This window comes from Rhizobium croatiense (assembly GCF_019793465.1).
In the GTDB taxonomy this organism is placed as follows: Bacteria; Pseudomonadota; Alphaproteobacteria; order Rhizobiales; family Rhizobiaceae; genus Rhizobium; species Rhizobium croatiense.
This window is the reverse complement of sequence record NZ_JAILYJ010000008.1, coordinates 57394-169628: the sequence shown is the minus strand read 5'-3', so window position 1 is coordinate 169628 and position 112235 is coordinate 57394. Positions and strand designations below refer to the sequence as shown.

Sequence of the window (112235 nt, the reverse complement as noted above, 5' to 3'; positions counted from 1 at the left end):
GGCGATCGAGGCGATGGCTTAACCGATGCATCTGCTTCTGGCCCAGCAGGGAACGATCAGCGACGGCGAGGAGGCAATCGACCTCGGGCAGACGCCGGGCGAGATCCTGTTCCTGTCGGCGGCCGACAGCGAGCTTGCGGCGATCGCGGCCGCCCATCGCGCCTGCGGTGGGCCGCAGTCGCTGAGGCTCGCCAGCCTTATGAGCCTCAAGCATCCGATGTCGGTCGATACCTATGTCGAGCGCACGGCACGGCATGCGAAGCTCATCATCGTGCGCGCACTCGGCGGCGCCAGCTATTTCCATTATGCGCTGGAGGCCCTGCATGCGGCAGCGTCCCGCGTCGGCGCGCTGATTGCCGTGCTGCCGGGCGATGCCAGACCGGATGCGGGCCTGACGTCGTTTTCCAATGTGGCGCTTGCGGATCTGAATGCGCTCTTGGGCTATCTGATCGAGGGTGGCGATGCCAATGCGCGCGCCTTTCTCGATTATGCCGGAGCGATGCTGTCGGGTGCGCAGAAGCCGGCGCCGGCGGTGCCTTTGATGAAGGCCGGCATCTGGTGGCCGGGGCGGGGGCTGATCGGGGTGGACGAGTGGCGGCAGGTTGCCGGTTCGCCACCTTTGTCGGTCGAGCGTAGGATACCCCCCTCTGTCCTGCCGGACTACCGGGGACAAGCCGCCGGTCTCGACCCGTCCTTCGGACCCCCCACAAGGGGGGAGATGTCCGGCAGGACAGAGGGGGGTATCGCAAGCTCGGCGGAGAAGGTGGAACTCGAACCCACAACATCCCCCATCGTCGCCATTAGCTTCTACCGCGCCCTCGTCCAAAGCGGCGAAACCCGCCCCATCGAAGTGATAATCGAAGCCTTGCAGGCACTTGGTCTCCGGCCGCTGCCGGTATTTGCCTATAGCCTCAAGGATCCTGTCTCCACAGGCATTCTCGAAAGCGTATTTTCGGCGCTGAAACCCGATGTCGTGATCAACACGACCGGCTTCGCCGTCTCGGCGCCCGGCGCCGATCGGCAGCCGACGGTGCTGGAGGCGAATGGCGCGGTCGTGCTACAGGCGATCCTGTCGGCCTCGTCGCGGGAGGCGTGGGCGGCCTCCTCGCAAGGCCTGTCGGCGCGCGATCTCGGCATGAACGTGGCGCTGCCCGAGGTCGACGGCCGGGTGCTGGCGCGGGCGGTCTCCTTCAAGACGGCGGCGCGTTACGATGCGGCGGTCGAGACGAACATCGTCGCCAGCGAACCGGACGCTGGCCGGGTGCGCTATACGGCGGAACTCGCCGCCAATTGGGCGCGGCTGCGCGCCACGCCGGCGCATGACCGGCGCATCGCCCTTGTCATGGCGAATTATCCGAATCGCGACGGCCGGCTCGGCAACGGGGTTGGCTTGGATACGCCGGCCGGCAGCATCGAGGTGCTGCGGGCGATGGAAGCAGCGGGTTATCCGGCCGCCGATATTCCGGCCGACGGCGACGCGCTGATCCAGCATTTGATGCAGGGGCCGACCAATTCAGGGCATGACGGCCGAGTGATCCGCGAGACGTTATCCCTCAGACGTTACAACAGCTTCCTGGCGTCTCTTCCCAATCAGATTCAGGATGAGGTGAGGGCTCGCTGGGGCGATCCCGAGAACGATCCGTATTTTCGCGAGGGCGTCTTCGCTCTGCCTTTCGCCCGCTTTGGCGGCGTTCTCGTCGGCATTCAGCCGGCGCGCGGCTATAACATCGATCCGAAAGAAAGCTACCATTCGCCGGACCTCGTGCCGCCACACGGTTATCTTGCCTTCTACGCTTTCCTGCGCCGCGAATTCGGCGCCGACGCCGTCATCCACATGGGCAAACACGGCAATCTCGAATGGATGCCGGGCAAGGCGCTGGCGCTGTCGGAGAACTGTTATCCCGAGGCCATCCTCGGACCGCTGCCGCATCTTTATCCCTTCATCGTCAACGATCCGGGCGAGGGCACACAGGCCAAGCGGCGGGCTGCCGCCGTCATCATCGATCACCTGACGCCGCCTTTGACGCGGGCCGAGAGCTATGGACCGCTCAAGGATCTGGAAGCGCTGGTCGACGAATATTACGAGGCTTCCGTCGGCGACCCGCGCCGCATCCGGCTGCTCAGCCGGCAGATTCTCGATCTTGTCACCGATATCGGCCTCGACCGGGATGCCGACATAATCAGCGGCGAAAGCGAAGACCAGGCGCTGAAGAAGCTCGACGCCTATCTCTGCGACCTCAAGGAAATGCAGATCCGCGACGGGCTGCATGTGTTCGGGGTGTCGCCCGAGGGGCGGTTGCTGACGGATTTGACCGTTGCGCTGGCACGGGTGCCGCGCGGGCTGGGTGAGGGCGGGGATGAGAGTTTGCAGCGGGCGATTGCTGGGGATGTGTTGGAAAACCCCTCCCCAACCCCTCCCCACAAGGGGGAGGGACTTACCGTTGAGCGCGCGGTTACCTCTGAGATCAAAGTCGATGACGAGACAGCGCGCCCAGCAAGCCCCTCCCACCTGTGGGGAGGGGTTGGGGAGGGGTCTTCTTTTGACCCTCTCGACTGCGACATGGCCGTTGCCTGGGCCGGCCCACGTCCACCAATCCTGGCCGACCTCCTGGACACCCTCTGGCGCACCAACGGCGACACGGTCGAGCGCATCGAACTGCTCGCGGCCAGGCTCGTCTCCGGGGAGATTGCCTGCCCCGCGGAATGGACGGCGACGCAGGCGGTGCTCTCCGAGATCGAGACCCGTCTTAAGCCCTCGATTCTTGCCTGCGGCCCGGCGGAGATATCCGGCCTGCTTGCCGGCCTCGACGGCCACTTCGTGGCCCCCGGTCCCTCCGGTGCGCCGACGCGCGGGCGGCCCGATGTGCTGCCGACAGGCCGCAATTTCTATTCGGTCGACAGCCGCGCGGTGCCGACGCCGGCGGCTTACGAACTTGGCAGGAAATCGGCAGAACTGCTGATACGCCGCTACGTGCAAGATCATGGCGAATGGCCTGATACATTCGGCCTGACGGCTTGGGGCACGTCGAACATGCGCACCGGCGGCGACGATATCGCTCAGGCGCTGGCGCTGATCGGCGTCAAACCGCTCTGGGATATGAGCTCGCGGCGGGTCACCGGTTATGAGATCATACCGCAGGCAGTGCTTGGGCGGCCGCGTGTCGACGTGACGCTGAGGATTTCCGGCTTCTTTCGCGACGCTTTTCCCGAGCAGATCGCCTTGTTCGACAAGGCGGTTCGCGCCGTTGGCGCGCTCGAAGAGGACGATTCCGACAATCCGGTTGCAGCGCGCATGCGCGGCGAAGCGGCAAGGCTTGCTGCCGCCGGTCTCGACGCCGCCTCGGCGAAACGGCGGGCGGGTTATCGGGTCTTCGGCTCGAAACCCGCCGCTTACGGCGCCGGGTTGCAGGCGCTGATCGACGAAAAGGGCTGGGAGCGGCGCGCCGATCTCGCCGAGGCCTATCTCGTCTGGGGAAGTTATGCCTATGGCGCCGGCGAGGAGGGCAAGGCCGAACGCGGCTTGTTCGAGGAGCGGCTACGATCGGTGCAAGCCGTCATTCAGAACCAGGACAACCGCGAGCATGACCTGCTCGACAGCGACGACTACTACCAGTTCGAGGGTGGTATGGCAGCTGCGGCCGAGTCGCTTAGCGGCGCGCGTCCCGCAATCTATCATAATGATCATTCGAGACCCGAGCGGCCGGTGATCCGTTCGCTGGAGGAAGAGATCGGCCGGGTGGTGCGCGGGCGCGCGGTCAATCCGAAATGGATATCCGGCGTCATGCGCCACGGCTACAAGGGGGCGGCCGAGATTGCGGCGACGGTCGATTATCTCTTCGCCTTCGCGGCGACGACGGGGGCAGTCGGCGCGCACCATTTCGAAGCGGTCTATCAGGCTTTCATCGCCGATCCCGCCGTGCGCGATTTCATGGTCGAGAAGAACCCTGCGGCATTCGATGAGATGAAGGAGCGGATGCGCGAAGCGATCGACCGCGAGTTCTGGACGCCGCGCAGCAATTCGGCCCGGTTCGACCTGGCCGCCACGCAACTGAATGAGGTGCACCGATGAACGACGAAACTCCGGAAAACGAAGCGGCCAAGGATGATGCGCGCCACGCCGAGAAGATGGCGAAGAAGAAGGCTGCACGCGACAAGATCATGGCGACAAAGACGGACGGCAAGGGCCTGATCATCGTCCATACCGGCAAGGGCAAGGGGAAGTCGTCGGCCGCGTTCGGCATGATCTTCCGCCATATCGCCCACGGCAAGCCATCGGCCGTTGTCCAGTTCATCAAAGGGGCGATGTGGACCGGCGAACGCGATCTGATCGAGAAGCATTTCTCCGACATCTGCCAGTTCCACACGATGGGCGAGGGTTTTACCTGGGAAACGCAGGACCGCGCCCGCGACGTTGCAGCCGCCTCAGCCGCCTGGGAAAAGGCCAAGGAGCTGATCCGCGACGAGCGCAATTCGATGGTGTTGCTCGACGAGATCAACATCGCACTGCGCTACGACTATCTCGATGTCAGCGAGGTGGTGGCGTTCCTGAAAGCAGAGAAGCCCCACATGACGCATGTCGTGCTGACGGGGCGCAACGCCAAGGATGAGCTGATCGAGATTGCCGATCTGGTGACCGAGATGGAGCTTATCAAGCATCCCTTCCGCTCGGGGATCAAGGGCCAGGCAGGCGTCGAGTTCTGAGGCGCTAGGAGGGTTCGGCGGTTAGGCGCCGAGCCAGACACGCAGCGGATTTGCCGGGTCGGCGAGCAGCTTTACCGCCAAGGCCAGGCAGACGATGACGAGCAGCGGTTTGATCAGCTTGGCGCCTATGCGCATGGCAAGCCGTGAGCCGAGCTGGGCGCCGAGGAACTGGCAGATACCCATCAACAGACCGATTTTCCACAGGATCGCGCCGAAACTCGCGAAGACGATGAGCGCGCCGAGGTTGGAGCCGAGATTGAGAAGTTTGGTATGGGCGGTCGCCTTCAGCACGCCGAAGCCGGCCAGCGTGACGAAGGCGAGCATGAAGAAGGAACCGGTGCCGGGGCCGAAGATGCCGTCGTAAAAGCCGATGGCCGGCACGAAGGTCAGGCCGAAGACGAAAGGCGTGATGATCCGGTGTTTGTCGAGATCGTTGAGGTTCGGCTTGACGGCGAAGAAGATCGCGATCGCCAGGAGCAGCACCGGCATGATCGCCTGCAGCACCTGTCCGGGCACGATGGTTGCAAGGGCAGCGCCGATCGCACCGCCCATCACGGCCATCAGCGCCATCGGCAGCTGTTCGTGCAGCTGCACATGACCCTTGCGGGCATAGGCGAGCGTTGCCGAGGCGGCGCCGAAGATCGACTGTACCTTGTTGGTGCCGAGCGTCTGCAGCGGCGGAATGCCGGCAATCAGCATGGCGGGGACGGTGATGAGGCCGCCGCCGCCGGCGATGGCATCGACGAAACCGGCAAAGAAGGCAGCCGCGCAGAGCAGCAGAAGCAGATGGAGGGCGATGTCAGGCAAGAGGCTATTCCAGGAGAGCGTTCAACCGGTCTTGTTGCATTTCCCCCTCCAAGCTGCAATGGCTGCGAGGAGACAGCGAGAGCGCATTCGACGGCTTCCATGAGTGATATTTCTTTCGATAGGGCGAGGCGATATGCGCTCGGCCTCGGCTGCGAGCGCGGGACGCCTTCTGCGGAAGTGCTGGCGCTTGCCGGCGAGGCGCTGAGAGCGGCCGGCATCGGCAGGGCGGAGCTTGCTGCCATCGCTTCCATCGACAGCCGCGGGCAAGAAGCGGCGATCCTTGCCATTGCGGCGCATTTTGCCGTACCTGCCGTTTTCTTCGACGCACCGCGGCTGGAGGAGGAAACGCCGCGGCTCAAAAATCCCTCCGCCATCGTCTTTGCCCGCGTCGGCTGCCATGGCGTGGCGGAATCGGCGGCACTTGCGGCGATCGGCGCGGATGCCGAACTGGTGCTCGGCAAGATCAAATCCGCGCATGCGACAGCGGCGATTGCCCGCATCGGGTTGCAGAAAGCCTGACGGTCGTTATGTTGGCGGCAACTCGCGGCGCCAACCGGCAGCTCAGCGATTTATATCTAGAGGACAATCATGCACAAGGTCATTTATGACACTGACCCGGGCGTTGACGACGCCATGGCGCTTCTTTTCCTGCACCGCCATCCCGAGATCGATGTGATCGGCATCACCACCGTTTTCGGCAATGCCTCGGTCGAGACGACGACGCGCAATGCGCTTTTCCTCAAGCGGGAATGGGATATTCCGGCACCCGTCGCCAAGGGCGCGAGCGTCACCATCGATGCGGCGCGCGCCGAGCGGGAATGGCCGGCCATGGTGCATGGGGATAACGGCCTCGGCAATATCGAGGTACCGCACACGATCGACCTGCCGCTCGATCCCCGGCCGGCGCACCGCTTCATCATCGACACGGTACGGGCCAATCCCGGCGAGGTCAGGCTGGTGGCCGTCGGGCGGATGACCAATCTGGCGATGGCGCTGAAGGAAGACCCCGAGATTGCCGTCCTGGTGAAGGACGTCGTCATCATGGGCGGCAATTTCTATGTGCCAGGCAACGTCTCGCCGGTCGCCGAAGCCAATATTCACGGCGATCCCGAGGCGGCAGATATCGTCATGACGGCGGCTTGGAAGGTGGTCGTCATCGGCCTCGACGTCACCTCGATCACCACGATGAGCCGCAGCTATCTCGGCGCAATGGCGGCCAAGGGCGACGCGGCGGTGAAGCTGCTCGACGGGCTGTCGCAGCATTACATCGATTTCTACACCCATGCGGTCGATGACGGCATGATGGTGCATGACAGTTGCGCTGCCGTTTACGTCGTGGCGCCTGAGCTTTTCACCACCATCACCGGCGCGGTGCGCGTCGTCTGCGGCGGTATCGCCGACGGCCAGACGGTGATCAAACCGGATGGCCGCCGCTTCCCGCCGGGCGACTGGGACGGCCTGCCGAGCCAGATCGTCGCTACGGGAATCGAGTCTGAAAAGGCGATCGATCTGATCCGCGATACGCTGCTTCGGGCCTGACCGGCCTGCAGGCCGGTGCAGACTGCTGGCCACGCCGCCAACGCCTCTTTCGTCATGCTCGGGCTTGTCCCGAGCATCTGCCTCCGTTTGTTACGGCAGCAGAATCCTCGGCACAAGGCCGAGGATGACGCCGCGAGGGAGGTGAGCGTTATTCATTATAACATTCATAGCCTTGTCCGGATTTACGGAGAATTCGAATCCGCCTCCTCGCAAAGTGAATCATCGTCAACTCAGCAACTTCAAGTGAGGTGGCGCGGGCGGCGTTGACCTTCATCCTTGGTGGGCCTAGATCAACAAAATGATGAACAGCCCATTCTCACATTTGCCGGCGCTGGGGCCGGGCAGCGTCTGGCTCGTTGGGGCCGGTCCCGGCGATCCCGGGCTGTTGACGCTGCTTGCCGCCAAGGGATTGGCGGAGGCGGATGTGGTCGTGCATGACGCGCTGGTCAACGAGGACTGTCTGAAGCTCGCACGGCCAGGCGCGGAACTGGAATATGCCGGCAAACGCGGCGGCAAGCCCTCCGCCAACCAGCGGGATATCTCGCTCAGGCTGGTGGAGCTGGCGCGCGCCGGCAAGCGAGTGCTGCGGCTGAAGGGCGGCGATCCCTTCGTCTTCGGGCGGGGCGGGGAAGAGGCGCTGACGCTGGTCGAGCACAACATCCCCTTCCGCATCGTGCCGGGCATTACCGCCGGCATCGGTGGGCTTGCCTATGCCGGCATTCCGGTTACGCATCGGGAGATCAATCATGCCGTGACCTTTCTCACCGGCCATGATTCCTCCGGGATTGTGCCCGATGCGATCAATTGGGAAGCGATCGGCAAGGGTTCTCCCGTCATCGTCATGTATATGGCGATGAAGCATATCGGCCAGATCAGCGCCAATCTGATGGCGTCGGGCCGCCCGGCGTCCGAGCCCGTCGCTTTCGTCTGCAACGCGGCGACCGGCGCGCAGCAGGTGCTGGAGACGACGCTCGGCGAAGCGACCGATGCAGCTGAAGCCTCCGGGCTCGAGCCGCCGGCGATCGTCGTGGTCGGTGAAGTGGTGCGGCTGCGGGCTTCGCTCGACTGGCTCGGCGCCCTTGCAGGCAGGCGGCTGCAGCCTGATCCTTTTGGGCGCTCCGGCAAGGTGACGGCATGAGCGGCCTTCTGATCGCAGCCCCTTCCTCCGGCGCCGGCAAGACGACGGTAACGCTTGGGCTGCTGAGGGCGCTTCGCCGGCGCGGCATCGCGGTCGCGGCGGGAAAGGCCGGGCCCGATTACATCGATCCCGCCTTCCATGCTGCGGCAAACGGCACGCCCTGTCTGAATTTCGACCCCTGGGCGATGCGACCGGAGCTGATCTCGGCCAATGCCACGCTGCACCGTTCCGGTGACCGCATTCTCGTGATCGAGGCGATGATGGGGCTGTTCGACGGGGCGGCTGACGGGAAGGGGACGGCAGCCGATCTTGCCGCCCAGCTCGGTCTTTCCGTCGTGCTCGTCGTCGATGCCTCGCGCATGTCGCAGTCCGTGGCGCCGCTGGTATCAGGTTTTGCCGGCTTCCGGGCCGATGTGCGCGTTGCCGGCGTCATCCTCAACAAGGTCGGCAGCGAGCGGCACGAGGCGATGCTGCGTCAGGCGCTCGAAGCGATTCGCATGCCTGTTATCGCGGTGATCGGCAGCGACAAGGCGCTGGCCTTGCCGGAACGCCATCTCGGCCTCGTCCAGGCCGGCGAACATGCCACCCTCGAGAATTTCATCGACCATGCGGCGGACGCCGTTTCCGAGGAGTGCAATTTCGAATTCCTGCTGCGCATCGCAAGGCAGGGCCTCAACCGGCCGTCGGTGGCCAATATCGACCGACTGATGCCGATCGGCGCCCGGGTTGCCGTGGCGCGCGATGTCGCCTTCGCCTTTTCCTATGAGCATATGCTGCTTGGCTGGCGGCGCCGCGGGGCGGATATCTCCTTTTTCTCGCCGCTTGCCGACGAGGCGCCGGCCGCTGATGCCGATGCGATCTATCTGCCGGGCGGTTATCCCGAGCTGCATGCCGGGCGGCTTTCCCAAGCGCAGAATTTTCGGGCCGGCATGCTCGATGCGGCGGCGCGCGGCATCCGGATCTACGGTGAGTGCGGCGGCTACATGGTGTTGGGCGATGGACTGATCGATGCTGAGGGCAGGCGCCACGAAATGCTCGGCCTGCTACCTGTTGTCACCAGCTATGCCAAGCGCCGGCGCCATCTCGGCTATCGCCGTGTGACCCCGCTTGACGGCGCCTTCTTCGCGCGGACCATGACCGCGCATGAATTCCACTATTCAACAGTCGTCTCCGAGGGGGAGGGAAAGCGGCTGTTTACAGCGCAAGATGCGCTCGGCACTGATCTCGGTGCTGTCGGGCTCCGGCGCGGTCAGGTGGCAGGCTCCTACATGCATCTGATCGACCTTGCGAGAGCGGCCGGATGAGCGCGCCGATCGCCCATGGCGGCGGCATCACCGCCGCAGCCGCCGCCTTTGGCGGCAGGCCGCAGGACTGGCTCGACCTTTCCACCGGCATCAATCCATGCCCGCTCGCCCTGCCGGAGATCCCGACAAGGGCCTGGCACCGTCTGCCGGACAGCTATCTGGTCGATGAGGCAAGGCGGGCGGCGCGGGATTATTATGACAGCGGCGAGATACTGCCGCTGCCGGTGCCGGGCACGCAATCGGTGATCCAGCTTCTGCCGCGCCTGCTTCGTCAGGTACGCCAGCTCGGCGTGACGGATGGTAGGGTCGCCGCGACGGACGACAAAGTCGCCGTGACGGACGACAAAGTCGCCGTGACGGACGACAAAGTCGCCGTGGTGTCGCCGACTTATGGCGAATATGCGCGCGCCTTCGCCTCGGCCGGTTATGCCGTCGATGCGGTCGACGATATCGCTGCGATCGGCGGCCAATATCGGCTTGCCGTCGTCGTCAATCCGAACAATCCCGACGGGCGGATATGGCCGGCCGAAGCGTTGGCAGCACTGCACGACAGGGTGAAATCGGCAAATGGGCTGCTTGTTGTCGACGAGGCTTTCGGGGACACGGATCCGGCGCTAAGCCTCGCAGCCCGGGCGCAAGACCTTCCCAATCTGATAATCTTCCGTTCGTTCGGCAAGTTCTTCGGGCTTGCCGGCCTGCGGCTCGGTTTTGCAATCGCGCGCGAGGATATTCTCGCGCGTTTCGAGGACTGGCTTGGCCCCTGGGCGGTCTCCGGCCCGGCGCTGTCGCTTGCCGCCTCGCTGCTTGGTTCGGACGTGGCTGCGATCCGCTGCTTTCTCGATGAACGCAGCGCCGCGCTGCAGGCGGCGCTGAGCGCTGCCGGGTTGCGGAGCAGGGGGGGAACGGCGTTGTTCACGCTTGTCGCCGATAGCAGGGCGAGCGACATTTACACGCATCTTTGCCGGCATCATATTCTCGTCCGCAAGTTCGATTATGCGCCGGATTGGCTGCGTTTCGGATTGACGCCCGATCCGGCGGCGGACAGACGGCTTGGCGCAGCCCTTCAAGGATTTGAGCGATGATGATCGACGAAAACCTCCTCGTGCTGCTTCTGGCGCTGCTGCTCGACCGGATCGTCGGCGATCCGCAATGGCTGTGGTCGCGGGTGCCGCATCCCGTCGTCATCTTCGGCGCGGCGATCTCTTACGCCGATCAGCAGCTCAATCCCTCAAGCCTCACGGGCTCTCAGCGCCGGATGAACGGCGTTGCGGCGATTCTGGCGCTGCTTGTGCTGTCGATCGCTGCAGGCTTCGTGTTCGACCGGTTTTTCGCGCTCTTCGGCCTTGCCGGCCTCGTGCTGGAGGCCGGGTTGGTGGCGATCTTCTTGGCGCAAAAGAGCCTGGCCGATCATGTCGCGGCCGTCGCTACGGCCCTGCGCGGCGAGGGGCTTGCCGGCGGCCGGAGCGCCGTCTCCCGCATCGTCGGGCGCGATCCCGAGACTCTCGACGAGCCGGCCGTCTGCCGCGCGGCGATCGAAAGCCTTGCAGAAAATTTCTCCGACGGCGTCGTGGCGCCGGCCCTTTGGTATGCCGTGCTCGGGCTGCCGGGCCTGCTCGCTTACAAGATGCTGAACACGGCGGATTCGATGATCGGCCACAGGTCGGAAAAATACATCGATTTCGGCTGGGCCGCGGCTCGGCTGGACGATATCGCCAACTGGCCGGCCGCGCGGCTCTCCGTCCTATTGATCGCCGCCGGCGCCTGGATCCGGCGCGGCATGAGCCCCTGCCGCGAGGCGATCCGGGTGGCAATGCGCGACGGCGGCCTGCACCGCTCGCCGAATTCCGGCCGGCCGGAGGCGGCAATGGCCGGCGCTCTCAACGTCCAGCTCGCCGGCCCGCGCATCTACGGCGGTGTCATCGTGACTGAGCCGATGATCAACAACGCCGGCCGGGACGTTGCCACCGCCGGCGATATCGAAGACGGTGTGTCAGTGTTCTATGCCAGCTGCATGGTGCTTACCGGTCTGATCTTCGGATTGTTTTTATGTTTCTTGTAGGATGTGCCGTGAGGCACCGCAGTGGACACTCCCGCTGCAAAGGTTTATGCGAAGCGCCTCCTATCTCCATCAGACCGGAAAAGAGCAATGACAGTGCAGGTTGAATTGCCGTGCCCGAAGTGCAAGAGCACCAAGATGAAATTCGAGCGCCCCGAGATCCGGGAGACCGACATCATCACCTGCGCGGCGTGCGGCCATAATCTCGGGACGATGGCCTCGATCCGCGAGAAGATGAACAAGGCCTACCAGCAGCTCAAGCGACCGTCGGCGGCGCGTAAGATTCAGTGAACAAGCGCCGCTGTCTTGCGGCGTCTCGGTCACGCTTTCGCTCGTTAGAATTGTGATTACCATTCGGGTTAAAGCTATATAATAAGTATCGTCGTAGTCTCTCTGCCGTAAGGGCGCAATCAAACTGCGCGGGTGCGAAGAGGGGTTATCATGAAGACGATTTTTGCAGCTGCGGCCGCAAGTTTATTGCTGCAGTTTTCTCCGGTTGCGGCTGAGGCAGCAACGCTGGTTGCCAATATCAGCATCGGCAAGCAGACGATGACCGTCACCGAGAACGGCTTCGTCAAGTATCGCTGGAAGGTTTCAACCGCGCGCAACGGTTATGTCACGCCGACCGGCTCGTGGAGCGCCAAATGGCTGTCGCGCGATCACCGCTCCCGCAAATACGACAACGCGCCGATGCCTTACGCGGTATTTTTCAACGGTGGTTACGCGGTTCACGCCACCTTTGATCTAAAGCGTCTCGGCAGGCCGGCCTCGCATGGCTGCGTTCGCCTGCATCCCGATAATGCGGCGGAGTTCTTTTCGCTGGCGCGGCAGGCAGGTCTCACCAATACCCGGGTGGTCATCACGCGCTGATCCCGGATCAGCGCCTGAACCTGAATTCGGCGCGATTTGATCCCGATCAAACTCAGATGCGGATGTTGGTCGCATCGAGCGCGTTACCTATTTTGATTCGGTCAGCCTCCCATTTCGCGCCGAGAGGGCCTTGCATCGCCTTTCAGGGTTTGCGCAACACTCTGGAACGTCCGGCACTCCATTGCTGTTTAGGCAACACCTGATTGCCAAATTGCCGCAACGCCCGGACGAAAGCATTGGCTTTTGAAATGGATTTGCCTATGAGGGGGTTTAAATCGTCATTTCATGAGGTACAGCGCGTGACCGCTACATTCGATAAAGTTGCCGACATTATTGCAGAAACCAGCGAGATCGATCGTGCCACGATCACGCCGGAGAGCCATACGATCGACGACCTCGGTATCGACAGCCTCGATTTCCTCGACATCGTCTTTGCGATCGACAAGGAATTCGGCATCAAGATTCCGCTCGAAAAGTGGACGCAGGAAGTCAATGAGGGCAAGGTTTCCACCGAAGAGTATTTCGTGCTGAAGAACCTGTGCGCCAAGATCGACGAGCTCAAAGCAGCCAAGGCCTGAGCGACATATCAGTCTTTTTTGAACGCCCTGCCGCCCTGAATATGGCGGCCGGGCGGTTTCGTTCCTAAGTAGGCGTCACCGGCGGGCGGATTTTGCCCGTGTGGCCGGAGGATCCGAATGCTGCTGGAATATTTCCAGATGATTGACCGCGTCGAAGCGGTGGACCTGAAGAAGGGGACGCTTGCGGCACGATCCGTCGTGCCGGCCAAAAGCCCCGTCTTCGAAGGCCATTTTCCCGGCATGCCGCTCGTTCCCGGCGTGCTCCTGATCGAAACCATGGCGCAGGCCTCCGGCATGCTGGTGCTTGCCGCCACCGATTTTGCCGCCATGCCCTTCCTCATGTCGGTCGACGGCGCCAAGATGCGCGCCTTTGTCGAGCCGGAAGCCGTGCTTGATATCGAGGCTGTGCTGGAGCATGACGGTTCGGGCTTCGCGGTCACCAAGGCAAAGATCACCAGCGGCGGCAAGAAGGTCTGCGATGCGCAGCTGAAACTGCGCACCATGCCCTTCAGCGAGGTGCCGCTCGGCGATATCGTGAAAAAACGCGCCGGCGAAGTCGGGCTTCTCGAAGCGATCGCAGCGCAGGGAGTGATTGGATGAGCAAGGCTGCAAACGACGTCGTCATTTCGGGCGTCGGCATCGTTACCTGCCAGGGTGTCGGCAAGGACGCGCATATCGCGCTGCTTTCGGCCGAAAGTGCGCCGAAGGCGATCGTCGAGACCGAGAAGTTCAAACCCTATCCGGTGCATCCGCTGCCTGAGATCGACTGGTCGCAGCAGATCGCCAAGCGCGGCGACCAGCGCCAGATGGAAAACTGGCAGCGCATCGGCGTCTTCGCAGCGGGTCTGGCCCTCGACGATGCCGGCTTCAAGGACAATATCGAGGCCTGCGGCACGATGGACATGATCGTGGCCGCCGGCGGCGGCGAGCGCGACATCAACGTCGATACGCTGATCGTCGACGAGGGCCTGAAGCGCAATGACCGGGAGCTGCTGCTCAATGAGAAGCTGACGACGGAGCTGAGACCAACGCTGTTCCTGGCGCAGCTTTCCAACCTGCTGGCCGGCAACATCTCCATCGTTCACAAGGTCACCGGCTCCTCGCGCACCTTCATGGGCGAGGAAGCTTCAGGCGTTTCCGCCGTCGAGACGGCCTTTTGGCGGATCCGTTCCGGCGAATCCACCCATGCGCTTGTCGGCGGCGCCTTTGCTGCCGAACGTCCCGACATGATCCTGCTCACTGAAGCGATCGGCGCGCATACGCGCGACGAATGGGCGCCGCTCTGGTCGCGCTCCGGCCTCGGGGGCGGCGGCATGATCACCGGTTCGGCCGGCGCCTTCCTGGTGCTGGAATCGCGCAAGCACGCGGAAGAGCGCGGCGCGCATATCTATGCGACGATCAGCGCCGTCGAGGGCGACCGCGGCAGCCGTAGCGCCGGCAATTTCGAAGTGCGCATGGAGCGGCTGCTGAAGCCTGCCGCCGACCTGCCGCCGGACAGCACGGCGATCTTCTCCGGCTCGACCGGCATGCATGAAATCGCCGCCCGCGAAAAGGCTGTGCTGGAGCATCAGCTTCCAGGTGCTGCGATCCGCGGCTTCGGCGGCGTGTCCGGTCATACGATCGAGGCGCATTTCCCGCTGGGGCTGGCGCTTGCAGCCCTTGCCATCGATACCAAGGCCAAGGTTCCGCCCTTCGACGCTGCTCATGAAGCGCCGATGAAGGTGGGCACGAAAGCCGCCGTCGTAACGACAGTCGGACACCAGCGCGGCGAGGGCGTCGCCGTTCTTTCCGCAGAGGCGTGAGGAGAGAGATATGACAGCTTCCGCTTACAAGGATCATCTCGGCCGGCCGATCGTCGCAGTGACCGGCATGGGCATCATCACGTCGCTGGGCCAGGGCCTGAAGGACAATTGGGCCGCCCTTTCCTCCGGCACCTCGGGGATCCACGCGATCAACCGCTTTCCGACCGAAGGCCTGTCGACCCGGATCGCCGGCACCGTCGATTTCATCGAGATTCCCGTGCCGAACGCCGTCGAGCGCTCCTATGCCTTTGCGCGCGAGACAACGATCGAGGCGCTGGCCGATGCTGGTCTGTCAGGCGATTTCAACGGCCCGCTGTTTCTTGCCGCGCCGCCGATCGAGCCGGAATGGAGCGCCCGTTTCGAACTCGCCGACCGTTCGCCGGCTGCCGACCATCCCGGTGATGCCTATGAGCGCTTCCTGACGGCGCTGCGCCAGCGGCCCGACCCGGCGTTCCACGAGGCGGCCTTGTTCGGCGCGATTTCCGAGCGTCTTGCCGACCGGTTCGGCACGCGCGGCCTTCCCGTGACCTTGTCGACGGCCTGTGCTTCCGGTGTGACCGCGATCCAGCTCGGCATCGAGGCGATCCGCCAGGGCCGCACCGACCGCGCGCTGACCGTCGCCACGGACGGATCCCTGAGCGCCGAAGCGCTGATCCGCTTCTCGCTGCTGTCTGCTCTTTCGACGCAGAACGATCCGCCGACCAAGGCCTCCAAGCCGTTCAGCAAGGATCGCGACGGCTTCGTCATCGCTGAAGGTGCTGCGACCCTGGTGCTGGAATCGCTGGAATCGGCGGTCGCTCGCGGCGCCAAGGTGCTCGGCATCATGAAGGGCGCCGGGGACAAGGCCGACAGCTTCCACCGCACCCGGTCTTCGCCCGACGGCGGCCCGGCGATCGCGACGATCCGCGCGGCCCTTGCCGATGCGGGTATCGACGAGAGCGGTATCGGCTACATCAACGCGCACGGCACGTCGACGCCTGAGAACGACAAGATGGAATATGGCTCGATGTCCGCCGTTTTCGGCGAGAAGCTGGTCGGCATTCCCGTGTCGTCCAACAAGTCGATGATCGGCCATACGCTGACGGCGGCGGGCGCGGTCGAGGCGGTGTTCTCGCTGCAGACGATGCTGACGGGCACGCTGCCGCCGACGATCAACTACAACAATCCCGATCCGTCGATCGTGCTCGATGTCGTGCCGAACAAGAAGAGGGAAGCCCAGGTTTCGGCCGTGCTTTCCAACTCCTTCGGCTTCGGCGGGCAGAATGCCAGCCTTGTCATGGCGCTCGAACCGGCTTAGAGACCCTCCTTGATTTTGGGACGAAGTGGTTTTTGACGTCATCCTCGGGGCTTGTCCCGAGGATCTACTTGCGTCACTCAATGACCGCTGGCAGATGCTCGGGACAAGCCCGAGCATGACGACGATCCACGTAGAGGAAAGAACTATATATCATGCGCGCGCTGCAACTGATCGATGACCGCAAGCTTGAGATCACCGACCTGCCGGAACCGGATGCACCGGCAGCCGGCGAAGTGACGTTGCGCGTCAAGGCGGTTGCGCTGAACCATATCGATGTCTGGGGCTGGCGCGGCATGGCATTCGCCAAGCGCAAGATGCCGCTCGTCATCGGTGCGGAAGCTTCCGGCGTCGTCGAGGCAATCGGTCCGGGCGTGGCAAACGTTCTGCCCGGCCAGCTCGTCTCGATCTATGGCGCGCGCACCTGCGGCCTCTGCCGTCCGTGCCGTGAAGGCCGCGACAATCTCTGCGAACACGTTTCCGGCGTGCACGGCTTCCATCTCGATGGCTTTGCGCAGGAGAAAGTGAACCTGCCGGCGCGTCTGCTCGTTCCCGCACCTCCCGGCGTCGATGCGATCGGTGCAGCGCTTGCGCCCGTCACCTTCGGTACGGTTGAACATATGCTCTTCGACAATGCCAAACTCGAGCCGGGTGAAACGATCCTTGTCCATGCCGGCGGTTCCGGCATCGGTACGGCGGCGATCCAGTTGGCCAAGAAGATCGGCTGCACTGTCATCACCACTGTCGGCTCCGACGACAAGATCGAGAAGGCCAAGGCACTCGGCGCCGATCACGTCATCAACTACCGCACCGACCGCTTCGAAGGCGTCGTGCGCAAGCTCACCAAGAAGAAGGGCGTCGACGTCGTTTTCGAACATGTGGGCAAGGATACCTGGGCCGGTTCGATGCTCTGCATGAAGCGCGGCGGGCGTCTCGTCACCTGCGGCTCGACCTCGGGTGTCTCGACCGAGATGAACCTGATGATGCTGTTCCAGCAGCAATTGAAGCTGCTCGGATCTTTCGGCTGCCGCATGGAAAACATGGCCGATGCCATGCAGAAGATGGGCCGCGGACTCGTCCATCCCGTCATCGATACCGAAGTCGGCTTCGACGATATCGACCGGGCGCTGGAGCGGATGGAATCGCGCCAGATCTTCGGCAAGATCATCCTGAAGATGGACTGACCTGACGTGAAGCTGATCATCACCCGTATCGTCCTGGCACTCAGGAATTTCCAGCAATGGCTGGTGGCGCAGGCGATGTTCGGCTTCCTGAACCTGCTGAAGCTGTTTCCTGCAGATGGCGCGATCCGCTTTGCCGATAAGGTGATGCGTCGCCTCGGCCGGCGGACGCGCCGCCATAAGCTGATGCTGACCAATTTGCGCAACGCCTTTCCCGAGAAGAGCGAGGCCGAGATCGAGGAGATCGCGCTCGCCAGCTGGGGCAATATGGGAAGGCTTGCGGCCGAATACGTCTTCCTCGACCAGCTGTTCGACTATGATCCTGAAAAATCGGAGCCGGGCAGGGTGGAGGTCTCGGGCATTCCGATCTTCCTCGACCTGCGCGACAATCCGCGCCCCTTCATCGTCTTCACCGGCCATACCGCCAATTTCGAGCTGCTGCCGGTGGCGGGTGCTGCCTTCGGGCTGACGGTGACCGTGCTTTTCCGGCCGCCGAACAATCCCTATGTCGCCAAGAAGGTATTCGACTTCCGCAGCGCCCGCATGGGCAAGCTGGTGCCGTCTCATGCCGGCTCCTCCTTCGCGCTCGCGCGTCAGCTGGAAGCGGGCCAGGGGGTGGGCGTGCTCGTCGACCAGAAATTCGGCAAGGGGCTGAAGGGCACCTTCTTCGGGCGCGAGGTCAAGACCAATCCGCTGCTGCCGAAGCTGGTGCGCCAGTTCGATTGCGAGGTCTATCCGGCGCGCTGCATTCGTCTGCCGGGAAACCGCTACCGCCTGGAAATCGAACCGCGGCTTGATATGCCGCGCGACGAAAAAGGCAATCTCGACCTGCCGGCGGCGGCCCAGCTGCTCAACGACAAGGTGGAAAGCTGGGTGCGGGAATATCCGGAACAGTGGCTTTGGTATCACGACCGCTGGCAGATCAAGAAGACGCTCGCGCAAGAAGGTCCACCCCCCATTTATCAGCGGTGAAAAGCGGCAGGTGCTCTCGGATTGAAACCGAGTACACTTCATGTTACCCGTCACCACCAGGGCGCGAGTAAAATCTACCGTAAGGCGCATGCAGCCATGTCGGTTATGGACACACCGCCTGGGGACAATGGGAGTGAGGCGTCTTGCTAGAGCTTTTTCGGGCCTTTTCCTTGCGTTGCACGCAAATAGAGGAAGCCATACGCCTGGGCGATGACCAACGCGTCATGTCGCTCGACCGGCATGTCGAGCCGCTGGTCGAGGCGATCCTGGCATGCCGGGCAGCCAATCTGCTCGAAGTCTACATGCAGCTGCGGTTCGTCAGCCATCTCATCGCCCGGGACGCCGACGACAGCGCCAGCGTCCGGGAATATACGGGGGTGCTTTCCTACCTGCTTGATGGCTATTTCGGCACGCATGCGCCGGACTGGCGGGTGCCTTCGCCGCAGGATGTCCGCATCGAGCCGCCGGCGGCCTATGTGCCCGACACCGACAACGGCGAGTTTCTCAATGCGGCGATCCTCGAAAGCCTGCCGGATCGGGTGGCGGTGCTGACCAGGGACTATCGCTACCTCTATTCCAATGCGGCCAACAGCGCTCATCTCGACAGGAAGCCGATGGAGCTCATCGGCCGTCACATTTCCGAATTCATCGGCGAGGAACGCTTTGCCGGATGCGCCAGGCACAAGCTGGATGCCTGCTTCGCCGGCAAGCAGATCGACTACACCTATGAGCGGGCGACCGGCGACGGCGCATCGCGGCAGGTGCGCTGTCGCATGTCGCCACTGCGCGATGCCGGCGGCACGGTGATCGGCGCTCTGATTGTAATGGATTAGTAGAGCCTTTCCTGGTTAGCTTGAAGCATTCTGCCGGAGCAGGTTTTCGTCGGGGCAGAGGCGATTGGCGATGGGCATACCTCATGGTACGTCCGAGCCGATCGCCTCTGATCCTGGCGGAAAGATGCCCGGCCCTTCGGGTTGGCTGAAACGGGCCGACTGATCGACCGGCCGGCTTGGCCGTAGAGCCAGGCTACGACGCGCGCCGGCCGGTCGACCATCCGACTCCGTTTGAGCCAACAGAATGCGTCAAGCTAACTAGGAAAGGCTCTAATCCGTTCACGCCGTCGCCCAGACGGCGAGCTCATAACCGTCTCGATCAAGGAAATGGAAGCGGCGGCCGCCGGGAAAGTCGGTGATCGGCCTGCAGATCGTGCCGCCGGCCCTTTCCACCGAGGTCAACACCTCCTCCAGGTCATTGGCATAGACGACAACAAGCGGGCCGCCCGGGCGCACGGGTCCGAAATCGGTGAAGCCGCCCTTCAGACGGCCATCGTCGAATTCGCAATAGTTTGGCCCGTAATCGGTGAAACGCCAGCCGAAGGCAGAGCCGTAAAAGGCTTTGGCGGCGGCAATGTCGGCGACGTTGAACTCGACATAATCGATGCGGCGATCGTGGTTTTCTGACTTATCGGCCATCTATCTCTCCATCAGGGCTTTCAGCATGGCGAGGTCCTTCTCGACATGGGCGGCATCGGCGGAAAACTGCGCGTCGGTCATGCCGGGCAGACGCAGCAGCGTAAACATGATCTCGCAACCATCGCCGTTCGGAACGATGCGCAACGCATTATAGACCCTGAGACCGGATTCGATCGTCACGGTATGGTCGATCACGCCGAATTCATTGGCGGGCACGAAGCTCACCTTGACAGTGCCGAGAGCCCCATGGGCGATCCAGTCGGCGCCGTTTGGCTCAAGGCCGCTTGCGAGGCCGGAGGCCCAGAGCGGCATATTCTCCGGCTTGCCGGCGAAGTCGTAGACGTCGCGCCAGTCACGCTCGATCGATTGGTGGATGATTTTTGCGGGCATAGTCGACATGGCTTGCAGATCCTTGATCTTGGTCGAGCGAGAGTAATAACCCGAACTATGATAACACGAGATAGGGCGTTAGAGGTGCGCTAAGGGCAGGTCACACCACATGGCTGGTGGCCGATCAGATGGCAGGTTGTCGGACAAGCCGGTATTGAAAGCTTCATTTCATTGGCTTTTGCGAACCGATTAGACCCTTGGCAGACTTGCCGTTTGAGCGAGACAGTGCCACAACACCGGTCCAAATGACACATCGGAGGTTTGTCGTGGAAAAGGCAGAAATCGGACTGATCGGCCTTGCGGTCATGGGCTCCAACCTGGCGCTCAACATCGCGGAGAAAGGCAATAAAATTGCGGTGTTCAACCGCACGCCTGAGAAAACCGACGAATTCTACGAAAGCGCCGGCGATCTGAAAAAGCAGATCATTCCCTGCAAGACCATCCAAGAGTTCGTTGACGCGATCCGGCCGCCGCGGCCGATCATCATCATGATCAAGGCAGGTGATGCCGTCGACCAGCAGATGGAGGCGCTGCGCCCGCACCTCTCCAAGGGCGACATCATGATCGATGCCGGCAACGCCAATTTCCGCGACACCGTCGCCCGCTTCGACCGCCTCAAGGATACCGATCTCACCTTTATCGGCATGGGTGTTTCCGGCGGCGAGGAAGGTGCGCGGCATGGTCCGTCGATCATGGTCGGCGGCACCGAAGAGTCCTGGAAGCGCGTCGAGAAGGTGCTGACCTCTATTGCCGCCCGCTACAATGACGAGCCCTGCGTCGCCTGGCTCGGCAATGACGGCGCCGGCCATTTCGTCAAAACCATTCATAACGGCATCGAATATGCCGATATGCAGATGATCGCCGAAATCTACGGCATCCTGCGCGACGGCCTCGGCAAGAGTGCCTCCGACATCTCCGGCATCTTCGGGGAATGGAACAAGGGCCGGCTGAACTCCTACCTGATCGAGATTTCCGAGAAGGTGCTTGCGGCGACCGATCCGGTTTCCGGCGGCCCGATGGTCAATATGATCCTCGACAAGGCCGGCCAGAAGGGTACGGGCAAATGGTCGGCGATCGAAGCGCAGAACATGGGCATTCCGGCAACGGCGATCGAAGCCGCTGTCGCCGCCCGCAGCCTCTCCTCGATGAAGTCGCAGCGCGAAGCGGCGGAAAAGATCTTCGGCACGCAGGCCGTCTCCTTCCCGATCGCTTACGGTCCCGAGCTGAACAAGGATCTGGAACTGGCGCTCTTTGCCGCCAAGATCGGCGCCTATGCCCAGGGCTTCGCGGTGATGGCGGAAGCCTCGCGCGAGTTCAACTGGTCGCTGCCGATGCCGACCATTGCCCGGATCTGGCGCGCCGGCTGCATCATCCGTTCGCAGTTCCTCGACGAGATCACCTCGGCCTTCACCAAGGCGCCGGACGCTGCGAACCTCATCGTCACGCCTGCCTTCTCCGAGATGGTCAAGGAATCGATCCCGGCGCTGCGCCGTGTTGTCGCTGCCGCCATCTCGGCCGGCCTGCCGGTGCCGGCGCTGACCTCGGCACTCACCTATTTCGACGCCTACCGCCAGGGCAGGGGAACAGCCAACCTCATCCAGGCCCAGCGCGATTTCTTCGGCGCCCATGGCTTCGACCGCCTGGACGGGAAGGATTTCCACCACGGCCCCTGGGGCAGCGGTGCGGCGACCTTCTGAGGTTTGCCGAGAAGAGATCGAGGAAGAGCCCGGCCGTTGCGTCGGGCTTTTTCACAGCCCACAGCCGGCCCGGCACCAGTCTTGATCCGGCGTTCGCCGCAGATTCCGGTGTTTTCCAGCGTCACTGGATGGGGACTGTATCCGCATTCCCCATCCAGTGCCCATCGACCCGGCTAGATCGGTTGACCGACGTCGATGCGGTTGCCGTCGGGATCTTCGAACACAAAAGCCCGCAATCCGTAGTCCTTGTCCTGAAGGCTTTTGATGATTCTCAGCCCATATTGCCGGCAAAGCGCATGCAGCGCGTCGACATCGACGACCATCAGGTGAGCGACATTGAAGTCCGCAGCCTTGTGGTTCGGCTGTAGGGTGAGATGCAGCTCGCCCCGATCGCGCTTCAGGATCATGAAGCCGACAGGATTTCCGTTCTCGAATATTTTCTTAAAGCCGAGGACATTGGCGTAAAAATCGTAGGCCTTGGTCATGTCCTTGACTGGCAGCATGGCGGCAATTCGTCCGAAACGAACACCGTGATCGGCGATATCATTCATCGCAGAACCTCTGATTGCGAAGACGCACACAGCCTCCGGACGGTGCCGGCAGAGATGTGACGCTCCGATGTTTCGATCAGCAGGACGGTGCCCACGGGCCTCAGTCTATATCCTCGGAAAATCTCCGGCGGAAGAGGGTAGAGGATTCCCGCAGGATTCTCTCGGATCTACGACATTTCGTTTCAATGGGATAAGACACTTGCTTGCGCGAGACAACACGCCTGGGAATTGACAAAGATGCTCATCCGAATCGAGACGCCCGATGATATCGACGCGATCCATGATCTGACATCGATTGCTTTTGAGCCGATGGCTTACAGCGCCGGCACGGAAGCGGCGATCATCCGGAGGCTTCGCGCCAGCGGCGATCTGACGGTGTCGCTGGTTGCCGAAGAGGACGGCGAGATTCTCGGGCATGTGGCGTTTTCGCGGTAACGATCGACGGCGTCCATGCGGGTTGGTTCGGGCTGGGTCCGATATCGGTCAAGCCGGACAGGCAGCGGCAGGGCATCGGCAAGGCGCTGATCGCCAGGGGGCTGGAATTGCTAGAGGAGATGGGCGCGAGCGGATGCGCGCTGATCGGCACTCCCGACGTCTATCGCGGAGCGGGCTTCAGCAGCGACGGGAGACTCAGCTATCACGATCTCGATACGCGGCTCGTCCAGCACATTGCCCTCCAGGGGCCGGCGCCGAGCGGTATGCTTCGGTTCGCTCCGGCGTTCGAAAGCTAGATGTTCAGCAGAAAGGCGATGACATGTCCGGAACCGGCGCGATTACTCTCCGAACCGAGCGGCTGATTCTTCGGAAGCCCGAGATCGACGATTTCGAAGCCTATACGCGGCTGATGGCTTCGCCGCGGTCCGCCGGAATGGGCGGTCCGTTCGATCTCAGGGCCGCCTGGGGGATGTTCTGCCACGACGTGGCGCTCTGGCAGCTTTTCGGGCATGGGGCTTTGATGATCGACCTTGCTGAGAGCGGCGAGTGCGTCGGCCAGGTGGGGATCAATCATGGGCCGCTCTTTCCTGAGAAGGAACTGGGGTGTCTATGAGGGCCATGAGGGCCGGGGTTATGCGACCGAGGCGGCCCTGGCGCTGCGGGACTGGGCCTTTTCGACACTCAAGCTGCCGTCGCTGGTCAGCTATATCGCTCCCGGCAATGCCGCATCCGTTGCCGTTGCCGAACGGCTGGGGGCATGTCTCGACCCCACGGCGGCCCGAACCGATCCTGTCTATCGTCACTCGGCTTCGTGAGATCAGGTTCGCAGGCGTAAGCCAGTTGACGGACGTCTCAATCCTTACATCTTGATAGGTCAGGATCGGGCTCTGCAAGAGATGGGGTGCCGGATGACAGACGCGAAACGGGAACATTGGGACGAGGTCTATCGCACGAAAGCGGCCGACAGCGTCAGCTGGTATCAGCCGACGCCCGGGCCTTCGTTACATGTGCTCGATGAGCTGCAACTGCCGGCCTCGGCTTCGCTGATCGATGTGGGGGGCGGGGCATCGAGCCTTGTCGACTGTCTCGTCGAGCGCGGCTGGTCCGATCTCACCGTGCTCGATATCGCCGCGCCGGCGCTCGACGTCGCCAAGGCGCGGCTCGGGGACGAAGCGGTTCGAATCACTTGGTTGGTTGCCGACGTCACCGCCTGGAAACCTGACCGCCGGTACGATGTATGGCACGACCGGGCCGTTTTTCACTTCCTGACCGATCCCGGGCAGCGGCTGGCCTATCGCCATGCCCTCGAAACCGGTACGGCGCCGGGAAGCATCATGATCATCGCGACTTTCGCGCCAGACGGGCCGGAAAGGTGCAGCGGCCTGCCGGTCCAGCGTTACGACGCGGCAGCGCTTGCGACCGAATTTTCCTCCGCCTTCACGCTCGAACGCGACTGGCGCGAGGAGCACACGACACCGGGCGGCGGCCGGCAGTCCTTTCAGTGGTGTGTCTTTCGCAGACGGTGAGGTTTACCTCGCCGCCATCCGCTATCCGACATTGCCTCAGGCAGTCCGGCCGGCGCGCGCCATGCCATGCTCCACCAGCCGGTCGATGACTTCGGCATAGCTGACGCCGCTTGCCGCCATCGCCTTGGAATACATGCTGATATCGGTGAAGCCGGGGATGGTGTTGAGCTCATTGATGACGAAGCGCATGTCCGGGGTCAGGAAGAAATCGACGCGCGCCATCCCGTCGCAGCCGACGGCCCGGAAGGCTTCTGCCGCTGCGTCGCGCATGGCGGACTCGACCTCGGGCGGCAGCTCGGCCGGCACCTTCAGCGCCGCGCCCGTCTCGTCGATATATTTCGCGTCGTAACTGTAGAAGCCGTGGCTTTCCGCCGGGACGATCTCGCCGGGGCGTGAAACGAAAAGCTTTCCAGCCGCATCCTCCAGCACGCTGAATTCGATCTCGCGGCCGGCAATAAATTCCTCGGCGAGCAGGGTGCGATCGTGGCGGAAGGCTTTGGCAAGAGCGCCTGCGAATTCCTGGCTGGCATGAACCTTGACGACGCCGACCGACGATCCCTGGCGCGCCGGCTTGATGAACAGCGGCAGGCCGAGTTCGCCCTCGAGCGCTGCGAGCGACGGGGCCGTCCCTTCATGGATCGTTACGGCGCGGGCGACCGGCAGGCCGGCCGCCCTGAGCAGCCGCTTGGCGATCTCTTTATCGAGCGCTGCGGCCGAACCGAGGATGCCGCAGCCTGCAAGCGGCACACGCGCCACTTGCGCCACACCCTGTACCGATCCGTCTTCGCCATGGAGGCCGTGCAGCACGGGAAACAGCATGTCGATCGCCGCCAACTCATGCGGTGCGCCATTGGCGGGGATTGCCATCACCCGGCCGCAGCCGCCCGGCACGAGGCAGATTTCCGTGCCCGATGAAGGTGTCGCCAAGGCGCCGTCCACGAAGCTGCTCGTGAGCCACTGGCCCTCGCGGGTGATGAAAATAGGAAAGGCGTCATACTTTTCGGGCTTGAGCGCACCCATGACGTTGGTTGCCGAGAGCACGGACACCTCGTGCTCGGCCGAGCGGCCGCCGAAAAGCACGGCGATGCGCAGCCTGTTGGGGGAAGGGTTCATGCAAGCCTCCGGAAGGATCAGGTTTTGAAAGGGTCAGGCGTCGACCGATATGCCGCGATTGGCGAAGAAGCGGTCGAAGACGGCAAGCGGCAGCGTTACATCGGCCTGGCTGGCCTCGTCGTGGCCGGATGGATTGTGGAAGCGGACCGTTTCCTGCGAGGCTGCTGTCACCAGCACCAGATGGCCGCCCTTCGATGGCGGTTTGTGCTCCGGCCAGCGAATGGCCGAATGCACCGAGGCAATGAAGAACCGGCGCTTCGACAGAAGATCAGGAATGGCCGAGGTTTCGATGCCGGTGATCGTCTCGGCGTCGAGCCCGAAACGCTCGGTTGCGAAGCGCACAAAGGGCGCGTAGATCAGCCCCTTGATCGAGGCGTCGATCTCGTTGACGACATAACCGCCGTAGGCGGTGCAGGCACGGGCAAGTTCGATGGTCGGACGGATTTCGCCACGGGCGGCAAGGATCATCTTCAGACAGGCCATGCCGCAGACATTGACGGCCCAGCGCGCATATTCCTCAATGGTGCCGGCTCCCGAATGACGCCAGAGCGGATCGCTGAGCAGGGCTTGCGAGCCCTCGGCAAGTACCGGCAGCGTCATGCCGGGTGTTTCCCATTGGCTGAAATAGGGCACGCCGCTCTGCTGCATTCTGTCGATATCCCCGTGACTCGCTGTGAGATGACGGGCAATCTTGGCTTTTTCGAGCCGCTGCCGGCTTGCGAATCCTGGGCAGGGTTCATTCTCCCGCCCTATCGGCCGTTCTCTGGCCAGATCGGCTGGCTGATGCTTTGCAGCAGTTCCGGCTCGACGCCGTCGATGCGGGCGATGACGGCTTTGGCCATTTCGCGGCCGGCTTGGCGCACGTCCTCCTGGGCGGTGATGATCTCGGGACGGATCCAGTTCAGGATCGGCACCGACTGCTTGGACACCATGTCGAGATCACGCCCCAGCGCCTTGCCGGCGGCCTCGATGCCGGCATTGACGGCGATCGCCGCGCTGCCGGCCGAACAGACGATGCCGTCAGGGGCGTTCGCCGAGCGCATCATCACCTCGACAACGTCGCGGATATCGGCAAGCGGCGCGTCGGTGTTGACCCGGAGCGGCACCTCCTCGGCGACATAATCGTGAAGGCCGGTCTGAAAGCCGATCCGAATATGGGCGTAATAGGTGAGCTTGCTCGGCGGCTGCAGCAGGGCAATGCGCCGGCGACCACGCTTGACCAGCCGCTCCACCGCCTGATGGGCGAAGGCTTCGTTGTCGAAATCGTGGAAGGGGTGCGTCAGGCCGGCGTCGGTGCGCCCATGCGTGGCGAAGGGCATGCCGCGCTCGGTCAGCAACCGCACGCGCGGATCGTCCGGCTCGATGCGCGAGATGATGACCCCGTCGGCCGAGCCGGTCTCGAGGATATAGCGCACCGGCAGCATCGGGTCCTTGCTGTGGGAGTGCGGCGTGACGACGATATGATAGGGCGTGCCGGACAGCACTTCGGAGATGCCGAAGACCATCTGGCTCGAGAAGCCCATGATCTCCTCGTCGATGCTGAGGACGAGGGCAATGACGTTGGTCTTGCCGGTGCGCAGGCGCACGCCCGCCCTGTTCGGCTGGTAGCCGAGCTGGCGGGCGACCATGCGCACTCGCTCCTTGGTTTCGGCCCCGATGTCAGGCGCGTCTTTCAGCGCGCGCGACACCGTCGTCACGCCAAGGCCGGTCATGAAGGCGATCGTCTTCAATGTCGGGCGCTCGCGCGCCGCCGGCACCGATGCTGCTTGCCCGAAATTTCCCTTGTTTTCCATCCCTGTAGGCCTGCCTCGCGCGAATTGGTGTCGCTTATAGAGGCTTTTTCAAGCGCCGTAAGCCCGCCGCCTGCCAAAATCGCGCCTCCCTAAGGGATGCAATCTGTAACGATACAGTAGAAATGTCGAGAGCTTTTTCTTGTGTGCATTGCGGCAATATTCCCGCAGGTTGAATTCGTTATCTGTGCGCCGTTTTTCCGCGGTAGCGAAAAAAGTAAAGCGAGCCGTAGATCGGTTTTCTTTAAATAATCGTGTTATTGCAAGCTGATACATTGATTGTGCATGTGCGATATCGCTTTATAAAATCGCGATATGAGGCGGGTAACAATGCAGCCGAGAACAGCTAGAAATAGCAATTCCGGCCTTCGTCGAAAAAATTGAAGGCGGGCAGTTGCGTGGTGAAATCGATTGATCTAAGTTTTTCCGGCAACGTTTCAGTGAGGGAGGAGAACTCATGAAAATCCGTATGATGGCGGCCGTGCTTGCCGCCTCAGTCGCGCTTCCGCTCGGCGCCGCCAGTGCCACCGATCTCGAAGTCACGCATTGGTGGACCTCAGGCGGCGAATCTGCCGCCGTCGCCGAGCTGGCAAAGGCTTTCGACGCCACCGGCAACCACTGGGTCGACGGCGCGATCGCCGGTTCCGGCGGTACCGCCCGTCCGATCATGATCAGCCGCATCACCGGCGGCGACCCGATGGGCGCCACCCAGTTCAACCACGGCCGTCAGGCTGAGGAACTCGTCCAGGCCGGGCTGATGCGCGACCTGACCGATGTCGCCACCGCCGAGAAGTGGAAGGACATCATTCGTCCGTCGAGCCTGCTCGATTCCTGCACCATCGACGGCAAAATCTATTGCGCTCCCGTCAACATCCACTCCTGGCAGTGGTTGTGGCTTTCGAACGCCGCCTTCAAGAAGGCCGGCGTCGAGGTTCCGAAGAACTGGGACGAATTCGTTGCCGCCGCTCCGGCTCTGGAAAAGGCCGGCATCCTTCCGCTCGCCGTCGGCGGTCAGCCGTGGCAGGCTGCAGGCGCCTTCGACGTGCTGATGGTGGCGATTGCCGGCAAGGACACCTTCAACAAGGTCTTCAAGGACAAGGATGCGGAAGCTGCCGCCGGCCCTGAAATCGCTAAGGTCTTCAAGGCCGCCGACGATGCGCGCCGTATGTCCAAGGGCACCAATGTCCAGGATTGGAACCAGGCCACCAACCTCGTCATCACGGGCAAGGCCGGCGGTCAGATCATGGGTGACTGGGCGCAGGGCGAATTCGCGCTCGCCGGTCAAAAGGCCGGCACCGACTATACCTGCCTGCCGGGCCTCGGCGTGAACGAGATCATCTCGACCGGTGGCGATGCCTTCTACTTCCCGCTTCTGAAAGATGAGGAAAAATCCAAGGCGCAGGCCGTGCTCGCCAAGACCTTGCTCGATCCGAAGACTCAGGTGGCCTTCAATCTGAAGAAGGGCTCGCTGCCGGTTCGCGGCGACGTCGATCTCGCCGCTGCCAACGACTGCATGAAGAAGGGTCTCGATATCCTGTCGAAGGGCAACGTGATCCAGGGGACCGACCAGCTGCTTTCGGCCGACAGCCAGAAACAGAAGGAAGACCTCTTCTCCGAATTCTTCGCCAACCCGTCGATGACGCCGGAAGACGCCCAGAAGCGTTTCGCCGAGATCATTGCTTCGGCTGACTGATCGATAGATTCGCTGCCTTCGGATCCGGCTCCGCAAGGGCCGGATCCTTCCCGGACGGACGTTCGGCTGGGCGGCATTTCTCCGGCCGCTCCCGGTAAAACGGGGGCAGGGATGGCAGATGGTGCCATGCCTTGCTGTCGCGGGCCGCAGTTGCGATTTGAGGAGAAGCGTTCATGACGGGTCAAGCGCAAGCCGGCCGGCCAATCAAGTTACTGCGCAATCTGAATGCCAAGATTGCGTCTATCCCGATGATCCTGACGGCGTTGGTGATCTTTGTCGGCGGTACATTCTGGACGGTCTTTTATTCCTTCACCAATTCCAAGCTCCTCCCGCGGTTGAGCTTCGTCGGCATCGATCAATATGAGCGCCTCTGGGCGGCACCCCGCTGGGTGACTGCGATCGAAAATCTGGCTCTCTACGGCATCCTCTCGCTGATCTTCAGCCTGGTCATCGGTTTCGTGCTCGCCGCGCTGATGGATCAGAAGATCCGTTTTGAAAACACCTTCCGCACCATTTTTCTCTATCCGTTCGCGCTGTCCTTCATCGTGACGGGTCTCGTCTGGCAATGGGTCCTCAATCCGGATTTCGGCGTCCAGTCGGTGGTGCGCTCGCTCGGCTGGACGAGCTTCACCTTCAATCCGCTCTATACGCCCGAAATCGTCATCTACGGCATTCTGATCGCCGCACTCTGGCAGGGAACGGGGCTCGTCATGTGCCTGATGCTTGCTGGCCTGCGCGGCATCGACGAGGATATCTGGAAGGCCGCGCGCGTCGACGGCATCCCGATGTGGAAGACCTATCTGCTGATCGTCATTCCGATGATGCGGCCTGTGTTCATCACGACGATCGTCATCATCGCCTCCGGCATCGTCAAAGTCTACGACCTCGTCGTGGCGCAGACGTCTGGCGGTCCCGGCATCTCCTCGGAAGTGCCGGCAAAATACGTCTATGACTACATGTTCCAGGCGCAGAACCTGGGCCAGGGCTTTGCCGCCTCGACGATGATGCTGCTCACGGTAGCGATCATCATCGTTCCGTGGGCCTATCTGGAATTCGGAGGAGGGCGCAAGCGTGGCTAATATCGGAACTCTCAACACCACGGCGGCCGGCATCGATGCCGTCTCAGGGAGACTCGGCGACGGACCGACTGGCCCAAAGCCGCGCCCGGCATTGTCGCCGCGCAACATCATGCTCTACGGCACGCTGACCATCGCGGCGCTCTACTATCTGCTGCCGCTCTATGTGATGGTGGTGACGTCGTTGAAGGGTATGCCGGAAATCCGCCTCGGAAACATCTTCTCGCCGCCGATGGAAGTAACCTTCGAGCCCTGGGTGAAAGCCTGGGCGGAGGCCTGCACGGGCTTGAACTGCGATGGACTGTCGCGCGGCTTCTGGAATTCGGTGCGCATCACCGTGCCATCGGTCATCATCTCGATCGCCATCGCCTCGGTGAACGGCTATGCGCTGGCAAACTGGCGCTTCAAGGGATCGGAGCTTTTCTTCTCGATCCTCATCATCGGGGCGTTCATCCCCTATCAGGTGATGATCTATCCGATCGTCATCATCCTGCGCGAAATCGGCATCTACGGCACGCTGACCGGTCTCGTCATCGTGCACTCGATCTTCGGCATGCCGATCCTGACGCTGCTCTTCCGCAATTATTTCGTGTCGCTGCCGGAAGAGCTGTTCAAGGCGGCGCGTGTCGATGGGGCGGGTTTTTGGCAGATCTTTCTGAAGATCATGCTGCCGATGTCGCTGCCGATCTTCGTTGTCGCGATGATCCTGCAGGTGACCGGCATCTGGAACGACTTCCTGTTCGGCGTCGTCTTCACTCGGCCGGATACCTATCCGATGACCGTGCAGCTCAACAACATCGTCAATTCCGTCCAGGGAGTGAAGGAATACAACGTCAACATGGCGGCGACGATCCTGACCGGCCTGGTGCCGCTGATCGTCTATTTCGTCTCCGGGCGGCTTTTCGTTCGCGGCATCGCCGCCGGCGCAGTGAAGGGGTGATCACATGAACATGAATTCTACTGTCTCCAATTCGAGCGTCTCGATCAGGGATCTGTCGCTGAACTTCGGATCGGTCAGCGTGCTGAAGGATCTGAACCTCGACATCAACGACGGCGAATTCCTGGTGCTGCTCGGCTCATCCGGCTGCGGCAAGTCGACCTTGCTGAACTGCATCGCCGGCTTGCTCGATGCTTCGGAAGGCCAGATCTTCATCAAGGGCAAGAACGTCACCTGGGAGGAGCCGAAGGACCGCGGCATCGGGATGGTCTTCCAGTCCTATGCGCTCTATCCGCAGATGACGGTCGAAAAGAACCTCTCCTTCGGTCTTCGCGTTGCCAAGGTGCCGCAGGCCGAGATCGACAAGCGCGTGGCGCGCGCCGCCGAGATCCTGCAGATCCAGCCGCTCTTGAAGCGCAAACCGGCCGAGCTTTCCGGCGGCCAGCGCCAGCGCGTGGCCATTGGCCGGGCGCTGGTGCGCGATGTCGACGTCTTCCTGTTCGACGAGCCGCTGTCCAACCTCGACGCCAAGCTGCGCTCGGAGCTGCGCGTCGAAATCAAGCGCCTGCACCAGTCGCTGCAGAATACGATGATCTACGTCACCCACGACCAGATCGAAGCGCTGACGCTCGCCGACCGTATCGCCATCATGAAGAGTGGCATCATCCAGCAGCTCGACGATCCGACGACGATCTACAACCGGCCGCGCAACCTTTTCGTCGCCGGCTTCATTGGCTCGCCGTCGATGAATTTCCTGCGCGGCGAGCTGGTCAAATCAGGCGACGGCATCGCATTTACCGCCAACGGCGTTAACTTCTCGCTGGCCGGTTACGATGCCAACGAAGCGCTGCAGCCCGGCCGCAAGGTGGTGCTCGGCGTTCGCCCCGAACACATCAAGGTCAATGAGAACGCCGGCGGCGAAGAACATGACGCGACCGTCGATATCGAGGAGCCGATGGGGGCGGACAATCTCCTGTGGCTGAAACATGCCGGTCACACGATGTCGGTCCGCGTCAACGGCGCCCGCCGCTTCAATGTCGGCGCCAAGGTGAAGCTCAGCTTCGACATGACGGTCGCCTCGGTGTTCGATGCCGAGAGCGAGTTGCGGCTTTAGAGGGTTCTGCGGTTGGAGGCCACTAGCTGGCGCGAGTTTGACGAAAAGGCCAACCCCGCCCTCCGTCATCCTCGGGATTGACCCGAGGATCCATGCCCGTTGCGACAGGTGGATGTGGTGTAGATCCTCGGGTCAAGCCCGAGGATGACGGAGAGCGGAGTGGGCAGATGAGGACAAAAACGACACGTCTCTGACGAACGACTAGGTGAGGGCCACCGAACAGTGACATTTGGCCTTCCTTCAAGACCACAATCCTTTTCAAAATCGGAAATGAAATCGTGACGCAACTACCGCTCCCCTCCAGCATCGACCTTTCCGGTTCGTGGCAGCTGACCTCCGTCGATGGCGAGATCCGCAGCGTTATCACGCTGCCAGGCGACGTGCACACCGCGCTCCACCGGGCCAGTCTAATTCCCGATCCTTATTTCGGCCGCAACGAGGAGAAAGTGCAGTGGGTCGCCGAGCGCGAATGGGCGGTCGAGCGAAGCTTTACGCTGCAGGAGGCCGAGGGCGACTGGTATCTCGATATCGACTATCTCGACACAGTCGCCTCCGTTTATGTCAACGGCTTCCTGGCGCTCGAAGCCGACAACAGCTTCCGCCGCTATCGGCCCGACGTGTCGAGCATGCTGAGATCCGGCGACAACGTCATCCGCATCGTGTTTGCCTCCAACCCCGCCGTCGGCGCCGAGCGGCAGAAGCAGCAGCCCTTCTATATTCCTTACAGCACCGGCAATTCGCCGATCCCGGACGGCAACATGCTGCGCAAGCCGCAATGCCATTTCGGCTGGGACTGGAATATCGCCATTGCGCCGCTCGGCCTTTACGGCACGATCGCGCTCAAAAAGCTTGAGAGCGCACGCATTGAACATGTTGTCACCCGCCAGACGCATAATCTCGACGGTTCGGTCGATCTGACGGTCACGGCAACGCTGTATTCCAGGGGGCCAAGCATTGCCCAGGTCTATTTCGATCTCGATGGCGAGCGGGTGTGCCTCGATGTCGGCGTCCATGGCGAGACCCACGTCAATCATCTCTTCCATATCGATAATCCGCGCCTTTGGTGGCCTTCCGGCAGCGGCGAACAGGCGCTCTACAGGCTGTCCGTCGAATTGCCGACGGATGAGGTGGTGAAGCAGATCGGCCTTCGCACCATCGAGCTGATCACCACTCCGGATGCTTCAGGCGCCCGTTTTGCCTTCAAGGTCAATGGCCGCGAGATCTTCTGCCGCGGCGCCAACTGGATTCCCGCCGATGCACTCTATTCGCTCTCCTCGCCGGAGAAGACGGAAGACCTGCTGCAATCGGCGAAAGCCGCCAACATGAACATGATCCGGGTCTGGGGCGGCGGCTTCTACGAGCAAGATCATTTCTACGATCTCTGCGACCGGCTGGGCCTGATGGTCTGGCAGGACTTCATGTTCGCTTGCAACCTCTATCCCTCTACCGAAGACTTCCTCGAGAATGTGGCGATCGAGGTGGATTACCAGGTGCGCCGGCTGTCCTCGCACCCATCGATTGCGCTCTGGTGCGGCGACAACGAACTGGTCGGCGCGCTGACCTGGTTCGAGGAATCCAGAAAGGATCGCGACCGCTATCTCGTTTCATACGACCGGCTCAACCGGACGATCGAGCAGGCGGTGAATAAGGCGCTGCCCGGCGCGCTCTGGTGGCCGTCGAGCCCGGCCTCCGGCTATCTCGATTTCGGCGATGCCTGGCACGCCGATGGGTCCGGCGACATGCATTACTGGTCGGTCTGGCACGAGAACAAGTCGTTCGACAATTACCGTTCGGTGCGGCCGCGCTTCTGCTCGGAATTCGGCTTCCAGTCCTATACTTCGCTGCCTGTCATCAAGACCTATGCCGATGAGAAGGATATGAATATCGCTTCTCCCGTGATGGAGCTGCACCAGAAGAATGCCGGCGGCAACGAGCGCATCGCCGGCACGATGTTCCGCTATTTCCGCTTCCCCAAAGATTTCCCGAACTTCGTCTATCTCTCCCAGATCCAGCAGGGATTGGCCATCAAGACGGCGGTGGAATATTGGCGTTCGCTCAAACCCCATTGCATGGGCACGATCTACTGGCAGCTCAACGACACCTGGCCGGTCGCCTCCTGGTCCAGCCTTGATTATGGCGGGCGCTGGAAGGCGATGCATTATCTCGTCAAGCGCTTCTTCCAGCCGGTGGCGGTCGCCGCCATTCCTTCCGAGGATGGCAAGGCGATCCGCTTCTCGTTGGTCAATGACACGCTTGCCGATGTCAGCGTCGATCTTTCGATCTCGTTGCTGACGATGACGGGCGAGCGGAAGCACCTGAAAGACGTGCAGGCGGTCTGCTCGCCGGATGCGGCGGTGACGGCTGCGACCATCGAGGTCGCCGAGATCAGCGAGGGAACGCTGCTTGCCTGGCGTTTCACTGCCTCGAACGGCATGGGCGGCGAGGGGCATTATGTCAACGGCACCTACAAAGCGCTGGAGCTCGAGCCCGCGGGGGTGACGGTTACGCATGAATATGTCGAGGCCAGCGGCGCGATCGACATCAACATCACCGCCAAGGGACTTGCGCTCTTCGTGATGATCGAGAGCGAGACGGACGGCAAATATTCCGACAATGCCTTCGATCTTGCGGCTGGCGAGAGCCGCCGCATCACCTTCACGCCGGCACAGCCGCTCGAGCACGGCAAGCTGCCGGACTTCCGGTTCTACGACCTGCATTCCTGCCAATCGGCGGATTGATCCTTCCCAAGCGTGGGCACGAGGCCCAAGGAGACCATGATGACGAAACTTAGCTACCAGCTCTACAGCGCGCGCAATTTCCAGCCCTATACGGCGATCTTCGAAAAGCTCGGCAAGGCGGGCTATGCGGAAGTCGAAGGCTTCGGCGGCATCTATGCCGATCTCGATGATGGCGGCCTGAAGAGCCTTCGCGCCGAGCTCGACAAGAACGGCCTGGTCATGGCGAGCGGCCATTTCAGCCCCGATTTCCTGGAGAAGGAAGTTCAGAAATCGCTCAATATTGCAAAGATTCTCGGCATGGATTCGATCTATGCGCCGCATTTGGCGGCCGACCAGCGCCCCTCCGACGCCGCCGGCTGGACTGCATTCGGCAAGCGCCTGCAGGAAATGAGCAAGCCTTACAAGGACGCCGGTTACGAATTCGGCTGGCACAACCATGACTTCGAGTTCGCCAAGCTCGCCGACGGCTCGCTGCCGATCCAGCGCATCTTCGAAGGCGCGCCTGACATTTCCTGGGAAGCCGATATCGCCTGGGTCATCCGCGGCGACGCCGATCCCTTCGCCTGGATCGAGAAGCTCGGATCGCGCATTACCGCAGTTCACGTCAAGGACATTGCGCCGGTAGGCGAAGCGAAGGACGAGGACGGCTGGGCCGACGTCGGCCATGGCAAGGTCGAGTGGGCCAAGCTGATTGCAGCGCTTCGCGGCACCAAGGCCAAGCATTTCGTCGTCGAACATGACAATCCTAATGACATCGACCGCAACATCAGCCGCTCGATCGCATCCTTCCAGACTTATTGAGGCACATCATGACCAGGGAACTTGGCGTCGGCATCATCGGATGCGGCAACATCTCCACTACCTATTTCTCGCTCGCACCGCTCTTCAAGGGGCTGAAGGTGCTGGCCTGCGCCGATATCAACGTGCAGGCCGCAGAGGCCCGCGCCAAGGAATATGGCGTGAAGGCACAGACGATCGACGCACTTCTCGCCAATGACGAGATCGACGTCGTCGTCAACCTGACGATCCCGGATGCGCATTTTCCGGTGTCGAAGGCGATCCTCGAAGCCGGAAAACATGTCTATTCGGAAAAACCGCTGGTGCTTTCGCTGGAGCAGGGTGAGGAGCTTCGCCGCATCGCCAAGGCGAAGAATCTCGCCGTCGGCTGCGCGCCGGACACTTTCCTCGGCGGTGCCCATCAGCTTGCCCGCAAGTTCATCGACGATGGCGGCATCGGCCGGGTGACCTCGGGGGCCTGCTATGTGATGAGCCCCGGCATGGAGATGTGGCACCCGAACCCGGATTTCTTCTTCCTGCCGGGCGGGGGCCCGATCCTCGATCTCGGCCCTTACTACATCGCCAACCTGATCAATCTGATCGGTCCGGTCAAACGCGTCGGTGCCATGACCTCGATGGCATCGCCGACCCGCACGATCACCAGCCAGCCGCGCCACGGCGAGATCATCCCGGTCAAGACGCCGACGACGATCCAGGCGCTGCTCGAATTCGTCAACGGCGCCACGGTGACGCTTTCGGCAAGCTGGGATGTCTGGTCGCATCGCCATGCCAACATGGAGCTCTACGGCACCGACGGTTCGCTCTACGTGCCGGACCCGAACTTCTTCGGCGGCACGGTCGAGGCAAGCGGCCGCGACAAGGACATCAAGCCGCTCGAGGCCTGGGAGCATCCCTTCGGCAAGATCAACCAGGAAAACCCGAGCGGCTCGCGTGCCAACTACCGCACGGCCGGCCTGGCCGACATGGCGATGGCGCTGATCGAAGGCCGCGATGCGCGGTGCTCGCTCGACCGCACGCTGCATGGCGTTGACGTCATGACCTCGATCCTAAAATCGGGCGAGGAGGGGCGTTTCATCGACCTCACCACGACCTGCACCCAGCCGGCCGCGCTCGGGATCGAAGAGGCGCAGGCGTTGTTGAAGCGATAGAGTATCCGCGCCATGCGCTTGCCATATCGGCGCGCGGCTCCCACGCCTTGCCCCGAGGATCTGCCGTCCTGTCAGTAGATCCTCGGGACAGGCCCGAGGATGACGACGTTTGGGGGTAGACGTTTTTAGCTTTCGGCCGCCGCTCAGGACGGATACGAAAGGGAAGCAATTTTAGACAGGTTCAGGAGACCTTCATATGAGCTGGCAGCCGGCCGCAGACCGCTATTCGAAGATGAAGTATAACCGCGTCGGGCGTTCCGGCCTGAAGCTGCCGGCCGTTTCTCTCGGCCTCTGGCACAATTTCGGCGGCGACACGCCGCATGACCGGAAGATCGACATGTGCCGCACCGCCTTCGATCTCGGCATCACCCATTTCGACCTCGCCAACAATTACGGCCCGCCCCCCGGCAGCGCCGAGACCGCTTTCGGCGAGATCCTGCGCACCGAATTTTCCGGGCTTCGCGACGAGCTGATCATCTCCTCGAAGGCCGGCTACGACATGTGGCCGGGACCTTACGGCGAGTGGGGCAGCCGCAAATATATGATCGCCTCCTGCGACCAGAGCCTGAAGCGCATGGGCCTCGATTATGTCGACATCTTCTATTCGCATCGCTTCGACCCGGACACGCCGCTGGAAGAGACCTGCGGTGCGCTCGACCATATCGTCCGCTCCGGCCGGGCGCTGTATGTCGGCATCTCCTCCTACAATTCGCAGCGCACCCGCGAAGCGGCCGCGATTCTCAAGGATCTCGGCACGCCGTGCCTGATCCATCAGCCGAGCTATTCGATGCTCAACCGCTGGGTCGAGGACGACAGGCTGCTCGATGCGCTCGACGAGGTCGGCATGGGTTCGATCGTTTTCTCGCCGCTTGCCCAGGGTATGCTGACCAAGAAGTATCTCGGCGGCATTCCTGATGACAGCCGCGCAGCCCAGAACCATTTCCTGAAGCGCGACTTCATCCGCCCTTCGATCATCGACAATATCCGGAAGCTCAACGAGATCGCCGAGCGCCGCGGCCAGACGCTGGCGCAGATGGCGATCGCATGGGTGCTACGCGGCGGACGCGTGACTTCGGCGCTGATCGGCGCCAGCCGTTCCTCGCAGATCGTCGATTGCGTCAAGGCGCTGGATAATCTCGAATTCACGGCCGAGGAGCTGACGCAGATCGATGTCTACGCAAAGGAAGCGGATATCAACCTGTGGGCCAAGTCCGCAGAACTGGAGTAGCAAGGACAGTGGGAGTTTGTGGCAGCATGTCGTCCCAGACTCCCTCATGCCTGTGGCCTCACGCCTTGCCCGAGGCATGTCACAGGAATCCAGCCGCCGCGCGTCTGCACGGCGAGAAGAGTTCTTTCAGCCCAAGGACTTGGGCTGGCTGGATCTCTGTGACATCGGTCGGGTCAAGCCCGAGGAAGAGATGAGGGACGAGAGGTTTTTTCCGCCCTCGTCTGACGTACGTACCGCAATTTCCTTCTGAAGGAGCCGCCCATGATCCGCAATCCCATCCTGCCGGGGTTCAACCCCGATCCGTCGATCTGCCGCGTCGGCGCGGATTATTATATCGCCACTTCCACCTTCGAATGGTATCCCGGCGTGCAGATCCATCATTCGCTCGATCTGGTGAACTGGACGCTGGTGCGCCGGCCCCTGGAGCGCGCCTCGCAGCTCGACATGCGCGGCAATCCCGACAGCTGCGGCATCTGGGCGCCGTGCCTTTCTTATGCCGACGGGCAATTCTGGCTCGTCTATACCGACGTCAAGCGCTTCGACGGCAATTTCAAGGATGCGCATAATTACATCGTTACCGCGCCCTCGATCGAGGCCGAATGGTCCGATCCCGTCTATGTCAATTCCTCAGGCTTCGATCCCTCGCTCTTCCACGACGATGACGGCCGCAAATGGTTCGTCAACATGCAATGGAACCACCGCACCGAAAGCTTTGGCGGCTCGCCGAAATCGCCGGCCTTCGACGGCATCCTGCTGCAGGAATGGGACCTGGTTGCGAAGGCGCTGAAGGGGCCGATCAAGAACATTTTTGCCGGCAGCCCGCTCGGACTTGTCGAAGGCCCGCATCTCTTCAAGAAGAACGGCTGGTATTATCTGACGACCGCCGAGGGTGGCACCGGCTACGACCACGCCGTCACGATGGCGCGCTCGCGCCGCATCGAAGGGCCTTATGAGATGCATCCGAACATGCATCTCATCACCTCCAAGGATCATCCCGGCGCGGTGCTGCAACGGGCAGGGCATGGCCAATACGTCGAGACGCCGGACGGTCAAGCCTATCACACCCATCTCTGCGGCCGGCCGCTGCCGCCGAAGCGGCGCTGCACGCTGGGGCGCGAAACGAGTCTGCAGAAATGCGTCTGGCGCGAAGACGACTGGCTCTACCTGGAAAACGGAACTTGCGTGCCTGATGTCGATGTGCCGGGCCTCTTCGGCGCGGTGACGGTGGAAAAGCCGATGCGCACCGAATACAGTTTCGACGGGGGCAAACTTCCCGCAGATTTCCAGTGGCTTCGCACGCCCGAGCCGCAGCGTATCTTCAACCTGACGGATCGTCCGGGTCATCTCCGGTTGATCGGGCGCGAAAGCATCGGTTCCTGGTTCGAGCAGGCATTGGTCGCCCGCCGGCAGGAGCATCACAGCTTCCGCGCCGAGACGGTGATCGAGTTTTCGCCCGACACCTATCAGCAGGTCGCGGGGCTCACACATTATTATAACCGCCACAAGTTCCACGCACTCGCCGTCACGCTGCACGAAACACTCGGCCGCTGCGTCACCATCCTTTCCTGCAATGGCGACTATCCGAACGGACGCCTGAGCTTTCCGGCTGAAGGCGGGGTGGCGATCGCCGCCGATGGCCGCGTCCAGCTGGCCATGGAAATTCGCGAGAACGACCTGCAGTTCTTCTGGCAGACCGAAGGCAAGGGCGCCTGGCAGCCGATCGGCCCGGTGCTGGACGCCGGGATGATCTCCGACGAGGGTGGACGCGGCGAACACGGCTCCTTCACCGGCGCGTTCGCCGGCCTGTTTGCCTTCGATACGTCGGGACGGGGGAAGCTCGCGGATTTTGATTGGTTTAATTACGAGGAATTGTGACGGCAGCCTCCGCTGCTCGGAACCCAGAAAAAGGAAGCCGGCGCAGAGGCCGGCTGAGACGAACGCGGCTGGACAGGGGATACTCGCCGGTTCCAAACACTTCGTGACTGAACAATAACTTTCTCTACAAGCCGAGGCAGCGGTAAAGGGCGCAACGAGAACGCCGAAGGACGGCTCCGCGAAGGGATGGGCGGCGGGGCGGATGCCGGTGCTTGCCTCGGCTCTCTTATCGGGCATCAAGATCACCGGATGATGACATTCCAAACCGGCCGTTACCTTTCTTTTCACAGGCTTGATCGTTGCGGTGATAGCCGAAAAGCCGGCATCTTGGTCATGTCGCCAGTGAGTGACTCCGTCGTCGTCAGTGACGGTGTTGGCGCTGAGTGAATGCAGTGTTCACGTTCCCGAAGGATGTCAAACCGTCACAGACGAACTATATAGCGGGCCGAAATACTTCGAGAATCCTCAAGAGTTCCGCATGGCCCCCATTATTTCCGTTCAGAACCTGACCAAGACCTATTCCAATGGGTTCGAGGCCCTGAAGGGCATCAACCTCGACGTGGAGAAGGGCGAGATCCTGGCGCTGCTCGGACCGAACGGCGCCGGCAAGACGACCCTGATCTCGATCATCTGCGGCATTGCCAATCCGAGCGGCGGGCAGGTGTTGGTCGCCGGTCACGACGTTGTCAAGGATTTCCGCGCCACGCGTTCCATGATCGGGCTTGTGCCGCAGGAACTGACGACCGATCAGTTCGAGACAGTGTTCAATACGGTGAGCTTTTCCCGTGGGCTGCATGGCAAGAAGGCCAACCCCGCTCATATCGAGAAGGTGCTGCGGGCGCTCTCGCTCTGGGACAAGAAGGACAACATGCTGCGCCAGCTCTCCGGCGGTATGAAGCGGCGTGTGCTGATCGCCAAGGCGCTCTCCCATGAGCCGGAGATTCTTTTCCTCGACGAGCCGACCGCCGGCGTCGACGTGACGCTGCGCAAGGATATGTGGAATGTCGTCGAGCAGCTGCGGGCTTCCGGTGTCACCATCATCCTGACAACGCATTACATCGAAGAGGCCGAGGAGATCGCCGACCGGGTCGGCGTCATCAATGGCGGGCAATTGCTGCTCGTCGAGGACAAGGCGGCGCTGATGGCCAAGCTTGGCCGCAAGCAGCTCATCCTCGATCTCACCGAACCGCTGAGCCGACTGCCGGACTGTTTTGCCGGCAACGGATTGACGCTGGAAGCCGATGGCTGCCGGCTGACCTATGATTTCGATGCCGATAATGAGCAGGAGAGCATTGCGACTCTGCTCACCCGGCTGGCCGAGAACAATATCCATTTCAAGGATCTCTCGACGCGGCAGAGTTCGCTCGAAGATATCTTCGTGGCGCTGGTGGGAGCGGCAAAATGAATGTCGAGGCAATCAAATCGATCTATTTCTTCGAGATGGCGCGCACGCGCCGCACCCTGCTGCAGAGCGTCATCTCGCCGGTGATTTCGACATCGCTCTATTTCATCGTCTTCGGCGCGGCGATCGGCTCGCGCATACAGGAAGTGGAGGGGGTATCCTACGGCGCCTTCATCACACCCGGCCTGATCATGCTGACGCTGCTCGGCCAGTGCATCAGCAACGGCTCCTTCGGCATCTATTTCCCGAAATTTACCGGCACGATCTACGAGGTGCTCTCGGCGCCGGTGGCTATGACGGAAATCCTGCTCGGTTATGTCGGGGCGGCGGCGACCAAGGGGATGATCATCGGTTTCATTATCCTGCTGACCGCCAATCTCTTTGTCGACGTCAGGATCGAGCATCCCTTCATGATGATCCTGTTCTTCCTGCTGACGGCCGTCACCTTCAGCCTGTTCGGCTTCATGATCGGCATCTGGGCCGGCAATTTCGAACAGCTGAACCTTATTCCGATGCTGGTGGTGCCGCCGCTGACCTTCCTCGGTGGCAGCTTTTACTCGGTCAACATGCTGCCGCCTTTCTGGCAGGCGGTCAGCCACTTCAATCCGGTACTCTATCTCGTCAGCGGCTTCCGCTGGAGTTTCTACGGGATCGCCGACGTCAATCCCATCATCAGCCTGGCGATGATCACGGTGTTCCTGGCGATCTGCCTCGGCACACTCGGCTGGATCTTCAAGACCGGCTACCGGCTGCGCAACTGATCGCTGACCGCGCGTCATCGGAAACTCCGATGACGCTATCGATTTCTTCCGTTTTTCTTCCGCTGCGGTCCAGGGCATCTGCTTTCTCATTCAAATGGAGATGCGAGATGACTGCTATCAGGATTGAAGGTGCGAAGGTGTTGATCGTCGGCGGCAGTTCCGGCATGGGACTGGCGCTTGCCAGACACCTGCTCGCGGAGGGAGCGTCGGTGACGATTGCGGGGCGCAGCCGGGAGAGGCTCGCGGCAGCCCGCCGCCACCTCGGCGACCATCCGAAACTTGCGACACGTGCGGTCGACATAGCCCGGGAGGAGGAGGTCGCAGCCCTGTTTCAGGACGGCGAACCGCTGGATCATATTGTCAGCACGGCGGCCGATATCGAAGGCGCCTATCAGCTCCTGCCGTCAATCGAGCTTGCGGCGGCCCAGCGGGTGGTCGAAAGCAAGTTCTACGGGCCGCTGCTGCTGGCGAAGCATGGCGCCGCCCATCTGCCGCCGGCGGGTTCCATTACCTATACCTCAGGGGTCGCCGCCTATCGACCGGCAGCGCGTGGATCGGTGGTCGCAGCCGTCAACGCGGCGCTCGAAGGCCTGGTGAGAGCACTTGCCGTCGAGTTGGCTCCGATCCGCATCAATGCCGTATCGCCCGGATGGGTCGATACGCCGATCTGGGGCTTTGTCGCCGGCGACGCCAAACAAGCGACACTGGACGCGATGGCGGAGCGCCTGCCGGCAGGCCGGGTCGGGCAGCCAGAGGATATTGCCGACGCGATCCGCTTTCTCATCGGCAACGGCTTCACGACAGGCACGATCCTGCATGTCGAAGGTGGACATCGGCTGGTTTAACCGGCGAGAGATTTTCGCTTGCTGACTGCAGGATGAGGGCGAGTGCCGGCGGCTGAACGCGCCGACGCCGCCACGTCATCACCAGCGAAGCGGCTGGCGGTTTGCCAGGCCACGACAATTCGACGATATCGGTACGCGCCGGAGACAGTCCGATCGCGAGGCGCGGGACAAGCCCATAGCCGGTGCCGGATGCAACGAGGCGAATGATCGTCGCAATACTGTCTGCTTCCGTCGCAATGGGCGGCGGCGTCACGCCCGCTTCCGCAAAGGCGGTATCGAACAGATGGCGATAGACGCAGCCGGCTTCAGTCGCAACAAAGTGGGCGGTACTCAGCGCCGCCAGGCTCTCAAATGAGGATGGCTGCGCGTTGCGGCCTGCGATCAACACCAGCGGTTCGCTGCAGATATGGCGCGTCGCGAACCGCTCGTCCTGATGGCCGCGATCGAAAGTGAAGGCGACGTCGATCGAGCCGTGCTGCAATTGCGCATGCAAATCGCCACTGCCGCCAACCTTGAGTTTGAGAGCAAGGCCGGGGTTTTGCCTGCCGAAGAGGGAGAGCCAGGGCGCCAGCCTTTCAGCGGCGATGGTTTCGAGCGTGCCCAATATGACTGATTGTTCGGCGTTGCCGGCGGCCAAGCGGACCGCGTCCTTCGCCTCGCCATTCAGCGCCAAGATCTCTTCCGCATAGGCCTTCAAAGCTGCCCCTGCCGGCGTGGGGACGACACCTTGCCGGGATCGGACAAAGAGCTCGGCTCCCAATTCCTCCTCCAGCGTCTGTATCTGGTCGCTGAGACTCGATTGAGCGAGATTGACTTCGGCAGCAGCGCGCGTGAGGTTTCCGTGGCGGATGACCGCAAGGAATGTCTTCAGTTGTCGTGGAGTCATGTCAGGTTCCGGCATTGCGCAGGCGCAGAATATCAACAAAGAGGACCGGGCGGCAATGAGGCAGCGTTTGGCTGGGAAGCGCCGCAATTTTAACACGGAAAATGTCCAGCGTTGCTGTCATCGGTCGCGGGGGCAAGGGGATGATCATCAGCAGCGTGTTTGAATTCTTCGCGATCGCCACGCTCCTCTGCTTAAACCCAAAAGAAATCAGGTCGCACGAGGCCGCAGCGCCCGTCAAAGTTACTTATGCCGTGGTCATGGGGCAAAACGAACCGATCTCTGCTGAGGTGTCATGCGTCCCGGAGGTTGCTTGCGAGCTTGTCGACCATGCCGATTCCGCCGTCCATCTCGCGATTACGGTGTATTCGGGCTTGAAGGGGGGTGAACTGCGCATCTATTGCAGGTCTGATCCCTGTTCCTTCAAGGGTTCGCGATCGCGCATCGATTTTTCCAGCCGGCGAGTTACGGCCGACATCTTTTTAGGCGAGTCTGACTTCGGTATTGCGGTTCCGCTGGTTGTAAGGCAGCGACCTATTATCGGCGAAGTCCTTGTCTCCTATTGATTGTCTTATCTTGCGCATTTCCCCTCAGGCGCTGCTGACGAGGAGAGCGCCTGAGAGAATGAGGAGGGTGCCAGCGGCCAGCTTGACTGTGTTGAGCTCTGAGGCCTCACCGAGGAAAAGGGCGCCGATTGCCAGCGTCACCAGCACGTTGCAGCTCCAGATCGGCGCGAGTTTCGAGACAGGGACGCCGTAAGCGAAGAGCGCGAAGCTGATGAGGCCGGTGCCGAAAGCGAAGCAGGCGCCGGCGGTGGCGGCAAAACCAAGACCTGCGGCGGTCCAGGGGGCAGGGCGCCAGATCAGCGCGGCAATCAGGCCGGCGAGAGCACAGGCGGCGCCGAAGGCGATCAGATAGACGGCGGAGCCGGTGGCGGACGTGGCGCTCTGCTTCTGGAAGATTGCGGTGATGCCCCAGAAAATGGCGGGCAGAATGCCGCCGATGACGATCGGCCAGAGTGAATTCATCGCGAAACTCCTGTCGCACCCATAGGTCAAGCCTTCGCCCCAGGCGAAGGCCGATCGAACATGCGGGGTGCCACCAGACTAGGAGTTTCTTGTTGCTCTTTGTGGTCTTGTTGTTTTGCGAGCGAATGTGACAGATCCGGCAGCTACCGTAAAGCCGCATCGCGCCATTGGCCGCACGGGTTCTCCGGCGTGCATTTCCAACGGGCGGTGAAACCTCACGTTGACGGGACGGAAATATTGGTGTAGCCATAGCGGTCATGAAGATCGCAATGGTTCTTGTCGTGGTGATAAAGCGCATGGGCAGGATGGTGTAACCATCCGGCGATCAGCCCCATGCGCGGTAAATCAAGCTCCTGACGGGGCTTTTTTTGTGCCCTGAATTGCGCCTCGCCTCGTCAGACTCTCCAGAAATCTCGCTGACAAGACGGGCAGGACCATGACACGCGATAACTTTGTTCAGACTTCCGGCAGCCGGCTGACCGAAAAAACGGCCACGGCATCGACAGCAGCGCCCCGACGCACGACCCTCCTGCTGCTGACGGCGCTTTCGGTGTTGCCGGTCAACATATTTCTGCCGGCGCTGCCGAACATCGCAGCCACGTTTCAGGCCGATTTCGCCCTCGTCAATCTTTCGATTGCGGGCTATGCCATCATCAACGCCCTGACGGAAATTGTCGCCGGCGCGATGTCGGATCGCTACGGGCGCCGGCCGGTCGCGCTGATCGCCGTTTCGATTTTCATCGTTGCTTCGATCGGCTGCGCGCTCGCTCCCAATATCGGCATTTTCCTGTTGTTTCGCGTGATGCAAGCGTCGATCGCGGCCTGTTTCTGCGTCGCTCTTGTCGTCATCAAGGAGACGGCGGGCGAGGGCCAGGCTGCCAACAGGATCGGCTACGCCGCCATGGGTTGGGCAATCGCGCCGATGCTCGGTCCGAGTTTCGGCGGCGTTCTGGACGAGGCGTTCGGATGGCGGGCGATCTTCGTTGCTCTCGCGCTGCTTGGCGCAGCCATCCTTGCGATTTCCATGCGCGAGCTGAAGGAGACCGCCAGACATGCGTCGAGACCGAGAGGCAATTACCTTGCCTCCTATCGGCAGCTCCTGGGTTCGCCGCGGTTCTGGGCGTATACGCTGTGCATGGCCTGTTCCACCGGCACTCTTTATATCTTTCTCGGAGGGGCATCTTTGGCCGTCGGTTCACTGCTCGGCGGATCGAGCGCGAAGCTGGGCTTCTTCATGGGAATGGTTCCCGCAGGGTTCATTCTGGGCAGCTATCTCGCTACCCGATTGGCGGGAAAATCGCTTAGCATCACGCTCGTTATTGCGCGCGTAACCACCTGCATGGGTCTGCTGCTAGGGCTGACCCTGTCGATGTCGGGCGTCACACATATCCTGGCGTTTTTCGGACCCTGCATGTTCATCGGTATCGGCAATGGCTTGACCTTTCCCGCCGCCAATCTGGGGGTGATGTCGGTTCGTGCCCATCTCGCCGGCACCGCTGCCGGCCTCGCCGCTGCCATGTCGATCGCCGGCGGAGCGCTGATCGCTTCGATCGCCGGACTGTTTCTCCGGGAGGCCGGCGCGATTCCGACGCTGTTCGCGATGTTGCTGACATCGGCGTCCCTTGCTTTGTCGGCAGCGCTTTTCGCAGCTTTTGTCAACATTCCTCATCGAGAGCGTGCACAAAGCGGATCGGGGATAAATTAAATCCGCCGGTTCAATCCCGCAGGCGCAATTCGTCGGTCTGCATCTGCATGGAGCCCAGCGTTTCCAGGAAGCTCATGCCGAGCAGGCTCTGGTCGAGTCGACCGTCCTCGGCGACGCTTGCGGCGACGTTGTTGCGGACGATCGGACCGATCGCCACCTGGTCGAGCGTGATCGGGGCTGCGCGGCTGCGGCCGTTGGCGGTCATGACCGTCATCGAGTAGGTGAGGCCGGTGAGATCGATGCCGATGCGTTCGGCATCCTCGTGCGAGAGCGCCACCATGCTGGAGCCGGTGTCGACAAGCATCTCGACCGTTCGGCCATTGACATTGACGTCGGCTTCGAAATGGCCGTTCAACAGTTTGTGCAGGATGATTTCCTCGCCCCCCTCGCTCGTCGTGACGACGACGGCACGGCCGGGAACGAGGCCGGCGAGCAGGCGGTTGCCGACTCCGAGTGCTTCCTGGCGGTAGAGATAGACGGTGATGAGCGCCAGGATGATCACCAGCCAGATCATCATCTGGCGCATGGTTTCACCGACGCTGCGCCGGCTTCCCCAGATGCCGGCCGACAGCATCAGCGCGATCGGCAGCAGATAAACGAAGCGGCCGAAATCGTCGCTTTGCAGGCCGAGGATGCGGCTGCCGTCATTGTTGAGGATAAGCACGGCAAGGCCGATGCCGATCACGACGAGGAAGACAGTCAAACGGATCATCAGAGCCGCTCCGGCCGTTCGGCGAAGTTTGTTTTCATGGGGCTCCTCGTGGCAGCGGCTGCGAGCCTCGCCGGCAGCAGCGCCATGATCCCGCCGCGCTCGGCATCGGTATAGGTCATCCAGCCACCAATTTCCTCAAGAGTGCGGCCGCATCCGGCGCAAAAACCGGTGGCTGAAACCATGGAACAGACGTGAATGCAGGGTGTTTGCATGGAGGATATATCGGAGTTTCAAAGAGCCGTGGCAAGGGCGCAAAAAGTGGCGATTTCGCAAATCTGCTGCGTTGCCCCCAGCGTGTCGCCGGTGTGGCCGGCAAGCCGGCGGTGGATGAAGACGGTGAAAGCAAATCCTGCGGCGCCGGTGGCCAGCAGGCTGGCGACGAGCGCCTGCAAGCCGAATGCCGGCCAGATCAGAAGCGTTGCGAGGAGACCGGCCGAAACGAGCGCAAAATGCATCGACGCCTCATCCGGCTGACCGTTGGAGGCCGCCACGCCATCGGCCTTTGCCGGCGGCAGCCGCTGCCAATGCCAGACGATCGCGCCGCGGCTCAGCGCCGCGACGGCGGGAATGGCAAGCACTGCTGCGAGCAGCGAGGAATGGCGGACAATGGCGGCAAGCGCTGCTGCGCGGATCGCGAAGGAGAGAATGAGTACGATTGCGCCATAGGCGCCGATCCGGCTGTCCTTCATGATGCTGAGGCTCTGTTCGCGGCTCTTGCCGCCGCCGATGCCGTCGGCCGTATCGGCCAAACCATCTTCGTGCAGCGCGCCGGTGACAAGAGCCTGAACGGCAAGTGCGACCAGTGCGGCCACCAGTGGATCTGCGCGCAGGCCTAGAAGAAGGAGGAGGGCAAGGGCTGGGACAAAGCCGATGAGAAGGCCGGCGAAGGGAAAGGCGCGCACCAGGCGGCCGAGCCTGCCGTCATAGCCGTTGAACAGCGCTGGCGGCATGGGAACGCGGCTGAGGAAGGCGACGGCGCGGGCGGTATCGACCGCATAATCCTTGATCTTCATTCTGTTTCGTTCTGCCGGAGGCCCGGCTTATGGTCGCGGCGGCGCTTTTGGTGTTGTTCGCTTCGTTCGCCGGCTTTAAGAGAGAGCCACCGCAAAGAAGCTGATTTGCGTGGAAAAAACAAGAATAGCCGATTCATAGGAATACCGCACAGATGAGCGTTTCAGGCCTGCCGTTCGACGATTTCCGTACCCTGCTCCGCGACCTGCCGGGGCCGGATGCCCGCGCGCTGGTGGCCGCACGCGAACGCGACGCGCAGCTGACCAAGCCGCCGGGTGCGCTCGGACGGCTCGAGGAAATCGCCTTCTGGCTCGCCGCCTGGACCGGCCGCCCACCCGCCGTCAACCGGCCGCTGGTGGCAATCTTCGCCGGCAATCACGGCGTCACCAGGCACGGCATCACGCCGTTTCCGCCGGCCGTGACGCAGCAGATGGTCGAGAATTTCGCAGCCGGCGGTGCGGCGATCAATCAGATTTGCGTCGCTTATGATCTCGGCCTGAAAGTCTTCGACCTGGCACTCGACTATCCCACAGGCGACATTACCGAGGAGGCGGCGCTTTCCGAGCGTGACTGCGCCGCGACCATGGCTTTCGGCATGGAAGCGATCGCCGGCGGCACCGATCTGCTGTGCATCGGCGAGATGGGCATCGGCAATACGACGATCGCGGCTGCGATCAACTATGCCCTCTATGGCGGTTCGGCGCGGGACTGGGTGGGACCCGGCACCGGCTCTGAAGGCGAGATGCTGGAGCGCAAGATTACGGCGGTCGAAAAGGCAGTGGCGCTGCATAGCGACCATCTCGACGATCCGCTCGAGATCATGCGGCGGCTCGGCGGGCGCGAGATTGCGGCGATGGCCGGCGCCATTCTTGCCGCCCGCATGGAGCGCATTCCGGTGCTGATCGACGGTTATGTCGCGACTGCCGCGGCGGCGATCCTTAAAGCCGCAAACCCTACCGCGCTCGATCACTGCCTGATCGGCCATGTCTCGGCCGAACCCGGGCATTTGCGCTCGATCGAGATGCTTGGCAAGACGCCGCTTCTGGCGCTCGGCATGCGGCTCGGCGAAGGCACCGGTGCGGCGCTGGCCGCCGGCATCGTCAAGGCGGCCGCCGCCTGTCATTCCGGGATGGCAACCTTTGCCCAGGCCGGCGTGAGCGGCAAGGCCTGAGGCTGCGGCCGGCAGCACCGGTGATCCGGGCTCCGGTTCGCTTGCGCCGCCGAGGTGGAATGGGTATCTGCGTATTTGCCCGCCAAAGGGAGATGGCAAAGTCCGTCCCCGGTCTGGGGCGCAACGGGAAGAGGAGAGGGCGTCTTGACCAAGCCTGCGGTGACGAAAGAGACCGGCTTTCGGCATTTCATCGCCGCCGCCAGCTACTCCTGGGCGGGCTTTCTGCGTGTGCTGAAAGAGGCAGCCTTCCGCCAGGAACTTGGGTTCTTCGTCCTTTCGATCGCAGCGCTGGCGCTGGTGGGCGCGACGGCCGGCGAGATCGTTGTCGCGGTTCTACTGTTTCTCGGGCTCTTTTCGATGGAGGCGATGAATACCGCCGTCGAAGAGGTGATCGACCGGATTTCACCGGAGATTTCGATCGTCGGCAAACATGCCAAGGATCTCGGTTCCTTCGCGGTGACCTGCATGATCGCCGCGTGCTGCCTTTATCTCGGCTTCGTTATCGGCAAACACCTGTTTTTTGGTTGAATCAGGCAAAGCTCTTGCGCTTGCGCGCAACAGCCTGAGCCTCCTCGACGGCCGGCAGGCTTTGGAGCACGCGCTTGGCGGGCAGGATGGCGATGACCTCCGTACCCTCGCGCAGCTTCGATTTCAGCAGGAACTGTCCGTCATGTTTGGCAAGGATCGCCTGGACGATCGGCAGGCCGAGGCCGGTGCCCTGCTCGGCGCTCTTGATGGCGATCGAGCCCTGGCCGAAGGCCGAGAGGACAACTGGAATCTCTTCCTCCGGAATGCCGGGACCGTTATCCTTGATCGAGATGTACTGGCCGCCGCCGGCCGTCCAGCCGACCTTGACGTGGATTTCGCCCCCCTGCGGCGTGAATTTGACGGCATTGGAGAGAAGATTGAGCACCACCTGGCGCATCGACTTCTCGTCCGCCCAGATGGCCGGCAATTGCCGCTCGAACTGATCCGAAATGGCGATGTTCTTGGCTCGGGCGCGCAGCTGCACCATGCCGATGCAATCCTCGGTGATATCGAGTAGTGAGATCGCCTCTTCGCTCAGTTCGTATTTGCCGGCCTCGATGCGCGACAGGTCGAGGATTTCATTGATCAGATCGAGCAGATGCTGGCCGGAGCGATGAATGTCGCCGGCATATTCCTTGTAGGTCGGATTGGCGAGCGGCCCCATGACTTCGGCCGACATCACCTCGGAAAAGCCGAGAATGGCGTTGAGCGGGGTCCTTAGTTCGTGCGACATGGAGGCAAGGAAGCGGGACTTGGCGAGGTTTGCCTCCTCGGCGCGGCGACGCGCCTCGTCAGACATCGATTTCGCCACTTCCAGCTCGGCGATCAGGTCGTCTTTCTCCGACTGATAGGAGAGGATCCTGAGGTTCGATTTGAACAGCCGGTCGCTGATATAGTTGAAGAAGACCAGGGTGGTCGTGAACAGCCCGGTCAGGCTGATTTCGAGGAGGTCGCGCGACAGGCCGCTCTTGGCGCCGAGCGCCAGAACCGCCGGTGCGAAGGCGACCAGCACGGCAGGCGTCAGCATGAAATTCGACATCGCCGTGACGGAGAGCGCAATCAGCAATGTTGCGCCCTTATAGAGAATGAAGCTCGACGGCTCGCAGGTGTCGCAGCTCTGCAGCGCGAAGACGGCCCAGCAGCAGCCGACCAGGAATTGGCCGGAAAGCAGCAGACGGCGCCATTTGCGGGCGCTCTCGGCGGTAATTTCCTGGCGGCGCGCGCGCCGCGCCAGCAGGATATTGCCGGTGTGGCAGGTGAGCGTCAGCAGCGCCCAGAAGAGCAATCGGGTATCTTGGGTGAAATAAACGCCAAGGCCGGTAATGATGACGACAAAGAGCGGCATGATCGTCGCGCCCTGCAGCATCGACGCGATGTACATCTTGAGTACATCACGATCGAAGGAGGAATTGGACGCATGGCCGGACTGAAGACGTTCGCGCGTCTGCCGCACGGCCTTGGAAACGGCCTTGTTGCGGTGGCTGCGCGACCTGTCGACGATAATCTTGTCGGTCGATGTGCTTACGCCGGTACTCATGTGCACGTTGAAACTTCATCCCAGGGTGGATAAGAGCTTAACCGGCAATTCTTAAGAAGATGTTTGCCATCTTTGCCAAGGATTTGTTTTTTAAGGAGGCGAAAGCGTGACACGGGGCCTGCGCCTGATTCGCGACGGCGTGACCGCTTTTGCCCTGCTGGCGCTCCTGGCGCTGATTGCCGCCAAGGTCAACGATACTGCAGCCATCAAGCATAAGGGCGTCTTTCATGCCGCCGATGGCGACAGTCTGTCTTTGGGTCGGGAACGCTTCCGCCTCGAAGGCATCGATGCACCGGAGCTTAATCAGAGCTGCGAGCGGGCGGGAGCGGTCTGGGCTTGCGGGCGCGCCGCGCGCCAGGCGCTGCAGGAGATGGTGCTGGCATCAGGAACACTTTGCCAGGGCAACCGGCGCGACCGCTATGACAGGCTGCTCGTCGTCTGCCGCAATGGGGCAGGCGGAGACGTCAATGCCGCCATGGTGCGGCGGGGCATGGCCATCTCCTATGGCGGTTACGGCAAGGAGGAGGCCGAAGCGAGGATTGCGAAGGCGGGTATGTGGGCCGGAAGTTTCGAGCGGCCGCGCGATGTGCGCGATCATGCCCGCCAGAATTCCGGTTTCGACACGGCGCTGCGCTTCATCGGGCGGATCGTCGGATGGGAGTAAAGCGATGAGCGACGAAGCCGAGCTGGAAAGTTTGCGACGTGAAATCGCCGCCTGCCGCATCTGTCGCGACGCGCCGGCAAAGGGCGCCGCGCGCCGGTTGCCGCACGAGCCGCGGCCGGTGGCCGTGATTTCTTCGAACGCCCGCATCCTGATCGCCGGGCAGGCGCCCGGACTTCGCGTGCATGAGAGCGGCCTGCCATTCGACGATGCCTCGGGCGACCGGCTGCGATCGTGGCTCGGCGTTGACAGGGCAACATTCTACGACCGCGACCGGTTCGCCATCGTGCCGATGGGCTTCTGCTTTCCCGGCTACGACGACAAGGGGGCGGATCTGCCGCCGCGGCGGGAATGTGCGCCGTTCTGGCGGCAAAAAGTCATTTCGGCGATGCCGCAGATCGAACTGGCGCTGGTCATCGGTCAATATGCACAGGCCTGGCATATGGCCGGCGGGGGGCGAGGCGGTATGACCGAGACGGTGCGGGGGTGGCGCGACAGCCTCATCTCCGGGCGGTCGCCGGCAGTGTTGCCGCTGCCGCATCCGAGCTGGCGCAACAGCGGCTGGCTGAAACGCAATTCCTGGTTCGAGAAAGAACTGCTGCCTGTCTTGCAGGTGCGGACGAAAATGCTGCTTTCCTGAAACAAAATTCTTTTCGTTGGGCGGAATCGAGTTATACAAAGAAAATAATTCGAAAGGACTGACGTGCGCATGGACCGCCTCGACCGAAAAATTCTGCGTCTGCTGCAAGAAGATTCGACGCTTGCCGTTGCCGATCTCGCTAAAAAAGTGGGTCTTTCGACGACGCCTTGCTGGCGGCGCATTCAGAAAATGGAGGAGGACGGCGTCATCAAGCGTCGTGTTGCCATCCTCGATCCCGAGAAAGTCAACACCAAGGTCACCGTTTTCGTGTCGATTCGCACCGCTACCCATTCGATCGAGTGGCTGCGCCGCTTTTCCGAGGTGGTCGCCGAATTCCCCGAAGTGGTCGAATTCTACCGGATGAGCGGTGATGTCGATTATCTCCTGCGAGTCGTCGTGCCCGATATCGCCGCCTACGATGCCTTTTATAAGCGGATGATCGCAAAGATCGAGATTCGCGACGTCTCCTCGGCCTTTGCGATGGAGCAGATCAAGTATTCGACGCAGCTGCCGCTCGACTATATGATTCTCGAGAACGCCAAGTCCAACGAGGATTGAGTCCGAGCGTGCGATCTGCGAGCGCTGGGTTGATAATCAAATATCGAGGCATGGTCTGCTACCGCAGGGGGTATCCTCCTCAAGAAATGAGCTTCGAGCGGCATTCTCACCATCCGTGAGAATGTCCGCAGTGAGGCAGCAAGCAGGGCCAGGAGGGGGTTCTGACTGCAGAAATTTCTCAAAAATAGCGAAAAAGTGCTTGAATCGCGGCGAAATCCTGAAAGAATAAATAGCCTGATAACGATTAAGGGCCTACAGTGCGTACAACCATTGCGCAGCATGTCATCATTTTGACGCATTGGTATCGAATTCAGGACACCATGTTCTAAGCCATCGCCTTGTATGTGTTCATTAGGCGGCGGTAGAGTTTTATGAGCTTCACCACTGCTGTCCGACGAAGATCGGGCGGTGGGGATTTTGATGAAAGAATATAGCGTTTGCGGCTTGCGATGGAGGGGTTCCGTCGCCGGGCCATTTGTGCGTTTTTTTGCTGTAACCAGTTGAAATTGTTGTATAAAAATCACGCTTTCGAGGAAAGTGTCTCGATCGAACCCCTCCCGCGTATATCGAGAATTGCTTGATAACTCCCGGTATGTGATGACGGTTTGGCGGTTCGATCGATCCGCACGCCGAGATGGCTGTTCAAACTGGGCCGGCTTCAAATCGACTACCCGATTGGAAGCCAGCCCCGATCGACAAAGGAATGGATTGGTAAATGAACATCAGAATGGTTTTGCTCGCATCAGCAGCAGCATTTGCTGCATCGACGCCGGTTCTTGCAGCTGACGCTATCGTTGCTGCCGAGCCGGAACCGGTTGAATATGTTCGCGTCTGCGACGCTTACGGCACCGGCTACTTCTACATCCCGGGCACCGAAACCTGCCTCAAGATCGAAGGCTACATCCGTTTCCAGGTTGATGTTGGTGATCAGCCGCTCAACGGTTCGCTCAGCAACGACTCGGATTGGGATGCCCGTACGCGTGGCCAGGTTCAGTTCACGGCCAAGAGCGACACCGAGTATGGTCCGCTGACCGGCGTCATCGTCATGCAGTTCAATGCTGACAACGCTTCGGATCAGGATGCCATCCTCGACTCCGCTTACCTCGACATCGCGGGCTTCCGCGCTGGTCTCTTCTACAGCTGGTGGGACGACGGCCTCTCCGGCGAAACCGACGACATCGGTTCGATCGTAACCCTGCATAACTCGCTCCGTTATCAGTACGAAAGCGGCACCTTCTACGCCGGCATCAGCGTCGACGAACTGGAAGACGGCTTCTACAAGACGGGCGAAGAGCCGAACAACGTTGGCGTTGCCTTCGGCGTTGGCGGCACTGCCGGTGCGTTCAGCTATCAGATCACTGGCGGCTGGGACTTCGACAACGAAGACGGCGCTGTCCGTGCAATGGGTACGGTTGAAATCGGTCCCGGTACGCTCGGCCTCGCTGCCGTATACTCTTCCGGCCCGAACTCCTACTACTCCGCAGCTGAATGGGCTGTCGCTGCCGAATACGCAATCAAGGCAACCGACAAGCTCAAGATCACTCCTGGCGTCCAGTACTACGGTGACTACTACGTCTCCGGCGACGACTTCAGCGATGGCGACGCTTGGAAGGTTGGTCTGACGGTTGATTACCAGATCGTCGACAACTTCTACGCCAAGGCTTCGGTTCAGTACCTCGATCCGGAAGATGCTGACGACTCGACGGCTGGCTACTTCCGCCTGCAGCGTTCGTTCTAATCGACCTAGTGATGCTCCCGGTCTTCGGACCGGGGGCACCCAATCAGTTTCTGATCCGAGTGACCTCCGATCAGCTACGGGGACGGGTCCGGTCTTCCCTGCCGGACCGTCCTTGCAGCGTTTTTGCTCCCATCTTCATGGCAGTCTTTTTCGATCGCCACCGAGGGTAGGCCGACCGGCATGTTGCGTATCGCACGTCGGCATCCTGCCCGCCTCATTGAGGCTTTCCATTTCTTCATCACAAGAGAAATCAAACCGACCGACGGGCATCGGTTTCCTTTGCCGCGGACGGGTCGCGGAAAGAAAATCCAATGCCGACAATGTGATTACAGCTTTTTGGGAGAGAGGATACAACCCTTGCAGCGGGCAGCATTCATTCGTACTCTCGGATAGCTTGTTCTTATGGAAGATCTCAACGACTATTATTATAGCAGGCTGGCAGGCTGGTGCGGGTGCTGCCGGAATGGCAGTCGGAAGAAAGCCAGTTTTATATCGTCTTCACGACGGCCAGGGGCATGCCGCCGGCGGTAAGAGTGCTGATCGATTTTCTGGTCGAAAAATCCAGGCATCATTGACGGGGAGGCGAAAGCCTCGGCCATATAGGGTGCGTTGCCGAAGATCTGGCCGTCGATTTAATCCTGGGGCTTCAGCCGGGGCATGGTGGCGCCCTCAGACGACCGGGCCCTGGGTGGGTGGAGTCCCTGATGACGCGAATGCTGATGATCCTCATTATTGGAGCAATGATTGCTTCCATACTCGGTATCCTGGCGATCAAGCCATTTGATCGCGGCAGCAATAAGAGCGACGCGCCACCACCGGTGATTCAACAACCGGAGCCGAAGTAGTTGACCTCGGCTGACGCCAAGGCCTCGGTAAAACAGAAGCAAACCCAGCTCGTTCCAGCTGGCGCTGGGGCTATAACAACGGAGCCACGTGAAGCGTCCTGTGTGCGCAATTGCAGGACTCTCGCACCAAAGGCACTGGAGCGAGAGTCGAGAGTTGAATGAGCAGATGACCGCCGGCCCGTGGACAGTTTCTGTGGCGCGACGCGGACCGTCAGTGGGCCGTCTGTGAATGTGGACCGCCGCGTTGCGAAATGTCGCTCAGTGCTTTGCCTGTTTCCATGGTCTCGCCCTTCATGGCGAGATCGCCAAGCGAGATGATGCCGACCAGCCGCTTGCTTCGGTTCAGCACCGGCAAGCGCCGCACTTGAAGATCCCCCATGTTGTGAAGGACGTCTTCGATCTCTTCGTCATCGAAGCAGTATTTGACATCGGTACTCATTACGTCGCGGACTTTTGCGTCGGGGCCTTTGCCCTCTGCCACGCCACGAATGGCGATGTCGCGATCGGTGATCATGCCGACCAGACGGTCATTCTCGCCCACCGGGAGAACGCCGGCATCGAGACGTCCCATCATTGAGGCGACATCTCGCAATGTGTGCTCCGGATCGGTGATCTGCACGTCTGTGGTCATGCAATTGCTGACTTTCATGATAACCTCCCTGTGCTGCCCGCGCCTGTCGCTACGGGATAAGAAGAATCAACGCGCGCCGTTGGGAAACGTTCCTGCCAAGACCCGGTCGTCTGATTGCGTGCCGGAGTGCCGTCGTCGAAATCGACTCGACGCGAACCGCTGAGTTTGAAATCTTTGCAGCCGCGTCCGGAACAGACGGCGTCAATGGGCATTAACTGCTCAGGCTGATGAGATTCGCCTTCGACCACCACTCTGCTGATGACTCCCACGATAGCGAACCGAGCAGGTGAACCACATGGCCCTGGGCGTTCGTGGATGGAGGAAGTTATGGCCTACAGAGACATCGTTGTCTATTTGGACGTCGGGGAAGATTGCGCAGCGCGTGTGCGCACGGCCATTGACGTCGCTGTCAAACATCAAGCCAGATTGATCGGGGTCAACGTCAGCACGAAAGAAGCACTGGAGGGGGAGAGCCGCGATCTTGCGCGGGCGATTGAAGCTGAATTCGCCGCCGCAGGTCGGAAAGCTGGCCTCGATTTCCAATATCACGCGGCACGGCCGGAGGCTCATGACGCAGAGCAGCTTTTTTCCCATTGCGCGGATCTTCTGGTAACGACACAGCCGCATCCAGACCGCCGCCATCTTTCCAATTCAGCAGTCCCCAAAGAAGTTCTGGTGACAGCCGGGGTTCCCATGTTGGTCCTTCCAACGGGCTGGACAGGAGAAGACGCAATCGGCGAGCAGGTAGTCATTGCCTGGAATTTCAGCCGCGAGTCAACGAGGGCCGTTCACGACGCAATGCCGATTCTCAAGGCAGCACGCAAGGTTTTTCTGTTCGTCTTCGCGAGCAACTACAGCGACACAAACGCAGACGTTCAAGAGATAAAGCGTCATCTCGAACAGCACGGAGTTCGGGTCACCCTGGAAGGATGGCGGAACAGGGGGGAGACGGATTTCACCAGTGCGTTGTTTGCCGGCCTCGACCGAGAGAGCGCAGATCTGATCGTCTGCGTCGCCTATGGCCACTCGCCGCTTTTCGAAGATATGTTCGGCGGTGCGACGCGTGATCTGCTGAATAACATTTCGATGCCGGTATTAATGTCGCACTAAACGCAGCCTTGCGACCGGCCATCTGCTCGAGAACTCTTTGAGCATGTTCCCGCGCGCTACGCAGTTTGGTGACACCGATTCCGAACCAAGCAGCGCTTCTGGAACCGGAACCTTCAGTGGGGCAGTCGGTTCTTGTCAGTGAAGCTAGAGGAACTGGCTATGCCTAGAAAAATTGCTGCCCCCGCCAAAAGGATCGACCCTAAAGAGCAGCCTGTCCACCGTTCCGACGACCAGGCGGCTCCCGCGGAGTCTGACGATCGCCAACATCCGCCACGAGATACCAGAGAGACGCCGGCACCGAACCCAAACGACAAAGGGCTTCCCGAATAGGCCGTCGGAATAAGGCAGAGACGGAAGACGGTCTCAAGGCGCGCGATCGGTAAGAGCGTCGGCTCCTTCCTGCTCGGCGCAATGCGCACAACAATAAATGATGTCGCCCTGCTCGACACCATGCCCGATGATCCGGACGCCGCAATGCGGGCAGGCCGGAGCGAGTTTCTGAATAGCGCACTCGAAGCTATCGAAGGTGTAGGTTTCATTGCCCAGATTTACTTGGAAGGCCTTGTCGTAATCGTTGCCGCACTGGTCGCATTTGGCCATAACTGAATCCTCCTGCTTATCAACCTCGCGCGCTGCGACAGGTTCCATTTTAGGCTCCGGCTCAAGCCTGGTACCCGACCATGTGGCCGACTGATTAATTGCCGCCGGGCGTGATTCTTGAATCCTGGTTGATTGGCTGCTTTAGCGTCTTGTTTTTGCGCATGTGATTGCCGCAAAACCGCTGCATGCTTTTCCGGGACATGCGCTAGACGCTGCATCGCGCTATTTCAGCCGCGCCATAAGCTTTTCGCCGCTCAGCTCCCTGACCGCATCCCTGCCGATCCAGCGAGAGGTTTTATCCGGACTTTCGGCCAGAAGCTTCGCCAGCCGCAGTGCCGGGCCATGGCAGCCGCGATTGCGTTTGCCGATGCTGCGCAGTGCCCAATTGACAGCCTTGCGAACGAAGTTGCGGGAATCGCCGGAATGAGTCTCGATCAGCGGCAGCCAGGCAAGGATAGCCATATCGCTCTCGTTCTTCCGGTGGACGGCGGCGCCGGCGATCATGGCGAAGGCGGCGCGGCGAACGAACTCGCGCGCGTCGGCGGCGAATTCCGGTATGAGTTCGTCCAGCCGCGCCTCGACGAAGAGATCAGCGGCGCAGTCGACGATCTCCCAGGAATTGAAATCATTGGCCCAGCTTCTGGCCTCTTCCGCGGTCAACCGTTTCGGCTCAGCTGTGCAGAGGGCAAGCAGGCGGGCTTCGCGGATATCGCTTTGCCAGAGCTGCATTGCCCTGATGTGGTCCCGCTTCGCCAATCTGGCGACCGCCCTGATATCGGGATTGGAAATGCCGAGAGCTCGACCGGTTACGATGCCGAATCGCGCCATCCCGGCAACATTCTCCTCCGAGCGCAGCGTTTCGAGATGCGCGATCAGTTCTGCCGGATCGGAGGAGGGGCCGATCATTTCTCGAGACGGGCGAGCAGCGAGGACGTGTCCCAGCGATTGCCGCCCATCGCCTGCACGTCGCCGTAGAACTGATCGACGACGGCTGTGACCGGCAGTTTGGCGCCGTTGCGGCGGGCTTCGGCGAGCACGATGCTCAGATCCTTGCGCATCCAGTCGACTGCGAAACCGAAATCATATTTGCCGGCGTTCATGGTCTTGTGGCGGTTTTCCATCTGCCAGGAGCCTGCCGCACCCTTGGAGATCACCTCGACGACCTTTTCGATATCGAGGCCGGCGCGCTTGCCGAAATGCAGCCCTTCGGCGAGTCCCTGGACGAGGCCGGCGATGCAGATCTGGTTGACCATCTTGGTCAGCTGTCCGGAGCCTGCCGGCCCCATCAGGCCGACCATCCTGGCATAGGCTTCGATGACGGGCCTGGCGCGCTCATAAACGGCTTCGTCGCCGCCGCACATGACGGTCAGGGCACCGTTTTCGGCGCCGGCCTGGCCGCCGGAAACCGGAGCGTCGATAAAGTCGACACCTTTTTGCTTTGCCGCTGCATAAAGTTCGCGAGCGACCTCGGCGCTGGCGGTGGTGTTGTCGATCAGCACCGACCCCGGCTTCATGCCATGCAGAGCGCCGCTCTCGCCTGATGTCACCGATCGGAGATCTTCATCGTTGCCGACGCAGACGAAGACAAAATCGGCCTCCTCCGCCGCCTCGGCCGGGGTAGGGGCGGATTTGCCGGAGAATTTCTCAGCCCAGGCGGCGGCTTTCTCGGCGGTGCGATTGTAGACGGTAACATCGTGGCCGCCCTTGATCTTCAGGTGGCCGGCCATGGGAAAGCCCATGACGCCGAGACCGATGAACGCGACTTTAGCCATATGTCCTATCCTTTTCCTGAGTGAGAGGCCCCGAGGATTAACCGAAACGGCGGGAGCAGAAAAGCCATCAGAAGCGACTTCCCGTCAATTGACGTGAGGCTGGCCGTCGTTCGGTCCAGCCCTAGATTGCAGGAAGGCGCAATATTCCGGGGAACGGTATGAGCGAAACTCCGACGATCAAGCAGCGGCGCAAGGGCCGCTGTGGTATGCAAGCGATGCTCATTCCGTCGCAGCAGATGGTGGCGGAGCAGATCCGATCAGCACCGCAAGGTGTTCACACCGATCTCGGCGCCCTCCTCAGCCGCCTCGCCGCCCAATACGGGGCGGATGCCTGCTGCCCGTGACGGTGCAGCGGCATTTGCGAGCTATCGCCGAACTGTCCTTCGGCGCGCTGGCGACGGGCGAGCCGGTTTCGACGGTGACGCCCTACTGGCGTCTGGTCGATCCCGCGAGCCTGCTTGCGGCGCGTCTTGCTGGTGGCCCCACGTTCATTCGGGAGCGGCTGGAGGCCGAGCGTCCGGAGAGTTCGTGAGGCATGTCTTCAGTCTGGCACGGCGGGCGCTCGATGCTGCCGCAGATATGCCTGTCGCAGCGGTGCGATCGATGTGAGATGTTTCTATGTATAGCTGTAGAGCTATGTAAACTCTCCGTTGCTATACGCCGCAAGCCTCTGGTTATCTTCCATCTTGCCTTCTTATAACCTCACCGTGCTTGCGGCTTGACTCCCATATGCCTCGACAGCTATACGTCAATCCATAGCCTCAGAGGTATGAATCACCAATGCCAGATGCTCACGACGTGCTTTTCAGGACACTTGCCGATCCGACGCGGCGGGCTCTGTTCGAGCGGCTGTGCCGGGAAGGGGAGAAGACGGTCGGGGCTCTGACGGAGCGGGCCGGCGTGTCGCAGCCGGTCGTTTCGAAACATCTTGGAATCCTGAAGCAGGCCGGATTGGTGCGCGACCGCCATGAAGGACGGCAGACGCACTACAGTGCGCAGCTTGGCGCGCTGGCCCCGCTGGTCGACTGGACGAGCGAGATGGCCGGCTTCTGGCAAAGCCGCTTTAACGCTCTCGAAGATTTGCTGAAAAGGATGGATCAATGACCGACACATCGACAGAAACGCGCTCCGTCGTCATCGAGCGGGAAATACCCTATCCCTCGGAAAGGATCTGGCGGGCGCTCACCCAGCCGCACCTGCTTCAGGAATGGCTGATGAAGAGCGACTTCAAGCCCGCCATCGATCATCGTTTCAGTTTCAGCGCGGATTGGGGCTCTGTCGACTGCAAGGTCCTGGAAGTCGACCCGAACAAGACCCTGTCCTATAGCTGGGAAGCCTATGGGCTGGAAAGCGTGGTCACCTGGACACTCACCCCAACCGGCACCGGCACGCATTTGCGGATGGAGCAGTCTGGCTTCCGGCCGGATCAGCGACAGGCTTACGGCGGCGCCAAGAGCGGGTGGACGCAGTTCCTTGCAAAGCTGGAGCAGGTTCTGGCGCGGTCGGAGTGAGATCATCGAAGGGCGGATCGTCCGCCGCCGAAGCTCATTTTCCCGGGATAGGAGGTCCCTTTTGAACGGGAACAACCGGTTTCGGCAAATTCATCGCCGGCTGTCCGTCGCCTTTACCGCGGCTGTCATCGTCAGTACCATCGCCGTGCTGCAGGAGAAATCGACCGCCTGGGTGGGCCTCTTGACACTGCTGCCGCCCTGCCTGTTGATGCTGACCGGTCTTTACCTGTTCCTGCTGCCCTATGCCGCAAGGTGGCGCGGGAAATGGGAGTGAATGCGATGGCCGAGAAGAAATCCAAGACGGCGGCCAAGGTGACGAGCAAGACGACCGCCGAACCGGCCGCGACGCCGAAGCTGCTGTCGGGCGGCAACCCGCAGATCGCCAAAGGCCATGGCGACGCGCCCGTGCAAGCCTATATCGCGGCAATGCCCGGCTGGAAAAGCGAGATCGGTCGTCGTCTCGATGTGATGATCACGACCGCGGTGCCTGGCGTATCCAAGGCAGTCAAATGGAACTCTCCCTTCTATGGCATCGAAGGGCAGGGCTGGTTCCTCGGCGTCCATTGCTTCACGAAATACGTCAAGGTGGCCTTCTTCCGCGGCGCCCTGCTCGATCCTCCGCCGCCGGGCGCGTCCAAGCAGAAAGACGTGCGTTACCTCGACATCCGTGAGAATGACGACATCGATGAATCCCAGCTCACCGCCTGGGTGGAGCAGGCCAGCCGATTGCCCGGAGAGCGGATGTGACCGCAGCGATGTCATTGACGTCAGGGCCGATGAAGAGAGACAATCATGAAGAAAGCGACGGCAAGCATGAAGAAGAGCGGTTCCGGGCAGGAGGAAGAAGCCTCGCCCTCCCAAATGATCGATGCGAGGATCGAGGAGCTCAAGGATTGGCGCGGCGGGACGCTTGCGCGGGTCCGGGCGCTGATCAGGCAGGCCGAGCCTGACGTTGTCGAGGAATGGAAGTGGCGAGGGGTTCCGGTCTGGGAGCGCAGCGGCATCATCTGCACCGGCGAGACCTATAAGAGCGTGGTGAAACTGACCTTTGCCAGGGGTGCCGCGCTGGAGGATCCTTCGGGGCTCTTCAACTCCAGCCTCGAAGGCAACACCCGGCGCGCCATCGATATCCACGAGAGCGACCGGATCGACGAGGAGGCGTTAAAGGCGCTCGTTCGCGCCGCCGCCGCGTTGAACATGTCACCCAAGGCCTCTCGTTCTAAAAAGTGATGCAATATCTGAAGCTTGCTAATGGATCGGGCTTGTCTCGCGCTCGAGAAAGAGTTCGAGATTGTCGAGGCCGATTTCGGTGCCCTGAAGACGGGCGCCGTTGTCGGCATAGCCGTCAAGGAACACCACTTGTTCGGTAAAGACCATCTTTGTCCCGCCGGGTTCGGCTTCGAAGGCGACGGTGGCGAGTGAGACCGAGATGCGGGCTTCGCCGAGCTTCATCTCGTAAGCGTAGATGATCCGCGCATCGGGCACGATGTCGATGTAACGGGCGTCGTAGCCGTGCAGGAGCCCGTCCGTATCGGCGACATAATTCCTCTCCAGTCCGCCGGGGCGGAAATCCAGACCGTATTCCAGCGGCACCCAATCGCCGTGGCAGGCGAACCACTGGCGCTTGGATTCCGGCAGCGACCACGCGCGGAAGACGTGGGCGACGGGCGCCTTCAGGTGGCGTTCGATGACGAGGGTGGCGTGTTCTGCGGATCGTGTCGTCATTCGGGGAGGGTCTCCGGCTCATCGGCGAGAAATTGGTCCAGCCTGTCGAAGGTGGTGGTCCAGCGGGTCTTTCGCTGTTCCACCCAGCGCTCGACGGCGGCAAACGCATTCTGCTGCAGGCGGTAGGTCCGCACCCGGCCGGATTTTTCGGACAATACGAGGCCGCTGTCTTCCAACACCTGCAGGTGTTTCATCACCGTCGGCAGGGCGACGGCGAGTGGCGCCGCCAGCTCGGTGACGGAGGCCGGGCCGCGGCCGAGGTGGTCGATCATGCCCCGGCGGCTGCGGTCGGAAAGCGCGTGGAACATGCGGTCGAGATCCGCCTGGCCGTCGATCATCCCGCTGCATCCCGGAAGCGGGCGGGCAGCCTCTCTTTATAAGGGTAGAACTTGAAATAGGGCCGGGCTTCTTCCAGCGTTCTTGCAAAGGATGGGCGCGCCAGCAGCCGATCGTAATAGGCGCGAAGGTTGGGCTGTTCCGATGAAAACGGGATCAGCGTCTCGGCGTAGAAGAGGGCCGGGGCCGCGGCGCAATCGGCCATGGTGAAATCGTCGCCGGATATCCATTGCTTGCCGGCCAGCTGTTTTTCGATCATCGCGTAGGCGGTGCCGAGTGTCGCCCGCGAGGCGGCCATCTCGATCTCATCCGCCTCGCCCTCGGGTCGGCGACGATTGCTGACCAGCGACTGCATCGGCGCCTGGACGTAGTGGTCGAAGAAGCGGTCCCAGAGGCGGACCTGCAGCGCCCGGTCGATCTCCAGCGGCAGCAGGCGAACGGGGCCGGGATAATATTGTTCGAGATATTCGATGATGATCGAGGTCTCGGGGATGGTGCTGTCGCGGGCCTCGTCGCGCAGCAGCGGCATCTTGCCGATCGGCCAGAACCGGAAGAGATCGGCGCGCGAGTTCTCGTCGGAAAGATCGACGATCCGGTTCTCGAAGGGCATGCCGGTTTCGTAAAGCGCAATCAACACTTTGTGGCAGAAGGAAGCGAGCGGATGCCCATAAAGCACGAGCGACATGGGGCGACCTTTCCAATTCGGAAAAACTTTACCGATCGACTAAGTAACAGCTTGCCCCACATCACGCAACAGATACTTCGCCAATCATACAAGTATTCTGTCAGCCGATATATCTGGCGATTACCAGATGGCCGGGCGTCGGCTGTCCATCTTCCATCCGCACGTTGATATCCGATATCTCGACGAGCTCGAAACCGGTGGCCGTCAGCCGCTCTCTCACATAGGCGTCGGCATGGGCGAAGCGGTGATGCGGGCCGACCATGTAAGCGCGCCCGGCGAGAATTTCTTCGGGCAGGGTTTCGGAGGAGAAGATGAAGAGGCCGCCCGCCGTCAGATTCTCGGCGGCTCCAAAGAACAACGGTTCGAGCGCCCCGAGATAGGGCAGCACATCGGTTGCGGCGATGATGTCGAAGGCTTCCTCGTCATTGTCCTCGAGGAAATCCTCGACTTCGGCGACGAAGAGCGTCTCGTAGAGATCCTTCTCATGAGCGATCTCGACCATCTTTTCCGATATGTCGATGCCGGTCATATCTTCGCAGAGGTCGCGCAGGGCGCCGCCGGTCAGACCCGTGCCGCAGCCGAGGTCGAGCAACCGCTTGAATGGTCCGAGCTTCAGCTGCTGCAGGCGCTGGCGCACCAGCATCGGAACGTGATAGCCAAGCTGATCGACGAGCACGTCCTCGAAGACCTCGGCATGCTGGTCGAACAAGGTCTCGATATAGGCGTCGGGCGCCTTGGCCGGCGTTTCACCGCGGCCCATCGCGGCGATGCGCACGGCGGCTCCGCCGTGGTCGTCCGGATCGATCGCCAATACTTCCTCATAGGCTGCCACGGCCGCGTCGACATCACCGGCCTTTTCCAGCGCCAGTGCGCGGTTATAGGCCTCAGCAAGGGCTTCTTCGTCGATCTTCTTTGCCATCGCGGTCACCATCCTTCTGTTTCAGGCACGGCTCTAAGGCGGCTTTCGATCTTTTGCAATGGCGTGGCTGCAGGCGCAGAATGGTCGGGCGCCTTATGAGAGGCAGCCGCATGGGAGACGAAGGGAGGAAAATCATGGAGACGGAGCAGGACAGAATATCATCGATAAGGGAAAGAGAGGATGTGCGGAGGTTGCTGCTGCCGGGTACACCAGGCGAGACCACCAATACGCTCATCCATTATTACCGTGGCGAGCTCGGGCGGATGACGAGCTGGCGTGATCGCATCGACCGGACCTCCAACTGGGCAATCACCGTGGTGGCGGCGCTGCTCTCGGTATCGCTGTCGACTCCGACCTCGCATCACGGTGTGCTGCTGTTCGGGATGATGCTGATCACCTTGCTTCTGATGATCGAGGCGCGGCGTTACCGCTTTTTCGACATTTACCGCGCCCGCATCCGCCAGATCGAGCGCTTCTATTTCGCGCAGATTCTGGCGCCCGATCCCAATAGCGGCAGCGAATGGGCCGCGGTGATCGCCGGCAGCCTGCGCCATCCGCGCTTCCTGCTGAGTTATGGCGAGGCGATGCATCGCCGTCTCAAGCGCAATTACGGCTGGATGTACTTCATCCTGCTCCTTGCCTGGTGCCTGAAGATCTCGACGCCGAAACTGCAGACGGAGGGCGTGCCGGCGCTGCAGGCGCATTCATGGGCCTATGTCATCGACAATGCGGTGCTCGGGCCGACGCCCGGCCTTGCGGTCATTGCTACGGTCGTCGCCTTCTATGCCGGCATCGTCTGTTTCGCGCTGCGTCCAGATCGCGACGAGGGCGAGTTCGGCCATGGCGAGGCGCATGTCTGATCAGTGCAGGATGAACTCACCCTTCAGCGCGCGCCACTCGGTTGCCGAGATCAGCTTGCGGTGGACGTAGCTCACCGAATGCAGCGGCCCGTCGAGCTTCTCCTGCCAGAATTTCAGGAAGCCGCGCATCTCGGGAAAATCCGGGGCAAGATCGTAGTCCTGCCAGACGTAGGTCTGCAGGATCTTCGGGTGGTCCGGCAGGCGGTAGAGGATCTGGGCGGTCGTCAGGCCGTAACCTTGCAATTGTCTTTCCATGTCCGTGTGCATTTTTATTCCGCTTCTTCTCGTTCCCACTCGCGCGCTTATTAGCGCTACGGGATATGGAAACATGCGAGTGGTTAACGGAAATTTTACAGATACTGCAGGAAAGGACAATTTATTTTTAATATCAATGGCTTGGCAGCACGGCTCCGCGAGTGCTGCCAGCGCCGTCAGCGCTGGAGATGGCGAGTCAGCCGACGCTCGATCCACGCCCAGAGATGGCGCAGCGCCTCGACGATGGTGAGATAGAAGATCGCCGCCCAGAGATAGGTCTGGTAGTCGAAGGTGCGGGAGAAGGCGTAGCGGGTTTCGCCCATCAGATCGAGCACAGTAATGATGGCGACGACCGCCGAGCCCTTGATCAGAAGAATGATCTCGTTGCCATAAGGGCGCAGCGCGACGATGAAGGCCTGGGGCAGGATGACCTTGCGGAAAGCAATGGCCTTGTGAATGCCGAGTGCGGCGGCCGCCTCGTGCTGGCCGTGCGGCACGCTCTCGATTGCGCCGCGCAGGATTTCCGCCTGATAGGCTGCCGTATTGATGGTCATGGCGAAGAGACCACAATACCAGGCTTCGCGGAAGAACCACCAGATGCCGATGGCTTCCAGCTGCGGACGGAAAACGCCGAGGCCGTAATAGACCAGGAAGAGCTGGGCAAGCAGCGGCGTGCCGCGGAAAAAATAGATATAGCCATAGGCGAACCAATTCAGCGCCCGGTTCTTCGACAGCCGCGCCATGGCGAGCGGCAGCGACAGGATGGCGCCGCAGACGACGGAGATGGCGACAAGGCTGAGCGTTACCCAGAGACCGTGCAGATAACGCGGCCCGTAGCGGGTGAATTTGTCCGGATCCCAGCCATTGACGACTGTAAAGATCAGCAGCGCTGCGAAGAGCGCCCAGAAGGCAACGAGGATATAGCCACTGAGGCGGGCCACCGTCATCGGCTTTGCCACCTCTCGAGGGGCGGGCCGCGGTGGGATCAAGGCTTCGGCATAGCTCATCGGCGAACCTCAGAACGTTTGGCCCAGCGGTCGATGCGGACGAGCAGGAACGAAGAGAGGATGGCGAGCACCAGATAGAGACAGCAGGCGATGCCGTAGAAGAAGAAGGGTTCCTTGGTCACCCGTACGGCGACGCTCGTCTGGCGCAGGATGTCGGCAAGGCTGATAATCGAGACATAGGACGTGTCCTTCAGCAGCACCATCCAGAGGTTCGTCAGGCCAGGGAGTGCGATTCGCACGAGCTGCGGCAGGATGATGAGCCGCAGCGTGCGGCCGCGATGCAGGCCGAGCGAGTCTCCTGCCTCATACTGGCCCTTGGGTATGGCGCGGAAAGCCGAGAGCAGCACTTCCGAACAGTAGGCGGAGAAGACGACCGACAGCGCGATCACGCCGGCGAGAAAAGCGTTGATCTCGATCGGCGGTCCGACATAGCCGACAAGCTCCAGGAGGGACTGGATCAGCATCTGCATGCCGTAATAGATGATGAAGAGCGTCAAAAGCTCCGGCAGGCCGCGGAAGATCGTCGTGTAGATGTCGGCGGCCAGCCGCAGCGGCTTTTCCTCCGATTGCTGGCCCAGCGCCACGAGGAAACCGATGACGAGGCCGATGGGCAGCGTGACGATCGCCACCGAAACGGTGACCTGCAAGCCGAGGGCGATTTCGTCGCCCCAGCCAGTATCGCCGCAGGCAAGAATCGTCGACTGACCAAACCAGGTGAAGATGCCGACGGGTCCGCAGAGCGGATCGAATATGTGCACAAGTGAGCTCCAGACGGAGCCAAGCGCGGAAAACAATCCGCCCATGCCGGAATTCCCCTCACGGCTTTTGCCGTTTTGATCTTGTCACCGTTGTCAAACAAAAATGGCGGAAGAGCAAGCCTTCCGCCATTCGCTTTATCGGCCAGATACCGAATTTCTCAGTCGCCGTAAACGTCGAAGTCGAAGTACTTGTCCTGGATCTTCTTGTACTCGCCGCTGGCGCGGATCGCAGCGATCGCCGTGTTGAGCTTTTCCTTCAGCGGATCGCCCTTGCGGATGGCGATGCCGGCGCCTTCGCCGTTGATTTCCTTGTCGACCGGCAGGGTGGTCAGGATCTTGCAGCAGGCACCTGCGTCGGACTTGACCCATTCGGAGAGAACGACGACGTCATCGATGACGGCATCGACACGGCCGCTGGAAACGTCGAGCTTGTATTCGTCAGCGGTCGGATAGAGCTTCAGCTCGGTGTCGGCAAGATGCTTCTCGGCGTAGTTGGCGTGCGTCGTCGAGGTCTGCGCGCCGATCACCTTGCCCTTGAGCCCAGCAACGTCGGTGATCTTGGAGTCCTTCGGCACGGCGATGGCCGGCGGGGTGTTGTAGTACTTGTTGGAGAAGTCGACGAGCTTCAGGCGTTCCGGCGTAATCGACATGGAAGAGACGATCATGTCGAATTTCTTGGCGTTGAGCGCCGGAATGATGCCGTCCCAATCGGTGCTGACGAAGCTGCATTCAGCCTTCATCTCGGCACAGAGCGCCTTGGCAATATCGATGTCGAAGCCCTGGATCGTGCCGCTGGCATCGACGAATTCGAAGGGCGGATAGGTCGAATCGGTGCCGATCACGTATTTTTCGCCATCGGCCATGGCCGAGCCGGCAAAGAGCGACATTGCCGCGATCGAGGCTGCCGCGAAGATACGGGTGGAGTTAAACATGAGGATCCTCTCTGTTGGTGGCCGCTGTCTGTTTTTCTCTTGGATTCGCGACCGCAATTCAACGGTGTCGACACCGCCTTGCGGCGATAATCAGACTTTTTTTCATGGAATTGCAACACAAATTCCCGCGCAATTGTGCGGTGCAAATAACAGGCGAGATGAACGAAAGCAGACTGCTACATTCACGGGAGGTTAATCCAGCGCTTCCTAGAACCGGAACAAATCGGCGGCTTGGCGCTTTGCCAATTCGCCGTTTCGCCTCATTGCGAAGCTAGGGGCGAAGCAAGGCCTGTCGGCCTTCAGGAAGCTCAAACAGGATCGAGGAAACCCGATGGGCAAAAAATCTAGATTGTTTGCGAGTGCAGCTTTCCCGCTGCTTTCCCTATCGCTGGCTCTCCAGCCCGACACGACGATGGCTGCCGTCCGCGACGTCACGACGCCGACCGCGGCCGTGCAGCAGGCGGCACAGGGCAGTTTCGAAGTGGCGCAGGACGCGCCTTCCGAGGAAGAGCTCTTGAAGAAGAAGCGCAAGCAGAAGGAGGAAGCCCCGGCCGAGCAGGCGCCGGCCGCGGAACAGCCGAAGGAGGCGCCCGCCGAGAAACCGAAGGCCGAACGCAAGGAAGCGCCGGAACCCAAGGCAGAGCCGGAGCCGCCGAAGGCCGAAGCCGCGCCGAAGGAAGAGCCGGCACCGCAGGCCGAAAGCAAACCCGAGCGCAAAGCCAAGAAGGAAGCTCAGCCAGAGGCCAAGCCGGAAGCCGAGCCCCAGCAGGAGCAGCAGCCGGTAACGCAGGAAAAGCCGAGGAAGCCGAAGAAACAGGCCGAGCCGGAGGTCCAGCCGGAGCCCGAACAGCAGCCGGCCGCCAAGGAAGCCAAGCCGGAGACGGAACAGGCGCAGCCTGAGGCGAAGCCCGAAGGCGGCAAGCGGGAAAAAGGCCGGGATAAGGCTAAGGCGAAGAGCGAAACTGCTGCTCCCGAAGCGGTGACGCCCGCCGAGGAACAGGCCACGCCCGAAGCCAAGCCGGAGGTAAAACCCACAGCCGAAGCGCCTGCCGAGAAGAAGCCGAAGAAGGGCGAGGCTGCCGCACCCGCGGAGAAGGCAACCGAAGACAAGGCGGCAGCCCCGGAAGCTGCGCCCGCCGAAAAGCCCGCCGACGGCACGGCCGCAAAGCCTGCCGCTGAGCAGCCTGCCGGCGAAAAGCCGGCTGCGCCTAGCACCGACACTGCCCAGCCGCTGCCGGATGCCAGCGGCGGTCAGCAGGTCGAGCAGGCGATTCCGGCACCGGAAAAGGTTTCTCCCGATGAACTCGAGCGCCGCAAGAAGGTTGCCGCGGATCCGGCCAAGAGCAGCGAGACCGTCGTGCTGCCGGTTGAGAATGGCGCCGCCGTGCTCGACAGCGACAAGGATGCCGACCGCAGCAAGGGCCGTGAAAGCCGCCGTGATCGCGACAAGGTGCGCGCCGAGAGCCAGGAGGTGAAGGTGCCGACCTCGGATGCCGATGCGCAGGCGGCGACCGCTGCCAAGGCGCCGGCACCGATCAAGCTCGAGGCGGTCACCAGCGAGCAGGGCACCAGACTAGAGGAACGGCCGCGATTCGTCCGTCCCGAGGGCGCCCGCGTTGACGACCAAACCGACGACAATCGCGTGATCATCCAATACAACAATCAGGTGATCGTGCGCAGCGACGACGACAGACGGTTCCTGCGCGACGGCGAACGGCCGATCTATGAAGAGCTGCCCGATAGTCGTTATCGCGAGACGATCACACGGCCGGAGGGCTATCGCATCGTGACGATCCGCAACCGCTACGGCGATATCATCCAGCGGTCGCGCGTCGATGCCCGCGGGCGTGAATCCGTGCTCTACTACTCGCCCGATCTTTACGAAGATCCGGACCGCGGCTATTTCGAGGATCCGGGTGCCGATCTGCCGCCGATGCGGTTGCGCGTGCCACTCAGCGATTACATCATCGACACGAGCAGCGAGCCGGACCGCGACTATTACGAGTTCCTGAGCGAGCCGCCCGTCGAGCCGGTGGAACGCGTCTATTCGCTTGACGAGGTGAGGTATTCAGCCCGTATCCGCGACAAGGTGCGCCGCATCGACCTCGACACGATCACCTTCGCGACCGGCAGCGCCGAGATCCCGATGACCCAGGCGCGCACCCTGCGCAAGGTTGCCGACGCGATCAACCAGGTGCTGAAGAAGGATCCGAGCGAGACCTTCCTGATCGAGGGTCACACGGATGCCGTCGGTACCGATCAGAGCAATCTGGTTCTTTCCGACCAGCGCGCGGAATCGGTCGCTAACGTGCTCTCCGACGTCTACGGCATCGCGCCGGAAAACATGGCGACGCAGGGTTACGGCGAGCAATACCTAAAGGTGAACACATCAGGTCCCGAACAGGAAAACCGCCGCGTCACCATTCGCCGCGTCACGGCGCTGGTCCGCCCGGTAGCTGCCAACCAGTAAATACTGTCGCCCCTCTCCAGTCGCGGAGAGGGGCGACCGGCTTGCTCCCTCTTCTCCCCGCGGGGGAGAAGAGACCCGAAGCTCTACTCGCCGACTTTCTTCGCCGCCTTTTCGATGACGTCGGCGACTTTTTCCGGTTGGGATGCGAAAACGGCATGGCTGGCCTTGATTTCGGTCACATCACTGGCGGCTCGTTTTGCCATGTCGCGCTCGAGATCCGGGTTGATGGCGCGATCCTCAGTGGCGACGATCGACCAGCTCGGCTTCGTCCGCCATGCCGGCTCTGCGATCTTGGCCGCGAAGGCCTGTTTCGAGGCGAAGACTTGTGACTTCGCAAGGAAGTCGGCCTCGGCTTTTGGAAGGTCGGCGGCAAAATCCGCCGCGAAGGCGCCGGGGTCGAGATAGAGATATTTGCCGTCCTTCGTTTCCTTGATGTCCATGCTGCCGGCCGGCTTCGAGCTGGCGAGGCTCAGCAGGCTTTCGCCCTTGTCGGGCTGGAAGGCTGCGACATAGACCAGACCCGCAACATGGGGATCGTTGCCGGCTTCGGTGATCACTATGCCGCCGTAACTGTGGCCGACGAGCAGCGTCAGTCCTTCCTGAAGGTCTAGAACCCGCTTCGTCGCGGCCACGTCGTCATCGAGCGAGGTGAGGGGCTCCTGGACGATGGTGACGTTGAAGCCGCGCTTTTCGAGGATTTCGGTCGCCTTGCGCCAGCCCGAACCGTCTGCCAGGGCGCCGTGGACGATCACGATGTTCTTCACCGAGGCAGCCTCGGCAGCAAAAGCGATTCCGGCGGTGGCAAAGGCAAGGGCTGCGATGAAAGTCAGATGCTTGTTCATGAGGTTACTCCTTGTGGTCGATGTTGAAGAGCGGGATGTGGAACGGTCTTGGGTTCAGCCGAAGGTGAAGGCGTAGGCTTGGACGCCGGGATCGAGGAAGCGGATCTCGAAGTTGCGGGCAGTGACGGTGCCGGACTGCCGCACGAGTTGGTAAAGACGCGTCGCAGTGACCGTGCCGTTGCCGTCGGCATCGATGTCGGAGCCGTGGTCTGCGCCCGGAGCCTTGCCGTCGATCTTCACCTGGAAACGGACCGGTTTAGCTCCATCGCCGGGTCCGAGAACGAGATGCAGGTCACGGGCGCTGAAGCGATAAGTGATGCCGCCGCCTGCCTGATCGAGCGTTGCCTGATCCTTACCAACGGTCCAGCTTCCCGACAGGCCCCAGCCATTGAGGCCCGGCTTGCTGATCGAGTAGTTCTGCGGAGCATCTGCCTGCAGCCCCTCGGGTGAGCTGAAGTTCGTCGCCTGCTCGTAGCCGAGATAGGCCTCGCCGGAGCGGACGTTGCCGAGATCGGGACCGGCTTCAACGCCCTTGGCATCGGGGGCGACCGGCGCGGTGGCGGTCATTTCACTTCCGGCCTCGCGCAGCAGGTCCTGGATGGCTTTTTCGGTCCTGCCGTAATTGCCTTCGCCGAAATGGTGATAGCGGATCTGGCCCTTGGCATCGATCAGGTAGGCGGCTGGCCAGTAGCTGTTCTCGAAGGCGCGCCAGATCTTGTAGTCATTGTCGACGGCAACGGGATAGCCGATCTTGAAGTCGCTGATGGCGCTCTTGACGTTGTCGATCTTCTTTTCGAAGGCGAATTCCGGGGCGTGGACGCCGATCACCACGAGACCTTGATCGGCATATTTTTCCGCCCAGGCCTTGGTGTAGGGGATCGTCCGAATGCAGTTGATGCAGGAATAGGTCCAGAAGTCGACGAGGACGACTTTGCCGCGCAGCTCTTCGGTGGTCAGGGGTTTGGAGTTCAACCATTCGACTGCACCGTCGAGCGAGGGCGCATAACCCTCGACGGGGAGATCGCTGCGGAAAGGCTTCTTCGCATCGGCCGCGACGATCGTCGCGTCGTTGCTCGCGACCTCGGAGGGTGCACCGGCGAGCGGCTTTGGATGCAGCCGGTCGAGCACGGCCTGTTCCAGAGACGCGGTGCTGGCATAGGAGAGGCGGGACAGCAGGCTGGTGTCGAGGCCGAACGCGATGATGGCGACGCCTGCGAGCACGGCAGCGCCGAGCACCTGGCGAATGCGATCACCGAGACCGAGCGAGCGCTTCATGGCGGCAAATATCTTTCCGCCGACCGACAAGGCGACGGCAAGGGAGGTCGCCGCGCCGGCTGCATAGGCAGCGAGCAGGAAGCTGGTCTCAAGGTTGGCGCCCTGCAAGGCAGCACCCGTCAGCACGAGGCCGAGGATCGGCCCGGCACAAGGCGCCCAGAGCAGGCCGGTGGCAACCCCGAGAATGAGGGCGCTCCTGACCGTAGGCGCCGTGCGCCCGCTGCCGCTGGCGTTCACGAGGTTATTTCCCAGATCGACGATCGGACGGGCAAGGGTGCTGGCAAAGCGCGGCGAAAGCAGGCTCACGCCGAAGAGGGCAAGCAGGACGATCGCGGCAAGGCGGCCATATTCGTTGGCGCGGATGGCCCAGCTGCCGCCGACTGCGGCAAGAGTGGCGACGAGCGCGAAAGTGGCGGCCATGCCCGCCAGCATCGGCAGCGTGCTTTTGACGAAGGGCTGACCGGCGCGGGCGAAAACGAAGGGGAGGATGGGGAGGATGCAGGGGCTGAGGATGGTCAGCACGCCTCCGAGATAGGCAATGATCAGAAGTGTCATCATCGTTTCCTTTGAAACCGATTGGTCGGGCTCTGGACGGCGATGGGCCTGAACCAGCAACGGCGCGATGTAGCCGGGCGGAGGTATCTCCGATGTGTCTGGTTTGGCGGGAAAATGTACCGAACTATTGCGCTGGGGCGGAAGCGATACAAAAGAATACAAACTGCCTCATCCGCAGAGGCGGCGACAAATAGCCGAGGCGGACCTGCAATGCTCTGCGGAGGCAACGCAATTGTATCAGAGTGTATCTGGCGGAGCGGTGTCTACATTCGTATTCAAAAACCGCGGCCTGCGACATATGGGCGATACAAGCCGAACGTCTTTTGAGCACCGTGATCCATTCGACAGGAGAGACCGATGTCCGAGCAAATCAACCACCACCGCCGCCGCTTCTTCAGCATGACAGCCATCGCCCTTGCGGCAGTCGAATTCGGCGTAGCCGGCGCGGCCTCTGCCCAGCCGGCGCCGGCTTCGCCCGCGTCCTTGCCCGATGCGAAGGCCGGAACCCATACGTCCTTTGAAGCGCTGAAGCAGATCAAGACCGACGTGCTCGATATCGGCTATGCCGAGGCCGGCAAGGCGAATGGTCCTGTCGTGCTGCTGCTGCACGGCTGGCCTTATGATATCTATAGTTTCGTCGACGTCGCGCCGCTGCTTGCTTCCGCCGGGTACCGGGTGATCATCCCTTACCTGCGCGGTTACGGCACGACGCGTTTCCTCGATGACAAGACACCTCGCAACGGCCAGCCTTCGGCGCTCGCCGCCGATATGATCGCCCTGCTCGATGCGCTTAAGATCGAGAAGGCGGTGATTGCCGGCTACGACTGGGGCGGGCGGACCGCCAACATCATGGCCGCGCTCTGGCCGGAGCGCTGCAAGGCGATGGTATCGGTCAGCGGCTATCTGATCGGCAGCCAGGAAGCCAACAAGAAGCCGCTGCCGCCGAAAGCCGAGCTTGCCTGGTGGTACCAGTTCTATTTCGCCACCGAACGCGGCCATCTGGGCTATGCCAGCAACACGTACGATTTCGCAAAGCTCATCTGGCAGACGGCCTCGCCGAAGTGGAATTTCGACGATGCGACCTTCGACCGATCCGCTGCCGCCTTCGACAATCCCGACCATGTCGACATCGTCATTCACAATTACCGCTGGCGTCTGGGGCTCGTCGAAGGCGAGGCGAAGTACGACGCCTATGAGAAGAAGCTTGCCGCCTTGCCGATGATTTCGGTGCCGACGATCACCATGGAGGGTGATGCGAACGGCGCGCCGCATCCGATGCCTTCTGCCTATGCCGGAAAGTTCTCCGGCAGGTACGAGCATCGCACGATCGGCGGCGGCATAGGCCATAACCTGCCGCAGGAGGCGCCGCAGGCCTTTGCGCAAGCCGTGATCGACGTCGATCGCTTCTAAAGCACTTCGCGATCTTTCAGATTCGGTTCCCGCGCTTTAGGTCTTTGTTTTTACGCATGTCGTTATCGCAAAACCGCAGCACACTTTTGCGCGACATGCTTTAGAGGCGGCATCAAGCCGCAGAGCCTCGTTGCTCCGACCGGCGGAATATGCGTAGGTCGCGTCTTGCGCTTCGGCATCATGACCGAGGCGGTGGGCGCGGCCATAGCGTTGAGGAATAGGCAAATATGGATCATGTCGATCACATCCTGATCGTCGACGACGATCGTGAAATCCGAGAGCTGGTTTCGGGCTATCTGCAGAAGAATGGCCTCAGGACCAGCGTTGCCGCGGACGGGCGCCAGATGCGCAGTTTTCTGGACGCCAATGCCGTCGACCTGATCGTGCTCGACGTGATGATGCCCGGTGACGACGGATTGGTGCTGTGCCGCGAACTGCGCGCCGGGCGGCACAAGGCAATCCCGGTCCTGATGCTGACGGCCCGCACCGACGAGATGGACAGGATCCTCGGGCTGGAGATGGGCGCCGACGACTATCTCGCCAAACCTTTCGCCGCGCGCGAACTGCTGGCCCGCATCAAGGCGGTGCTGCGGCGCACGCGCATGCTGCCGCCCAACCTGCAGATCAGCGAGGCGGGACAATTGCTGACCTTCGGCGATTGGCGGCTCGACACGGTTGCTCGCCACCTCCTTGACAAGGAAGGGACGGCGATTGCGCTGAGCGGCGCCGAATACCGCCTGCTGCGTGTCTTCATCGACCACCCTCAGCGGGTCCTCAATCGCGATCAGCTTCTGAGCCTGACGCAGGGGCGCGACGCCGAGCTCTTCGATCGCTCGATCGATCTATTGGTCAGCCGCCTGCGGCAGCGGCTGGGAGACGATGCGCGCGAGCCGACCTATATCAAGACGGTGCGCAGCGAAGGTTATGTCTTCTCGGTTCCGGTCGAAATTTCGGAGCCGCGCCAATGAGGAGTTCGGTCGCCATGCTGCCGGGCCTGAAGTGGCCGAGAACGCTGCGATCGAGGATCTTTCTCATCCTGCTGATCGGCCTGGCCTTCGCCTACGGGCTTTCCTTCAGCGTTCTCTACATGGAGCGCTACATGTCGGCCAAGGCGGTGATGCTCGGCACGCTCGAGAACGATGTTGCAACATCAATTGCTGTTCTCGACCGGCTCCCGGCGGCCGAGCGCGGCGACCTTGTTGACTGGCTGAGCCGCGGCAACTACCGATTCGAACTCGGGCCTGGCTTGGCCGGTGTGCCCGACGCCTCGAGCAAGGGCAGGGAGATCGCAGGAAAGATAGAGGCGGCCGTCAGGCACCGCTTTCCGATCCGCATCGAACGGATACCGGGCGAGGTGAACCGGCTGCAGGCGCATCTGACGCTGAGCGACGGCAGCCCGCTCACCATCGATGTGACGCCGAGGGGCGTCATGCCGATCGCGGAATGGCTGCCCTATGTCTTTGCCGTCCAGATGGCGCTTCTTATCCTGTGTACCTGGTTTGCGGTGCGCCTGGCGATCCGGCCGCTCGGAGAGCTTGCCGCCGCCGCAGATGCGCTCGATCCCGATAGGAAGGGTCCCGGTTTGAGTGAGACGGGGCCAAGCGAAGTCGCGCATGCGGCGAGGGCGTTCAATGCGATGCGGGAGAGGATTGCCCATTACCTCGAAGAGCGCGTCCAGATATTGGCGGCGATCTCACACGACCTGCAGACGCCGATCACCCGGATGCGACTGCGCGCCGACATGGCGGAGGATTCGCCCGAGAAGGACAAGCTGGTGAGTGACCTCGCAGAGATCCAGCGGCTCGTGCAGGACGGGATCGCATATGCGCGCAGCGCCCACGGCAGCGGAGAAAAGAACGCCCGGATCGATCTCTCCTCGTTCATCGATAGTATAGCCTACGACTATCAGGACACCGGAAAGGACGTCGCGGTCGTCGGGCTGGTTGAGGGCGCTGCCTTCACTAGGCCGCATGCCCTGCGCCGGATCCTGTCGAACTTCATCGACAATGCCCTGAAATTTGCGGGCTCCGCCGAGATCACCGTCGAACACAACGCGGAAAAGGCGGTCGTCATTTCAGTCATGGATCGCGGGCCGGGAATTCCTGATGACATGCTGGAAGCCGCCATGCAGCCGTTCTTCCGGCTGGAGCAATCCCGCAACCGCGAGACTGGCGGCACGGGCCTTGGCCTTGCGATCGCCCAGCAGCTGACGGCGAAGCTCGGCGGCTCGCTCAGGCTCTACAATCGGCCCGGCGGCGGACTGGCGGCCGAGGTCACCCTTCGGTGATCTCGCGCCGCCTGGAGATTTTCCGGCGGTTTGCACGCAAAGATGTCTCGGAAACCGGATGCTACGATTTGTGACATTTCAACCGATTTCGGAAACATGCAGGATATATCGGCCGGTCAAAACTCACTTCGTCAACCCGGTCGCAGCCGCGATCTCCTCGCGTACGGCGGCCCATATACGGAGTGTTTCCATGACAAAGATCGACAAGGTTCTCTATACCGGCAAGACCCGCACGACAGGCGGGCGCGACGGCGCCTCGCACAGCGATGATGGGCAGCTCGACATCAAGCTCTCGCCTCCTGGCAGCGCGCGGCCCGGCACCAATCCCGAGCAGCTTTTCGCCGCCGGCTGGTCGGCCTGCTTCATCGGTGCGATGGGCATTGCCGCCGGCAAGCTGAAGATCAGGCTTCCCGCGGAGACTGCGGTGAATGCCGAAGTCGATCTCGGAACGACGGACGGCGATTATTTTCTGCAGGCCCGTCTCAAGGTCAGCCTGCCCGGCATCGAAGCGGATGTCGCCAGGGCGCTTGTCGACGAGGCGCACCGGACCTGCCCGTATTCGAAGGCGACACGCGGAAATATCCATGTCGAGCTGAGCATTGCCTGAAGGCGGCAGCGGAAAGGAAACAGGGCGGGGCCCAGCCGGGCTTCGCCGATGGAGGGTCCAATGAGATTGATGATTATCTGCGTTCTGGCAGCTGCGGTCTTCGCCGCCCCATGTATCTACGACATCAGCTCGCACGAGGCATCGCCGCTTGCGGGCCTCGTAACGGCGGCTTCCGCGGTTGAGCAACCGCTTTTCTGAATTCGGCAGGGAGATGACAGTGAAACTCTATCAGAACGAAATTTCTTCCGCGACCTCGAGGGTCCGGATTGCACTTGCTCTCAAGGGGCTGGCGGCTGAGGTGCTGCCGGTCACCATCCTCGGCGAAGAAGCCGAGAGCCGGCAGGCGGGCTATCGCAGCGTCAACCCACAGGGACTGGTGCCGGCCCTGCTGACGGATGGCGGCGTCCTCATCACTCAATCGCTGGCGATCGTCGAATATCTCGATGAGGTTCAGCCCGAGCCGCCGCTGCTGCCCGATACGGCTGAAGGCAGGGCGCAGGCCCGTTCGATCGCGCTTGCGATCGCAGCCGAAATCCACGCGCTGCTGCCGCCGCGGATCGGCCTGCATCTGAAGGCGGCCTTCCAGGCCGATGCCGACGCCGTTGCCGCCTGGAGCCGCCATTGGGTCGGCGAGGGGATGGCTGCGGTCGAGACGATGATTGCCGGCCGCAGGAATGGCGCTTTCGCCATCGGAGACCGGCCTGGCATAGCCGACATCTTCCTCTTTCCACAGGCGATCAGCGCCCGACGCATGGGCTTCGACCTTGCCCGGTGGCCGAATATCGCGGAGATCGTCACCAAGCTGGAGACGATACCGGCTTTTCATGAGAATGCGCCGGCGCCGAGAAAATGATCCGATTGGTGAAGATGCAGCCCAAAAGGATTTCGCTCTCCACACGACGTCCTCCTCGGCCTTGTGCCGAGGATCTGCTGCCCTATCGACCGGAAGCAGATGCTCGGATAAGCCCGAGGATGACGAAAGGTCTTCTCAGCGATTGACCCTTGCCTGCAGGTGCGGAGGGTAACGATCGCCTTCGACCTTGATGGTGGCGAGCGCGCTTTCGATGCTGGCAAGGTCGTCGGCCGCCAGTTCGACCTCGGCGGCCTGGATGTTCTCCACCAGGCGATGCAGCTTGGTGGTGCCGGGAATCGGCACGATCCAGGGTTTTTGCGCCAGCAGCCAGGCCAGCGCGACCTGGGCCGAGGTGGCCTTCTTGCGCGCGGCGATCTCTGCGAGGAGATCGACGAGCGCCTGGTTGGCCTTTCGCGCTTCCTGAGAAAAACGCGGCACAATGTTGCGGAAGTCCTTGCTGTCGAAGGTGGTCGTCTCGCTGATTGTGCCGGCGAGGAAGCCTTTGCCAAGCGGGCTGAACGGCACGAAGCCGATGCCGAGCTCTTCGAGCACCGGCAGGATGTCCTGCTCGGGCTCGCGCCACCACAGCGAATATTCGCTCTGCAGCGCCGTCACCGGCTGGACGGCATGGGCGCGGCGGATCGTCTGGACGCCGGCTTCCGAGAGGCCGAAATGTCTCACCTTGCCCTCTGAAATCAGAGTCTTGACCGTGCCGGCGACATCTTCGATCGGAACATCCGGATCGACGCGATGCTGGTAGAACAGATCGATGACATCGGTCTTCAAGCGCTTCAGCGCTTGGGTCGGCGACCGCGCGGATCTGCTCCGGCCGGCTGTTCATGCCGCTCTGGCCGCCATTGGCATCGAAGTTGAAGCCGAATTTCGTGCCGATCACCACCTCGCCGCGGAAGGGAGCGAGCGCCTCTCCCAGAGCTCTTCGTTCTTATAGGGGCCGTAAGCTTCGGCGGTGTCGAAGAAGGTCACGCCGCGTTCGAAGGCCTGCCGGATCAGCGCGACCGCTTCCTGGATCGCTGTCGCCGGGCCATAACCAAAACTCAGCCCCATGCAGCCGAGACCGATGGCCGAGACCTGGAGACCGCTCTTTCCGAGTTCACGCTTCTGCATCGCCGTTTCCCTTCTAAGCTTGGTACTCACTGTCGGTGACATGCTCCATCCAGTCGACGACCTTGCCGTCGAGCTGTTCCTGGATGGCGATATGGGTCATAGCGGTCGTCGGCGATGCGCCATGCCAATGGCGTTCCCGCGGTGCGAACCAGACGACGTCGCCGGCGCGGATTTCCTCAACGGGTCCGCCTTCACGCTGCACGCGGCCGCAGCCGGATGTGACGATCAGGGTCTGGCCGAGCGGATGGGTGTGCCAGGCGGTTCGGGCGCCGGGCTCGAAGGTAACGCTGGCGCCGGCCGCGTGGGCCGGGTCAGGAGCCGCAAAGAGAGGGTCAATGCGCACCGTGCCGGTGAACCAGTCCGCCGGTCCCTTGACCGACGGCTGAGAGCCGTTTCGCTTGATCTCCATGGTCGTCCTTCCTATGTCTGCGGTAACGTCCGCGGCGGAACGGTATCGTCCGCGGCGGAACGGTATCGTCCGCGGCGGAACGGTATCGTCCGCGGCGGAACGGGGCGTCCGCGGGCGGAACGGGGGCGTCCGCGGTATCGCAGGATATTTAGCGCGTGCCTTTGATCGGGATTAGATGGTATTAGCGGCAAGGACCCATGAGAAAGTTTCATGAATGCCGCGCCCAGCCGCCAATGATCTTATCGCCTTCCTCGCTGTCGCGCGGGCGCAGGGCTTCACGAAAGCAGCGGGGAAGCTCGGCGTGTCGCAATCGGCGCTCAGCCATACCATTCGGGGGCTCGAAGAGCGGCTCGGGCTGCGATTATTGACGCGCACGACCCGCAGCGTCTCGCCGACGGAGGCCGGCGAGCGGCTGCTCCTCACCATCGGCCCGCGGATCGACGAGATCGAGACCGAGCTTGCCGCCTTGAGTGCCTTTCGGGAGAAGCCGGCCGGCACCATCCGCATCAATGCCGGCGAGCACGCGGCAAATGCGGTGCTCTGGCCCGCCCTGAAAAAGCTTCTGCCTGATTATCCCGATATCCATGTCGAGATCATCGTCGATTACGGCCTGACCGACATCGTCGCGGAGCGCTACGATGCCGGCGTGCGGCTGGGAGAGCAGGTGGCGAAAGACATGATCGCGGTGCGCATCGGTCCCGACATGCGCATGGCCGTGGTCGGTGCTCCCGACTATTTCGAAAGACGGCCGAAGCCACTGACGCCGCAGGATCTCACCGATCACAACTGCATCAATCTGCGTCTGCCGACCTATGGCAGTGTCTACGCCTGGGAGTTCGAGCGCGACGGGCACGAGCTGAAGGTTCGCGTCGAGGGGCAGCTGACATTCAATAATATCGCTCTTCGGCTGAATGCGGCGCTCGCCGGCGCGGGGCTGGCATATCTGCCGGAGGATGCCGTGCAGGCGCATCTTGCCGATGGGCGGCTGCTGCGTGTGCTGGAGGATTGGTGTCCGCCGTTTCCCGGCTACCACCTCTATTATCCGAGCCGCCGGCACGCCTCGGCGGCCTTCGCCCTCATCGTCGATACGCTTCGTTATCGAGGGTAGATTCCGCTCGCTCCGGGCACCCGGATCCGGGACTTACGATCGGGCCTCTTCGAGCCCGACGATGCCGGCGATGAAATCGGCAATGGCGCCTGTGTCGTCCAGATCGAAGACGGGCAGGGACGTATCGGTGACAGCATGATCTGCGGCGATGGCGCAGATATGGGGATCGCTCGGCGCCAGCGGTTGGCGGTTGGCAGCCTCCAGGCGGCGGGCCTCGATTTTCGGGATGGGCTCGCGCTTGTAGCCTTCGATCAGAACGAGATCGCAGGGGGCGAGACGGGCGAGGATTTCCTCGAACTCGGGTTCGGGCGCGCCGCGCAGCTCGTGCATGATGGCGTAGCGGGTGCCGGAGACAATGGTGACCTCGTGGGCGCCAGCCTCGCGGTGGCGGTAGCTGTCGGCGCCGACCTTGTCGATGTCGAAATCATGATGGGCATGCTTGATCGTCGAGATCCTGTAGCCGCGGCGCGTAAACTCCGTCACCAGCCGGACGGCGAGCCCCGTCTTGCCCGAGTTCTTCCAGCCGGCGATGCCGAAGATTTTGGGTGCGGTCATACGCGAAGGGCCTCCAGCCAGCGTTGCGCCTCGACAAGATCGTCCGGCGTATTGATGTTGAAGAAGGGATCGAGCAGGCTGGCGCGGGTCGGATGCAGCGGAAACGCCACTTCCGTAACGTCATGCCGTAACAGGAAGTCGCGCACGCGGCGCTTCTCGTCGGTGGCGATCCAGGCTTCGAGATGGGCGGCGAGCGTCAGCGGCCAGAGCCCGAAGACGGGATGGCTGCGGCCTTCGGAAGCAGCGATCGCGATCTGCGACGGTCGTTCGAGCGCTGCCGCCAGCCGGGCGACGAGATCGGCCGGGAAGAACGGGCAATCCACCGAGACGGTGACGACATGGGTGATCCCGGGAAGGCCGGCGGCATAGAGCATGGCCGCATGAATGCCGGCCAATGGCCCGGCCTTGCCGGGAAAACGGTCGGGGACGACAGGCACATCTTCTGCGGCGACATCGGCGTTGACGGCGACGGCGGCGACCTGCTGCGCGAGGCGGCTCAGGACATGGTGCAACAGGCTTTCGGTTCCGAGCGTCACGCTCGCCTTGTCGCGGCCCATGCGCTGTGAGCGGCCGCCGGCCAGCACGATGCCTGCTATATCGGATCTGTCGAGCGAGAACTCCGTCATCATCCTGCCTCAAACCGGTGAGCGCGGCGCGGATTCCTGCGCGATCGGCGGCACACGGCGCTTGGCTTCACGATAGAACGTATAGAGGCCGGAAGCGATGACGATCGCAGCGCCGAGCAGCGTCAGGCTGTCGGGCACTTCGGTGAAGAAGAAAAAGCCGAGCAGCGAGGAAAAGATCAGGCTGGTATAGCGGAACGGCGCGACGAAGGAGATTTCACCGGTGCGCATGGCGAGAATGACCGACTGGTAGCCGACGAGCACCAGCACCGAGGCGAGCAGCAGATGCCCGAGCGACGTGGCGCTGACCGGCTGCCAGCCGCCGAGCACCGGGATGAGCAAAGCCCCGAAGAAGGAGATTGAAATGGCGGTGATGACGGTGATCATCAGCGAGGGAATCTCCGGATCGATCGAGCGGGTGGCGAGATCGCGGCCGGCCGTCGTCAGCACCGCGCCGACGCAGAGCAGGGCGGCGGCGGTAAAACCTTCCGGGCCGGGACGGATAATGATCATCACGCCGACGAGGCCGACCAGGATCGCCGACCAGCGCCGCCAGCCGACCGGCTCGCGGAAGAACAGCGCGGCACCGAAGGTGACCACCAGCGGCAGCGATTGCAGGATCGCCGAGGCATTGGCGATCGGCATCATGCCGAGCGCGGTGATATAGGTGACGGCGGAAAACATTTCGCAGATGATGCGGAGGATGATGACCGGCCGCAGCACGATTCGCCAGGAGCGCAGGGCGCCCATTTTCCTGGCGATCAGATAGACGAGCAGGCTGGTGAAGAGGCCGCGCAGGAACATGATCTCGCCTGCGTTCATATAGGCGACAACCGATTTGGAGAGAGCATCGCTCGCGGAAAAGCCAGCCATCGCCATGCTCATATAGATGGCGCCCTCAGTATTGCGTGACCGCGGCATGAAGAGATTCCCTTTACCTGTGCCCCCTTCTTAGTCGGGAAGAACCATGAAGGGAATCGGCTGAATGTCACACCCGGGAGAAATCGATGATGCGGCGCACAATGGCACTTGACGTTGCGGCAGGCATGCATTTGGAAAGCCCCGTAAATCAGCATTTTACCACGCGAATTGCGATATTTTCGATGCGGCGATCGACGCTCCTTCCTCCTTCGGCGATTGAGTTGATCACTGCTCGAAAACATCGACTGTCGACGGCTTTTGTTTGTCCGCGCGGGAAACGGGTGGCTGCATCGCCCGATGTTTGAGAGGGATGCCTCGACAACTGAGGAGAAACGGACATGACACTTCTGAACGACAAGGTCGCAATCATCACCGGCGCAAGCTCCGGCATTGGCCGCGCGGCGGCAAAACTCTTTGCGCAGGAAGGTGCCAAGCTCGTGGTCACCGGCAGGCGACAGGCGGCGCTCGATGCCGTCGTCGGCGAAATCGAGGCGGAGGGTGGGCAGGCCGTCGCGATATCGGGCGACGTCAGGGACGAGGCGCTGCAGGCAAGGCTTGCCGATACGGCAGTCTCGCGCTTCGGCCGGCTCGACATCGGCTTCAACAATGCCGGCATCCTCGGCGAGATGGGGCCGGTAACCGGGCTGTCGCTGGACGGCTGGCGCGAGACGCTCGAGACCAATCTCACCGCCGCCTTCCTCGGCGCCAAACATCAATCGGCAGCGATGGGACAAGGCGGCGGATCGCTGATCTTCACCTCCACCTTCGTCGGTCACACCGCCGGCATGCCCGGCATGGCCGCCTATGCGGCGAGCAAGGCGGGGTTGATCGGCTTCGTGCAGGTACTCGCCGCCGAACTCGGGCGGCAGAACATCCGCGTCAACGCCCTGCTTCCCGGCGGCACCGACACGCCGGCCAGCATCACCAATGCGCCGGATGCTACGCCGGAAGTTTTGGCTTTTGTGGAGGGGCTGCATGCGCTGAAACGCATGGCGCAGCCGGAGGAGATCGCCAATGCGGCATTGTTCCTGGCGTCCGATATGGCGAGCTTCGTAACAGGCACGGCGATGCTCGCCGACGGCGGGGTTTCGATCAGCCGGACGTAGGTGGGTGAGGGTGGCTCGACATTTTGCAGATCGAGCCACCCGCCCTCGCCCTTCGAGGCTCTGGCCTGCGGCCTACGCACCTCAGGATGAGGGCTAGTTGTGGTGCCGCGCGGCCGGTCAACTGATCTCTGCCCCGCTCTGCGGTGAGGCGGGCTGAGCCCTCTCTCCGACCTCATCCTGAGGTGCCCCGGAGGGGCCTCGAAGGACGGGGTCGGCCACTGACGGATAGGTCATGTGGCGCTATGGACAACCTGGGCATTTTGCCCTTCGCTTACGCTTCGTGCATTCGCGGCTTTCGCCGCTCACCCCTCATCTGCCTGCCGGCATCTTCTCCCCGCCGCTGGGGAGAAGGGGAATTGTCGCGGCGTCTTGCGCCACTTGAAGCCTGTGCTGTAGGGGTGGCGACCGTGCACTTGCTCCCCCATCTCCCCAGCGGGGAGAAGATGCCCGTCAGGGCAGATGAGGGGGTGAGGAGCGTTAGCGAGGAGCGTCTGAGCGTAAGCGAAGGCAATCCTGTATTCCATCGCCGCCTCCCAAACCGGCATCCCACCTACGACATGATCAACCCGCCATCGACATTGATCGTCTGGCCGGTAATGTAGACGGCGTCGTCGCTGGCGAGGAAGGTGACCAGGCCGGCGACGTCTTCGCCGGTGCCGGCGCGTTTCATCGGGATGCCTTCGACCCATTCCTTCATCAGTTCGCCCGGGGCGTAGTTGCCCAGCAGCTTGCCCCAGGCCTGGTCGTTATAGGCCCACATGTCGGTTTCGATGATGCCGGGGCAGAAGGCGTTGACGGTGATGTTTTCGATCGCGACTTCCTTGGCCAGGCTCTGGGTGATGCCGACGACGCCCATTTTCGAGGCGGCGTAGTGCGGGGTGTAGATGAAGCCGTCGCGGGCCTGGCCGGAGGCGGTGTTGATGATGCGGCCGCCGCGCTTGTGCTTGCGCATTCTTGCGATCGCCTCCTGGGCGCAGAGGAAGACGCCCTTGGTGTTGACGGCCATGACCTTGTCCCACTCGCTTTCGGTCAGATCCTCGACGCGGGCTATGGTGATAACGCCGGCGTTCTGGATCGAGACGTCGACGGCGCCGAATTCACTTTCGGCGGCGTCATAGAGCGCCTTGACGCTCGTCCTGTCGGTAACATCGCCGATGAAGGAGATCGCCTTGCCGCCCTCGGCCCTGATCCCCGCGGCGACGCCGTGGACGAGATCCTCATTGGCCGAGACGACGAGATTGGCGCCTTCGCGCGCAAAGCGCCTGGCGATCGCCGCGCCGATGCCGCGGCTGCCCCCGGTGATGACGACAGTTTTTTGCTCAAAGCGTTTCATCCTCTTTCCTTCCCGGTATCCGTCGATAAACAGCAAATCTGGGCGCGACCTGCCCTGCGATCATTGTTGAAGCTCAAGCGGCTGCGACAGCCCTTCGATCAGCGCGAAGGGCGGGCAGGCGGCGATATCGTGCGCCGTCTTGCCCGTTGGTCCCTTCAGCGCCTCGATCTCAGCCAGGGAGGAAGCGAGATCGGTTCATTTTCAGTTGTCGGCGATGCGCGCTTTCTTATCCATCACCAGCAGCAGAAACCGCCGTCGACGAGAAGATCGACGCCGGTCACGAAACTTGCCGCATTCGACAGCAGGAACACGGCCGGACCAACCATCTCGTCGACTGTTGCCATGCGCTGCATCGGCGTCTGCTCTTCGAAAAGCTTGGTCTGATGAACCATCTCCGGACGGGTGTTCATCGGCGTTGCCGTATATCCGGGAGAGATGGTGTTGACGCGAATGCCGCGCTCGACCCATTCCATCGCCATCGACTTCGACATATGGATGACGCCCGCCTTGGAGGCGTTGTAATGGGCTTGGTTAAGGCCCCGGTTGACGATGACGCCTGACATGGAGGCGATGTTGACGATGGAGCCGCGTCCATTCTTCAGCATGGCGCGGGCCTCGGCCTGGCAGGACAGGAATATGCCCTTCAGGTTGATATCCATCAACGTCTGGTATTGATCCTCCTCCATATCTTCCGCCGGGTTTGCGTTGGCGATGCCTGCAGCGTTGACGGCCAGGTTCAAGGCGCCGAGCTCCGCTTCGGTTCGTGCGACTGCCTCTGCGAGGGAAGATTTGCTCGTAACGTCAGCCGCGATCTCGATCGAGCGGCGACCGGCGGCGCGAATATGTTCAGCCGTCTTGGCCAGTCCGTCGTCGGTTCGACGGTCAAGCAGCGCCACGTCGGCGCCGCATTGCGCAAGGCCGATGGCAATGCGCTGCCCGATGCCGCTGCCGGCGCCGGTGACGATGGCAACCTGGCCGCTGAGATCGAAAAGCTTCGGGGCGTTCAGAGTGATGTCGGACACCGCTCTTCCTTTCTCTTTATGTTTAGATGGTAGCTAGCTCCATGACCGAAACGTCATTGGCCTGGTCACGATCGAGGATGCCCGCCTGTTTGCCTTGGGCAAGCACGAGAATGCGATTGGAAACTCCGAGAACTTCCTCGAGGTCCGAGCTGACGACGATGACTGCTACGCCCTGTTTGGCAAGGTTGACGATGATGTCGTAGATGCCAGCGCGGGCGCCGACGTCGATGCCTCTCGTTGGTTCGTCGAGCACGACGACCCTGGGATCGCGCAAGAGCCACTTCGCGATCACGACTTTCTGCTGGTTGCCGCCGGAAAGGTCGGAGGCGTATTGCTCGGCGCGGCCCTTGACGCCGAACTTGGCAACCGCCTTTTCGGCGAAGGAGCGCTTGACGCGCGGCGTAATCCAGCCTCCGCCCAGTTTATCCAGATTGGCGTAGATAATGTTCTCGCTGATCCGGTGTCCGACGATCAGACCCTGCGCCTTGCGGTCTTCGGGAACCATCACGATGCCCTTGGCGATCGCGTCAGCCGGATCGCGCAGCCTGAGTTCCTCGCCTTCGAGCTTGATCGAGCCTGCACTGATTGGGTCGGCTCCCGAAATCGCCCGCACCAGCTCGGTGCGGCCGGCGCCGACCAGTCCGGCGATCCCGAGAATTTCGCCGGCCCGCACCTCGAAGGTCACGTCACGGAACGAATTGTCCGGCGAGCTCAGCCCGGACACCTCAAGGACCGGACGGTCCATCGGAACCGGCAGGGTAGGGAACAAGCGGTCGAGCGGGCGTCCGACCATGCTCTCGACAATCGTTCGTACCGGGGTCGCGCTGTCTGAGAATTCCTGCACCCGCTGACCATCGCGAAGAACGACGATCCGGTCGGTTATCTGCTTGATCTCCTCCATGCGGTGGGAAATGTAGACGATGCCGACACCCTCCGACCGGAGTTTGCGAACCTGTTCGAACAGAGCTTCCGTCTCCGCGCCGCCAAGGGCGGCGGTCGGCTCATCGAGGATCAGGAGCTTCGCATCGAGGGCCAGCGCCTTGGCGATCTCGATAAGTTGTTGATTTGCCGTGGAAAGACCGGCGACCATCCGCGTTGCAGGTATGTGAAGGTTCAAGCGCGCGAGCTGGTCCTGGGCCCGGCGAACCATTTGGGCACGGTCGACGACGCCGTTCTTCATCGGCCAGCGTCCGATGAAGACGTTTTCCGCGATCGACAGCTGCGGCAGAAGCTGCAGCTCCTGATGGATCAGGACAACGCCCTTGTCGATCGCTTCTCTCGGGGTGGCCGGGGCATAAGGCTGCCCCAGCCATGTCATTGATCCCTCGGAGGGTGTGCGTGACCCGGCGATGATGCCTGACAGCGTTGACTTGCCCGCTCCGTTTTCACCGAGAAGTGCTACGACTTCGCCCGGATAGACGTCCAAGCTGACATCCTTCAGAACCTGGAGCGGCCCATACCACTTGGATATGCCCCTCAGGGAAAGAACTGGGTCAGTCACGGCACACCTCCTCAAGACATCGACTTCATTAGAGCGCCGTGCGTCCTTTCGGACGTACAAAGGACGCTCTAACACTTTGAATCTACGCATCGTGCTTTCCGAAAATCGTTCCCGATTTTCGGGCCGATGCGCTAGGGATGGTTGGCGATGAAGCCTGCGACGTTTTCCTTGGTTGTCAGCGTGGCATCCAGGAGCTGGACCGGCGGCACTTTTTCACCGGCGACAAGCTTGGCGGCGTTTTCAACCGCGTCGCGGCCCATCTTCTGTGTCTGCTGGGTCGCCGTTACGTTGAAGACACCCTTGCTGAGCGCTTCGAGAGCCGCGGTGTCGCCGTCGAAGCCGCCGACCACGATCTTCTGCGACGGATTGGCGACTTTGATCGCCTGCGCGGCGCCAAGCGCGAGACCGTCGGCCTGTGCGAAGACGATCGAAACATCAGGGTTTGCCTGCAGCATGTTCTGCATGATCTGGAAGCCTTCGTCCTGGCTCCAGATGTTCGAGAACTGCTCGGCGACAACCTTCACATCAGGATAGGCCTTGAGCGATTCAGCGCAGCCCTTCGAGCGATCGACTTCCGGCGTCGTGCCCTTCTGGCCGTGGATGATGACCATCTTTCCCTTGCCGCCGGCTTCCTTCAGGATGTAGTCGCACACCGCCTTGGCAGACGCGACGGAATCCGTTGCAAGGAATGTATCGCCCGGCGCGCCCTCGGCGTTGCGGTCGACGTTGACCACTGGGATACCGGCGTTCTTCGCGAGCTTGACCGGAACAGTCGCCGCTGCCGCACCTGCCGGGATGTAGATCAGCGCGTCGATTTTCTGGGTCAGAAGATCCTGGATCTGGTTGACCTGCGTCGGCCCGTCGCCCTTCGCGTCAACCGTGATGACTTCGATGCCGCGCTTCTTGGCTTCGGCCTCGACCGATTGCTTGATCTGGTTGAAGAAGTTTGCCTGAAGGTTGGCAACGGCCAGGCCGAGCTTCTTCAGTTCCGCCGCGTGCACAGGACCGAGCATGAGACCGAGCAGTGCAGCGGACGCGAACATGGTGCGCGCTATTTTCATTGTATTTCCTCCGTTGTTGATGGAACCCTCGGGTATGTCCTCCCCCTCGGGGTATTGATCCGCCCCAAATTTTCGGGGCGGAATTCCGCGTCCGCCAACGTGGCGGACGATGCGCGTCAGGCGCGACGCCGACGAATGGTCTCTGCACCGACCGCGAGCACGATGACGATGCCGATGATCACCTGCTGCAGGAAGGGCGAGACGTTGAGAAGGTTGAGACCGTTGCGAAGCACACCGATGATCAGGACGCCGATCAGCGTTCCCCCGATGCCGCCCGCGCCGCCGGAGAGCGAAGTCCCGCCGATGACGACCGCGGCGATGGTGTCCAGCTCATAACCCAGGCCGCTGGAGGGCTGGACGGAATCCAGGCGGGCGGCGAGCACGATGCCTGCGAGCCCCGCAAGGACGGCGCTCACGACATAGACGGCTATGGTCACCAGCGGAACGTTGATGCCGGCCAGGCGCGCGACTTCGGGGTTGCCACCCACCGCATAGAGCATGCGGCCTTCAGACCGGAAGTGCAGGAAGAGCCATGCCGCAAGAACGACCGCGAGCATGAGGAAGACCGTGGCAGTCATGACGCCGAAATGACGATCGATCGCCAGCATCATGAACCAGTCGGGGAAGCCGACAATCTGCTGGCCGTCAGTGATCATGTTCGCAACGCCGCGCGCCGCCGACATCATCGCAAGCGTGGCGATGAAGGCTGGAACCCTGAACTGCGTCACCAGAAGCCCGACGATAAGGCCTGAGATAGCCGAAGCGATCAGGGCAAAGGCGATCCCCACGGGCAGCGGCAGACCGGCGACGTTGGCCGTCCAGCCCATGACCATCATCGCCAGGGCGAGTGCCGAGCCGACGGACAGATCGATGCCGCCGATCAGGATGACGAACGTCATTCCAACCGCCATGATGCCGAGGACGGTGATCTGGTCGAGGATATTGAGGCCGTTTCGAACCGAAAGAAACGTGTCTGTGCTGAAGCTCAGAAAGATGCACAGCGCGAGCAATCCCACGAGCGGTCCGGTGGCTCCCTTGAGCTTACCGAGCCAAGCGCCGGACGAAAGCCTTTGTTCATTGATATCGAGCGCCACCATTGCTCCTCCCTATGCCTAGGCTTGTATCCGATATTTGTGCAAGCTGGAATAATTATTCACTGGTGCCGGAAAATTCATTAACAACTTGCTTTTCGACTGTCAACAGGATTTGTTCCGACACTGCGCTGCCAGCTGCTCGTTTAGAGGCTTGACTAATCGGTGTGTTGTGCAAAAATATTGATTAGTGAATATTTATGCATAAAGAGGAATCCATGGATACGACAGAACTTGAGCGCATCGCCCGCGAGATCCGATTGCGCGATCTCCAGGCGGTCTTTGAAGCGGGTGCCGGTCATATCGGCGGGGAGATGTCGGTCATCGACATTTTGACGGCGCTCTATTTTCGTGTGCTGAATGTCTGGCCGGATCAGCCGAGACATCCCGACCGCGACAGGTTCGTTCTTTCAAAGGGACATACGGCATGCGCTCTGTATGTGACGCTCGCAAAACGCGGCTTCATCCCGGAGGAGGAGATTTCCACCTTTTTGCAGCCGCATTCGAGGCTGAATGGGCATCCGAATTGCAATAAGGTTCCCGGCGTCGAAACGAATACCGGGCCGCTCGGTCACGGCCTTCCGGTTGCAGTCGGAATGGCGAAAGCCGCCAAACTCTCGGGCGCTGGATATCACACCTACGTCGTCACCGGCGACGGTGAGATGCAGGAAGGGTCCAACTGGGAAGCGATCATGGCGGCAGCCCAGTTTAAGCTCGATAACTTGACCTTGGTCATCGATCACAACCGGTTTCAGCAGGGCGCGGCGCTTGCCGAAACCAATGATCTCGCTCCGCTTCGTCCGAAACTTGAGGCCTTCGATTGGGAGGTCACCGAGATCGACGGGAACAATATGAGCGAAATCGTTCCGGCTCTCGAACACCGGGGGTCGAGACCGCATTGCATCGTCGCCCATACCAACAAGGGCCATGGAATCTCCTTCATGCAGGACCGGGTCGACTGGCACCACAAGGTCCCGAGCAAGGAACAATACGAAATCGCATTGGCAGAATTGTCGGAGGCCCTGTAATGAACGCGCCCATAAACCCACCCAAGCTTTACGATTGCCGCGATGCATTCGCCTCTACGCTCGAGCGGCTGGCAGCTGAAAACGAAACGATCGTTGCCGTCTGCAACGACTCCGTCGGTTCCTCCAAGCTCGGCGGCTTCAAGTCGAGGTTTCCGGAACGCCTCGTCAACGTCGGCATCGCAGAGCAGAACATGGTCGGCGTTGGAGCGGGCCTTGCCAACGGCGGACGGCTTCCGTTCGTGTGCGGCGCTGCTCCGTTTCTCACCGGGCGTTCGCTGGAGCAGATCAAGGCCGATATTTCCTACTCGAATGCCAACGTCAAGCTGATCGGCATTTCTTCCGGAATGGCATATGGCGAACTCGGTCCGACACATCACTCGATCGAAGACTTCGCCTGGACGCGGGTCCTGCCCAACCTTCCGGTCATTGCACCTTGTGACCGCATCGAAACCGCTGCCGCCGTTGCGTGGGCGGCGACCTACAGCGGCCCCTGTTTCCTGCGTCTGTCACGGGTCGGTGTGCCCGACCTTCTTCCTGAGGGGCATAGGTTCGAACTCGGCAAGGCGAATCTCCTTCGCCAGGGTTCCGACGTCACCCTGATCGCCAACGGCACCTTGACTCATCGCATTGTGAAGGCTGCCGAGATTCTTGCAGACCGCGGCATCGATGCCAGGGTTCTCAACCTCGCAACGGTTCGTCCAATCGACGAGGAGGCGATCATCGCCGCGGCTAGGGAAACCGGGGCGATCGTCACGGCCGAAGAGCATTCGATCTTTGGCGGGCTCGGTTCCGCGGTGGCCGAAGTGGTGGTCGATCATGCTCCAGTTCCGATGAAACGTCTCGGCGTTCCCGGGGTCTATGCCCCGACCGGTTCGGCAGAGTTCCTGCTCGACGAATACGGGATGGCACCGTCGGCAATCGCCGACGCCGCACAGTCGCTGATCAAGCGTAAGTAAACTGGGATGCGTGACCGGCCGGGAGGTTTTTGTCGCCCGGCCGCCACCAGATCCGGGAGGATAGAATGCGGGCAATTCTGGCAATCGACCAGGGCACGACCAATTCAAAAGCAGTTCTCGTTTCCGAAAAGGGAGACATCATCGGCAGAGGTTCGTCTCCTGTCGGCATCTCCTATCCGAGGGAGGGCTGGGTCGAACAAGATCCACGCCGGCTCTACGCTTCGGTCTGCGAAGCAATCGAAGCCTGCTTGAAGGCCGCCCCTGACGCGACTATCGAGGCCATTGCCATTTCCAACCAGCGCGAGTCCGTCACCGCCTGGGACGCCGAAACGGGAGACGCGCTCGGACCGGTGGTCAGCTGGCAGTGCCGTCGAACGGCACGGGATTGCGAACGTCTGATTGCAGAAGGCCGCCTCGATCGTGTGCAGGCGCTGACCGGCCTGCCATTGGATCCGATGTTCCCGGGTTCGAAATTCCGATGGCTGATCGACCGTATTCCGGCCGGGCGATCGGTGCGGATGGGAACGATCGACAGTTGGCTCGTCCACTGCCTGACGGGCGGGCGCCGGCATGTCTGCGATGCATCCAATGCCGCCAGGAGCCAGTTGTTCGATCTCCGGGAACAGAGATGGAGCGAGGAACTTGGCGAGATCTTCGGCGTCGACACCGCGCTCCTGCCCGAGGCGCTCGACAGCTCAGCCGATTTCGGCAGAACGCAAGGATTGCCAGGGGTGCCGGATGGCACGCCTATCATGGCCGCGATCGGGGACAGCCACGCGGCTCTGTTCGGTCACGGCGCATTCAAGCCGGGCGATGGCAAGGTGACCTTCGGAACCGGCTCTTCGGTGATGACGACGCTGCCGCAATTCATTGCCCCGAGCAACGGCATCACAACCACCGTCGCATGGCGCATCGCGGGAAAGCCGACTTTCGCTTTCGAGGGCAATATCCTCGTTTGCGCCGCCAGTCTTCCCTGGATGGCTGATATTCTCGGCCTAGCGGATGTGGCGGCCCTTGTCGAACTTGCGGCGAGCGCCGAGCCGGGTGGACCCGGTTTCGTGCCGGCGTTCGTGGGGCTCGGTGCGCCTTACTGGAATTCCGACGCCCGTGCCCTGTTCTCCCAGATCAATTTCAAGACGACCCGCGCACAAATGGCGCGGTCGGTTACCAATTCCATCGCCTTCCAGGTGCATGATGTGATCGCCGCCATGCGGGCACAGAGCGGCGGCGCGCTCGGCGCGCTTTATGTGGATGGGGGACCCAGCCAAAACCGCTTCCTGATGCAATGCGTCTCAAACCTCATCGGCCATCCCGTGATCCAATGCGAAGCCCCCGAGGCATCGGCTCTGGGCGCTGCCTATCTGGCGGGGCTGTCACTCGGCTTGTGGAGCGATCTCCATATTGTCTCGGAGCTGCCGCGGAACACCCAAACAATTGAGCCGCAACCCGTGGATCGAGCAGCACTTCTCGAGACCTGGAATGATGCGCTTGCCCGCTCGACGTTCCGCGAAACACAGGCTAAAGGTGAATAAAAATTCACTCTGGGATCAGCGATGACTCGCCTCAACGAACTCCGCCTCATTTCAAGAGTCGCCCAGATGTACCATATCGAGGGACGGCGGCAGGCGGAGATCGCACAACACCTTCGCCTGTCGCAGGCGACGGTGTCGCGCATGCTCAAACGTGCCGAGGCTGAAGATATCGTGCGAACGAGCGTGATCCCTCCCGTCGGCACCTACAGCGAACTCGAGAGCGCGCTTCGCGAAAAATACGATCTGCCAGAGGCGATCGTCGTCGAATGCACGGAAGATCGGGACGGCGCCATCATGGCCCGTATCGGAGAGGCGGCGGCGCATCTCCTGGAGGTGACGCTTGCGCCGGGGGAAATCATCGGCGTTTCGAGTTGGAGCCAGACCATCTTCAAGATGGTCGAGAACATTCATCCGCAGAAGAGCGCTCAGGCGAAGTACGTCGTCCAGACCCTGGGAGGCATGGGCGATCCTTCCGTGCAGACGCATGCGACGCAGCTGACCACGCGGCTTGCGCGGCTGACCGGCGCCGAGCCGAAACTGCTCCCCGTGCAGGGCGTGACGACATCAAGAGAGGCAAAACTTCTGATGCAGGCCGACCCGTTCGTCCGCGAGACGATGGACCTGTTCGGCAGCATCACGCTTGCGATCGTCGGAATCGGGGCCGTCGAACCGTCCGAGCTTCTCGCACGGTCCGGCAATATCTTTTCGTCTCGCGAACTGTCCGATCTCGCGGAAGCAGGCGCCGTCGGCGACATCTCGCTGCGCTTCTTCGATAGGAACGGCAAGCCGGTCAAAACACCGCTGGACGACCGGGTCATCGGGCTTCCACTCGAGGACCTCGAACGGGTGGACCGGGTCATCGCCCTTGCCGGCGGGTCCAAGAAGACTGACGCTATCGCAGGCGCGCTCCGCGTTGGCGTCATCGACATGCTCGTTACGGACAAGTTTACCGCGCAGCGATTGATCGACTGAAGAGGGCAGGTGGAGCGCCCGCCTCGTCCTTCGAAGCTTCGCCCTATGGGCTACGCGCCTCAGGATGAGGCTCTCTTGGGTGTTGGCGCCTCAGAATAGGCTCTCTCGCGTCAATGCGCTGTCCCGTCCACGATCACATGGTCGTGGTCCATCGAGCACTTCTCTACCCGGGCTTCGACCCTGTAGATCTCCCGCAGCATCTGCGCTGTGACAACGTCCCTCGGGGCGCCGCAAGCGTGCATGCGGCCGTTGGCGATGACCAGGACCTTGTCGGCGAAGCGGAGCGCCTGGTTGAGGTCGTGGATGGCGATGAGCACGAGCATGCCTTTGGCGCGGGCCCGGCGGCGCATGAAGTCGAGGACCTCGACCTGGCGGTGGAGGTCGAGCGCGCTGGTCGGCTCGTCCATCAGCATGATCTCCGGTTCGCGGACGAGCGCCTGGGCGATCGAGACCAGCTGGCGCTGGCCGCCGGAGAGCGCCCCGAGATCGCGGAAGGCCAGTGCGGTGATATCGAGAGCTGCCATGATCTCGTCGATGAAGCGCAGGTCGCCGTCGCCGACGGCCCAGGACTGGCCTTGTTTGCGGGCGAGCAGGATGGACTCGTACACGGTCAGCACCGCATTGGCCGAGGTATCCTGCGGCATGTAGCTGATGGCGCTTTTTGCCTTCGAGCCTTCGACGACGACATCGCCCGGACCCTTGAGCAGGCCGGTGATGCGCTTGAAAAGCGTCGACTTGCCGGCAGCGTTCGGGCCGATGACCGCGACGATCTCGCCCGATTTCATCACCGGCGTCGTCACGTTCTCGACGAAGAGCTTGCGGCCGTGATAGGCGCCGACCGACTGTAACTGAAGGGCTACCATGACCGGCTCCTGTTCGAGAGGATGAGCGAGAAGAAGGACACGCCGACCAGCGCGGAGATGATGCCGATCGGAAAGACGACGCCGGGGATGATCGACTTCGAGACGATCGAGGTCAGCGACAACAGCAGCGCGCCCGAGATGATAGAGCCCGGCAGGAAGAAGCGCTGATCCTCGCCGAGGGATCATCCTGGCGATATGCGGGCCGACCAGGCCGACGAAACCGATGGTGCCGACGAAGCTGACGGGGACTGCGGCAAGCAGTGAGACGACAAGCATGGTTTCCAGCCGGATGCGGCGGACATTGACGCCGAAGCTTGGAGCGGTTTGCGATTTGTGCGCGCAAGCCTGGGTGAGGGAGGTTGTGCTGACGTCCGTGCGCCAGGCGACGTCCTCTCGCCGACCTCATCCTGAGGTGCCCGGTAGGGGCTTCGAAGGACGAGGGCGGCCACTGCTGACGCCACGCTCTACGGCAGAAAATCTGGCGCAGGCGTCAACCTACTCTCCCTCATTCCTGTGCTTGTCACAGGAATCCAGTGCGCCCAAGTCCTTGGGCGCGAGAGACTTCTTCAACCGTCGTATTGCCTCATTCACCGCGCGGACGCGCGGTGGCTGGATTCCTGCGACGAGAACAGGAATGAGGGTGGGCGGTGTGGGCGTTCCCGCCGGTTTATCACCCACCGGTGACACTCATATGCCGCGCCACTGCCGGCCTGTTATGCGTGCGGTCGATGATGAAGTCGTGGCCCTTCGGTTTGCGGGTGATGGCCTCGTCGATGGCGGCGTGGAGGAGGGCGTCGTCTTCGGTGGCGCGCAGTGCGGCGCGCAGATCGGCGGCGTCGTTCTGACCCAGGCACATATAGAGCGTGCCGGTGCAGGTCAGGCGCACGCGGTTGCAGCTCTCGCAGAAATTATGGGTCATCGGCGTGATAAAGCCGAGGCGGCCGCCAGTCTCTGTGACCCTGACGTAACGGGCAGGGCCGCCGGTCTGGTAGTCGATATCGGTCAGCGTGAACTGTTTCTCCAGATCGGCGCGGAGCTCGGAAAGCGGCAGGTACTGGTCGGTGCGGTCCTCGTCGATCTCGCCCATCGGCATGGTTTCAATGACCGTCAGATCCATACCGCGGCCATGGGCGAAGCGCAGGAGATTGGGCATCTCGGTATCGTTGAAATCCTTCAGCGCCACGGCGTTGAGCTTGATCTTCAGCCCGGCCTTTTGAGCGGCATCGATACCTTCCATGACCTTGGCGAAATCGCCCCAGCGGGTGATCTTGCGGAACTTGTCGGGATCGAGTGTATCGAGCGAGACGTTGATGCGGCGTACGCCGCACTCATAAAGCTCCTCGGCATGGCGCGACAGCTGTGAGCCGTTGGTCGTCAGCGTCAGTTCGTCGAGGCCGGAGCCGATCCGCTGGCCGAGTTGACGGACCAGATACATGATGTTCTTGCGCACCAGCGGCTCGCCGCCGGTCAGCCGGATCTTCCTCACGCCCTTGGCGATGAAGGCGGAACAGAGCCGGTCGAGCTCTTCCAGCGTCAACAGGTCCTTCTTCGGCAGGAAGGTCATGTTCTCGGCCATGCAATAGGTGCAGCGGAAATCGCAGCGGTCGGTGACGGAGACGCGGAGATAGGTGACCGCCCGGCCGAAAGGGTCGATCATCGGATGTGCATCCGCCGCCAGCGGCGATGCGTTGCCTATCGTTCCTATTCTCGTATTCACCAATTCCTCCGCGCGCGGATCTGAAACGCGCCAGACCGAATGCCTGTTTTCAAGCGATATCTTTCTATTTGTGCATATGTGATTGCGCCGTCAAGGGAAACGGATTTCGCACACGCTAATTTGCGCTTGCCTCCAAAAAGGTGAACGCCTACTTCTCCAGGGGAAAGAGGGTGATAGAGATGAGCGATACCTGGCCGAGCGAACTTCGTGTTTCGAAAGACCGGCAGAGGCTGGCGATAACCTTCGACGACGGCCGGAGCTTCGACCTGTCGGCCGAACTCCTGCGCGTGCTGTCGCCGTCGGCCGAGGTGCAGGGCCACGGGCCGGGGCAGAAGGTGACGGTGTCGGGCAAGCGCAACGTGGCAATCATCTCGATGACGCCGACCGGCAATTACGCCGTCAGGATCGGATTCGACGACATGCACGATACCGGCATCTACACCTGGACCTATCTGCGGGAGCTCGGCGAACGGGGGGCGGAGCTGTTTTCGGCCTATGAGGACGAGCTCAGGGAAAAGGGTATGAACCGCGACACGGCGGAAAAGCCGCGCTGAACTGAAAATAACCAGCCGTCGGGGGACTTATGGCGAAAGCGAATAGCAAGAACTGGCTGCGCGCCAAAGGCAGCGCCGCCGGCAGCAAGGTGACCTTCCTCGAGCTCTTCTTCGACCTGGTCTTCGTCTTTTCGATCTCGCAGCTTTCGCATGCGCTTGCCGCCCATTACACGCCGCTCGGTGCGGCCGAAGCGGCGCTGATGACCTTTGCCGTCTGGTGGGTGTGGATCTTCACCGCCTGGGTGACGAACTGGCTCGATCCCGACAAGATGCCGGTGCGCGGCATGCTGGTGACGCTGATGATGCTCGGGCTGATGCTGTCAGCCTCCATTCCCGAGGCTTTCGGCGACAAGGGGCTGCTTTTTGGCGGCGCCTATGTCGCGATGCAGGTCGGCCGCTCGCTATTTACGACCTATGCGATGACGCGCGTCGACCGCGCCAACACGCTGAATTTCATCCGCATCACCACCTGGCTCGCGGTGGCCGGCGTCTTCTGGATCGCCGGCGGGCTGCTCGAGCATGAAGCCCGGCTGATCGCCTGGGTGATCGCGCTTGCGATCGAATATATCGGTCCGGCTGCGGGTTTTGCCGTGCCCGGGCTCGGCCGCTCGAGGCCTAGCGACTGGGACGTGTCTGGCGCCCATATGGCCGAGCGCTGCGCGCTCTTCGTCATCATCTGCCTCGGCGAGGCGATCCTCGTGTCCGGCCGCACTTTTTCGGAGCTGCCGGTTTCGGGGCTGACCGGCATTGTGTTCGTCACCGGCTTCGTCGGCACGGTTGCCATGTGGTGGCTTTATTTCCGCTTCGGCCACGGCCGTGCCGCCCATCGCATCGAACATGAAGAGACGCCGGGAGCTTTGGCGCGGCTGGCCTTCACCTATGGGCACATACCGATCCTTGCCGGCATCATCGTGCATGCGGTGGCCGTCGAGTTCATGTTCTCGCATCCGCATGAGACGGGCGATCTTGGCATCGCCGCGGCGGTGCTTGGCGGCTCCGGCCTGTTCCTGATCGGCAATCTATGGTTCAAGGGCGCGACCAGCAGGCAGCTGCCGCTGTCGCATCTCGCCGGCCTCGTCTTCCTGATCCTGCTTACCTTCGCAGCACCCTTCCTCGAGATCTATCTTCTGGGCATCCTGGCGACGCTGGTGCTGATCATCGTCGCGGCCTGGGAATACCGCTCGCTGACCGGCACATCGGCGGCGCCGACGCTGCATTGAGATCAATCGTCGTCGTCACGTAGATCCTTGAGCAGCCTGGCGATGATGCGCTCCATTGAATCGGCGGTCGCCATGCATTGCTCGATCGGCTCGTCGGAGAGCGTGCGTTCGATGAGATCGGTCTGAATCGCCATCGCCGCCTCGGTCAACCGGCGGCCTTCCCCAGTGAGATAAAGGCGCAGCACGCGCTTGTCGCGCGTATCGCCGCGCCGCTCGATCAGCCCACGCTTTTCCATCTGCGGCAGCAGCATGCTCATATTGGAGCGGCCAACCAAGAGCTTGCGCGCCAGCTGCTGCTGCGAGATGCCTTCGAAACGGTAGAGATTGACCAGAATGTCGAGGTGCGGCGGCTTGATGTCGAGATCGGCCAGCGAGCGGGTCAGCGACTGCTGCATCAGCTGGCAGGCGCGCGCCACCGCGATCCAGCTGCGAAAACGCGGATGATCCCAGGGAAGGGATTGATTTTTGTTCATCGTTGTACTTTATTGTTCAGTGTTGAACGTATTTGGATTCCCACTATGGCAAATTTCGCGCTCAAGGTCATCCGCCTGGGATTTTCGGTTCTGCAAGCGGTTTCTCCCCAGCTGGCGGGCAGGGCGGCGTTTCTGCTGTTCTGCCGCACGCCATCACAGCGTCCGAAGGGCGGCAAGGCGAAGACGGCGCATGCGGCTGGTGCGGCACGGCTTGCAGGCGCCGAGCGTTTCGTCCTCAAGCTTTCCAGCGGCGCCAAAGCCCATGCCTACCGGCTGAACGGCGGGGCGCTGGGAAAGCGCAAGCGCTATCTCGTCACGCATGGCTGGGGTTCCAGTGCGGTCTATATGGCCGATCTCGTTTCGATGTTGGCGGCAACGGGTGCCGAGGTTGTGGCGCTCGACTTTCCCGGTCACGGTCGTGCGCACGGACGCTTCCTGCATATGGGGCTTGCTGTCGAGGCGATCGCGGTGGCAGGGGAGCGGTTCGGCGCATTCGATGCGGCGATCGGCCATTCCTTCGGCGGTGCAGCGCTGATGGTCTCGGCCGCCGCCCTCCTGCCAGAGGCGGCATCCGTCACTGGCGAGCGACTGGTGCTGATCGGCGCGCCCAGCGAGATGGCCTGGCTCTTCACCGATTTCGGCAGGCTGATCGGCCTGGGCGCTGCTGCGCAGGCGGCGCTGGAGAATGAGGTTCATCGTGTCACCGGGCGGCGACTCGAGGATTTCGACGCCGGCAATACGGCAGGTACGATCTCGAGTTCGGTGCTCGTGGTTCATGCGGAGGACGACAAGGAAGTGTCGTCGGCGCATGCCAGGCGTTATGGTGCGGCAGGCAAGCGTGTACGGCTGTTCTGGGCGAACGGCTTCGGGCATCGGCGCATCGTCGGCGCGGCTCCAGTCCTTGGAGCAGTCGCCGCTTTCCTCGAAGAGGAGGCGCATGAGGTGCTCGAATGCATCAAAAAAGATGCGGAGATCATTCCGATTTTTGAGCTTCCGGCGCGGCGCGCGGCATTGTAGCGTCCGGCGCGAAGATCAAGCCGCGGCGGACGCCCCATGAAAATCATCAGCAGCATCGAAGAGCTCAATACGATCTATGGCGCAGACCTATCGCAGGCCTCGGTCGACAAGGTGACGAAGCGACTGACGCCGCTTTACCGTCAGATGATCGAGATCTCGCCTTTTGCCGCGCTTGCGACCGTCGGGCCGGAGGGGCTTGACTGTTCGCCGCGCGGCGATCTCGGCGGCGTGGTGCGTGTCGTCGACGACGAGACGCTGCATCTGCCGGACTGGCGCGGCAACAACCGCGTCGATTCGCTTTCCAACATCGTGCGTGATCCCAGGCTTGCGCTGATGTTCCTGATCCCCGGCTCGAACACAACGATGCGAATCAATGGTCGCGGCGTCGTCTCCAACGACGAGACGTTGCTACGGGGCTTTGAGATGGACGGCAAACATCCGCGCACGGTCGTCGTCATCTCGATCGACGAGGTCTATTTCCAGTGCGCGCGCGCCGTGATGCGGGCCGAACTGTGGAACGTCGAACAGTTCACCGATCCCGCCGGCCTGCCGACGCCGGGACAGATGCTGAAGGCGGCCGTCGGCGATTTCGACCAGGAAACCTACGACCGGGAATGGCCCGGTCGCGCGGCGAAGACGATGTGGTGAAGGCCGTCAGGCTTTGTAGATCAGCCAGCTCTTGCTGAAGTCCTTCTGCATCCCGTCCTGATAGAGGACGATGCAGTTGCGCCCGGCATTCTTGGCGCCGTAAAGGGCGATGTCGGTCTTGCTGTAAAGCTCGCCGGCATCCTCGGCATTCGAGGCCATGCAGATGCCGATCGAGGCGGTAATCGGGCCGTAGTTCACCCGGGTGCGGGAGTTTTTGAAAGGGGTGGTTTCCAGCGTGCGGCGGATGCGTTCGGCGATCGCCGTCACTTCCTCGACTGTGTTGCCCTCGATGATCAGCGCGAATTCCTCACCGCCGGCACGGGCGACGAAGACGTCGCGCCGGACGTTGCTGCGGATCACGGAGGCGACGGTGGCGAGGATCTTGTCGCCGACGGGATGGCCGTAGGTGTCGTTGATTTTCTTGAAATTGTCGATGTCGGCGAGCAGCAGGGCCGTCACCGGCCGCATGCCTGGATTGTTGAAAACGGCAGCAAGGCGGTCGTCGAAGGCGCGGCGGTTGGAAAGGCGCGTCAGCGAGTCGGTGTTGGCGATGCGCTTATATTCGTCGAGTTCCTTGCGAACTTGATCCATCTCCTGAGAGCGCTGGACGACGTCCTCGACGGTGCGTTCGCCATGCGCCATGGTATCGCCAGTCGCCTGGCTTAAAAGTTCAATTGCGTTTTCGATCAGTTCGACGCTGGCATTGCTCTTGGAGGTGATGCGCTTGTGGGTCTCGCCGAGCAGTCTGGTATAGCTTTCGAGCGAGCTCTGCTCCTGCCTCAGGATTCGCAGCAAGCCGTCGAGTTCGCCCGATATGCGGGTATGGGCGTCGTCGAAGACCCGGGCGGGGCTACTGTTGAAATATTGCGCGCCGAGCGCGTCGAGTTCGGCCTGTGTCGCATGGGCGCCGAGGGCGGCAAGTTCTCGGGTAAGGGCAGGATTGGAGCCGATATAGGCCTCGTAGAAGAGTTCGTAGTTGCGGGGTATCGGGGCAACGCCCATCGAGCGCATGGCATAGGTGATCTGACCCGCGACATCGGGAACCTGCACCTTGGGCGCGACAGCCGTATTCATCCGGCGATACTCCTCATATATTCAAAGGCAATATTTTAGTTGTTAGCTTAAATTTCTTGGGAAAAGATTAAAGCGACATATACCAAAGATTACATATGACAAGTTCCCGGTGGGGCAATACTTCCGGCAGGCCTATGATTTTTCATCAAAAAAGCTATTTTTAGCGAGACAATGCATACTCGCTGTGCGGGAATGGTGTCTGAAAAACTTACAGTTCTTCTTGTGTCAGGGATCGTATTCATCTTGTCGACAGTTGGTTTTGGGCGCCGGCTATTTCAGAACGAGTATTTTGTAATGATACTTCCTGACGGCCGACCCGGTCGCAGTCTGCAAATTCAGGCGTAAGATTATGGGAAGGTCTCGTCACACTTCCTTCGCCATCATGACCGTCGCCGCCATCGCCGCCGGCGCCTTGCTGCTGGAGCATACCGGCTTCCTTGCCGGAGCTTTCCGCACGGAAATCCTGGCAAGAGTGGATGACGGCGATGTGGTGAATGCAGCGGATATTGCTGGCGGAAGAATGCGGTAGAAGTCGCCTACGGCCATCGAGCCTGCCGCAATCACCCCAGGTTCAATTCCTGGAAAAAATCATTGCCCTTGTCGTCGATGACGATGAAGGCGGGGAAGTCTTCGACCTCGATCTTCCAGACCGCTTCCATGCCGAGTTCGGGATACTCGAAGACTTCGACCTTGCGGATGCAGTCCTGTGCGAGGCGGGCGGCGGGGCCACCGATCGAGCCGAGGTAGAAACCGCCATGTTTTTTGCAGGCCTCGCGCACGGCGCGCGAGCGGTTGCCCTTGGCGAGCATCACCATCGAGCCGCCGAAGGACTGGAACTGGTCGACGTAACTGTCCATACGGCCGGCCGTGGTCGGGCCGAAGGAGCCGGAGGCGTAGCCGGCCGGCGTCTTGGCGGGGCCGGCGTAGTAGACCGGGTGGTTTTTCAGGTAATCGGGCATGCCTTCGCCCTTTTCCAGCCGTTCGCGGATTTTGGCGTGGGCGAGGTCGCGGGCGACGATGATCGTCCCGGTCAAGGACAGGCGCGTCTTGACCGGATGCCGCGACAGTTCGGCAAGCACCTCGGCCATCGGCCGGTTGAGGTCGACACGGACGGTCGATTCCGACAGTTTCGCCTCGTCGATCTCGGGCATGTATTTCGACGGATCGGTTTCCAGCTGTTCGATGAAGATGCCGTCGCGGGTGATCTTGCCCTTGGCCTGGCGGTCGGCGGAACAGGAGACGCCGAGGCCGATCGGCAGCGAGGCGCCGTGGCGAGGCAGGCGGATGACACGCACGTCATGACAGAAATACTTGCCGCCGAACTGGGCGCCGACGCCCATCTGCTGTGTCAGCTTGTGGATTTCCTTTTCCATCTCGAGGTCGCGGAAGGCGTGGCCGCTTTCCGACCCTTCAGTCGGCAGCTCGTCGAGATAGCGGGTCGAGGCGAGTTTGACCGTTTTCAGGTTCATCTCGGCCGAGGTGCCGCCGATGACGATCGCCAGATGATAGGGCGGACAGGCCGCCGTCCCTAACGTCAGGATCTTCTCCTTGAGGAAGTCGATCATCCTGTCATGCGTCAGGAGCGAGGGCGTGCCCTGATAGAGGAAGGTCTTGTTGGCCGAGCCGCCGCCCTTGGCGACAAAGAGGAATTCGTAGGCGTCGGTGCCTTCCTCATAGATGTCGATCTGCGCCGGCAGGTTGTTCCTGGTGTTCTTCTCCTCGAACATCTTCACCGGCGCGAGCTGCGAATAACGCAGGTTCTTCTTCTCATAGGCATCCATGACGCCGCGGGCGAGTGCCGCCGTATCGCCGCCCTCAGTCCAGACCCTGCGGCCCTTCTTGCCCATGATGATCGCCGTGCCGGTATCCTGGCACATCGGCAACACGCCGCCGGCGGCGATATTGGCATTCTTCAACAGGTCGTAGGCGACGAAGCGGTCGTTATCGGTCGACTCTGGATCATCGAGGATCGAGGCGAGCTGCTTCAGATGGCCGGGCCGGAGCAGATGGTTGATATCGGCAAAGGCGGTTTCGGCAAGCAGGCGGATGCCTTCCGGCTCGACGGTCAGGATTTCCTGACCCTTGAAGCTATCGACCGAGATGTAATCGCTGCTGATCTTGCGATAGGGGGTGGCATCCTTGCCGAGCGGAAAGAGATCGTCAGCCATCGAAGTGACCTTTCTGGTGGGCGCGTCGCGAAATTGGAACCGGTCTAAATCTCCTGTCGGGCAAAAGCAATCTGCATGCGACGAGTTTGGAGGTGGGCTATGTCGTGCCGCATTTTGCAGTCGGCATGTCACACGCGATAAGCGAGTGAAAGAAAGGGATATCGACATTTGTCGCGAAACGACCGACCTCAGGTTGCCTTCAGGTCAAGCCCGGTTCATATTCCCGGCAGCGTTAACCTGCCGGGGCTTCCAATGACAAATGCAAAGCCAACTGCTGTCGACGACCTTCTCGTATTCTTCGAGCATGACTGGATCAGGGGCGATCTGCTGCGCCTCGCCAGCGATCCCGAAGGAGCGGAAATGTATGTTCGCTTCGTGAATGGCATCCGCATCGACGCCAAACATGGGCCTGACCATGAAACAATCATTGAGGGCAAGTACGGAACCTTCGGAGTGAAACCTGACGGCCACTTCACATATGAGCTGGACCATACGCTCGACGTGGTGAAGAATTTGGGCAAGTACGATCAGCTCATCGAAACGCTGAGCTACAAAATGTCGGATGGCTCGGGGGGCACGGACCTCGGCGTGCTGACCCTTGCGATCGACGGCGTCAACGAAGGCGAAAAATACCACGAAGTCCTGGATTTCGATGATATGGGCGTCTTCACGAGGGCAGATAATTTCTCTCTTCCCGATTACCGGGGCGTTGCGCTCTCCGTGAACGGCAGCCACGACGTGACGCTTCTGAACGGCATCGTCTATGATACCATTCCTGGTGTCGACGCCATTACCGAGGACGGTTTCAGCGATACCGTACTATCCCCGGGTTCTGCGCCCGTAACCCTGAAAATGGTCGATGGCGGGGAGTTCACCTTTCAGAGCGTCTCGATCGCCGAACTGTCTGCATCGCCCTTTCACCTGACGCTCACTGCCCTGAACGACGGCCAGATTGTCTATCAGCAGGAGCTTGAGGTCACCGGTCCCAGTCTCGAGGTCAATATCGAAGACATCGAAGAAATCCGTTTCGATTTCATGGGCAATTCGGTCGTAATGGACAATATTTCGCTGCTGGTATGAGGGCTGGTCAGGCGCTCTTACCGCGTCGTGCTATGGCCCGTTCTTGTCTCATTTTTGCATTAACGAGGCCAAAATTTCGGCATCGCGGCGGCGTCGCGGGACTCTCGCAACGGCGATGGCGTGCACGGCCATCCGTGGGGGCGACAAAGCGCATCTGGCTGATAGCGCGCTATTTAAGTTTTCGAAACTTTGATTGAATCTACAACTCTCTCGTGTCATGTTGCGACGCACAAAGCGAGGAGCTCATGGTTTATTCTATACAATACCTCCGTGCTGTTGCGGCGATCGCGGTCACGATCTTTCATGTTGCGTTCATTTTTGGTTGGAATTTTATTCCGCTGGCAGCTGGTGTAGACCTGTTTTTCATAATTAGCGGCTTCATCATGTGGACTATTTCGGACGCGAGACCGACCGCGCCGCTGCAGTTCATCCGAAACCGCATTCAGCGGGTTCTGCCCATCTATTGGATCTGCACTCTGCTATTTGTGATTGCAGCTACCGTCTCACCGAAAAATTACGACAATGCCGCCTTTAACGCAGCTGATATCATCCGGTCACTGCTGTTTGTCCCCTATGCGGACGGCACCGGTGTCGTTCAGCCGGTTCTCGTTCCGGGTTGGACGCTGAATTATGAGATGTTCTTTTACACCGCGTTTTGCCTTGTCCTGTTCTTGAAAGGAAGAACGCAGCGTCTTCTGGCGATAACGGGTTTTCTTGTGCTTTGCGTGGCAATCGGCCTGTTTGCGCCAGTGACCCCATATTCTATCGTTTACGCATCGCCGCTGTTGCTGGAGTTTCTGGCCGGTGTTGTCATCGCATTCGTTATGTCGAGAGCCGACGTCGCGTCGACCAGGCTGTCGGTGGCATTGATGGTACTGGGACTCGTGTCCATCGTCGCTTCCTCCTTCCTTGACAAGCCACACGGTTTCGTTCGGGTTCTCGTATGGGGCGTTCCGTCGGTCCTTATCGTCCTGGGTGCCCTGGTCGCCGAACGTGCGAGCCTTTTTCCGAAATTGACATGGTTGAAGATATTGGGGGATTCGTCCTACTCGCTCTACCTGACTCATATGATTGCGATCGGTGTCGCAAAGCTCGCCATCTATATTGCCGGGGTCGAACGCTGGACTGCGCCGCTTGCCCTTCGAATTCCATTGCTCGTGGTCACGACGATATTCTGCGTTTCTGTTGGACTCGTCTTTTACTTCTGCGTCGAAAAGAAGATTGCGCAGTTTCTCAAACGGTTGGAGAGAGGCAGAAGAGCCGCTTCATACATGCCTGCTGAATAAGTTGCGGCCGCGTCGGAGCTTATTTCAGCATGCAGACATCAAAGCCGGGCGTTCTTCGCAGCATGCGTAGAGTGTCCGGGGATATTCACGCGGGTCCAGCGTCGCTTCCTCCATTGTAGAGATGGAAGAGCGGGTCGAACCTGTGGCTCAACCCGACACTGTTCGCGGGCCGGATGGGAAACGCCGGCTTATTTCGGGCCGATCATGGTTTCCGGGCGGACGATGGCGTCGTAGTCTTCGGCGGAGACGAGGCCGCTGGCGAGCGCTTCCTCCTTCAGCGTCGTGCCGTTCTTGTGGGCAGTCTTGGCGATCCTGGCGGCCGCGTCGTAGCCGATCTTCGGGGCAAGTGCCGTCACCAGCATCAGCGAGCGTTCGAGGCCGGCCTTGATGTTGTCTTCGCGTGCCTCGATGCCGACGACGCAATTGTCGGTGAAGGAGACGGCGGCGTCAGCAAGCAGCTGTACCGACTGCAGGAAATTATAGGCCATCATCGGATTGTAGACGTTGAGCTCGAAATGGCCTTGGCTATCGGCGAAAGTCAGGGCGGCGTGATTGCCGAAGATGTGGATGCAGACCTGCGTCAGCGCTTCGCATTGGGTCGGGTTGACTTTGCCGGGCATGATCGAGGAGCCGGGCTCGTTTTCCGGCAGCGCCAGTTCGCCGAGACCGGCGCGCGGGCCGGAGCCGAGGAGACGAATGTCGTTGGCGATCTTGAAGAGGGCGGCTGCTGCGGCATTGATGGCGCCATGGGAAAAGACCATGCTGTCATGTGAGGCAAGCGCCTCGAACTTGTTCGGCGCGGTGACGAAGGGCAGGCCCGAAATAGCGGCGATCTCGTCGGCAACCTTTTCGGCAAAGCCCACCGGCGCGTTGAGACCGGTGCCGACGGCGGTGCCGCCCTGGGCGAGCTCGCAGAGGCCGGGCAATGTCATCTCGATGCGCTTGATGGCGGAGCCGACCTGGGCGGCGTAACCGGAAAATTCCTGGCCGAGTGTCAGCGGCGTCGCATCCTGGGTGTGGGTGCGGCCGATCTTGATGATGTGGCTGAATTCCGTGACCTTCATGTCGAGAGCGGCATGCAGGTGTTTCAGGGCCGGCAGCAGGTGATGCGCGATACGTTCGGCGCAGGCGATGTGCATGGCCGTGGGGTAGGTGTCGTTGGACGACTGGCTCATGTTGACGTGATCGTTCGGATGCACCGGCATCTTGGAACCCATGACGCCGCCCAGCATTTCTATGGCACGATTGGAGATGACTTCGTTGGCATTCATGTTCGACTGCGTGCCGGAGCCGGTCTGCCAGACGACCAGCGGAAAATGGTCGTCGAGCTTGCCGTCGATCACTTCCTGGGCCGCATCAACGATGGCTTTGCCGAGGCCAGGATCGAGCTGGCCAAGCGCCATGTTAGCGCGTGCCGCGGCCTGCTTGACGATGCCGAGTGCGCGCACGATCGAGAGCGGCTGCTTTTCCCAGCCGATCTTGAAATTGCCGAGCGAACGCTCGGCCTGGGCGCCCCAATATCGGTCGGCGGCGATATCGATGGGGCCAAAAGTATCGGTTTCGGTGCGGGTTGCGGTCATCGGGGTTTTCCTTCCTGTCACATGCTGTTTCGGGCATTTTCGAAAGATGAGGTTTTATAGGTTGGAAACCAGGACAAGAAAACCGGATGCGGTGCGAAATATTGAAAATTCCAGTCAGGTTTGCGCCGGCTGGCGGCCGTGCTTTTTCGGCCACTTTGAAAATATTATGCATCGGCAGGTTTTTGCCGCACTGGTCTGGCGGCAAAAATTCAGTAAAAAATTAACTAATAATTTCATAATTTTGTGTGAACTGCTGCGCGGCGCCGTGCAGAATTTCCGTCACAGAGAAGTGAGTCCGCCGGCGCTGGCGGCGAAGGCCGGTTTCTGATCAATGAGGCCCTACGCTGCGTGAGTTTCGCGGGATTTGAGCTGAGAACAGCATGACATCGGGACTGGAATATATATGACGTTCGTTTTGAAAAGCGCGGTATCCGCATTGGCAGTCTCCTGCGGTCTGGCAGTGATGACCGCTCCCGCACATGCCTACACGCTGATGGATATGCTGCGGGGCGACAGGCAGCGGAGCCAGAGCACCATCTTAATGGATCAGGCGCCGGGCCGACCGGTGCCGCGTGGCGCCGTCGGCGGCTCGCTCGGCGGGCTTGATCCGGAGGCGCCGCTGCCGAAGGTCAGCGGTCCGCGTTATTACAACTATAAAGCCGAAACGCTGCAGTTCGTCGACACCGGCAAGTTTGCCGATCCCGTCGTCACCGGCGCGGTCGCCGAGGTTTCGCCGAGCGGTGAGGCCGGCGCCGAACCGGTCGTGCAGCGCCGCCTGCTGGCGCAGGCCAAGGTGCGCGCCAATGCCGACGTCGCCAAGGCGCTCGAGGCCTATTACGGTGACAGCCGCAATCCGCTCGTCTGGGTCGAAGGCAATGGAATCAACGAGCGCGCCAAATCGGTGATGGGCGCACTTGCCGATGCGGCCTCCGTCGGCCTCGATTCCGCCAATTACGCCATCCAGACACCGGCGATCGATCCGGCCAATCCCGATCCGGTCGTCCGCGACCGGGCGCTGACCCAGTTCGAACTCGAACTCTCGGCCAAGGTGCTTGCCTTCGTGCAGGACACGGTGCGCGGCCGCATCGATCCGAACAAGATTTCCGGCTATCACGATTTCCAGCGCAAGGTGGTCAATCTGGCGCCGGTCCTGAAGCTTGCCCGCATGAGCCCCGATGCCGGCGCCTATATCGCCAGCCGCTCGCCCGATAGTCCGCAGTTCGAGGCGCTGAAGGCGGAGCTTGCCAAACTTCACGCCGCCGATGGCGGCAAAGAGGAGCAGATCGTCGTTTCGCTCAGCGGTCTGCTGAAGCCCGGCGACAGCTCGCCCGAGATCGCCAATATCGTCAAGGCTGTCCAGAAGCACGGTTCCGAGAGGCTGAGGACCGATCACGCCGCGACCTTTGCGGCTTACGCAGGCAGCAGCGACTATTCGCCGGATATCGTCGCGCTGGTGGAGGATTTCCAGAAGGAGCGCGGGCTGAAGGCAGACGGCGTCATCGGTCAGGCGACGGTGCGCGCCATGACAGGCGGTGACACCAATGCCTCGAAAATCGACAAGCTCGCCGTCGCCATGGAACAGGCGCGCTGGCTGCCGGAAGATCTCGGTTCGCGCTATGTCATGATCAACCAGCCGGCCTACATGGCCTACTATCACAATGACGGCAAGGAACAGCTGTCGATGCGTGTCGTCGTCGGCGGCAAGAACAATCAGACCTATTTCTTCAACGACGAGATCGAGACGGTGGAGTTCAACCCGTTCTGGGGCGTGCCGCAGTCGATCATTATCAATGAGATGCTGCCGAAGCTGCGCTCGGATCCGAACTATCTCGACCAGCTCGGCTATGAGGTCGAGGTGAACGGCCATGCCGTCGCCTCGTCCAGCGTCGATTGGTACGGCTCGACCGACAATGTTTCGGTGCGCCAGCCGCCAAGCAGCGACAATGCCCTCGGCGAACTCAAGATCCTGTTCCCGAACAGCCATGCTATCTACATGCACGACACGCCGTCGAAGAGTTTCTTCAAGCGTGACATGCGCGCTCTCAGCCATGGCTGCGTGCGTCTTTCCAATCCGCGCGCGATGGCCGCGGCCGTGCTCGGCACGACCGTCGATGATGTCGCCAAGCAGATCGCCAACGGGCAGAACCATGCGGTGAAGGTGCCGCAGAAGGTCCCGGTTTACGTGTCCTACTTCACCGCTTGGCCGAACAAGGACGGCGTCGTGGAGTATTTTGACGACGTCTACGGCCGCGACGCCTATGTCAAAAAGGCCTTCGACGCGACGACAAAGGCGCGCGGCGCGCAGATCTGACGCAGGTTTTATTGGGTTATTGAATGGGCGGTCTTCGGGCCGCCCGTTTTGTTTTGGGGCGAGTAGCGGAGTGTCGCGTTTGGCAGACTGGCGCCACAGACTCGTCCCTCATTCCTGTGCTCGTCACAGGCATCCAACAGCCGCGTGTCTACGCGGCGGGGAATTGCGGCCCCGTCGATAAATGGTGCCATTGCAGGAGCAATGTCCTCTTCAAGTGACGGATGCTGGTCTCAATTTAAGAGTCTTTTCGGCTTGCGGATGCCAGCCAGCTGGATTCCTGTGACATCCCTCGGGTCGAAGCCCGAGGACAGGAATGAGGGAGGGAGTGGAGAAATGAGCGGACTCCTCAGACCGCGACCTTCTCCGCATTCTCCCGCAACAACCGCTCCACCAGCTCCGGCATCAACTCATCGAAATGCATGATGATCACATCCGGATCGAGGCTTGAAACCGGCACATCCGAGTAACCGAAGGGAACGGCGATCGACGGGACGGCGGCATTCTTCGCCACCGCGATGTCGTTGATGCTGTCGCCGATCATCACGGTGCGGGCGATGTCGCCGCCGGCGCGGTCGATGGTGCCGGTGAGATGGCGGGCGTCGGGTTTGCGGTATTCGAAAGTATCGCCGCCGGTGATGGCATCGAAATAGCCG

112 protein-coding genes and 6 pseudogenes (2 of these 118 only partly in view) are annotated in these 112235 nt (G+C 61.5%); 73 read left to right on the top strand and 45 right to left on the bottom strand.

Annotation, left to right across the window (positions count from 1 at the left end; genetic code table 11):
* The 3 genes in view from cobW to cobO are tightly spaced (at most 3 nt apart) and all read left to right on the top strand, a layout consistent with a single transcriptional unit that may run on beyond the window.
* A protein-coding gene (gene cobW / locus K6M89_RS15160; protein ID WP_222139984.1) for a cobalamin biosynthesis protein CobW crosses the window boundary here: on the top strand, positions 1-22 show its 3' portion. The gene continues 1025 nt to the left of window position 1, outside the view; only the last 22 of its 1047 coding nucleotides appear in the window; the start codon falls outside the window, past its left edge; it ends in the stop codon at positions 20-22.
* Positions 23-25: 3 nt separating this feature from the next.
* Positions 26-4069: a cobaltochelatase subunit CobN gene (gene cobN, locus K6M89_RS15155; protein ID WP_222139983.1), complete on the top strand. Its 4044-nt coding sequence runs from the start codon at positions 26-28 to the stop codon at positions 4067-4069.
* Entirely contained in the window at positions 4066-4701 is a 636-nt protein-coding gene (gene cobO / locus K6M89_RS15150) for a cob(I)yrinic acid a,c-diamide adenosyltransferase (protein WP_222139982.1), read from the top strand. The genes cobN and cobO overlap by 4 nt, the downstream gene beginning before the upstream one ends.
* Positions 4702-4722: 21 nt before the next feature.
* Here the strand turns inward: cobO and K6M89_RS15145 are convergent, their stop codons facing one another.
* Positions 4723-5508: a TSUP family transporter gene (locus K6M89_RS15145; RefSeq protein WP_064682417.1), complete on the bottom strand. Its 786-nt coding sequence runs from the start codon at positions 5506-5508 to the stop codon at positions 4723-4725.
* A gap of 99 nt (positions 5509-5607) precedes the next feature.
* Here K6M89_RS15145 and K6M89_RS15140 point away from each other — a divergent pair, with 99 nt between their 5' ends.
* The 15 genes from K6M89_RS15140 (at position 5608) to K6M89_RS15070 (ending at position 19075) form a co-directional block, all read left to right on the top strand.
* Entirely contained in the window at positions 5608-6027 is a 420-nt protein-coding gene (locus K6M89_RS15140) for a cobalamin biosynthesis protein (protein ID WP_222139981.1), read from the top strand.
* Between the two features lie 69 nt (positions 6028-6096).
* Positions 6097-7047, top strand: coding sequence for a nucleoside hydrolase (locus K6M89_RS15135; RefSeq protein ID WP_222139980.1), 951 nt, complete (start codon positions 6097-6099; stop codon positions 7045-7047).
* A gap of 298 nt (positions 7048-7345) precedes the next feature.
* Entirely contained in the window at positions 7346-8185 is an 840-nt protein-coding gene (gene cobA, locus K6M89_RS15130; protein WP_097579738.1) for a uroporphyrinogen-III C-methyltransferase, read from the top strand.
* On the top strand, positions 8182-9489 hold the full coding sequence (locus tag K6M89_RS15125; protein ID WP_222139979.1) for a cobyrinic acid a,c-diamide synthase CobB: 1308 nt from the start codon (positions 8182-8184) through the stop codon (positions 9487-9489). Before cobA ends, K6M89_RS15125 begins: the two co-directional genes overlap by 4 nt.
* Positions 9486-10571: a threonine-phosphate decarboxylase gene (locus K6M89_RS15120; RefSeq protein ID WP_222139978.1), complete on the top strand. Its 1086-nt coding sequence runs from the start codon at positions 9486-9488 to the stop codon at positions 10569-10571. Before K6M89_RS15125 ends, K6M89_RS15120 begins: the two co-directional genes overlap by 4 nt.
* A complete protein-coding gene (cbiB, locus tag K6M89_RS15115; protein WP_097579741.1) occupies positions 10568-11548 on the top strand; it encodes an adenosylcobinamide-phosphate synthase CbiB in 981 nt (326 codons plus the stop codon). The genes K6M89_RS15120 and cbiB overlap by 4 nt, the downstream gene beginning before the upstream one ends.
* An 87-nt stretch (positions 11549-11635) precedes the next feature.
* Positions 11636-11836: an ECs_2282 family putative zinc-binding protein gene (locus tag K6M89_RS15110; protein WP_184314424.1), complete on the top strand. Its 201-nt coding sequence runs from the start codon at positions 11636-11638 to the stop codon at positions 11834-11836.
* A gap of 150 nt (positions 11837-11986) precedes the next feature.
* A complete protein-coding gene (locus K6M89_RS15105; protein ID WP_222139977.1) occupies positions 11987-12415 on the top strand; it encodes a L,D-transpeptidase in 429 nt (142 codons plus the stop codon).
* A gap of 299 nt (positions 12416-12714) precedes the next feature.
* Positions 12715-12993: an acyl carrier protein gene (locus K6M89_RS15100; RefSeq protein WP_003540486.1), complete on the top strand. Its 279-nt coding sequence runs from the start codon at positions 12715-12717 to the stop codon at positions 12991-12993.
* Between the two features lie 117 nt (positions 12994-13110).
* Entirely contained in the window at positions 13111-13593 is a 483-nt protein-coding gene (locus tag K6M89_RS15095; RefSeq protein ID WP_097579744.1) for a 3-hydroxyacyl-ACP dehydratase FabZ family protein, read from the top strand.
* On the top strand, positions 13590-14795 hold the full coding sequence (locus K6M89_RS15090; protein WP_097579745.1) for a beta-ketoacyl-ACP synthase: 1206 nt from the start codon (positions 13590-13592) through the stop codon (positions 14793-14795). The genes K6M89_RS15095 and K6M89_RS15090 overlap by 4 nt, the downstream gene beginning before the upstream one ends.
* 10 nt (positions 14796-14805) lie before the next feature.
* A complete protein-coding gene (locus K6M89_RS15085) occupies positions 14806-16092 on the top strand; it encodes a beta-ketoacyl-ACP synthase (RefSeq protein ID WP_097579746.1) in 1287 nt (428 codons plus the stop codon).
* 152 nt (positions 16093-16244) lie between these two features.
* Positions 16245-17273: a zinc-binding dehydrogenase gene (locus K6M89_RS15080; RefSeq protein WP_004669770.1), complete on the top strand. Its 1029-nt coding sequence runs from the start codon at positions 16245-16247 to the stop codon at positions 17271-17273.
* Between the two features lie 6 nt (positions 17274-17279).
* Positions 17280-18242 carry a lipid A biosynthesis lauroyl acyltransferase gene (locus K6M89_RS15075; protein ID WP_222139976.1) on the top strand — a complete coding sequence of 321 codons (963 nt, stop codon included), beginning with the start codon at positions 17280-17282 and terminating at the stop codon, positions 18240-18242.
* Between the two features lie 143 nt (positions 18243-18385).
* Entirely contained in the window at positions 18386-19075 is a 690-nt protein-coding gene (locus K6M89_RS15070) for a PAS domain-containing protein (protein ID WP_222139975.1), read from the top strand.
* A 279-nt stretch (positions 19076-19354) separates the two neighbouring features.
* Here the strand turns inward: K6M89_RS15070 and K6M89_RS15065 are convergent, their stop codons facing one another.
* The gene (locus tag K6M89_RS15065; RefSeq protein WP_004669769.1) at positions 19355-19714 is read right to left on the bottom strand and encodes a VOC family protein; all 360 of its coding nucleotides are present in this window, start codon (positions 19712-19714) and stop codon (positions 19355-19357) included.
* Complete coding sequence (locus K6M89_RS15060) at positions 19715-20113, bottom strand: polyketide cyclase (RefSeq protein ID WP_096769433.1); 399 nt, start codon at positions 20111-20113, stop codon at positions 19715-19717. It abuts the gene before it with no gap.
* A 236-nt stretch (positions 20114-20349) separates the two neighbouring features.
* Here K6M89_RS15060 and gnd point away from each other — a divergent pair, with 236 nt between their 5' ends.
* Positions 20350-21801 (top strand): NADP-dependent phosphogluconate dehydrogenase, encoded by a 1452-nt coding sequence (gnd, locus tag K6M89_RS15055; protein WP_222139974.1) that lies wholly within the window; start codon positions 20350-20352, stop codon positions 21799-21801.
* Between the two features lie 173 nt (positions 21802-21974).
* On the opposite strand, the gene K6M89_RS15050 is transcribed toward gnd, so the two are convergent.
* Complete coding sequence (locus K6M89_RS15050) at positions 21975-22352, bottom strand: VOC family protein (RefSeq protein ID WP_222139973.1); 378 nt, start codon at positions 22350-22352, stop codon at positions 21975-21977.
* 237 nt (positions 22353-22589) lie between these two features.
* Between K6M89_RS15050 and K6M89_RS15045 the strand changes: the two are divergent.
* From K6M89_RS15045 to K6M89_RS15035, 3 genes and pseudogenes are all read left to right on the top strand, one after another.
* A pseudogene (locus tag K6M89_RS15045) lies at positions 22590-23083 on the top strand (GNAT family N-acetyltransferase).
* Between the two features lie 23 nt (positions 23084-23106).
* Positions 23107-23602: pseudogene (locus K6M89_RS15040) on the top strand (GNAT family N-acetyltransferase).
* Positions 23603-23695: 93 nt separating this feature from the next.
* Positions 23696-24313: a class I SAM-dependent methyltransferase gene (locus K6M89_RS15035; protein WP_222139972.1), complete on the top strand. Its 618-nt coding sequence runs from the start codon at positions 23696-23698 to the stop codon at positions 24311-24313.
* Between the two features lie 36 nt (positions 24314-24349).
* Here K6M89_RS15035 and K6M89_RS15030 read toward each other — a convergent pair whose 3' ends face one another.
* The 3 genes from K6M89_RS15030 to K6M89_RS15020 all read right to left on the bottom strand — a co-directional run bounded on the left by K6M89_RS15030 (position 24350) and on the right by K6M89_RS15020 (position 27219).
* On the bottom strand, positions 24350-25426 hold the full coding sequence (locus K6M89_RS15030; RefSeq protein ID WP_222139971.1) for a D-alanine--D-alanine ligase family protein: 1077 nt from the start codon (positions 25424-25426) through the stop codon (positions 24350-24352).
* Positions 25427-25459: 33 nt separating this feature from the next.
* A complete protein-coding gene (locus tag K6M89_RS15025) occupies positions 25460-26074 on the bottom strand; it encodes a C39 family peptidase (RefSeq protein ID WP_097579753.1) in 615 nt (204 codons plus the stop codon).
* Positions 26075-26175: 101 nt separating this feature from the next.
* Entirely contained in the window at positions 26176-27219 is a 1044-nt protein-coding gene (locus K6M89_RS15020; protein WP_097579754.1) for a LacI family transcriptional regulator, read from the bottom strand.
* A gap of 454 nt (positions 27220-27673) precedes the next feature.
* Between K6M89_RS15020 and K6M89_RS15015 the strand changes: the two genes are divergently transcribed.
* The 12 genes from K6M89_RS15015 (at position 27674) to K6M89_RS14960 (ending at position 42831) form a co-directional block, all read left to right on the top strand.
* A complete protein-coding gene (locus K6M89_RS15015) occupies positions 27674-28909 on the top strand; it encodes an ABC transporter substrate-binding protein (RefSeq protein WP_097579755.1) in 1236 nt (411 codons plus the stop codon).
* 173 nt (positions 28910-29082) lie between these two features.
* Positions 29083-29988 carry a carbohydrate ABC transporter permease gene (locus K6M89_RS15010; protein ID WP_064682392.1) on the top strand — a complete coding sequence of 302 codons (906 nt, stop codon included), beginning with the start codon at positions 29083-29085 and terminating at the stop codon, positions 29986-29988.
* Positions 29981-30925 carry a carbohydrate ABC transporter permease gene (locus K6M89_RS15005; protein WP_222139970.1) on the top strand — a complete coding sequence of 315 codons (945 nt, stop codon included), beginning with the start codon at positions 29981-29983 and terminating at the stop codon, positions 30923-30925. The genes K6M89_RS15010 and K6M89_RS15005 overlap by 8 nt, the downstream gene beginning before the upstream one ends.
* 4 nt (positions 30926-30929) lie before the next feature.
* Entirely contained in the window at positions 30930-32036 is a 1107-nt protein-coding gene (locus K6M89_RS15000; protein ID WP_222139969.1) for an ABC transporter ATP-binding protein, read from the top strand.
* Positions 32037-32314: 278 nt separating this feature from the next.
* Positions 32315-34774, top strand: coding sequence for a beta-mannosidase (locus K6M89_RS14995; RefSeq protein WP_222139968.1), 2460 nt, complete (start codon positions 32315-32317; stop codon positions 34772-34774).
* A 39-nt stretch (positions 34775-34813) separates the two neighbouring features.
* On the top strand, positions 34814-35575 hold the full coding sequence (locus tag K6M89_RS14990) for a sugar phosphate isomerase/epimerase family protein (protein WP_222139967.1): 762 nt from the start codon (positions 34814-34816) through the stop codon (positions 35573-35575).
* Between the two features lie 8 nt (positions 35576-35583).
* Positions 35584-36720 (top strand): Gfo/Idh/MocA family protein, encoded by a 1137-nt coding sequence (locus K6M89_RS14985; protein WP_222139966.1) that lies wholly within the window; start codon positions 35584-35586, stop codon positions 36718-36720.
* Between the two features lie 196 nt (positions 36721-36916).
* Positions 36917-37948 carry an L-glyceraldehyde 3-phosphate reductase gene (mgrA, locus tag K6M89_RS14980; RefSeq protein ID WP_222139965.1) on the top strand — a complete coding sequence of 344 codons (1032 nt, stop codon included), beginning with the start codon at positions 36917-36919 and terminating at the stop codon, positions 37946-37948.
* A 261-nt stretch (positions 37949-38209) separates the two neighbouring features.
* Complete coding sequence (locus K6M89_RS14975) at positions 38210-39823, top strand: glycoside hydrolase family 43 protein (protein WP_222139964.1); 1614 nt, start codon at positions 38210-38212, stop codon at positions 39821-39823.
* A 478-nt stretch (positions 39824-40301) separates the two neighbouring features.
* Positions 40302-41228 carry an ABC transporter ATP-binding protein gene (locus K6M89_RS14970; RefSeq protein ID WP_222139963.1) on the top strand — a complete coding sequence of 309 codons (927 nt, stop codon included), beginning with the start codon at positions 40302-40304 and terminating at the stop codon, positions 41226-41228.
* Positions 41225-41986: an ABC transporter permease gene (locus K6M89_RS14965; RefSeq protein ID WP_222139962.1), complete on the top strand. Its 762-nt coding sequence runs from the start codon at positions 41225-41227 to the stop codon at positions 41984-41986. The genes K6M89_RS14970 and K6M89_RS14965 overlap by 4 nt, the downstream gene beginning before the upstream one ends.
* A gap of 107 nt (positions 41987-42093) precedes the next feature.
* Positions 42094-42831, top strand: coding sequence for an SDR family oxidoreductase (locus K6M89_RS14960; protein ID WP_222139961.1), 738 nt, complete (start codon positions 42094-42096; stop codon positions 42829-42831).
* On the opposite strand, the gene K6M89_RS14955 is transcribed toward K6M89_RS14960, so the two are convergent.
* Positions 42782-43717 (bottom strand): LysR family transcriptional regulator, encoded by a 936-nt coding sequence (locus K6M89_RS14955; protein ID WP_222139960.1) that lies wholly within the window; start codon positions 43715-43717, stop codon positions 42782-42784. The two genes, K6M89_RS14960 and K6M89_RS14955, sit on opposite strands and share 50 nt — an antisense overlap.
* 140 nt (positions 43718-43857) lie before the next feature.
* Between K6M89_RS14955 and K6M89_RS14950 the strand changes: the two genes are divergently transcribed.
* A complete protein-coding gene (locus tag K6M89_RS14950; protein ID WP_222139959.1) occupies positions 43858-44280 on the top strand; it encodes a hypothetical protein in 423 nt (140 codons plus the stop codon).
* A gap of 24 nt (positions 44281-44304) precedes the next feature.
* Here the strand turns inward: K6M89_RS14950 and K6M89_RS14945 are convergent, their stop codons facing one another.
* A complete protein-coding gene (locus tag K6M89_RS14945; RefSeq protein ID WP_222139958.1) occupies positions 44305-44742 on the bottom strand; it encodes a DMT family transporter in 438 nt (145 codons plus the stop codon).
* A gap of 436 nt (positions 44743-45178) precedes the next feature.
* Between K6M89_RS14945 and K6M89_RS14940 the strand changes: the two genes are divergently transcribed.
* On the top strand, positions 45179-46447 hold the full coding sequence (locus K6M89_RS14940; protein WP_222139957.1) for an MFS transporter: 1269 nt from the start codon (positions 45179-45181) through the stop codon (positions 46445-46447).
* Positions 46448-46457: 10 nt separating this feature from the next.
* Here the strand turns inward: K6M89_RS14940 and K6M89_RS14935 are convergent, their stop codons facing one another.
* From K6M89_RS14935 to K6M89_RS14925, 3 genes are read right to left on the bottom strand one after another with little or no spacing between them, the layout of a single operon-like run.
* Entirely contained in the window at positions 46458-47159 is a 702-nt protein-coding gene (locus K6M89_RS14935) for a TIGR02281 family clan AA aspartic protease (RefSeq protein ID WP_222139956.1), read from the bottom strand.
* The gene (locus K6M89_RS14930) at positions 47159-47371 is read right to left on the bottom strand and encodes a DUF1289 domain-containing protein (protein ID WP_097579770.1); all 213 of its coding nucleotides are present in this window, start codon (positions 47369-47371) and stop codon (positions 47159-47161) included. Before K6M89_RS14930 ends, K6M89_RS14935 begins: the two co-directional genes overlap by 1 nt.
* 18 nt (positions 47372-47389) lie before the next feature.
* Positions 47390-48172, bottom strand: coding sequence for an adenosylcobinamide-GDP ribazoletransferase (locus tag K6M89_RS14925; RefSeq protein ID WP_222139955.1), 783 nt, complete (start codon positions 48170-48172; stop codon positions 47390-47392).
* A 152-nt stretch (positions 48173-48324) separates the two neighbouring features.
* On the opposite strand from K6M89_RS14925, the gene cobT reads away from it, so the two are divergent.
* Positions 48325-49341: a nicotinate-nucleotide--dimethylbenzimidazole phosphoribosyltransferase gene (cobT, locus tag K6M89_RS14920; RefSeq protein WP_222139954.1), complete on the top strand. Its 1017-nt coding sequence runs from the start codon at positions 48325-48327 to the stop codon at positions 49339-49341.
* Positions 49342-49485: 144 nt separating this feature from the next.
* Positions 49486-49869: a diacylglycerol kinase gene (locus K6M89_RS14915; protein ID WP_222139953.1), complete on the top strand. Its 384-nt coding sequence runs from the start codon at positions 49486-49488 to the stop codon at positions 49867-49869.
* Position 49870: 1 nt separating this feature from the next.
* Here the strand turns inward: K6M89_RS14915 and K6M89_RS14910 are convergent, their stop codons facing one another.
* Complete coding sequence (locus K6M89_RS14910) at positions 49871-51406, bottom strand: sensor histidine kinase (RefSeq protein WP_097579774.1); 1536 nt, start codon at positions 51404-51406, stop codon at positions 49871-49873.
* Positions 51407-51512: 106 nt separating this feature from the next.
* Between K6M89_RS14910 and K6M89_RS14905 the strand changes: the two genes are divergently transcribed.
* The 6 genes and pseudogenes from K6M89_RS14905 (at position 51513) to K6M89_RS14880 (ending at position 55848) form a co-directional block, all read left to right on the top strand.
* A complete protein-coding gene (locus K6M89_RS14905; protein WP_222139952.1) occupies positions 51513-52070 on the top strand; it encodes a thermonuclease family protein in 558 nt (185 codons plus the stop codon).
* Between the two features lie 4 nt (positions 52071-52074).
* Positions 52075-52707: a uracil-DNA glycosylase family protein gene (locus K6M89_RS14900; RefSeq protein ID WP_222139951.1), complete on the top strand. Its 633-nt coding sequence runs from the start codon at positions 52075-52077 to the stop codon at positions 52705-52707.
* A gap of 69 nt (positions 52708-52776) precedes the next feature.
* Positions 52777-53265 carry an Lrp/AsnC family transcriptional regulator gene (locus tag K6M89_RS14895; protein WP_004678404.1) on the top strand — a complete coding sequence of 163 codons (489 nt, stop codon included), beginning with the start codon at positions 52777-52779 and terminating at the stop codon, positions 53263-53265.
* A gap of 715 nt (positions 53266-53980) precedes the next feature.
* Positions 53981-55003 (top strand): porin, encoded by a 1023-nt coding sequence (locus tag K6M89_RS14890; RefSeq protein WP_097579778.1) that lies wholly within the window; start codon positions 53981-53983, stop codon positions 55001-55003.
* 431 nt (positions 55004-55434) lie between these two features.
* Positions 55435-55578, top strand: a pseudogene (locus tag K6M89_RS14885) (LysR substrate-binding domain-containing protein); the annotation flags it as partial.
* 129 nt (positions 55579-55707) lie between these two features.
* Positions 55708-55848, top strand: a complete 141-nt coding sequence (locus K6M89_RS14880) for a hypothetical protein (RefSeq protein ID WP_170964743.1) — start codon at positions 55708-55710, stop codon at positions 55846-55848.
* Between the two features lie 211 nt (positions 55849-56059).
* On the opposite strand, the gene K6M89_RS14875 is transcribed toward K6M89_RS14880, so the two are convergent.
* A complete protein-coding gene (locus K6M89_RS14875) occupies positions 56060-56497 on the bottom strand; it encodes a CBS domain-containing protein (protein WP_097579780.1) in 438 nt (145 codons plus the stop codon).
* Between the two features lie 309 nt (positions 56498-56806).
* Here K6M89_RS14875 and K6M89_RS14870 point away from each other — a divergent pair, with 309 nt between their 5' ends.
* Positions 56807-57589, top strand: coding sequence for a putative universal stress family protein (locus K6M89_RS14870; RefSeq protein WP_222139950.1), 783 nt, complete (start codon positions 56807-56809; stop codon positions 57587-57589).
* A 363-nt stretch (positions 57590-57952) separates the two neighbouring features.
* Here the strand turns inward: K6M89_RS14870 and K6M89_RS14865 are convergent, their stop codons facing one another.
* The 3 genes from K6M89_RS14865 to K6M89_RS14855 form a co-directional block, all read right to left on the bottom strand.
* Positions 57953-58237, bottom strand: a complete 285-nt coding sequence (locus tag K6M89_RS14865) for a metallothionein (RefSeq protein WP_239792070.1) — start codon at positions 58235-58237, stop codon at positions 57953-57955.
* Between the two features lie 174 nt (positions 58238-58411).
* The gene (locus K6M89_RS14860; protein ID WP_222139949.1) at positions 58412-59095 is read right to left on the bottom strand and encodes a DNA alkylation repair protein; all 684 of its coding nucleotides are present in this window, start codon (positions 59093-59095) and stop codon (positions 58412-58414) included.
* Positions 59092-59961, bottom strand: coding sequence for an NAD(P)-dependent oxidoreductase (locus K6M89_RS14855; protein WP_222139948.1), 870 nt, complete (start codon positions 59959-59961; stop codon positions 59092-59094). Before K6M89_RS14855 ends, K6M89_RS14860 begins: the two co-directional genes overlap by 4 nt.
* Positions 59962-60119: 158 nt before the next feature.
* On the opposite strand from K6M89_RS14855, the pseudogene K6M89_RS14850 reads away from it, so the two are divergent.
* The 6 genes and pseudogenes from K6M89_RS14850 to K6M89_RS14825 all read left to right on the top strand — a co-directional run bounded on the left by K6M89_RS14850 (position 60120) and on the right by K6M89_RS14825 (position 62702).
* Positions 60120-60493: pseudogene (locus tag K6M89_RS14850) on the top strand (hypothetical protein).
* Between the two features lie 248 nt (positions 60494-60741).
* Positions 60742-61065, top strand: a complete 324-nt coding sequence (locus tag K6M89_RS14845) for an ArsR/SmtB family transcription factor (protein WP_010034312.1) — start codon at positions 60742-60744, stop codon at positions 61063-61065.
* Entirely contained in the window at positions 61062-61472 is a 411-nt protein-coding gene (locus tag K6M89_RS14840) for an SRPBCC family protein (protein WP_222139947.1), read from the top strand. The genes K6M89_RS14845 and K6M89_RS14840 overlap by 4 nt, the downstream gene beginning before the upstream one ends.
* Before the next feature lie 61 nt (positions 61473-61533).
* Positions 61534-61746 (top strand): hypothetical protein, encoded by a 213-nt coding sequence (locus tag K6M89_RS14835; protein WP_222139946.1) that lies wholly within the window; start codon positions 61534-61536, stop codon positions 61744-61746.
* Positions 61747-61751: 5 nt separating this feature from the next.
* Positions 61752-62219 (top strand): DUF1801 domain-containing protein, encoded by a 468-nt coding sequence (locus tag K6M89_RS14830; protein WP_097579879.1) that lies wholly within the window; start codon positions 61752-61754, stop codon positions 62217-62219.
* 45 nt (positions 62220-62264) lie between these two features.
* A complete protein-coding gene (locus tag K6M89_RS14825) occupies positions 62265-62702 on the top strand; it encodes a DUF1801 domain-containing protein (RefSeq protein ID WP_222139945.1) in 438 nt (145 codons plus the stop codon).
* 18 nt (positions 62703-62720) lie between these two features.
* Here the strand turns inward: K6M89_RS14825 and K6M89_RS14820 are convergent, their stop codons facing one another.
* The 4 genes from K6M89_RS14820 to K6M89_RS14805 all read right to left on the bottom strand — a co-directional run bounded on the left by K6M89_RS14820 (position 62721) and on the right by K6M89_RS14805 (position 65137).
* Positions 62721-63197, bottom strand: a complete 477-nt coding sequence (locus K6M89_RS14820) for an SRPBCC family protein (RefSeq protein WP_222139944.1) — start codon at positions 63195-63197, stop codon at positions 62721-62723.
* Positions 63194-63535 carry an ArsR/SmtB family transcription factor gene (locus K6M89_RS14815; RefSeq protein ID WP_222139943.1) on the bottom strand — a complete coding sequence of 114 codons (342 nt, stop codon included), beginning with the start codon at positions 63533-63535 and terminating at the stop codon, positions 63194-63196. Before K6M89_RS14815 ends, K6M89_RS14820 begins: the two co-directional genes overlap by 4 nt.
* Positions 63532-64218 carry a glutathione S-transferase family protein gene (locus K6M89_RS14810; protein ID WP_222139942.1) on the bottom strand — a complete coding sequence of 229 codons (687 nt, stop codon included), beginning with the start codon at positions 64216-64218 and terminating at the stop codon, positions 63532-63534. Before K6M89_RS14810 ends, K6M89_RS14815 begins: the two co-directional genes overlap by 4 nt.
* Positions 64219-64318: 100 nt before the next feature.
* Positions 64319-65137: a class I SAM-dependent DNA methyltransferase gene (locus K6M89_RS14805; protein ID WP_222139941.1), complete on the bottom strand. Its 819-nt coding sequence runs from the start codon at positions 65135-65137 to the stop codon at positions 64319-64321.
* Between the two features lie 134 nt (positions 65138-65271).
* Between K6M89_RS14805 and K6M89_RS14800 the strand changes: the two genes are divergently transcribed.
* Positions 65272-65997 (top strand): DUF2270 domain-containing protein, encoded by a 726-nt coding sequence (locus K6M89_RS14800; RefSeq protein ID WP_222139940.1) that lies wholly within the window; start codon positions 65272-65274, stop codon positions 65995-65997.
* Here K6M89_RS14800 and K6M89_RS14795 read toward each other — a convergent pair whose 3' ends face one another.
* From K6M89_RS14795 to K6M89_RS14780, 4 genes are all read right to left on the bottom strand, one after another.
* Positions 65998-66264: an usg protein gene (locus K6M89_RS14795; RefSeq protein ID WP_222139939.1), complete on the bottom strand. Its 267-nt coding sequence runs from the start codon at positions 66262-66264 to the stop codon at positions 65998-66000. It lies immediately after the preceding gene.
* A 164-nt stretch (positions 66265-66428) separates the two neighbouring features.
* A complete protein-coding gene (locus K6M89_RS14790) occupies positions 66429-67259 on the bottom strand; it encodes an ABC transporter permease (protein ID WP_222139938.1) in 831 nt (276 codons plus the stop codon).
* Positions 67256-68062 (bottom strand): ABC transporter permease, encoded by an 807-nt coding sequence (locus K6M89_RS14785; RefSeq protein WP_097579794.1) that lies wholly within the window; start codon positions 68060-68062, stop codon positions 67256-67258. The genes K6M89_RS14790 and K6M89_RS14785 overlap by 4 nt, the downstream gene beginning before the upstream one ends.
* Positions 68063-68175: 113 nt before the next feature.
* Positions 68176-68949 (bottom strand): transporter substrate-binding domain-containing protein, encoded by a 774-nt coding sequence (locus K6M89_RS14780; RefSeq protein WP_097579795.1) that lies wholly within the window; start codon positions 68947-68949, stop codon positions 68176-68178.
* A gap of 331 nt (positions 68950-69280) precedes the next feature.
* Between K6M89_RS14780 and K6M89_RS14775 the strand changes: the two genes are divergently transcribed.
* Entirely contained in the window at positions 69281-71419 is a 2139-nt protein-coding gene (locus K6M89_RS14775; protein WP_222139937.1) for an OmpA family protein, read from the top strand.
* Positions 71420-71502: 83 nt separating this feature from the next.
* Here the strand turns inward: K6M89_RS14775 and K6M89_RS14770 are convergent, their stop codons facing one another.
* Positions 71503-72261 carry an alpha/beta hydrolase gene (locus tag K6M89_RS14770; protein ID WP_097579797.1) on the bottom strand — a complete coding sequence of 253 codons (759 nt, stop codon included), beginning with the start codon at positions 72259-72261 and terminating at the stop codon, positions 71503-71505.
* A 54-nt stretch (positions 72262-72315) separates the two neighbouring features.
* Complete coding sequence (locus K6M89_RS14765; RefSeq protein ID WP_222139936.1) at positions 72316-74091, bottom strand: cytochrome c biogenesis protein DipZ; 1776 nt, start codon at positions 74089-74091, stop codon at positions 72316-72318.
* A 357-nt stretch (positions 74092-74448) separates the two neighbouring features.
* On the opposite strand from K6M89_RS14765, the gene K6M89_RS14760 reads away from it, so the two are divergent.
* The 5 genes from K6M89_RS14760 (at position 74449) to maiA (ending at position 79248) form a co-directional block, all read left to right on the top strand.
* Positions 74449-75501, top strand: a complete 1053-nt coding sequence (locus tag K6M89_RS14760) for an alpha/beta fold hydrolase (RefSeq protein WP_222139935.1) — start codon at positions 74449-74451, stop codon at positions 75499-75501.
* Between the two features lie 227 nt (positions 75502-75728).
* Positions 75729-76469 carry a response regulator gene (locus tag K6M89_RS14755; RefSeq protein ID WP_039620139.1) on the top strand — a complete coding sequence of 247 codons (741 nt, stop codon included), beginning with the start codon at positions 75729-75731 and terminating at the stop codon, positions 76467-76469.
* Complete coding sequence (locus K6M89_RS14750) at positions 76466-77788, top strand: sensor histidine kinase (protein WP_222139934.1); 1323 nt, start codon at positions 76466-76468, stop codon at positions 77786-77788. The genes K6M89_RS14755 and K6M89_RS14750 overlap by 4 nt, the downstream gene beginning before the upstream one ends.
* A 190-nt stretch (positions 77789-77978) precedes the next feature.
* The gene (locus K6M89_RS14745; RefSeq protein ID WP_222139933.1) at positions 77979-78395 is read left to right on the top strand and encodes an organic hydroperoxide resistance protein; all 417 of its coding nucleotides are present in this window, start codon (positions 77979-77981) and stop codon (positions 78393-78395) included.
* 217 nt (positions 78396-78612) lie between these two features.
* A complete protein-coding gene (gene maiA / locus K6M89_RS14740) occupies positions 78613-79248 on the top strand; it encodes a maleylacetoacetate isomerase (protein WP_222139932.1) in 636 nt (211 codons plus the stop codon).
* 135 nt (positions 79249-79383) lie between these two features.
* On the opposite strand, the pseudogene K6M89_RS14735 reads toward maiA, so the two are convergent.
* Together K6M89_RS14735 and K6M89_RS14730 are read right to left on the bottom strand one after the other, a co-directional pair.
* A pseudogene (locus K6M89_RS14735) lies at positions 79384-80373 on the bottom strand (aldo/keto reductase).
* A gap of 13 nt (positions 80374-80386) precedes the next feature.
* Positions 80387-80782: a (R)-mandelonitrile lyase gene (locus K6M89_RS14730; protein ID WP_097579803.1), complete on the bottom strand. Its 396-nt coding sequence runs from the start codon at positions 80780-80782 to the stop codon at positions 80387-80389.
* Positions 80783-80996: 214 nt separating this feature from the next.
* Between K6M89_RS14730 and K6M89_RS14725 the strand changes: the two genes are divergently transcribed.
* Positions 80997-81890 carry a LysR family transcriptional regulator gene (locus K6M89_RS14725; protein WP_222139931.1) on the top strand — a complete coding sequence of 298 codons (894 nt, stop codon included), beginning with the start codon at positions 80997-80999 and terminating at the stop codon, positions 81888-81890.
* Positions 81891-81923: 33 nt separating this feature from the next.
* Here K6M89_RS14725 and mobB read toward each other — a convergent pair whose 3' ends face one another.
* From mobB to K6M89_RS14710, 3 genes are read right to left on the bottom strand one after another with little or no spacing between them, the layout of a single operon-like run.
* A complete protein-coding gene (gene mobB / locus K6M89_RS14720) occupies positions 81924-82445 on the bottom strand; it encodes a molybdopterin-guanine dinucleotide biosynthesis protein B (RefSeq protein WP_222139930.1) in 522 nt (173 codons plus the stop codon).
* Positions 82442-83071: a molybdenum cofactor guanylyltransferase MobA gene (mobA, locus tag K6M89_RS14715; RefSeq protein WP_222140064.1), complete on the bottom strand. Its 630-nt coding sequence runs from the start codon at positions 83069-83071 to the stop codon at positions 82442-82444. Before mobA ends, mobB begins: the two co-directional genes overlap by 4 nt.
* A gap of 9 nt (positions 83072-83080) precedes the next feature.
* On the bottom strand, positions 83081-83989 hold the full coding sequence (locus K6M89_RS14710) for a DMT family transporter (RefSeq protein WP_222139929.1): 909 nt from the start codon (positions 83987-83989) through the stop codon (positions 83081-83083).
* A gap of 338 nt (positions 83990-84327) precedes the next feature.
* Here K6M89_RS14710 and K6M89_RS14705 point away from each other — a divergent pair, with 338 nt between their 5' ends.
* On the top strand, positions 84328-85095 hold the full coding sequence (locus tag K6M89_RS14705; protein WP_222139928.1) for an SDR family oxidoreductase: 768 nt from the start codon (positions 84328-84330) through the stop codon (positions 85093-85095).
* 550 nt (positions 85096-85645) lie between these two features.
* Here K6M89_RS14705 and K6M89_RS14700 read toward each other — a convergent pair.
* From K6M89_RS14700 to K6M89_RS14680, 5 genes are all read right to left on the bottom strand, one after another.
* Positions 85646-86428 carry a glucose 1-dehydrogenase gene (locus K6M89_RS14700; protein WP_222139927.1) on the bottom strand — a complete coding sequence of 261 codons (783 nt, stop codon included), beginning with the start codon at positions 86426-86428 and terminating at the stop codon, positions 85646-85648.
* A 233-nt stretch (positions 86429-86661) separates the two neighbouring features.
* Positions 86662-87450 (bottom strand): SDR family oxidoreductase, encoded by a 789-nt coding sequence (locus K6M89_RS14695; protein WP_222139926.1) that lies wholly within the window; start codon positions 87448-87450, stop codon positions 86662-86664.
* Positions 87451-87472: 22 nt separating this feature from the next.
* Positions 87473-88951, bottom strand: coding sequence for a sugar ABC transporter ATP-binding protein (locus tag K6M89_RS14690; RefSeq protein WP_222139925.1), 1479 nt, complete (start codon positions 88949-88951; stop codon positions 87473-87475).
* Between the two features lie 131 nt (positions 88952-89082).
* Entirely contained in the window at positions 89083-90012 is a 930-nt protein-coding gene (locus K6M89_RS14685) for a sugar ABC transporter substrate-binding protein (RefSeq protein WP_097579810.1), read from the bottom strand.
* Positions 90013-90128: 116 nt separating this feature from the next.
* Positions 90129-91109 carry an ABC transporter permease gene (locus K6M89_RS14680; protein WP_064685358.1) on the bottom strand — a complete coding sequence of 327 codons (981 nt, stop codon included), beginning with the start codon at positions 91107-91109 and terminating at the stop codon, positions 90129-90131.
* Positions 91110-91321: 212 nt separating this feature from the next.
* Here K6M89_RS14680 and K6M89_RS14675 point away from each other — a divergent pair, with 212 nt between their 5' ends.
* The 4 genes from K6M89_RS14675 (at position 91322) to K6M89_RS14660 (ending at position 95591) form a co-directional block, all read left to right on the top strand.
* Positions 91322-92131 (top strand): transketolase, encoded by an 810-nt coding sequence (locus K6M89_RS14675; RefSeq protein ID WP_222139924.1) that lies wholly within the window; start codon positions 91322-91324, stop codon positions 92129-92131.
* Positions 92131-93087 carry a transketolase family protein gene (locus K6M89_RS14670; RefSeq protein WP_222139923.1) on the top strand — a complete coding sequence of 319 codons (957 nt, stop codon included), beginning with the start codon at positions 92131-92133 and terminating at the stop codon, positions 93085-93087. Before K6M89_RS14675 ends, K6M89_RS14670 begins: the two co-directional genes overlap by 1 nt.
* A 65-nt stretch (positions 93088-93152) precedes the next feature.
* A complete protein-coding gene (locus K6M89_RS14665; protein WP_222139922.1) occupies positions 93153-94619 on the top strand; it encodes an FGGY family carbohydrate kinase in 1467 nt (488 codons plus the stop codon).
* 21 nt (positions 94620-94640) lie between these two features.
* The gene (locus tag K6M89_RS14660; protein WP_097579814.1) at positions 94641-95591 is read left to right on the top strand and encodes a sugar-binding transcriptional regulator; all 951 of its coding nucleotides are present in this window, start codon (positions 94641-94643) and stop codon (positions 95589-95591) included.
* 110 nt (positions 95592-95701) lie between these two features.
* Here K6M89_RS14660 and K6M89_RS14655 read toward each other — a convergent pair whose 3' ends face one another.
* The 3 genes and pseudogenes from K6M89_RS14655 to moaA all read right to left on the bottom strand — a co-directional run bounded on the left by K6M89_RS14655 (position 95702) and on the right by moaA (position 98171).
* Entirely contained in the window at positions 95702-96454 is a 753-nt protein-coding gene (locus tag K6M89_RS14655) for an ABC transporter ATP-binding protein (RefSeq protein WP_222139921.1), read from the bottom strand.
* Positions 96448-96775: pseudogene (locus K6M89_RS14650) on the bottom strand (iron chelate uptake ABC transporter family permease subunit); the annotation flags it as partial. The pseudogene K6M89_RS14650 and the gene K6M89_RS14655, both read right to left, overlap by 7 nt.
* Positions 96776-97124: 349 nt before the next feature.
* On the bottom strand, positions 97125-98171 hold the full coding sequence (gene moaA, locus K6M89_RS14645) for a GTP 3',8-cyclase MoaA (protein ID WP_222139920.1): 1047 nt from the start codon (positions 98169-98171) through the stop codon (positions 97125-97127).
* A 179-nt stretch (positions 98172-98350) separates the two neighbouring features.
* Between moaA and K6M89_RS14640 the strand changes: the two genes are divergently transcribed.
* Together K6M89_RS14640 and K6M89_RS14635 are read left to right on the top strand one after the other, a co-directional pair.
* A complete protein-coding gene (locus tag K6M89_RS14640; RefSeq protein WP_222139919.1) occupies positions 98351-98725 on the top strand; it encodes a gamma-butyrobetaine hydroxylase family protein in 375 nt (124 codons plus the stop codon).
* A 29-nt stretch (positions 98726-98754) separates the two neighbouring features.
* Entirely contained in the window at positions 98755-99945 is a 1191-nt protein-coding gene (locus K6M89_RS14635) for a low temperature requirement protein A (protein WP_222139918.1), read from the top strand.
* 2 nt (positions 99946-99947) lie between these two features.
* Here the strand turns inward: K6M89_RS14635 and K6M89_RS14630 are convergent, their stop codons facing one another.
* Positions 99948-100418 carry a MarR family winged helix-turn-helix transcriptional regulator gene (locus tag K6M89_RS14630; RefSeq protein WP_222139917.1) on the bottom strand — a complete coding sequence of 157 codons (471 nt, stop codon included), beginning with the start codon at positions 100416-100418 and terminating at the stop codon, positions 99948-99950.
* A 45-nt stretch (positions 100419-100463) separates the two neighbouring features.
* On the opposite strand from K6M89_RS14630, the gene K6M89_RS14625 reads away from it, so the two are divergent.
* Both K6M89_RS14625 and K6M89_RS14620 read left to right on the top strand, forming a co-directional pair.
* On the top strand, positions 100464-101435 hold the full coding sequence (locus tag K6M89_RS14625) for an alpha/beta hydrolase (protein WP_222139916.1): 972 nt from the start codon (positions 100464-100466) through the stop codon (positions 101433-101435).
* Between the two features lie 36 nt (positions 101436-101471).
* The gene (locus K6M89_RS14620; RefSeq protein WP_222139915.1) at positions 101472-102083 is read left to right on the top strand and encodes a pyridoxamine 5'-phosphate oxidase family protein; all 612 of its coding nucleotides are present in this window, start codon (positions 101472-101474) and stop codon (positions 102081-102083) included.
* Positions 102084-102089: 6 nt separating this feature from the next.
* On the opposite strand, the gene K6M89_RS14615 is transcribed toward K6M89_RS14620, so the two are convergent.
* A complete protein-coding gene (locus K6M89_RS14615; RefSeq protein WP_097579822.1) occupies positions 102090-103157 on the bottom strand; it encodes a GGDEF domain-containing protein in 1068 nt (355 codons plus the stop codon).
* A gap of 349 nt (positions 103158-103506) precedes the next feature.
* Between K6M89_RS14615 and K6M89_RS14610 the strand changes: the two genes are divergently transcribed.
* A complete protein-coding gene (locus tag K6M89_RS14610; RefSeq protein ID WP_222139914.1) occupies positions 103507-103686 on the top strand; it encodes a hypothetical protein in 180 nt (59 codons plus the stop codon).
* A 31-nt stretch (positions 103687-103717) separates the two neighbouring features.
* Here the strand turns inward: K6M89_RS14610 and K6M89_RS14605 are convergent, their stop codons facing one another.
* Positions 103718-105325, bottom strand: a complete 1608-nt coding sequence (locus K6M89_RS14605) for a fumarate hydratase (protein ID WP_222139913.1) — start codon at positions 105323-105325, stop codon at positions 103718-103720.
* 252 nt (positions 105326-105577) lie between these two features.
* Between K6M89_RS14605 and K6M89_RS14600 the strand changes: the two genes are divergently transcribed.
* Positions 105578-106405, top strand: coding sequence for a VCBS domain-containing protein (locus tag K6M89_RS14600; RefSeq protein WP_097579825.1), 828 nt, complete (start codon positions 105578-105580; stop codon positions 106403-106405).
* Positions 106406-106650: 245 nt separating this feature from the next.
* Positions 106651-107691 (top strand): acyltransferase family protein, encoded by a 1041-nt coding sequence (locus tag K6M89_RS14595; protein WP_097579826.1) that lies wholly within the window; start codon positions 106651-106653, stop codon positions 107689-107691.
* A 188-nt stretch (positions 107692-107879) separates the two neighbouring features.
* On the opposite strand, the gene fumC is transcribed toward K6M89_RS14595, so the two are convergent.
* Entirely contained in the window at positions 107880-109271 is a 1392-nt protein-coding gene (gene fumC, locus K6M89_RS14590) for a class II fumarate hydratase (RefSeq protein WP_222139912.1), read from the bottom strand.
* A 61-nt stretch (positions 109272-109332) separates the two neighbouring features.
* On the opposite strand from fumC, the gene K6M89_RS14585 reads away from it, so the two are divergent.
* Both K6M89_RS14585 and K6M89_RS14580 read left to right on the top strand, forming a co-directional pair.
* Positions 109333-109599, top strand: a complete 267-nt coding sequence (locus K6M89_RS14585) for a hypothetical protein (RefSeq protein ID WP_222140070.1) — start codon at positions 109333-109335, stop codon at positions 109597-109599.
* Positions 109600-109674: 75 nt separating this feature from the next.
* Positions 109675-111582, top strand: a complete 1908-nt coding sequence (locus tag K6M89_RS14580; protein ID WP_222139911.1) for a L,D-transpeptidase family protein — start codon at positions 109675-109677, stop codon at positions 111580-111582.
* 346 nt (positions 111583-111928) lie between these two features.
* Here K6M89_RS14580 and K6M89_RS14575 read toward each other — a convergent pair whose 3' ends face one another.
* Positions 111929-112235: the 3' portion of an HAD family hydrolase gene (locus K6M89_RS14575; RefSeq protein WP_222139910.1), read on the bottom strand. Its footprint extends 404 nt past the window's final position; only the last 307 of its 711 coding nucleotides appear in the window; its start codon lies beyond the right edge, outside the window; the stop codon is at positions 111929-111931.

Bases quoted from the DNA above. Each gene is read 5' to 3' on its own strand.
- mobA (WP_222140064.1), bottom strand. From the start codon at position 83,071: ATGACGGAGTTCTCGCTCGACAGATCCGATATAGCAGGCATCGTGCTG.
- K6M89_RS14635 (WP_222139918.1), top strand. From the start codon at position 98,755: ATGGCGAAAGCGAATAGCAAGAACTGGCTGCGCGCCAAAGGCAGCGCC.
- K6M89_RS14670 (WP_222139923.1), top strand. From the start codon at position 92,131: ATGAACGCGCCCATAAACCCACCCAAGCTTTACGATTGCCGCGATGCA.
- K6M89_RS14845 (WP_010034312.1), top strand. From the start codon at position 60,742: ATGCCAGATGCTCACGACGTGCTTTTCAGGACACTTGCCGATCCGACG.
- K6M89_RS15140 (WP_222139981.1), top strand. From the start codon at position 5,608: ATGAGTGATATTTCTTTCGATAGGGCGAGGCGATATGCGCTCGGCCTC.
- K6M89_RS14785 (WP_097579794.1), bottom strand. From the start codon at position 68,062: ATGGGCGGATTGTTTTCCGCGCTTGGCTCCGTCTGGAGCTCACTTGTG.
- K6M89_RS14890 (WP_097579778.1), top strand. From the start codon at position 53,981: ATGAACATCAGAATGGTTTTGCTCGCATCAGCAGCAGCATTTGCTGCA.
- K6M89_RS15125 (WP_222139979.1), top strand. From the start codon at position 8,182: ATGAGCGGCCTTCTGATCGCAGCCCCTTCCTCCGGCGCCGGCAAGACG.
- cbiB (WP_097579741.1), top strand. From the start codon at position 10,568: ATGATGATCGACGAAAACCTCCTCGTGCTGCTTCTGGCGCTGCTGCTC.
- K6M89_RS14870 (WP_222139950.1), top strand. From the start codon at position 56,807: ATGGCCTACAGAGACATCGTTGTCTATTTGGACGTCGGGGAAGATTGC.
- K6M89_RS14970 (WP_222139963.1), top strand. From the start codon at position 40,302: ATGGCCCCCATTATTTCCGTTCAGAACCTGACCAAGACCTATTCCAAT.
- fumC (WP_222139912.1), bottom strand. From the start codon at position 109,271: ATGACCGCAACCCGCACCGAAACCGATACTTTTGGCCCCATCGATATC.
- K6M89_RS15105 (WP_222139977.1), top strand. From the start codon at position 11,987: ATGAAGACGATTTTTGCAGCTGCGGCCGCAAGTTTATTGCTGCAGTTT.
- K6M89_RS14795 (WP_222139939.1), bottom strand. From the start codon at position 66,264: ATGCACACGGACATGGAAAGACAATTGCAAGGTTACGGCCTGACGACC.
- K6M89_RS15065 (WP_004669769.1), bottom strand. From the start codon at position 19,714: ATGGCCGATAAGTCAGAAAACCACGATCGCCGCATCGATTATGTCGAG.
- K6M89_RS14800 (WP_222139940.1), top strand. From the start codon at position 65,272: ATGGAGACGGAGCAGGACAGAATATCATCGATAAGGGAAAGAGAGGAT.
- K6M89_RS14750 (WP_222139934.1), top strand. From the start codon at position 76,466: ATGAGGAGTTCGGTCGCCATGCTGCCGGGCCTGAAGTGGCCGAGAACG.
- K6M89_RS15135 (WP_222139980.1), top strand. From the start codon at position 6,097: ATGCACAAGGTCATTTATGACACTGACCCGGGCGTTGACGACGCCATG.
- K6M89_RS15060 (WP_096769433.1), bottom strand. From the start codon at position 20,113: ATGTCGACTATGCCCGCAAAAATCATCCACCAATCGATCGAGCGTGAC.
- K6M89_RS14950 (WP_222139959.1), top strand. From the start codon at position 43,858: ATGATCATCAGCAGCGTGTTTGAATTCTTCGCGATCGCCACGCTCCTC.
- K6M89_RS14610 (WP_222139914.1), top strand. From the start codon at position 103,507: ATGGGAAGGTCTCGTCACACTTCCTTCGCCATCATGACCGTCGCCGCC.
- K6M89_RS15000 (WP_222139969.1), top strand. From the start codon at position 30,930: ATGAACATGAATTCTACTGTCTCCAATTCGAGCGTCTCGATCAGGGAT.
- K6M89_RS14975 (WP_222139964.1), top strand. From the start codon at position 38,210: ATGATCCGCAATCCCATCCTGCCGGGGTTCAACCCCGATCCGTCGATC.
- K6M89_RS14945 (WP_222139958.1), bottom strand. From the start codon at position 44,742: ATGAATTCACTCTGGCCGATCGTCATCGGCGGCATTCTGCCCGCCATT.
- K6M89_RS14810 (WP_222139942.1), bottom strand. From the start codon at position 64,218: ATGTCGCTCGTGCTTTATGGGCATCCGCTCGCTTCCTTCTGCCACAAA.
- K6M89_RS14705 (WP_222139928.1), top strand. From the start codon at position 84,328: ATGACACTTCTGAACGACAAGGTCGCAATCATCACCGGCGCAAGCTCC.
- mgrA (WP_222139965.1), top strand. From the start codon at position 36,917: ATGAGCTGGCAGCCGGCCGCAGACCGCTATTCGAAGATGAAGTATAAC.
- K6M89_RS15095 (WP_097579744.1), top strand. From the start codon at position 13,111: ATGCTGCTGGAATATTTCCAGATGATTGACCGCGTCGAAGCGGTGGAC.
- K6M89_RS14745 (WP_222139933.1), top strand. From the start codon at position 77,979: ATGACAAAGATCGACAAGGTTCTCTATACCGGCAAGACCCGCACGACA.
- K6M89_RS14935 (WP_222139956.1), bottom strand. From the start codon at position 47,159: ATGATCCGTTTGACTGTCTTCCTCGTCGTGATCGGCATCGGCCTTGCC.
- K6M89_RS14755 (WP_039620139.1), top strand. From the start codon at position 75,729: ATGGATCATGTCGATCACATCCTGATCGTCGACGACGATCGTGAAATC.
- K6M89_RS14775 (WP_222139937.1), top strand. From the start codon at position 69,281: ATGGGCAAAAAATCTAGATTGTTTGCGAGTGCAGCTTTCCCGCTGCTT.
- K6M89_RS14990 (WP_222139967.1), top strand. From the start codon at position 34,814: ATGACGAAACTTAGCTACCAGCTCTACAGCGCGCGCAATTTCCAGCCC.
- K6M89_RS14580 (WP_222139911.1), top strand. From the start codon at position 109,675: ATGACGTTCGTTTTGAAAAGCGCGGTATCCGCATTGGCAGTCTCCTGC.
- K6M89_RS14655 (WP_222139921.1), bottom strand. From the start codon at position 96,454: ATGGTAGCCCTTCAGTTACAGTCGGTCGGCGCCTATCACGGCCGCAAG.
- K6M89_RS14685 (WP_097579810.1), bottom strand. From the start codon at position 90,012: ATGAAAATAGCGCGCACCATGTTCGCGTCCGCTGCACTGCTCGGTCTC.
- K6M89_RS14820 (WP_222139944.1), bottom strand. From the start codon at position 63,197: ATGACGACACGATCCGCAGAACACGCCACCCTCGTCATCGAACGCCAC.
- K6M89_RS15120 (WP_222139978.1), top strand. From the start codon at position 9,486: ATGAGCGCGCCGATCGCCCATGGCGGCGGCATCACCGCCGCAGCCGCC.
- K6M89_RS14830 (WP_097579879.1), top strand. From the start codon at position 61,752: ATGGCCGAGAAGAAATCCAAGACGGCGGCCAAGGTGACGAGCAAGACG.
- K6M89_RS15050 (WP_222139973.1), bottom strand. From the start codon at position 22,352: ATGAATGATATCGCCGATCACGGTGTTCGTTTCGGACGAATTGCCGCC.
- K6M89_RS14960 (WP_222139961.1), top strand. From the start codon at position 42,094: ATGACTGCTATCAGGATTGAAGGTGCGAAGGTGTTGATCGTCGGCGGC.
- K6M89_RS15035 (WP_222139972.1), top strand. From the start codon at position 23,696: ATGACAGACGCGAAACGGGAACATTGGGACGAGGTCTATCGCACGAAA.
- K6M89_RS14725 (WP_222139931.1), top strand. From the start codon at position 80,997: ATGCCGCGCCCAGCCGCCAATGATCTTATCGCCTTCCTCGCTGTCGCG.
- K6M89_RS14730 (WP_097579803.1), bottom strand. From the start codon at position 80,782: ATGGAGATCAAGCGAAACGGCTCTCAGCCGTCGGTCAAGGGACCGGCG.
- K6M89_RS14680 (WP_064685358.1), bottom strand. From the start codon at position 91,109: ATGGTGGCGCTCGATATCAATGAACAAAGGCTTTCGTCCGGCGCTTGG.
- cobN (WP_222139983.1), top strand. From the start codon at position 26: ATGCATCTGCTTCTGGCCCAGCAGGGAACGATCAGCGACGGCGAGGAG.
- gnd (WP_222139974.1), top strand. From the start codon at position 20,350: ATGACACATCGGAGGTTTGTCGTGGAAAAGGCAGAAATCGGACTGATC.
- K6M89_RS14955 (WP_222139960.1), bottom strand. From the start codon at position 43,717: ATGACTCCACGACAACTGAAGACATTCCTTGCGGTCATCCGCCACGGA.
- K6M89_RS14605 (WP_222139913.1), bottom strand. From the start codon at position 105,325: ATGGCTGACGATCTCTTTCCGCTCGGCAAGGATGCCACCCCCTATCGC.
- K6M89_RS14700 (WP_222139927.1), bottom strand. From the start codon at position 86,428: ATGAAACGCTTTGAGCAAAAAACTGTCGTCATCACCGGGGGCAGCCGC.
- cobA (WP_097579738.1), top strand. From the start codon at position 7,346: ATGATGAACAGCCCATTCTCACATTTGCCGGCGCTGGGGCCGGGCAGC.
- K6M89_RS14895 (WP_004678404.1), top strand. From the start codon at position 52,777: ATGGACCGCCTCGACCGAAAAATTCTGCGTCTGCTGCAAGAAGATTCG.
- K6M89_RS15010 (WP_064682392.1), top strand. From the start codon at position 29,083: ATGACGGGTCAAGCGCAAGCCGGCCGGCCAATCAAGTTACTGCGCAAT.
- K6M89_RS14840 (WP_222139947.1), top strand. From the start codon at position 61,062: ATGACCGACACATCGACAGAAACGCGCTCCGTCGTCATCGAGCGGGAA.
- mobB (WP_222139930.1), bottom strand. From the start codon at position 82,445: ATGACCGCACCCAAAATCTTCGGCATCGCCGGCTGGAAGAACTCGGGC.
- K6M89_RS15030 (WP_222139971.1), bottom strand. From the start codon at position 25,426: ATGAACCCTTCCCCCAACAGGCTGCGCATCGCCGTGCTTTTCGGCGGC.
- K6M89_RS14675 (WP_222139924.1), top strand. From the start codon at position 91,322: ATGGATACGACAGAACTTGAGCGCATCGCCCGCGAGATCCGATTGCGC.
- K6M89_RS14620 (WP_222139915.1), top strand. From the start codon at position 101,472: ATGAAAATCATCAGCAGCATCGAAGAGCTCAATACGATCTATGGCGCA.
- K6M89_RS14865 (WP_239792070.1), bottom strand. From the start codon at position 58,237: ATGGAACCTGTCGCAGCGCGCGAGGTTGATAAGCAGGAGGATTCAGTT.
- K6M89_RS14855 (WP_222139948.1), bottom strand. From the start codon at position 59,961: ATGGCTAAAGTCGCGTTCATCGGTCTCGGCGTCATGGGCTTTCCCATG.
- K6M89_RS15090 (WP_097579745.1), top strand. From the start codon at position 13,590: ATGAGCAAGGCTGCAAACGACGTCGTCATTTCGGGCGTCGGCATCGTT.
- K6M89_RS15020 (WP_097579754.1), bottom strand. From the start codon at position 27,219: ATGGAAAACAAGGGAAATTTCGGGCAAGCAGCATCGGTGCCGGCGGCG.
- K6M89_RS14930 (WP_097579770.1), bottom strand. From the start codon at position 47,371: ATGCAAACACCCTGCATTCACGTCTGTTCCATGGTTTCAGCCACCGGT.
- K6M89_RS14780 (WP_097579795.1), bottom strand. From the start codon at position 68,949: ATGTTTAACTCCACCCGTATCTTCGCGGCAGCCTCGATCGCGGCAATG.
- K6M89_RS14825 (WP_222139945.1), top strand. From the start codon at position 62,265: ATGAAGAAAGCGACGGCAAGCATGAAGAAGAGCGGTTCCGGGCAGGAG.
- K6M89_RS14665 (WP_222139922.1), top strand. From the start codon at position 93,153: ATGCGGGCAATTCTGGCAATCGACCAGGGCACGACCAATTCAAAAGCA.
- K6M89_RS14875 (WP_097579780.1), bottom strand. From the start codon at position 56,497: ATGAAAGTCAGCAATTGCATGACCACAGACGTGCAGATCACCGATCCG.
- K6M89_RS15085 (WP_097579746.1), top strand. From the start codon at position 14,806: ATGACAGCTTCCGCTTACAAGGATCATCTCGGCCGGCCGATCGTCGCA.
- K6M89_RS14910 (WP_097579774.1), bottom strand. From the start codon at position 51,406: ATGAGTACCGGCGTAAGCACATCGACCGACAAGATTATCGTCGACAGG.
- K6M89_RS14630 (WP_222139917.1), bottom strand. From the start codon at position 100,418: ATGAACAAAAATCAATCCCTTCCCTGGGATCATCCGCGTTTTCGCAGC.
- K6M89_RS14965 (WP_222139962.1), top strand. From the start codon at position 41,225: ATGAATGTCGAGGCAATCAAATCGATCTATTTCTTCGAGATGGCGCGC.
- K6M89_RS15015 (WP_097579755.1), top strand. From the start codon at position 27,674: ATGAAAATCCGTATGATGGCGGCCGTGCTTGCCGCCTCAGTCGCGCTT.
- K6M89_RS14640 (WP_222139919.1), top strand. From the start codon at position 98,351: ATGAGCGATACCTGGCCGAGCGAACTTCGTGTTTCGAAAGACCGGCAG.
- K6M89_RS14760 (WP_222139935.1), top strand. From the start codon at position 74,449: ATGTCCGAGCAAATCAACCACCACCGCCGCCGCTTCTTCAGCATGACA.
- K6M89_RS15080 (WP_004669770.1), top strand. From the start codon at position 16,245: ATGCGCGCGCTGCAACTGATCGATGACCGCAAGCTTGAGATCACCGAC.
- K6M89_RS14900 (WP_222139951.1), top strand. From the start codon at position 52,075: ATGAGCGACGAAGCCGAGCTGGAAAGTTTGCGACGTGAAATCGCCGCC.
- K6M89_RS14925 (WP_222139955.1), bottom strand. From the start codon at position 48,172: ATGAAGATCAAGGATTATGCGGTCGATACCGCCCGCGCCGTCGCCTTC.
- K6M89_RS14985 (WP_222139966.1), top strand. From the start codon at position 35,584: ATGACCAGGGAACTTGGCGTCGGCATCATCGGATGCGGCAACATCTCC.
- K6M89_RS14815 (WP_222139943.1), bottom strand. From the start codon at position 63,535: ATGATCGACGGCCAGGCGGATCTCGACCGCATGTTCCACGCGCTTTCC.
- K6M89_RS14710 (WP_222139929.1), bottom strand. From the start codon at position 83,989: ATGCCGCGGTCACGCAATACTGAGGGCGCCATCTATATGAGCATGGCG.
- K6M89_RS14790 (WP_222139938.1), bottom strand. From the start codon at position 67,259: ATGAGCTATGCCGAAGCCTTGATCCCACCGCGGCCCGCCCCTCGAGAG.
- K6M89_RS14940 (WP_222139957.1), top strand. From the start codon at position 45,179: ATGACACGCGATAACTTTGTTCAGACTTCCGGCAGCCGGCTGACCGAA.
- K6M89_RS14625 (WP_222139916.1), top strand. From the start codon at position 100,464: ATGGCAAATTTCGCGCTCAAGGTCATCCGCCTGGGATTTTCGGTTCTG.
- K6M89_RS14660 (WP_097579814.1), top strand. From the start codon at position 94,641: ATGACTCGCCTCAACGAACTCCGCCTCATTTCAAGAGTCGCCCAGATG.
- K6M89_RS14615 (WP_097579822.1), bottom strand. From the start codon at position 103,157: ATGAATACGGCTGTCGCGCCCAAGGTGCAGGTTCCCGATGTCGCGGGT.
- K6M89_RS14805 (WP_222139941.1), bottom strand. From the start codon at position 65,137: ATGGCAAAGAAGATCGACGAAGAAGCCCTTGCTGAGGCCTATAACCGC.
- K6M89_RS14880 (WP_170964743.1), top strand. From the start codon at position 55,708: ATGACGCGAATGCTGATGATCCTCATTATTGGAGCAATGATTGCTTCC.
- K6M89_RS14600 (WP_097579825.1), top strand. From the start codon at position 105,578: ATGACAAATGCAAAGCCAACTGCTGTCGACGACCTTCTCGTATTCTTC.
- K6M89_RS15110 (WP_184314424.1), top strand. From the start codon at position 11,636: ATGACAGTGCAGGTTGAATTGCCGTGCCCGAAGTGCAAGAGCACCAAG.
- K6M89_RS14770 (WP_097579797.1), bottom strand. From the start codon at position 72,261: ATGAACAAGCATCTGACTTTCATCGCAGCCCTTGCCTTTGCCACCGCC.
- K6M89_RS14860 (WP_222139949.1), bottom strand. From the start codon at position 59,095: ATGATCGGCCCCTCCTCCGATCCGGCAGAACTGATCGCGCATCTCGAA.
- cobO (WP_222139982.1), top strand. From the start codon at position 4,066: ATGAACGACGAAACTCCGGAAAACGAAGCGGCCAAGGATGATGCGCGC.
- K6M89_RS14765 (WP_222139936.1), bottom strand. From the start codon at position 74,091: ATGACACTTCTGATCATTGCCTATCTCGGAGGCGTGCTGACCATCCTC.
- K6M89_RS15025 (WP_097579753.1), bottom strand. From the start codon at position 26,074: ATGCAGCAGAGCGGCGTGCCCTATTTCAGCCAATGGGAAACACCCGGC.
- K6M89_RS14595 (WP_097579826.1), top strand. From the start codon at position 106,651: ATGGTTTATTCTATACAATACCTCCGTGCTGTTGCGGCGATCGCGGTC.
- cobT (WP_222139954.1), top strand. From the start codon at position 48,325: ATGAGCGTTTCAGGCCTGCCGTTCGACGATTTCCGTACCCTGCTCCGC.